Consider the following 115343-nt stretch of genomic DNA (forward strand, 5'->3'; position numbering starts at 1 on the left):
ACCAGCCGGTGTACACCGAGGTGACTGTCACCGAGGGTGAGGTTGCTGAGGTTGCCGCACCGAAGTTCACCGATGAAGAGACCGGTGAAGAGCGTGACATGCCTGAAGGCACCACCTTCGCGCTGAACGACGACGACATCGAGGGTGTTTGGATCGACGAGGAGACCGGTGAGATCAAGTCGTCGGCTACCAACGCTGCTCCTGCCACCAACGTGTACGAAGTGGTCGTGACCTACCCCGATGGTTCGTCGGAGACGGTTGTGGCTACTGTGAACGTTGTTGCAACTGAGCAGGCCAAGCTCTACCAGCCGGTGTACACCGAGGTGACTGTCACCGAGGGTGAGGTTGCTGAGGTTGCCGCACCGAAGTTCACCGATGAAGAGACCGGTGAAGAGCGTGACATGCCTGAAGGCACCACCTTCGCGCTGAACGACGGTGAGATCGACGGCGTCGAGATCAACCCGGAGACCGGTGAGATCAAGTCGTCGGCTACCTACGCTGCTCCTGCGACCAACGTGTACGAAGTGCTCGTGACCTACCCCGATGGCTCGAGCGAGGTCGTGGTCGCAACGGTTCACGTGATCGAAACCTCCGGCGAGACCGAGGAGCCCGGTGAGACCGAGGAGCCCGGTGAGACCGAGGAGCCCGGTGAGACCGAGCAGCCTGGTGAGACCGAGCAGCCTGGTGAGACCGAGCAGCCCGGTGAGGTCATCAAGCCGACCGAAGACAAGAAGGACGAAAAGCCCGCCCTTCCCAGCACCGGTGCGGAAACCGGTGGCCTCCTGGCCGCTGTTGCTGCACTCCTCGCCGGTGGTGCGGCTCTCGTGACCCGTCGCCGCAAGAGCGAACAGTAAGAGAGCCTCTTACTCGACGTTCACTAGCTGAACACGGTATGGCCCCGCTCCCTTGGGAACGGGGCCATACCCGTCTCATCAGTAAGAACAACACGCAGCACCGTCGCAAACAGCCAACTAGCAACGGCACCAGCTCTTCAACTCACAAGCCAGCTCTTCATCTCACAAGCCAGCTACTCATCCCACAGGCCAGGGCGAAAACTCCCAGCGGCAGGTCAAACAGCTCGTGCCACAGTAAAACCATGAACAACGACACTGCACCCACCGAACACACGCCAGAACAGCAGGCGGCCCTCGAGCGCCTCAACATCGCGCAAAAAAATCTCGTGAGGGCCCGCGCCGCATACGAAAAAGCCGCCGAAGGGCTTAAAGCCATCGAAGCCTTCGACGAGGCCATGAAACCCCTCATGGCGTACTACGACAACGGCTGGCTGGCCGACGTCAACGCAACCGACTCGATCTACGAGCGACCCGAAGCGGCAGGCGAAGACGAAATCTGGAACATGCACGGCGGTCAGTACGAGCTCATGCGCGAACTGCTCGCCATCTCGTCACGCTTCTTCGTGCACGTCCCAGGACAAGAAGAAGACAACTAGCGCGGTACTTTCAATATACGAGTGGGCCCACCGCATCCAATGTGATACTTGGCGTATGGACAGTTCGCCCGAACTCAAGCGCAAGTTCGGTATCGCGGTGCTCTGGGTTGCGGGCCTCAACCTTGCCTACTTCGGCGTCGAGTTCACCATGGCGCTCAAACTCGGGTCGGTGTCGCTGCTCGCCGACTCCATCGACCTGCTCGAAGATGTCGCCATCAACATCCTGATCTTCCTCGCCCTCGGATGGTCGCTGCACGCCCGCGCCGTAACCGGCAAAGTGCTCGCATTCATCATCTGCATCCCAGCACTATTCGCCGCCGGCGAAGCGATCCGCAAAGTCATCAACCCCGACGCGCCAGATCCGCTCCTTCTCGCACTCACCGCGGGCGGCGCCGGCATCGTCAACCTGGCCTGTGCGCTCATCCTGGTGCCCTTCCGAAAAACTCAAAGCTCAATGGCGCGCGTCGCCTATTTGTCGGCCCGCAACGACGTCATCGTAAACATCCTCATCATCCTGATCGGATTCATCACCGCACTCACCCGATCAGGTTGGCCAGACATCATCCTCGGCATCACCATCATCGCTATCAATGTATTTGCCGCCAAAGAGGTGTGGCAGATTGCCCACCTCGAGCATCTCGAAGCGCGAGCATTGACAGGAAAACTCGACGAAGAAGATCTACTCGGTTAGTTCGCGGCACCGTAGAGGCGCGCGCTCGTTTGTGAGATCCGTGCGGTAAGTTGCGCTGCATCCACGCCCCGCAGCCGGGCGAGTTCGTTGACGGTCGCGTGCAGGGATGCGATCACTTCTTGCGCCGGGTCGGTTGCAGTACCGGATGCGGCGGGCAGGTCGGTCTCAAGCAGCAGCCGGCCCTCTGGCACCTGCGTGGCATAGGCGCGCCCACGCTTAGTGCCGAGCATTTGCGTGCCCACCGAAATAAATCCGCCCGCACGCATCAGCCGCGTTAGCTCGTCGCTCGTGCCGCCGAAGCGATGAAAAACCGGCACGAGTGCGGCAGTGTCCACCCGGCACCTGGCCAATAAATCAAGCACCTCAGTGGCGGCGCGCACCGCGTGAATCGACAGGATAAACGGCAGGTCCGACACCGCCTGCTGTATCGCCCGCAGTATCCGGCGCAACACTTCGAGCTGTGTTACAGCCGGCGCCGCAGCGAGCCGCCGCGGCGCAAAATCGAGCCCGATCTCGCCAATAAACCGGGTGCGGGCGAGCGCATCCTGAAAAACCGCGAGCTCATGCTCGGCATCGTCGCCGATATACCAGGGATGAAAACCGAGCGAGAGAAGCGGTGCCTTCGGTTGCCGGGTGCTGGGATGCATCCCCAGGCGCTGCCGCTCATCAGTCACAAGCTGCACGAAACCCGACGGCGTGACCGTTTGCGCGACCACCGTGATGCCCGCATCCGTTAGTTGCTGCACGAGCGGCCCGCGTGCCGGCGGCGGCACGAAATCGTAGTGGTAGTGGGTGTCGAGCAGTGCTGTCACGACTCTGTTGGGGGCTGATTTTCGTCGGCCGGGTTGCCGATGCGCGGGGCGAGCGGAGTTTCTTCAAGCCCAACCAGGCGGCGGATCACCTTGCCCGCGAGCATCTGCCCCATAATCGGCGGCATATAGCTCATGGTGCCGAGCGTTTCGGCTTTGGTGCCGCTGCCCTTGTCGGCAATATTGACCGGCACTTCGGATGAATACAGCACCTCGAGTCCGCGGATGCGGCGGCGGATGCACACCTGTCGGATCGCTTTGGCGAGCGGGCAGAGTTTGGTTTTGTGGATTTTCGCGAAGCTGAGGTAGCTCGGGTCGAGCTTGTTGCCGCCGCCCATGGACGAGAGGAGGTGCACGCGGTTTTCGGCGCACCACTGCGCAATTTCGATTTTGCTGGTGACGACGTCGATGCAGTCGATCACGTAGTCGGGGCGCGGGAACTGGGCGAATTCGGATGCGAGATTGTCGCGGTTGAGATAAACCTGCTTGGCGTGGATGGTGCAGTCGGGGTTGATATCGGCGACCATGCCGGCCATGACTTCGGCTTTGACCCGGCCGACTGTCGACACGAAGGCGATCGCCTGCCGGTTGATGTTGCTGGGTTCGATGGTGTCGCGGTCGAGCAGGATGAGCGTGCCGACGCCACCGCGCGCGAGGGCTTCGGCGCAGGAGGAGCCGACACCGCCGAGGCCGACGACCATGACCGTGGCGTTCTGGAGTTTTTCGAGGCCTTCGTCACCGAGTAGCAGCTTGAGCCGCGCGAACCGCTCGTTCGTCATGGTTGTCTCGATTCTGTGGGTGGGTGTTGGCGCGGATGATTGAGCCTGGTCAGGGGGGCGTTAGGGATGCGTGGGACGCGGCGTGCGTTGGCTCGTCAGCGTTGGTGCGGATGCGGTGCGTCACGACTGCATCGATGTGCCACCCGTCAGAATAGTGCGTCGCGCAGGTGTCGCGTGGACGCTCGCCGCCGCATCCCTCCGCATCCCGCCCACTGCCGTGCTGTTGCGTTTGAGAGTCACCGAAAATGCTCGGGTACACCGCTATGACGGTGTACCTGAGTGGTTGCGGTGTACCTGAGTGCAGTGTTCGTCTGTACCGCGCTCGTGGCGGCCGCGGGGCGGGGCTCGCTGCGCCGCATCCCGCGCTCGCCGCATCCGGCCTCGCCTCGCCGCATCTCGCCTCGCCGCATCTCGCCATTCGCCGTTCGCCGTTCGCCGTTCGCCGTTCGCCGTTCGCGGTTCGCGGTTCGCCGCGCTGCACTCGCCGCTCGCCGCCGCTCGCCGCTGGCCCGCCGCATCCCGTTTCGCGCACTCCACCCCAGTGCAACCCACCTAGCCGTGTTCTGTGTGGGTTCGCGTTAATTGTGTGTGTTGTGCCACATGCAGATGACGCGAAGGCACACAGAACCGGGTTGAGTTGGCGCAGTGCTGCGCTCGCCGCCGCATCCCACCGCATCCCGCCCACTGCCGTGCTGTTGCGTTTGAGAGTCACCGAAAATGCTCGGGTACACCGCTATGACGGTGTACCCGAGTGGTTGCGGTGTACCTGAGTGGTTGCGGTGTACCCGGGTGGCAGTGTTCGTCTGTACCGCGATGCGCCGCACTGCGCTCACCGCCGTTCGCCGCGATGCGGGCGGCGATTGGGGGAGCGGCGGCGGCGATGCGACGCATCCAGCGCCTCAAAGTTGAGCCGCTCACACTCAACTCTCAGGTTTACAGACTTGACACGGGTTGGCTCAGGTGTATTCTTGAGTCAGATCGACTCAGGGTTTGACCTGGGGTTTTCAAGAGAAGTACTTCAAAGAAAGCACTTCAAGAAAGCGCCCGCCGCGAACCCCGATCGAGAACTTTTCACCCCAAACCTCAAAACAAAAGGAGCCCAACTATGTCTCGTGCCGTTGGAATTGACCTCGGTACCACTAACTCAGTCGTGTCCGTCCTCGAGGGTGGCGAGCCGAAGGTCATCGCCAACGCCGAGGGCGCTCGTACCACCCCCTCGGTGGTTGGTTTCACCAAGGATGGCGAGGTGCTGGTCGGTGAGCCGGCCAAGCGCCAGGCGGTCACCAACGTCGACCGCACCATCGCATCGGTGAAGCGCCACATGGGCACCGACTGGACCCAGGAAATCGACTCGAAGAAGTACACTCCGCAGGAGATTTCGGCCCGCATCCTCGGCAAGCTCAAGCGCGATGCTGAAACCTACCTCGGTGACACCGTCACCGACGCCGTGATCACCGTTCCCGCCTACTTCAACGACGCCGAACGTCAGGCCACCAAGGAAGCCGGTGAGATCGCCGGGCTCAACGTGCTGCGCATCGTGAACGAGCCCACCGCCGCCGCGCTCGCCTACGGTCTCGACAAGGGTCAGGAAGACGAGCTCATCCTGGTGTTCGACCTCGGCGGCGGTACCTTCGACGTTTCGCTGCTCGAAGTTGGTAAGGACGACGACTTCTCGACCATCCAGGTGCGCGCCACTGCAGGTGACAACCGCCTCGGTGGTGACGACTGGGACCAGCGTGTCGTTGACTACCTCGTCGGCGAGTTCAAGAGCCAGACCGGTGTTGACGTTTCAAACGACAAGATCGCTCTGCAGCGTCTGAAAGAAGCCGCTGAGCAGGCCAAGAAGGAGCTGTCGAGCTCGACCAGCAGCAGCATCCAGCTGCCCTACCTCTCGCTCACCAACGAGGGCCCCGCAAACCTCGACACGACCCTGAGCCGTGCGAAGTTCCAGGAACTTACCGCCGATCTGCTCGAGCGCACCAAGAAGCCGTTCAACGACGTCATTCGTGAAGCCGGCGTCAGCGTCAGCGACATTAACCACGTCGTGCTCGTTGGTGGTTCGACCCGTATGCCCGCCGTCACCGACCTCGTGAAGGAGCTCACCGGTGGTCGCGAGCCCAACAAGGGTGTAAACCCCGATGAGGTTGTGGCAGTCGGTGCCGCTCTGCAGGCCGCAGTGCTGAAGGGCGAGCGCAAGGATGTGCTGCTCATTGACGTCACCCCGCTGAGCCTCGGTATTGAGACCAAGGGCGGCATCATGACCAAGCTCATCGACCGCAACACCGCGATCCCCACCAAGCGCTCGGAGACCTTCACCACCGCTGAAGACAACCAGCCTTCGGTGCAGATCCAGGTGTTCCAGGGTGAGCGTGAGTTCACTCGCGACAACAAGGCCCTCGGCACCTTCGAGCTGACCGGTATAGCCCCGGCCCCGCGCGGTATCCCGCAGATCGAGGTCACCTTCGACATCGACGCCAACGGTATCGTCCACGTGTCGGCCACCGACAAGGGCACGGGCAAGGAGCAGTCGATGACCATTTCGGGTGGCTCGAAGCTGCCGCAGGAAGACATCGATCGCATGGTCCGCGAGGCTGCCGAGCACGAGGCCGAAGACAAGAAGCGTCGCGAGGCTGCCGAGCAGCGTAACGTCGCCGAGTCGACCGCTTACCAGGTTGAAAAGGTCATTAACGAGAACGAAGACAAGCTGCCCGCCGACGTGAAGAACTCGGTGCAGGAGGATGTCGACGCGCTCAAGACCGCCCTCGCTGGCGACGACGACGACGCGGTGAAGGCCGCGCTCGACAAGCTCAACGAGTCGCAGCAGCAGCTCGGTCAGGCCATCTATGCTGCCAGCCAGGAAGAGGCCGCGCCGCAGACTCCCACCGACGGTGCCGCCCCGGCCGACGACGAGGACATCGTCGACGCCGAGGTTGTTGACGACGAAGACGAGCAGAGCAAGTAAACGGAGAAGAAAACGCCATGACCGACGAGAACCGCAACCAACCCGAGGGTGACGAGGTTCGCGACGACATGGCGGCGGCCGGTGCAGCGGATGCATCGGCCGCCGGCCGTGACGGCGTGACCGAAGAACCCAGCGCCGCCAGCGCGGACGCATCGGACGCTGAGGCACCCGCAGCGGATAACGCCGACGATCTGCCCACCATCAGCGATGACGATCTGCGCGATCTGCTCAACGAGGCGATGGCACCGCCGGCAACCGACGGTGACGAACCGGCCGAGGCTGCCGAAACCGAGTCGGAACACCTCGAAGATCTGCGCCGCGTGACCGCCGAATATGCCAACTACCGCCGCCGCACCGAGCGTGAAAAAGCCGAATTGCGCAGTCACGCCACCGCTTCACTCGTGAAGCAGCTGCTGCCCGTGGTCGACGACCTTGGCCGCGCCAAGCAGGCCGGCGACCTTGAAGATGGCTCGGCAATGCGCGTCATCGCCGACAAGCTGCTCGGCATTATCGAACGGATGGGCGTGGAGGCATACGGCGCCACCGGCGAAACCTTCGACCCGACAATCCACGAAGCGATCGCGCAGCTGCCCAACCCCGAGGTTGAGGTAGAGACGATCGCCGATGTGGTGGAACTCGGCTACCGCATTGGTGAGATCGAGCTGCGGCCGGCCAAGGTGGCCGTGTTCGTGCCGGCATCCTAATCAACACACCTCAGCGCACAGCGTGCGAAACTCACGCACGCTGTGCGCCCACAAACTCAACCAACAAACACAGCGAAAGTGGGTGACGAACTATGGCGAGCCAAGACTGGTTTGAAAAAGACTTCTACAAAACGCTCGGCGTGAGCAGCGATGTTTCGGCTGCAGAGCTGAAGAAGGTCTACCGCAAGCTGGCGCGCAAGTACCACCCCGACTCGAACCCTGGCGATAAGGCCGCCGAAGAGAAATTCAAGGAAATCTCTGAGGCCTACGATGTGCTTTCTGACCAGCAGAAACGCAAAGAGTACGACCAGATTCGCGCGATGGGATCCGGTGCCCGCTTCTCGGCGGGTGGTCCGGGCGCAGCGGGTGGTTTTGAAGATCTTTTCGGGGGCCTGTTCAATCAGGGCGCCGGAAGCCCCGGCGGCAGCTGGTCGTACTCGACCCGAGCCGGTGGCGCCGGCCCCGGCTACGAAGACCTGCTTGGCGGCCTATTCGGGGGCGCGGGCGGATACGGTCCCGCCGGTTTCGGGGGCCGTGCGGCCCCGCAGCGTGGCCAGGACCAGCGCGCGCAAACCACGCTCGACTTCACCACCGCGGTGCTCGGCGGGAAGATCGACCTCACAACCGGTGACGGCCGCAGCTTCACCGTAAATATTCCCGCTGGAGTGAAGGACGGGCAGAAGATTCGGCTGCGCGGTAAGGGCGCACCGAGCCCCACCGGCGGCGAAGCGGGCGACATCATCCTCGAAATTTCCGTGCGCTCGCATCCGGTGTTTGAACGCGACGGTGACAATCTGCGCATCAAACTGCCGGTAACCTTCGCCGAGGCCGTTAACGGCGCCACCGTTGAAGTGCCGACGCTTTCGGGCAGCCCGGTGAAGGTGCGCGTGCCGGCCAACTCGAGTGGTGGCCGCGTACTGCGGGTCAAGGGCCGCGGTGTCGCAACCAAGAAACACACCGGTGACCTGCTCGTTGAGCTACAGATTGCGGTGCCGAACCGCCTGAGTGAAGAACAGCAAAAGGCACTGGATACGTTCATCGCCGCCTCGCCCGCTGAGAACCCGCGCGAGGATCTGCTTCGCTCGGCATCGGCGAGGTGATGGGCATGGTGAAAATAACCGACAAACAATTCGGCGAAGACGACCCGGTGTTCCCGATCGCCGTCGCCGCCGAACTGGCGGGGATGCATCCACAAACTCTCCGGCAGTACGATCGCCTCGGTCTCGTGGTGCCCGCGCGCACCGCGGGCCGGGTGCGGCGCTACTCAACCGCCGATGTGAACCGGTTGCGTGAAATTGGCGAGCTGTCTGCAGCTGGCATTGGCCTGGAAGGGATTTCGCGGGTGGTGCAGCTGCGACGCGAGGTGTCGGAGCTGCGCAAGCGCGTGCGCGAGCTCGAATCAGCGCTCGCGGATGATCGTCTGGCTCGGCAATCGGGCCGCGTGTTTGCTGCCGGTCACGGTGAGATCGTGGCTCTGCGCCACGGCACCCGAGTGCGGGCACGCACTGAGCTCGTGCGATGGTATCCGCCGGCCGTTTCGGGTGATACTTGAGGTCGATTTACTGAGGGACTTACGCCGTGGTGCTTACATCGACGCGACGCCGGTGGCAGACTGGCTAGTATCCGCGCGGTGTGCGGCAACCGGGCGATGATTTTCGGTGAGGGGATGCTTGGTGGCAGATTTCGAAAAACTCGAGACGGCTGACGAAGCGACTCACTCGCACAGTGCACATGAGATTGCCGTGGCCGTGAGTGAGCGTAAGCGTGCTCGGCGTAAGCAGGGCATCGGGTTGGTGATCGCGGTCGTCGTGGCCTGCGCGGCAGTCGGCGGCACCGGTGTCGCGCTGGCTGGCGTTTCGGGGCAGCACGACGCGATTGTGGTTGCGGTGCCAAGCGGCACGACCACACCCACTGCAACACCAACGCCAATCAGCGCACCAACATCAACGCGCGCCCAGCCGAACGGGTCTGCCCAGGGGCTGCAGATCGACATCGACGATCCAAATAGCATCACCACGCTCGTCAACAAGCAGCGACCGCTGCCAAAAGACTTCGTTCCCAAGAATCTTGTCAAGCTTTCGAGCGTGGGCGTCCCCTCAGTGAACGACCACTCGATGCGCCGCGAAGCCGCCGATGCTTCGCGCGAGCTCTACGATGCGGCCGGTAAGGCCGGCTATCACCTCAACTTCGCGAGCGGCTACCGCAGCTACGAACTGCAGACCGAGCTCTACACCGAATATGTTGAGCAGCTCGGGCAGGAAGCCGCGGATGCAACCAGCGCCAAGCCTGGATTCAGCGAGCATCAGACCGGCCTGGCAGTGGATATTTTTGAGACCAGCACCGATTGCATCCTCGAGGGTTGCTTTGGCAAGACCAAAGCCGGCAAGTGGCTCAAAGAAAACTCGTGGAAGTACGGGTTCATTTTGCGTTACGAAAACGGCACCCAGGATGTGGTGGGTTACGAGTACGAGCCGTGGCACTTCCGCTACGTCGGTAAAGATGTGGCCGCGGCCTACCACGAGTCGGGTGCGCGTACCTACGAAGAGTTTGTCGGCGCCCAGGCCGCGCCCGACTACAAGAAGCCTTAAGCCTGCCCGCTGCTACAGGCAGCCGGCCAACACCTCTCGCATCGCCGCATCCTCGGCCTCGGTGACCCACAGCTGATAGGTGGCTTTCACCGCGATCTGCCGCGATATATACGTGCAGTGATACGACTCGTCCGGCGGCAGCCACTGGGATGCATCCGATGACATTTTTTCGTCATTCACCCAGTCTTGGGTTGCCTGCAGATTGAGCGGATCGTTGGCGAACGCCACCCGCTGCTCGTAGCTCAGATCCTGTGCACCGGTGCGCCAGGCGTTATACACCGCGACGACGTGGTCGATCTGCACCCGCTCGCTCGTACCCTGGCCGCGCTGGAAGCTGACCGTTTCACCGGTGTAGGGATCTTCGAGCACGCCCGTATCGACGCGGCAGTTATCGCGCAGTAGGTGCACCTGCTCGAGCTGCGACTCGAGGGTTTCGTTGCGGGTGTTGCAGCCGTCGCCATCGAGGTCTGCCCAGCCATCACCGAAGTGTGCCGCGCGGTCGAATGGGCCATCCCACTCGGTGCGGTCGGCAACCGGGATGCTGTCGAGCACTTCGAGCGCGGTGGCGGCCATCTCGGCCTGCTCGTTTCCGGCATCACCGGGTTGTTTCTCGGCATTCTCTACCTGATCGGCGAGTTTGGGGTAGGCATCGGCGGTTGATTGTGGGCGATCTGCGGGCGTGCCGAGGTCGCCGGCTGCCGAGCATCCGCTCAGCAGTGTGACCGATAGCAGCCCTGCGGCGCATCCCAGTAGCCGCGGCCCTCGGTTGCGCCCCGTCATAGCTGCACACCGAGAATTTCGGCGAGCTGCGCGGCGGTGTTCACCACCGCGACCGCGCCCTCATCTTCGCCGGTGCGGCCGTATCCCCATGTGACGTACACGCAGGGCACTCCGTGTTGGGCCGATCCCTGCACGTCGTAGTAGCGGTCGCCGATCATGAGCACATTCGACAGGTCGATGCCCAGCGCATCCAGTCGTCGTAGCGCCTCAGCCACGACATCTTCTTTTTTGGAGCGCGACTCGTCTTCGCTGGCGCCGGTGATCGTCTCGAATTCATTGAGCAGGTTGTAGTGGTGCAGCACTCGCCGGGCCGCCGATTCAGGTTTGCTGGTGGCGGTTGATTGCGGCATTCCGGATGCGTGCAGCGCGCGAATGATCTCGGGAATGCCGGCAAACGGTGGGGTGCCGTCGAGGCCGATCTCATCGTGAATTTCGCGGTAGGTTTGCAGCGCGTGCTGCACCTCGATGGCGTCGTCGAGGTGTTCGCGTTTGAACGAGTCGATGATCGGCGGGCCCACGTAGCTCAGCAGCGTTGCATCGCTGGGGATCGGCATCCGGAACGTGTCGAAGGTTTTGCGCATCGCGTCGACGATGCCGGCGGCCGAGTCGGAGATGGTGCCGTCGAGGTCCCAGAGCACGGCGGTGTAGGGGCCGGCGCCGGTGCCGCGGGCAAAATCCACCGGGGTGACCGGGCGGAATAGGGGCTGGGAAGAGTCGGCTTCGGTTTCGGTCGCTTCGGGCTGTATGACGGTGATTGAGGCGGGTGAAAAGTTGCCGGCCGCATCCCCGTCGCCTGATCGTCCTCGGGATGCGCCACCGGTTGCTTCGCGAGCCGCGGCCGCCGTTTCGGCGGCGTCGGTTGCGGGATGCGCGTAGTTGCCCTCGGCTTCGCGAGCGGCCTCGCGTAATTGCGCCTGCCGGTCGACTTCCTCGAGTAGAGGAGCGTCGGGTGCGACCTCGTTCGCGTCGAGGTCGGCTGAATCGTCGTAGTCGTTACGGAAGTCGGTCACTCTGCCAGGGTAGCGGGGCTTGACGCGGGATTCGCTAACGGCTGCGGCTGGCGTGAAGCTCGCGGGCCTCACGCAGCAGCCGCCGGGCAGAGTGTTCCCAGGTGTACTGGCGCATATGTTCGCGTCCGGCGGTGGATGTGGCCGCGTAGTTATCGGGATGCGAGAGCTCGCGCACCCGGGCGGCGAACGCATCGGGGTCGGTGGGTGAGAAGTACTTGGCGCCGGGGCCGGCAACTTCGTGGAAGATTTCGAGTTCGCTCACTACTGCGGGAGTGCCGAGCTCGAGCGCCTCGGCGATCGGTAGCCCGTAGCCTTCATCCAGCGAACCGGTGACGAGGATGGCATCGTCGGCAAGCAGCCGCGCATATTCGGCGTCGGAGACACCGTTGTGGAAGGTCACCTGGGCGCCCTGGGGGATGAGCGCCTCGAGTTCGCGGCGGCGATCGTCGCGGATACGACTGAGCAGGTGTAGGCGATGCTGCGGCAGCTGCGCCATACCGTGAATGAGCGTTTCGACGTTTTTGTAGGGCATGAATGAGCCCATGTAGACGAGGTTGCGGCCGCGCAGTGTCGCGCTTGGTGAGGCGCTTGCGGCTTTCTCTGGTAGCAGCGCGGCGAGGTCTTGCGGGGCATTGGGAATGACCACGACCTCATTGCGGGTGAGGCGGTGTTCGAGAATTTCGCGACGCGAGGTGTGCGACACGGTGGCCACCAGGTCGGCGCCGTTGAGCGCCCAGCGCTGCGGCCAGTAGGTGAGGTGATAAAGCCGCCAGCCCAGCCGAAGTAGCGGATTGAGGTTGGTTGGGGGTTTGCGGTGCCGGTAGTAGATGAGGTCGTGCAGCGTGAGGATCGCGGCGTAGTTGCGTCCGGCGGTGCCGATTGTTTGCAGCGGTGAAAACAGCACATCGGGTCGGTATTTGTTGAGCCGGAGCGCGGCGATTGGTTCAAGCGGCGATTCATTTGACTGAAAAAGCAGCCAGTGGGCACCTTCGGGCAGGTGCGCAAGCTGACGTTCATCGTGGACCAGGAAGGTCACCTCATCGGGCGCCAATCGCTGTACGGCGCTGCCGAGACCGGCCGTATATCGGCTGATCCCGTCGTGAAAATCGGTGCGGATATACCGCGCATCAAAGAAAAACCGCATCCCTGGCAGCCTACGCGGTGCATCCCACACACGAAATCAATTCGACTAGCCTGTCGGGATGCGCCTTGTTATTGCCCGCTGCACGGTCGACTACACAGGTCGGCTCACCGCCCATCTGCCAGAAGCCACCCGCCTGTTGATACATAAGGCCGACGGCTCGCTGCTGGTGCACTCAGATGGCGGTTCGTATAAGCCGCTCAACTGGATGTCGCCGCCGGCGGTGTTTGAGCCGCTCGAGCCCGATGAACAGCAAAGCGAGGCGGGAGTTATCGAGTGTTGGCAGGTGACGCACCGCAAATCGGGTGATGCGCTGCGGGTGAATATTTTTGAGTTCCTCGACGACAATACCTACGAGCTCGGCGAAGATCCCGGCCTCATGAAAGACGGCGTGGAAGCGCATCTGCAGGAGCTGCTTGCCGCACAGATTGAGCGGGTAGAAGAGGGTGCCTCCCTGGTGCGGCGCGAATATATGACCGCCATCGGGCCGGTGGATATTCTCGCTCGGGATGCGGAGGGCAGGTCGATCGCCATCGAAATTAAACGTCGCGGTGAGATCGACGGTGTGGAGCAGCTCACCCGCTATCTCGAGCTGATGAACCGCGACCCGCTGCTGGCGCCGGTGACGGGGGTGTTTGCGGCGCAGGAAATTAAGCCGCAGGCGCGCACGCTCGCCGAAGACCGGGGGATTCGCTGCCTGGTGCTCGACTATGACGCCATGAAAGGCGAGCAGGTAGGCGCACCGACGCTGTTCTAGTTGGCCTGATTGGCCGCGCCGCCAAGCCAGCGCTGCGTTCGCACTCGCAGGCTGAGCGTCACCGCGCGCGAGATCATAAAACCGCCGCCGTATGCGGCCCACAGCGCGATCACACCGGTTGTGCCGCTTGGTTGCAGCAACCACACCACCGCCGCGCATCCGGCAAACACCGCGAGATTCACCACCCCGACGAGCGCCAGGTAGGCAATATCGCTGGCGCCGATCAGCACGCCATCGAGCACGAACACGAGCGCGCTCACCGGTAGCGCAAGCGCGAGCGCCCAGAAACCGGCCGGCAGCAGCTGCAGCACCGACTCATCCGAGGTGAACACCCGGCCGAGCACCGGCGCGAGTGCGGCAACGATGACGGCCAGCGCACATCCGAGCCACAGCCCCCAGTGCACGAGCACCCCCACAAGGCCGCGCACCGAACCGGTATCGCCAGCGCCGAGATCGTGGCCGATCATCGCCTGCGCGGCAATTGCCAGGGCATCGAGAGTGAACGCGAGCAGATTAAACACCGTTACGAGCACCTGCAGGGCGGCCAGTTCTGACACCCCGACAGTGCCGCCGAGCAGCACCAGCAGCAACATGGCAACGCGCATAGTTGCGGTGCGGGCAATCATGAGTGACGAGTCGGTGAGGGCCTGGCGCGCGTCGCCAATACCGGGGCGCAGCGATACTCCGTGCTTGCGGGATGCGCGCACCGCGATCACCACATAGGCCACCGCCATCAGCGTTTCGGCCAGCACGGTGCCGAGCGCCGATCCGGCGATGCCGAGGCTCGCGGGATAAATCAGCAAATAGTTGAGCACCACATTGATCGCGGCGCCGACACTGGCGATGATGAGCGGGCTGCGCGCATCCTGGAGCCCGCGCAGCAGCCCGGTGGCGGCAATCACGGTGAGCATCCCCGGTAGCCCCCACGCTGAGATCGTCAAATACTGGGTGGCCGCCTGCTGGGCAAGCGCATCGTCGGTGAACACCGGCACAATTAGCGGCCCGATTGCGAGTGTTGCCAGCAGTAGCACCACACCGCATCCGAGTCCGAGCCAAATACCGTCGATGCCCGCGCGGATCGCGCCGGGGCGGTCGCCGGCACCCAGCAGTCGAGCCACCCGCGGAGTGGTGGTGTAGGCGAGAAACACCATCAGCCCGGTGACGGTGGTGATGATGCTTGACCCCACCGCGAGCCCGGCCAGCAGCTGTTCGCCCAGGTGCCCAACCATGGCGGTGTCGGCCAGAACCATGAGCGGCTGGGCGATGAGCGCGCCGAGCGACGGGATAGCGAGGGCGAGGATGCGCCGATTGACGGATGTGGTCACCTGGTTATTGTCTCGGATTCTGGCGCCGACCGTGGTAGGGCTGCCTCGCAGCTGTGGCTGCGTAGGATGCCAAGCATGACTGACAACAGCACGCAAGCCAGCGGTATTGAACTTGAACAGCTCGACGATCGGGTGCGTCCACAGGACGACCTCTTCCGCCACGTCAACGGCAAGTGGATTGCCGAAACTGAGATTCCGGCTGATAAGTCGTCGTACGGCTCGTTCTACATCCTGCGCGATGAGGCAGAGGCGGCCGTGCGCGAAATTTTGGATGATTCTGCCAGCGCTGAAGCCGGTAGTGAACAGCGCAAATTGGCGGATGCGTACGCGGCCTTCATGGATGAAGATCGGCTCGCGCAGCTGGGTGCCGACCCGATCATGCCTGATCTGCGGCAGGTGATGGCGGTCGACAATTTGCCCGAGTTGATGGAACTCATCGGCCGTCACGAGCGTGACGGTGTGGGCGGGTTTTTTGGACTGTATGTGATCGGCGATGTGGCCGACCCCGACACCAACCTGCTGTACATCGAACAGGCCGGCCTGGGGCTTCCCGACGAGGCCTACTATCGCGAAGAGCAGTATGCCGAGATTCGCGAGGCCTACCGCGCTCATATCGAGCGGATGTTTGAGCTGGTGTCGGTGCCGGGCGCTGCCGAACGTGCCGAGCGCGTGTTTGAGCTTGAAACAGCCATTGCCCGCCACCACTGGGATGTGGTGCGCTCGCGCGAGGCCGACCTCACCTACAACCCGACCACATTCGACGAGCTGCGCGGCAAGTTCGCTGGGGAAGGGTTCGCGCGTTGGTTTGCGGCGCTCGAGGTGCCGGCTGAGGCGTTCGCGCGCTTCTCGCTTAACGAGCCGAGCTTTGCTGATGGCCTTGCCGAGCTGCTGGTCGACGAGCAGCTTGAGCACTGGCGCGACTGGCTGCTCTGGCGCATCGTGCTGGCGTATGCGGCGGTGCTGTCGCCCGAGATTTCGGCCGCCAACTTTGCATTTTTTGGCACCACGCTCACTGGCGCGCCTCAGCAGCGCGAGCGCTGGCGGCGCGGTGTGGGGCATGCTGAGTCGATGCTCGGCGAGGCGATTGCCCGCGAATATGTGGCGCGGCATTTCAAGCCCGAAGCCAAGGCACAAATGGATGCGCTGGTTGCCGATCTACTCGGCGCCTACCGAGACTCGATTTCGCAGCTGAGCTGGATGAGCGCCGAAACTCGTGAGCGGGCGCTCGAAAAGCTGTCGAAATTCACGCCCAAGATCGGCTACCCGGTGAAGTGGCGCGACTATTCGGCGCTGCAGATCAGTGCCACCGATCTGATCGCGAACGTTCGTGCATCCGCGCGCTTTGAAGCCGATTGGGAGTGGGCGAAGGTTGGTAAACCCGTCGACCGCGACCTGTGGCTAATGACCCCGCAGACGGTGAACGCCTACTATCTGCCGCATCAGAACGAGATTGTTTTCCCGGCCGCTATTTTGCAGCTGCCATTTTTCAGCCCGGATCGGGATGCGGCCGCCAACTTCGGTGCGATCGGTGCGGTTATCGGTCACGAGATCGGGCACGGTTTTGATGACCAGGGCTCGAAATATGACGGCGATGGTCGCCTGATCGACTGGTGGACCGACGCCGACCGGGAAGCGTTTGAAAAGCACACCGCCTCGCTGATCGACCAGTACAACGGGCTCTCACCCGAGGGGGCGGACGGTGAATGCGTGAACGGTGAGTTGACTATCGGTGAGAACATTGGCGACCTGGGTGGTCTCGGTATCGCTTGGAAGGCATATTTGCGTCACCTTGACGGTGCCGAACCCGAGATTATTGACGGACTCACCGCCGCGCAGCGGTTCTTCTACTCGTGGGCGCAGGCATGGCGCGATAAGAAGCGTCCCGAAATGACGAAGATGATGCTGGCGGTCGACCCGCACTCGCCGGCGGAGTTCCGTTGCAACCAGATTGTTTCGAACCTCGCGCCGTTCTATGAGGCGTTTGATGTGCAGCCCGGCGACAAGATGTGGCTGGCGCCTGAGCAGCGCGTCGAAATTTGGTAGTCAGCATTCCGTTGTATTCAGCCGGTAACCTGGTGTGGTCAAGCCGGTCGGCACGTTTTAATTGACGCTGCCGACCGGTGGCCATGACCCCGCCTGAAGGAGACCCAATGAAAACCGCATCCAAAATCGCGCTGTTCGCCGGTCTCGCCACCGGCTATGTGCTGGGCGCACGTGCCGGACGTGAGCGCTATGACCAGATTGCTCGTCAGGCCGGCAAACTGTGGAACTCCAAGCCCGTGCAGCGGCAGGCCGAACGAGTGCAGCAGTTGGTCGACCGCTACGTGCCCTCGGTGGTAGAGCAAGCATTTGGGTTGCTTGGAAAGGGTGCTTCGGCGCTCACCCGAGCGGCTACTGGTGCCTCGCGCCGCGAAGCGCAGCGCAAGGCCGACGCCGAGGCTGCCGAGCGCGATACTGTCCCTGAGGGCACGGTTTCAAACCCCGCCTAGCAGCTTTATTGTGCCGATCGCCGAGCAGGGCGTAGAAAGGACACTCGGATGAGCGATTACGACAAGACCCCGGCTGCCGAAGCCAGCGGCCCCTTCCCCAATGTTGAAGAACCGATGCGCATCGGCAAGTTCAACCCCAAATCAAAGCAAAAAACCAGCCGGCTCGTCGGCTCGGTGCCGGGTCTGGTGACCAACCTGGTGAAGTCGGAGCTCGAGCAGGTCAAGCTCGAGATGAAGTCAAAAGCCATCAAGGGTGGCACCGGCGCTGGTCTGTTTGCGGTGGTGGCGTTTTTTGCCGTCACGCTGTGGGCTGTGCTCATCACCGCGGCAATTCTCGGCCTGAACACTGTGTTTGCGCCGTGGCTGTCGGCCCTCATCGTGGCCGGCGCACTGCTGGTGATTATGGTGATCGCGACCATCGTGGCCATCACAATGTTCAAAAAGATGAACGGTGTCGTCCCCACCGAGACACTCGACTCGGTGCGTCAAGACCTCAATGCGCTGAAAGGACTCGGCAAATATGAGTAACGAAAACACCACCCCCGAACAGCCTGTCAAGCGCAGTGCTGCCCAGGTGCGTAGCGATATCGCTCAGACCCGTCGCGAACTGGCCGAAACTCTCGACGCGCTCGAATACAAGTTCGACGTACCGAGCCGGCTCGGTGACTGGGCCGCCGACCGCAAGACCCAGGCACAGCGTCTCTGGAACGACAACCCTGCCCTAACGGTGGGAGTGCTCGCGGGTACGGTTGCCATCATCGGCGGCATCATCGCTGGTGCTTTCATGCTGCCGCGACGCGGGCGCTAAGCGAGGCGACTGTGGCAGACCAGATTGCAACCTCAGACACCGCTTCGGCGGTGCCTGAGGTTTCGTATTCACTCATCTGCACCCTGGCGAGCAACGGAGAGTTGCAGCGCACCGGGAGTGCCGGTGAGCAGGCAGTGCGCGCCATTGAACAGCTCGATGGTGTGCTTGCCGAGCTGCGAGACGAGGGCGTTGAGATGCGCGGCTGCTACGACCTCACCGGGTTTAACGGTCACGAGGTATTGCTCGTGTGGTTGCGCGGCAGCTCAATGACCGATCTGCAGTGGGCACAGCGGCAGCTGCTGCGCACCGAGATGTTTGCGGAGCTCGACATTTTTGACCCGTACGCCATGGTTGAGCTCACCGAGCTCGAGCCCGAGCCACGCCGCTGGCTGAACCTGCTCGAAGTCACCGAGCCCGACCCTGACGAGCTCGCGTTTGCCGACGATGATCTTGATGAACTCGTTGACGGTGAATTAGTTACCGCCGATGCGGCCGATTTCGATCAGGCCGAACTCGATGCTGCCGACCCCGAACTCGGCCTCGAAGACGATGCCACGCTGCTGCGCGGTGACGCGGTCGTGTCGCTGCACAGTGAGCTCGGTATTGGTGAAATGGGATTTTTCGTGGTGGCTGAAGCGGATGAGCCGGTGGCACTTTTGGGCGACCTTGGCCAACCGTTCGGAGACGATGTGGAAATTGGTTCGGTGACTTCGCTGACGTTGGGCCGGCTGGTGAGCCCCGCAGAGATCTATGAGGTGCTCCACTAGGCATGGTGGGGTCAACGTCTCGACGCTTCATTACTCGCGACCCAGAGCAGCCACTGCGGGGCATGAAAATTCTCGTGCCCCGCGGCGGAACTTTCGGAAGTAACGCTGCTGAAGCGGTGCGCGCTCGCGGGGCATTCCCCATCGTCGCGCCGCTCATCAATTTTGCGAGCCCCTCGCCGCAGGATGCCCCACAGCTGCACGAGGCGCTCGCCAAACTCGAACGCGGCGACTATGAGTGGCTCGTGGTGACCAGCCAGACCGCCATCGATGTGATGCACTCGATGAATGTGCGCGTCCCGGCCACCACCAAGATCGCTGCTGCTGGTGAAACCACCGCGCAGGCGCTGGCGAGCGCCGGTTACAACGCCGACTTTATCCCCGTCTATGACGACTCGGCCAAGGGTCTGTTGGTGGAGTGGCCGCAGGCCCAGCGGCAGGCACCCGAGCGGGTGCGGGCGCTGTGGTTGCGCTCAGAGCATTCAAAACCGACACTCACCAACGGGATGCGTCGCCGTGGACACCACGTCGACTCAGTGGTCGCCTACCGCTCAGTGGGAGTTCCGGCGGCCGACTCGATCCAATACGACATCCGGCACTCGCGGATCCGCGCGGTGCTGGTCACCAGCGGCTCGGTTGCCGAACAGCTGGTGAAACAGTTTGACCACATCCCCGAAGACATCATGCTGGGGGCCGTGGGCCCTCGCACCGCAAAAGATGCCCGGGCGCTCGGCCTGCGCATCGATGTCGTCGCCAAACAGCGCTCAGTGGGTTCGCTGCTCGACGGGCTCGAGTGGCTGCTCGTAGGGGAGCCACTCCCCGAGACGATGGCCATTGATCTCAGTACCCTGCGCGAACTGCAGGCAAGCGGGCGATATGCCGCCTCGCAGCAGGTGCGCGACGAAGACGTGCCGGCGGTTGACGAGGCGCGAAACGACAGTGATATCGACTCTGACCAGTAAAGTTTTCACGAACTGACAGCTTTGGTTCGTCGTAACCTAGCGTCACGAGATTTCGACAAAAGAATCAAGGTGATCAGAATCAGGTGACCTGAACCTGGAGGAAACCTGTGATCACCATCGAAAGCGTGAGCCGTTCATACGGCAGCGGCGAGCGCGCCGTCCACGCGCTGCAGGATGTGTCGCTGCACGTTGCCCGCGGCAGCATCTTCGGTGTCGTTGGCCAATCGGGCGCCGGTAAATCGACGCTGCTGCGCCGCGGCCGCGTGCTCGAGGTGCTCGACCTCGTGGAGCTCGCGCCCTCGCCAGCAACCCCAGCGTGCTGCTGAGCGACGAGGCAACCAGCGCGCTCGACCCAGAAACCACGCGCAGCATCCTCGACCTCATTCAACGGCTCAGCACCGAACTCAACCTCACCGTGATGCTCATCACGCTGCTAGTCGGCTTACCGCTGGGCATCATCCTGGTGGCAACCGAGCGCGGCGGCTTTTTGGCCAAACCCTTCGGTCAGCGCTGACTCGGGGCCACGGTCAACACGGTGCTGAGTTTCATCGTCAACGTTGGCCGCTCGGTGCCTCGAGGTGGCTCACCGTCCGCCGAGTCATCCTGCCCGAAGCAACTCCGGCGATCATTCTCGGCGTCGCGACCACGCTCACCTCAACCATCAACTTTTCGGCGATGGTCGGCACCGTGGGCGGTGGTGGACTCGGCCAAGTCACAATCTCCTACGGCCACGAGCGCTATTCGCCCATACACATGGTGGCCGTGATCATCATCCTGTTCGTATTTGTGCAACTCATCCAGACCGCACTCACCTTTATTGCGAAGCGCTACGGGCGCGAACGGCCCAAACACCGCACGCTATTCAGCCGCGAAGTGTAGCGAAACCCCGCAAGCTCTCCATCCCGTCCCGTTGCTCACGCAACCGGACAACCCCACCGAAAAGGAACTATCAATGCAAAAAACGATTCGTCGAATCCTGGCCGCCGGTGTCGCTGCGGCCACCGCGCTCGCTCTTTCGGCCTGTGCAGGAGCCGCCCAAGCACCCGAAGATGTTTCGCTCGACACCCCGCTGCGCGTGGGTGCGCTCGCGGTGCCCGCCGGCGAAATGCTCCAGTTCGTGAAAAAATCTCGCCGAAGAGGCTGGCATTCAGATCGAGTTCGTTGAATTCTCTGATGCTTTCCGCTCGAAGAAGCACAAGAGCTTCGATGAGCTGCACGAGCTGCTGCTGTCACCCGAAATGGCCGACTACATCAACGAAACCTGGAACGGCCTGATCCTGCCCGGAAACAAGCAGTAGCGCTCACACAATAAATCGTGGTCCACAACGGGCGCGGCACCCGGCCAGCGCGTGTTTGCATCGCTAGGCTGCAAACATGCACAACCCGCAGGGTGACCGCGCCCCCGAGGAGTCGGGGCGCGACGAAAACCGTAACGAGTCGGCGCTGCGTCAAGAACGCGCCGACCTCGTTCGCGGTGTGCTCGCGCGCCGCAGTCAAGACCCAGAAGCAGACACGAATCTCGCCGAACCAATCGATGTCGGCGAGATTCGTGCGTCACAACCCGAATCGGCCGCGCTGCCACAGCTACCAAAGCCACCGCAGTCACCGGCGGTTGCGGCAGCCGCTGAAGCAGCCGAAGATCAGGCGAGCCGCTTTTCGGTAACGGTGAATGACGTCATCCCCGAAACACTGGCGCTATTGCGGCAATGGGATGCGGATGACCGCCAGCGATACGGCGACACCGAAGCGGGTGCACAGCCAAGCGATAGTCAGCTCGACGACCGTTCCGAACTCGACCGGCTGCTGCGCGACCCCGCCGGAGCTACCTTCCTGCGAAAGCTTGTTGATGATGTCATCCGCCCCGACGACCGAGTGACCGCCGGCAACGGTCTCGGAGACCTGAACGGCCGCATCCCCGAATCGGTGACCGGCACATCCCGACGGCTGCTCAAACTCGGCACGTTTACCGGCGCCGGCGCGCCCTTTATCGCCGTGCCGCTGGCAAAACGGGCGACGCATCGGCTGTTCGACGCCGACCTCGTGCGCGCCGGCAACCTCACCGAGCGCATCGACGCGGTGCACCGAGACGGCTACGCGGCGCGCGTGCGGCCACTTTGCGAGCCCGTACTCGGTGAAAACGGCTTCAATGCCCTGCAAGAACGGCTGCTCGAACTCGCCGGCCATGACGACCTGGTCGAACTCGAAATGGCGGTCGACAACCTCGACTATCTCGACAACGATTGGGATTTCGACGGGAACGCCGACCGCGCCGCCATCCGCCTCGCCGCCATTCTGCTCGCCGCAGCCGAAGGCAACACCCCAACCTATGTGCAATTGCGGGTGACCAGTGCCAGCCGGCTCGAGCTCGCGGTTGAAACGTTCATGCGCGCTCTCGACGTGAACGGGCTCGAACATGCGCGGGCCGGAATTGAAATCCCGGCCGACTATCCCGAATCGGCGCCGCTATTACGACGACTCGCGGGATGGGCACATCTGCGGCGCGAAGACGGTGGCTCGGCCATTCGCGTAGCCGTTACCCGCCGCCCCGGTGTGCGCACCGAGCTGGCCGAAGCGAAACTGCGCTCAATGCCGCCGCTGTGCTACACCAAACCCGAAGAGGTCGACGCCAACGCGGTGCGCCTGATTGACGAAGTGCTCTCGCCCGAACACCACGGCACCCTCGAACTCGAAGTGGGGATCAACAGCCGGTTTGATGCCGCGCTGGCGCTGCAGCTCGCCCGCAAACGTGGGGCGCTCGCGGCCGTTTCGGTGCTCGTCCCGGAGGGAACACCCCGGCATCTAATTGAGCAGCTGCGTGACGCGGGCGCGGCCATCCGAGTGCGGCTGGGGCTGCTACCCGAAAGCGGTCTGCGCGCCGGCACCCGCTATCTGCGCTCGCTACTCGCCGAACGCGAACTGCAGCGAGCCGACACCGAGGCGAGTGTCGACGATGATCTGTCACCGGCCGCGCAGCGACTGCTCGCCGCGATTGACCTTGCCGATGAACTGCCGGTGGGGCGCACGCACGTGCAGCAGCGGGTGAACCCCGAGGATGCCCCCAACGTCACCGCCTCAATACCCTTCGATATGTTCCCGCCCGGGCTGTTCAGCGACGAACCCGAAGCCCCGCGCCCCGACTGGTCGGAATCGTTCGTGGCAGCCCGACCCATCACCATCGACGGCGATGCGAACGCAACCACGGTGCTCGGCCGCATCCACAATCGACCGGCAGCAAGCAACCGCACCCAGACGCACACCGACGCCACTGACGAGCCCGGCACCGAGCTGACCGGCGCCACAACTGGCGACCGCGCAACCGACAGCAACGAAACCACCATCGTCAACCCGGCAGATACCGGCGCCCAACCCGACCTCACCGAAGTGGTGCTCGGGCTGCGCCGTGGTCGACCGCTGCGCAACACCTTCCGCAACGAGCCCGTCTCAGACCACACCCAGGCATCGGTGCGCGAATGGGCCGGACGCATCATCCGCCGCGTCGCTCACAGCGAACTCGGTGTCACCGAAGCGGCCGCGGATATGGTCGAGTCGACCGAAGCGATCGGCACGATCCTCGACGAAGCACACCGGGCATCCGAACACTGGTCGACAACCAGTGGTTGGGAACGCGCCGCTCGCCTTGACACCATCGCCCGCGCCCTCGAAGCCAACCGTGCCCGCCTCATCGAAGTGGTCATCAGCGAAACCGGTTTCACCTTCGCCGAAGCCGATCGCGATGTCAGCGATGCGATCGACCTCACCAACCACGCCGCCCACCAGGCCCGCCAGCTCGACCGGATGCAGGGAGCCCGATTCGAGCCGGTGCGAGTATCACTCGTGGTGCCCGGCTGGATTCCGCCAGTGGCGTCAACCTGCAACGGAATTGTTGAGGCGCTCGCGGCCGGCAGTGCGGTAGTGCTTAAGCCATCACCGCGCACCCCGCGCACCGCGGCAATTATTGTGCGAGTGCTGTGGGCCGCGGGCGTGGACGAACAGCTGCTGCACGTCGCATCATGCGATGAACGGCTGCTCACCGACGAACAGCTGGGTGAACAGCTCATCACCGACCGACGTGTCGAACGAGTGCTCATGCAGGGCACCTATGAAACCGCGCGCAGATTCCTCGAATGGCGGGCCGATCTGCCGCTGGTGGGGATGTCTGGCGGCAAATCGTCGGTGATCGTGACGCCCACGGCCGACTATGATCTGGCTGCGATTGATATTGCGCGCTCGGTGGTGGCATCACTCGGGCAGCGCGCGGCCCGGCCCTCGAACGCGATTCTCGTGGGTGCGGTGGCGCGTTCGGCACGATTCACCGCCCAGCTTGCCGACGCGATCGCGGCAGTGCGCATCGGCTATCCGTCAGACCCCGCCGTGCATGTCGGCCCACTCGTGAGCCGCGCCTCGTTGAAACAGGTGGAGGCGCTGACCGAACTGGCCGAGGGGGAGCGCTGGCTGCTCGAGCCGCGCGCCCTCGACGATGCCGGCAGACTGTGGACCCCCGGTATCCGGGCCGGTGTGCAGCCTGATTCGCCATCGGCTCTGCAGGATGCACCGGTGCCGGTGATCAACCTCATTACCGCCGATTCGCTGGCCACGGCCACTGAAATTCAGAACCGCATCGACTATGGGCTGAGTGCCGGGCTATTTGCGCTCGACCGCGCCGAGATTGCCGAGTGGGTGCAGCTGGTGCGGGCCGGAAACCTCTACATTAACCGCGAAATGATCGACGGCCGTGTGCAGCGGCATCCCACCGGTGGCTGGGGACGCTCAATGATCGGCACCAAGATGAAATCGGGAGGCCCCAACTCGCTCGTGCACCTGGGACGCTGGCGCGCCGAGCCTGGTGAGCAGTCACACACGCTCCATCTGCGCGGTCTCGAAGACGCCAGCCAGCGGCTGATCGAGGCGATGCAGGCCTCGCTTGACTTTGATGCTTTCGAGCGGGTGCGCACCACCGCGGTGAGCTGCCAGATCGCCTGGAACGAAGAGTTTGGTGAGGTGGTCGACCGCGCCAACCTCGGGGTTGAACGCAATCTGTTCCGCTACCGACCGACAGAGTGCCTGATTCGTGCAGCCGACGACTCCTCATTTACCGAACTCGCGCAGGTGCTGGTGGCGGTGACCGTATCGCGGGCCCCCGTGCTGCTGTCACTCAGCCGCGAGCTACCGCAGCAGGTGGCCGATGAACTGGCGCGTCGCGGCGCCCGGGTGCGGATTGAGAACGACGAAGCTTTCTTACAGCGGATGCGGCAGGAGGGGCTTCGGGATGCGCTGCGGATGCGACTCGTGGGCGGATCGCGATCGGCGGTGTGCCGGGCCACAAAGAACATTGTCGATATTGCGCTGTTCTCAGACGATGTCACGCTTGCGGGACGGATTGAGATGTTGCCATTCCTGCGAGAGCAGGCGATTTCGATCACCGCAAACCGGTTTGGGTATACCGATGACCGGGTGATGGGGCTCTTCCCGCACGAGCGGGAGGCTGAACAGCTCTAGTGCACACCCAGGCAGTCTGCCGCGCATCCGGACGACCGTCCGCGTAACCTGTCAGCCGTAGCAGTAGCATTGTGGCCATGTTGCAGGTGCTTGATCGTGGAGCCCACGCGGTGTCGTGGGAAGTGGCCGGTAAACCGGTGCTGTTTTCGAGTTCGCTCGCGACCTCGAGCGCCGACACCGCCTGGCGCGGTGGGGTGCCGATCTGCGCGCCGTGGTTTGCCGCCGGCCCCGACGGGAACCAGCGCCCGAGTCACGGACCGGCTCGCACGAGCCTGTGGCAGCCGCTTGAGGTGAGCGAAACCGCCACCCGGCACCGGCTCGAAGTTGACCGGGATGCCGCCGGCAACGATGCATCCCTTGAACTTGTGGCCGCGACAACGGCCGCCGACAATACGCTGGTGAATGAGCTGGCGATCACCAACCGCGGCGAGTGCGAGGCGCTGGTTGAAGCGGCCCTGCACACCTATTTGCAGGTGTCGGATGTGACCGCAATTACGCTGCGCGGGCTCGAGCACTGCCGGTATTTTGACAAGGTTGCACAGCGCGAGTGCGAAGCAGGACCGACTATCGAGTTCGGCTCGTTGGTCGATCGCATCTATGAGCTGCCGGGTGGTGATGCCGCCGAAATTGTCGTCGCCGATGCGGCGATGGCCCGACAGCTCAAGTTGCGTTTTGACGGCGCCCAGCAGGCGGTGGTCTGGAACTGTGGCCCGGATGCATCCCCGAACGATCTCGGTGCGGGGGAGTGGCGCAACTTTGTGTGTGTCGAAGCCGCCGCGCTCGGCGGCACTCGCCTGGCTGTGGGGGAGCAGCTCGTGTTGCGCAGCCGGCTCGCCGTTGTGCTCGACACCGCCGAAGCATCGAACGGGCCGGCTTAGGGCGCTGCTCACCACCGACCCCGAGGCTGCCGCCTCGCTCGTCGATGTGCGCCGGCAGGGTTTTCCGGCGCTGGAAGCAATGGGTGCGGTGCTCGTTGAAGATGTTGCCGTGCCGCGCTCAAAAATGGTGGCGATGTTTGCCGAAATTGATCGCATCGCTGCGAAACATAATGTGTTTATCGCCTGCCCCTCTCACGCCGGAGATGGGAACTTGCATCCCACCTTTGTATTTGAGGGAAGGGTGGATGAAGTTCCCGAATATGTGTGGGAAGCGGCGAGTGAAATGTTTCAAGCGGCACTTGCGCTTGGCGGCACGCTCTCTGGCGAGCATGGCATCGGCCTGCTCAAACGCCGCTGGCTTGGCGACGAGCTCGGCGATCGGCAGTATGAACTGCAGCGACAGATCAAACGAGTCTTTGATCCGAAAAACATTCTCAATAGGGGCAAGGTGTTTGCCGAATAGTGATTATTGGGTGTCATTTGTGAATTGTTGCTGGTGTCGGCCCGTTAATCTCTCATCGAGCCTGAAGATATCGAGGTAGCTGCAGGAGTAGGCTGAGCTTGGGCGTTATCGTCGCCGATCGGCGCATGATCCGTGCCGATTCATCTTCCAATCAGGAGGTTGTAATGAAGGCAGCACGCTACTACGGAAATCACGATATTCGCATCGAAGACATTCCCGAGCCGAAGGTTACCCCGGGCACAGTGGGCATTGACGTTGCCTGGTGTGGTATCTGCGGCACCGACCTGCACGAATACCTAGACGGCCCCATTTTTTGCCCGCCCGCGGGACAACCGCATCCCATCTCGGGTGAAGATTCGCCCATCACGCTCGGACACGAAATGTCGGGTGTCGTCTACGAAGTGGGCGAGGGCGTTGAAGGGCTCGAAGTTGGCGACCACGTTGTAGTCGAGCCCTACATCATCGCCGACGGCGTCGACACCGGCCCCGACAGCAACGACTACCACCTGTCGAAAGACATGAACTTCATTGGCCTCGCCGGACGCGGCGGTGGCCTGTCAGAAAAGATTGCCGTCGAGCGCCGCTGGGTGCACAAGATTTCGAAGGATATTCCCCTCGACCAGGCCGCGCTCATCGAGCCGTTCTCGGTAGCCGTGCACGCCGTTGAGCGCTCGGGTGCCAAGGCCGGCGATGTCGCCATCGTCGGTGGTGCTGGGCCGATCGGCGTGCTCTGCGGTGCCGCGCTGAAAGCCATCGGCGCCACCGTCGTGGTGTCTGAACTGAGCGAACTGCGCCGCCAAAAGGCACTCGACTCGGGTGCTGCCGACTACGCCTTCGACCCGCGCGAAGTCGACGTGGTCGAGAAGGTGCGCGAACTCACCGACGGCAAGGGCGCGGACGTCGCCATCGAGGCCACCAGCGTGCAGATCGTGCTCGACACCCTGATGGATGCACTGCGTCCCACCGGTGTGCTGCTGATCGTCTCGATCTGGGGTCACAAGGCCGACTTCGACATGCACAAGCTGGTCATGAAGGAGATCGACATGCGCGGTTCGATCGCGTACGTCAACACGCATCCCAAGACCATCAAGATGGTTGAGGAAGGCAAGGTCGACCTGAAGCCATTCATCACCGGCAAGATCGGTCTCGACGACCTCATCGACAAGGGCTTCGACACCCTCATCAACCGCAACGAAACCGCGGTGAAAATTCTGGTGTCGCCCTCGGGTGAAGGTCTCGAATAGTCCCATCGTGCCGTGTGCATCCTGATGCGCACGCTGAACGCCCCGCAGTTTTGCTGCTGCGGGGCGTTCGCTTCGTTTCGGGCAGGCTGCTTGGGAGCTGTTTCGTGACACTAGGCTTGGAACATGTCTGAACTGTCTTCACGCGCATCCGCAGAAATTGAACTCGTAAACGAACACGGCACCAACAACTACGGCCCACTGCCGGTAGTGCTCGCCGAAGGCAAGGGAGCCTGGGTCACCGATGTTGACGGCAAACGCTACCTCGATGCCGTCATGGCATACTCGGCCGCGAACTTCGGCCACTCGAACGACAAGTTCATCGACATCGCCTGTGCCCAGATGCGCAAGCTCGACGTCACCTCGCGGGCGTTCTACGCCACCGGGTTCGGAGAGTTTGCCGAGGCCATCACGAAACTGTCGGGCCTCGATCGCGTGCTGATGATGAACACCGGTGCCGAAGCCAATGAAACCGCCATCAAAGCCGCCCGCAAGTGGGGTTACAAGGTGAAAGGCGTGCCCGCCGACGAGGCCAAAATCATTGTGATGCACGGCAACTTCCACGGCCGCACCACGACCATCATGTCGTTCAGCGATGACGAAAACGCGCGGGATGGGTTCGGTCCGTTTACGCCGGGATTCGTGAAGGTGCCATTCGGTGACACCGACGCGATCGAAGCGGCCATCGATGACAACACCGTCGCAGTGCTGCTCGAACCGATCCAGGGTGAGGGTGGCGTCGTGGTGCCGCCGGAGGGCTACCTCAAACGGGTGCGGGAGATCACGCAGCGCGCCAACGTGCTGATGATCTGCGATGAGGTACAGACCGGGATGGGGCGCACCGGAACGCCGTTCCGCTTCCAGGCCGAGGGCATCCTGCCCGATATCGTCACCTGCGCAAAATCGCTGAGCGCCGGTCTCTACCCGGTGTCGGCGGTGCTCGGCAGTAATGAGGTGATGAACGTATTCACGCCGGGAACGCACGGTTCGACATTCGGGGGAAACCCGGTAGCAACCGCGCTTGGTAAAGCGGTGTGTGACGAACTTGCCACCGGTAAGTGGCAAGCGCACGCCGAAGAGCTGCATCCGGTGCTCTTCGACGGGCTGCGTGCGCTGCTCGGACGCGGCGTCATCGAAGTGCGCGGAGTGGCACTGTGGGCTGGAGTTGATATTGACCCGGCAATTGGCACCGCCGCCGAGGTGGTCGCCGAGCTGATCGAACGAGGGATTCTGATTAAAAACACCCGGCCGCAGTCGATCCGCGTTGCGCTGCCGATTGTGGTGAGCCGCGAAGAAATTGAGCTGTTCGTGCGTGAGTTCACCGCGGTGATTGAGCGCCGCTGGAACGAACGACAGGCCTAGTTGCCGAGGGGCTGGGGACGCGCATCCCCAGCCCTTTTTGCATCTGGTGCGCTGTCTGCATCTGGTGCCCTGTCTGCATCTGGTGCCCTGCCTGCATCTGGTGCCCTGCCTGCATCCGGGGCCCTGTCTGCATCTGGTGCCCTGCGATTTTTGTTTCCTGGCTGCAGTAGTGGATGCGGACTCGGAATTTTGGGTGCAGAATAGGCGGGATAGGTGCCAAATCCGGTGAATTTGGGCCTTTTTCTGTCGAACTGCAGCCAAAAATCAGGAAACAGGAAACAAAAATCCGCAGAGACCAGCAGAGACCCGGGCATAGGCTGGAACCTATGACTCCTCGACCGGTAGCTGAACGTTTTTACATCCCCAAACAAGACACCAGCAATGATGGCTTTAGGGTTGACTACCTCGAACACCAGGTCCGCATCCGGGGGATCAACGTCCACATCTACGAGTGGCCGGCAAACCGCCGCCGCCCGCACGCGATCGTCCACATTTCACACGGTGCAGGAGAGCACGCCCGCCGCTATCAGCGCCTAGCCAGCACCCTGGCCTCCGCCGGGTACACCGTGATCGCAGACGACCACTATGGGCATGGCCGCACTGGCGTCGGCGCCTATGGACTCGGGCAGCTCGGCCCCGGTGGGGTGCATGGGGCCCGCCACGCAGTGCACGAAGTGCTGCACCGCATCCGCGCCGAACACAGCGGGTTGCCGATCATTGAGCTCGGGCACTCGTGGGGGTCGCTCATGGCACAACAGCTATTCCGCACCGACGCCCAACTCTTTGACGGGCTCGTGCTTTCGGGAACCACGCTCGCGCAGCCAGGCCTGATCAACGTCGGCAACTACAACGCCGCGTGGGAGCACCTGAAAAAACCGCACGGGCTCAGCTGGCTTTCGCGTGACGAAGACGAGGTGTATCGGATGCTTGACGATCCCTACGGTTTTGACATCGCCCACTCGTCGGTGTGGTCGCCGCTGGGTGCGCTTGGCCTGCTGACGCTGCCGCCGCTGCCGCGTAGCGGGCGGGATGCGCGCCTGCCGGTGCTCATCCTCGGCGGCGATCACGATCCGCTCAGCTATGGCGGTCGGGGCGCTCGGGCGCTTGCCTGGGCGTATCGTCACGTTTCGCGGCTGCAGGATGTGGAGCTGCGCATCTACCCGGGCGCGCGGCACGAGGTGTTTAACGAACTCGACCACGAAACCACCACAAACGACTTGCTGCGCTGGCTGGCATTCCGATTTGAAACACCAGCCAGCGCAGCAGCAGAACAGCTTGGTTAGTCGTCGATTCCCTCGCCGACCACATCAATGTTGTGGGTCAGCGCCTCGGCGTCGATACGACCGCGCACCAGGAACCAGCCGATGAACATCACCACGAGCGCGATGCCGAACAGGCCGAGCGTGAGCGGGCCGATTTCACCGTCGAGACCAATCATCACGACCACCGACACCAGGAACACCAGCGTGAGCAGGTTGACCCACGGGGCAAAACGCAGCTGGAACTCGGGGCGCTGCAGCTTACCCTGGCGAGCGCGTCGCACCATCGCCCAGTGACAGAGCATGATCGATGCCCATGCCGAGACGGTACCGATACCCGAGAGGTTGAGCACCACCTCGAATGCCTTTTCGGGCATGATCATGTTGAGGAACACGCCGAGGATACCGACGGCGCAGGTGATCAGGATGCCGCCGTAGGGCACGCCCGCCTTGTTCATCCGCTTGGCAAATTTTGGTGCGGTGCCGGCCATTGCCAGCGAACGCAGGGTGCGGCCGGTGGCGTAAAGCCCCGCGTTGAGGCTCGACATGGCGGCGGTGAGCACCACGAGGTTCATCACATCGTCGGCGGCGGGGATACCGATTGCACTGAGCACGGTAACGAAGGGGCTCTCGCTTGACGAGTAGGCATCCCACGGCATGAGCAGGGTGAGCAGCAGCACCGAACCGACGTAGAACAGCAGGATGCGCCACACAACCGAGTTGACCGCGCGCGGGATCGACTTGTGCGGGTCGGCTGATTCACCGGCGGTGATACCAACCATTTCGATACCGGCGAAGGCGAACACCACACCGAGGGTGATGGCAAAGAGCGAGCCAATACCGTTCGGGATCAGGCCGCCGTGTTCGGTAATGAGGCTCAGGCCCGGCTGGTAGTCGCCGACGGCCTGTCCGCTAATCAGCACCCAGATGCCGATGATGCCGAACAAAACGATCGCACCAACCTTGATGAATGCGAACCAGAATTCGAGTTCACCGAATAGGCGCACCGAGATCAGGTTCATGGTCATCACGACCGCGAGCGCGATGAGCGCGAGCACCCACTGGGGGATCGGCATGAAGATCGACCAGAAGTGTGCGTAGAGCGCTACCGCGGTGATGTCGGCAACGACAGTGGCGGCCCAGTCGAGGAAGTACAGCCAGCCGACGGTGTAGGCGCCCTTTTCGCCAAAAAACTCACGTGCGTAGCTCACGAAGGCACCCGATGATGGGCGGTACATGGCGAGCTCGCCGAGCGCACGCACCACCATGTAGGCGAAAACACCACAGATGGCGTAGACGATCGCGAGTGCCGGGCCGGCGATTTCGAAACGGCCACCGGTGCCGAGGAAGAGCCCCGTGCCGATCGCGCCGCCGATGGCGATCATCTGGATGTGACGGTTCTGCAGGCCCTTTTGATAGCCGTGGTCGCCGATATCGACGGTGCCCGTGTTGCTTGCGGGAGTTGCGGAGCTGTCGCTATTTGTCTTCTTTGACATCTTCTCGCTTCGGTTAGGGCTGCGGAATCGGCACCGGGATTAGGGCGACTCGCGCAACCGACATTCAGTATTCGGCAGTCCGGATGCGTGCAGTCGTCCCCTTGGTGGCGGAACGTGGGCGCATCTGAGTTAGTTGCACTCAGTCATCATGAACCGCTCGGTTACGAGTCGGAATGTCAAGTTTGGTGACGGGCGACATACTGGCTATGGAGCTCAGCTTGCTGCTGCCCGCCTAACGCACAGCTACCGGGATGCGCGGGCTAGGGCACTCGGAACGTCCACTCGTCGCTGGCAAACTTCGTGTCGGCAAGTTCGCGTGCCCGCTGCAGTTCGGCCGGGGTCACCTCGCCAAATTCGGTGCGGTTCTCGGCCATGAATGACCGAGTGAGTGAGTTGATGATTTCGTCGCGGGGCATGCCCGTTTGTGACCGCAGTGGCGACACTCGTTTTTTCGCCGAGCGGATGCCCTTATCACTGACCTTTTCGCGGCCGATGCGCAGCACCCGGGTCATCTTGTCGGCGTCGATGTCATACGACAGCGTGGCGTGGTGCAGCACGCCCGCGCCCATGCGTTTTTGTGCGGCGCCGCCGATTTTTCCGGCCGGTGAGGCAATGTCATTGAGCGACTGATAGGTGGCGTTCACGCCAATTTCGCGCAGCGCTGTCAGCACCCACGAGTCGAGGTAGGCGTACGACTCGGCAAAGCTCATCCCCGCCACCAGTTCGGTGGGCACGTACAGCGAATAGGTGACCACGTTGCCGGCCTCCATGAACATTGCTCCGCCGCCCGAAACGCGACGGATCACCTGGATTCCCTCAGCTTGTGCCGCATCCAAATCGACCTCATTGCTCACCGACTGGTACGAGCCGAGAATCGCCGCTGATTCGGTCCACTCCCAAAAGCGCAGCGTGGGGGCGCGGCGACCGGCAGCAACTTCTTCGGTGAGCACCTGGTCGAGTGCGACGTGTACGCGCGCCGGTAGCGGGCCCGGATGCACGACCTGCCAGTCGTAGTCGTTCCACTCGCGCGCACCGGTTACTGCACGGCGCACGACGGTGGCGATTGCGGCCGGGCTGACGCCAACCAGGTGTGCATCATCGGGGAGTGCTTCCTGTATGGCACGAGTGATTTCGGCCGCTGTCGAGTCGACAGGAAGTCCCGTCAGTGCGTTATTAATTGTGTCGAGTGCTTCATCCGGTTCGAGAAAAAAGTCGCCCGCAACCCGTGGATTGGTGATGCGATCGTCTCGCACCTCAAAATCGATCACCACGAGTTTGCCGCCGGGTACCTTGTATTCGCCGTGCACTACTGGCCCTTCTGGTCGACGCCGAACTGCTCACTACTGCTCGGCTGGGTTGCCGCAGTGGAATCGTCGCCGAGCGACGGCGTCACCTTGGCGGCGTCGAGCAACTTGGCGGCATCTTCCGTTGTGGATGCGGCTTGCTCGGATGCACCGGTGCCGCGGGTGGTGAGATATGCAAACTCGGGGTGGCGGCGCAGCCACATCGCCACATAGGAACACTCGGGGATGATTGTCGCCGTCGTGGTTTCGGCAAGCTCGCGCATCCCGTGGGCAACCAGCCGTGAGGCCACGCCGCCACCCTGGTGGGCCTCATCGACGACCGTGTGATCAATGATGATGCGGTCGCCCCGGTCGACAAACGACATGAAGCCCACGAGCTGATCGCCGTGGTGTGCCACGAATCGTGAGCGGCTCGCGTCGCGGGTGAAGGTGTAGCTGTCGGAATCACTCATGCCAATAGTGTGCCGAAACGGGCTGGATGTTTCCGCAAGCCGGCGGTCGGTTATGCGCGTTCCGGTGGTTCTTTCCGATTCGGAGATGCAGTGCTGTTGTTCGCGTTGTCGCTGGTTTTCGGCAGCACGATCGGGATGGAGCCGGTGGGTGCATCCCCGGCCGTGCTCGGGGGTGTGATCTGGTTGCGGTCGTGCATTTCTTGCAGTGCGGAACGATCACCGAGGCGCGTGTCGGGCAAGAAAAAGGACAGCGCGAGTGCGGCCGCCACCATGGCGAGTCCGAACCAGAATGCCTGCACGGTCGAGTTATTAAACGCCCACAAGAAGGGGGCGGCCAGCTGGTCGTTGGCGTGCATCAAGAACGACGTGTCGCCATGCAGCGAGTTCGCCGGATCGCCAGATTGCGATTGCAGGATCTGAATGAGCGCGGCGTTGTCGGGGTCGGCTCGCACTTCTTTTTGCGCCAGCGCCTGCTGCACACCGGCGCGCAGCTCAGGGCGGTCGAACGCCTCGGGAATCGTGATCGAGAGCGAACCAAACAGCACCGAAAAGCCGATTCCGGTGCCGAAGGTGCCGCCGATTGAGCGGAAGAATGCGGATGCCGACGACGCCACACCCATCTGATCGGGTGCGACCGACGATTGCAGGGTGAGCGTGAGCGCTTGAAGCAGCGCACCCAGCGAGACGCCGAATAGCACCATCGGTAGGTACAGTCGCCACAGCGGCTGATCGTATTCGCTGGTGGTGAGCAGCCAGTAGGCAACCAGCATCAGTGCGGTGCCACCAACAACCAGCGGTTTGGTGCGGCCAAGTTTCGCCACCACAAAGCCCACCACCATTGATGAAATGAGCTGCGCAAACACCTGCGGCAGTAGCGCCAACCCGGCGGATGTGGGGTCGAGGCGCAGCACGATCTGAATGTAGAGCGGCAGGATGATCATGGCCAGGAACATCCCGAACCCCACCAATACGCTCACACCAACCGCCACCGAGAAGGTTGGGATGCGGAAAAGGCTCAGCGGGATGATTGCATCGTCCCCCATGTGCTGTTCGACGAAAACAAAAACAATCAGCGATACGACGGTGGTCACGTAACAGGTGATGGCGGTGGGGGAGGTCCAGCCCCAGCGCGTTCCCTGCTCGGCAATGAGGATGAGTGGCACCACGATGAGCACCACGAGTGCCGAGCCGAACCAGTCGATGCGCGCACTGCCGTGCACTTTGGGCAGGCGGAGGTGGCGCCAGGTCAGGATGAATGCGACCAGTCCCAGCGGCACGCTGATGAGAAACACCCAGCGCCAACCGGTGACGCCGAGGATCTCGTCAATGCCGGCGAGTAGACCCCCGACGAGCGGGCCGGCCACTGACGAAACCCCGAACACTGCCATGAATAGGCCCTGCACCTTGGCGCGCTGGGTGGGTGAGAGCACATCGGCGATGACAGCTAGCGGTAGCGTCATCAAACCGCCCGCGCCCAGACCCTGCACGCCACGGTAGGCGGCGAGCTGGATCATATCGACAGAGGTGGTGGCCAGCAGTGAACCGCCCACAAAAAGCAGCATGGCAGTGAGCAGCAGCGGCCGGCGCCCGAAAATATCCGAGAGTTTGCCATAAATGGGTGTGCTCACCGTGGATGCGATGAGGAAGGCGGTGGTGACCCAGGCCTGCAGAGCAACACCGCCGAGATCGTCAGCGATCGTGCGCATGGCGGTGCCGACCACGGTTTGGTTCAGCGATGAGAGGAATAGCGCCGCGAGCAGGCTGATCATGATCAACCTGATTTCGCGCGGAGAAAGCAACGGCGCTGTTCGTTTGTTCAAGTAACCCACCTTCGCTGTCGGCGACGCGTCGGCTGGAACGTCAGTCGACTAACGACAGCCCGCCCAGCCTACGCCCTACTCACACCTGAAACCGGTAGATTTCCGACAAAGCCTCTACTTCGGGTCTGTACGTAACCCACCCAGTGCGGAGTGAATCATGAACAAGTGTTCTCAATGCGGAGCTGTAGCAGCCGCCAGTCAGCGATTTTGCGGTGAGTGCGGTGCCAGGCTCGTGGCGCCTCCGAGTGGTGAACGAAATGCTGTGATGCACCGTCCGGGCGGCGGCGTTCCCGACCCGTTCACGGTGGGTGGCAGCGACGACGCGGTGAGCGAAGACTTTTTTTCGCAGTTTGTGCCGAAGTCGTCAATCGACTCGGGTGATGCGCCACAGTCCCCGCAGCCGCCCACTCGGAGAGCTCGGCGCCGCTTCAACCCAAGCCTTTACGACACCGGTGAGGTGCCAACCACACTGCCGAAGCTTGACGGCGAACCTGCACCGCAGCAGCCGTCAGCGGCTGAGCAGGCGGCGCCACCTGCTGCGCCTGAACCTCCGGTATCGGCTCAGCCGGAACCTCAGTCGCAGGCTCAGGCAGAGCCAGAGCGAGTGAATCGTCCCCAGCCGCAAGCCTCCGAGCCTGCCGTGCCAGCAACTCCGCCGCAAGCCTTCGAGCCTACGGCGCCGGCACCCGAGCAGCAGCCCGCAGCTGGCGAACCCGAACCGCCGACCGCACCGGTGCAGGTGCCACCCTCGTTCCTCGACGACGAGCCGGAGAATCAGCCGGATGCCGAACCGAGCGCATCCGACACCAACACCGTGGAACGTCCCGCCGGGGCGGCGGACGAATCGACATTCACCTCACTCATTGTCGGGCTTGACAACGACCCGGCCGATCGCCCGATTAGCTCCCCCGCCTTTAACGAGACGGGTATTGTGCCGCTGCCGCAGCAGGCCCCGGCGCCGGTTGACCCCGAGGTCACGGCCGCTCGTGAGCGTGCAGCGGCGTTTTGGAGCGGAAATGGCGGCGGACAGCCTGCCGACCCAGCTCAGTATGACGACCCAGCTCGGCACAGCCACCCAGGCCAGCAGGGTACTCCGGCTCAGCACGAGGCCACGGTCGACGAGCCGGATCACGAGGACGATCAGTTCACCAACATTGACGCGCTCTTTGCTGAGCCCGAGCCCGTTGAGCGATTCGCCGATGACGGCGATGAGCAGCCAGTGGCCGATGATCCGGATGCTACCCGTCGCCACGAACCGGTGGTCGTTGCCCAGTCATCACCGTTTGCACCGCCGGCTGCCGCAGCTGGTGGCAGCGAGATGCCGCCGCTACCGGGGCTGCCGGGGAGGTCGGAGCTGGCCGATGATCACCGGCAGCAGGATGCGCAGCGCGATTCGGCAGCTGTGCCGCCGATGCCGGCAGCTGCTGGTGCTGGTGCTAGCGCCGGTGCCTTCGGTGGTGGCGGCGGCTTTGCTGGCGGCGGAAACGGTGGCGCTGCTGACGGTGTCGAGCAGGAGCAGCAGCGTCGCGGCGTGCGATTGATCCTCGTGGCAGCCGCGGCCGCACTGTTGGTGATTGGTGGCGTATTCGGTGTGACTCGCCTCTTTGGTGGTGGCGACGACGTCGGCGAGGCCGCGGCAACGACCAGCGCCTCGGAGGCCCCGGCAACAGTGACTGCACCGAACCTTCCCGAGCGCGAGACCGAGAGCCCCGCGCCACCCACCGAAGAACAGCCGCAGTTTGAACCGGTGGCATTCCAAAGCGAATCGGGCAATATCCGCTGCCAGATCACTCCCGAAAACGGAGTGGCCTGCCAGATGCTCAGCCCCGCCTTTGCGCCCGATGAAAATCAGTGCGATGGAGCTTTTAGTGGCGCCGCTGTCGGGATCACAAAAGACGGCGTGAACTATCCGTGCCTCGAGGGGGATCTTGCCGGAGGGCAGGTACTGGGCTATAACGAGCCGATTTCGGCCGGTGAGTTTGGCTGCGTCATCGACTACGAGCTCGGCCTCAGTTGCAATAACAAGGCAGTGGATGCGTTCACGATGGAGTACTACGCCGGTATCAGCAGCTCGGGTAACGCCGCCGCCGATAAAAACCCGACAGTTCCGGTCTACGTGCCGTAGCGACGCATCCTTTTTGCCAGCTGGCAATCAAAAAGTTGTGGGGTCGAGCAGCACTCGCTGCCCGACCCCACAACTCTATAGCCTTCGTGGCCCGCGCTAGCTACCGAGCGCCTGATCCACAATCGCCTTCGCCTCGGCCTGCACCTGTTGCAGGTGCTCGGGGCCCTTGAACGACTCGGCGTAAATTTTGTACACGTCTTCGGTGCCCGAAGGGCGTGCCGCAAACCAGGCGTTTTCGCTGACGATCTTGACGCCGCCGATCGCGGCACCATTACCGGGCGCCTCCGACAGACGCGCGATGATCGGCTCACCAGCCAGCTCGGTGGCGGCAATCGAATCGCCCGAGAGCGCCTTCAACACGGCTTTCTGATCGGCAGTGGCCGGCGCATCCACACGCTGGTAGGCGGGGTCGCCGAACTGTTCGGTGAGGTCGCGATAGTGGTGCGAGGGCGACTTACCGGTAACCGCAATGATCTCGGCCGCCAGCAGCGCCAGCAGGATGCCGTCCTTATCGGTGGTCCAAGTGGTGCCATCAAACTTCAAAAACGCGGCACCGGCCGACTCTTCGCCACCAAACACAACCGTGCCATCCGAAAGGCCCGGTACAAACCACTTGAAGCCCACCGGCACCTCGATGAGCTTGCGCCCGTGCGATGCAACCACCCGGTCGATCATCGAGCTCGACACGAGCGTCTTCCCGATACCGGCCTCGGGCGACCAATCGGGGCGGTGCTGCAGCAGATAGTTGATCGCCACCGCAAGATAGTGGTTCGGGTTCATCAGCCCCGCCGAGGGGGTCACGATACCGTGGCGGTCGGCATCAGCATCATTACCGGTGAGCACGTCGTACTCATCCTTGTGCGCGAGCACCGAAGCCATTGCCGACGGCGACGATGGGTCCATCCGGATCTTGCCATCCCAGTCGAGCGTCATGAACGGCCAGCGCGGATCAACCACCGGGTTGACCACGGCCAGATCAATACCGTAGGTTTCGGCGATACGCTGCCAGTACTTCACGCTCGAACCGCCGAGCGGGTCGGCACCGATGCGTACGCCGGCGCGCTGGATCGCCTCAAAATCAATGATGTCGGCAAGGTCGCTCACATAGTTGCCGAGGAAGTCATACTTGCCGATTTTGCCGTCAGAGTTCACCCGCTGTACGCCCTCGAGCCCCGCGGCAATGAGCTCATTGGCACGGTTCTCGATCCACTTGGTGGCGTCGGTGTCAGCTGGGCCGCCGTGTGGCGGGTTGTATTTGAAGCCGCCATCCTGCGGTGGGTTGTGGCTCGGCGTGATGATGATGCCGTCTGCAACATCATCGTGATCGCCGCTGTTATAGGCGATGATGGCGCGCGACAGCGACGGCGTGGGAACCCACGAATCGTCGGCATCGGCGAGCACGGTCACACCGTTGGCGGCCAGCACATCCAGGGCGGTTTTTTCTGCCGGCGCTGATAGGGCGTGGGTGTCGCGGCCAATGAAAAGCGGCCCGGTGATGCTCTGCCCGGCGCGATACTCGCAAATCGCCTGTGTGATCGCCAGGATGTGCGTCTCATTAAACGACGACTTGAGGCTCGAACCGCGGTGCCCCGAAGTGCCAAAAGCAACTCGCTGCGTCGGCTCACTCACATCGGGAACATTGCGGTAGTAGGCGCCGACCAGAACGTCAACGTCGATGAGATCTTCTGGAAGGGCAACTGTGCCAGCTCGCTCATGCATACTTCTATCCAACCAGCTAGTGGTGAACGTCGCCTTACCGCGGCAAACCTGCCACCCGCCCTGAGCGCGCACGGTTAGCTCTAGGCTGGATGCATGGAGACGATCTCGTTCCTCGGCCCCGCCGGCACCTTCACTGAAGCCGCCCTCAAACTCGCACCCGACGCGGTGGGTAAACACTGGAAACCGGTAACCAATGTGCTCGAAGCGCTCGAAGACGTGCGCACCGGGCGGTCGGTGGCGGCGATGATCGCGCTCGAAAACTCGATCGAGGGTGGCGTGACCGCATCCCAGGATGCCCTGGCCACGCTTCCAAAGCTGCGCATCTCGGGCGAATATGTGGTGCCCATCCGCTTTGGCCTGGCCGTTCGACACGGAACCGCACCTGGCCAGATTCACCGCATCGCCGCGCATCCGGTTGCCTACGGCCAGTGCCGCCGCTGGCTGCAGCGCAACGCACCCGGCCACGAACACATCGTCGCCGTATCAAATGTGGCAAGCGCCCACGATCTCATTGACGAAACCAACCGCATCGATGCCGCCATCACCCCGATGACGATCACGGAACACGTCGATGTCGAACTGCTCCACGGCGATATTCAAGACAATCAAAACGCCTTCACCCGCTTTGTGATGGTCACCACCCGCACCGATGTGCCGGCTCGCACCGGGAATGACAAGACCAGCCTGATCGTCGAGCTTCCCGAAGAGCGGCCCGGCGGGTTGATGTCGATGCTCGAACAGTTCGCCACCCGCGGCGTCAACCTGTCAATGATCACCTCGCGACCACTGCCCGATCAGCCCGGTCGCTACCGCTTCGTGATCGACCTCGACGGGCACCTGCACGATGCGCGCGTACACGAGGCACTTTTGGGGCTGCGACGATTCAGCCCGCGCGTCACCTTCCTCGGCTCATACCCGCGAGCAGTGGCCTCGCGCGTGGAAATCAACCGGGCCCACTCAGACGAAAATTTTGCCGAGGCCGAAAAATGGGTGGCAGGGCTCGACAGCTAGCGCGCCACACGGCCGCGCAACCCAAAAACCAGGCGCGCGGTTTCATCGGCGGCGGGCGCCCGCACGTTGAGTGCATCGTGATGCACCACCACCAAACCGTCGCGCACCCGACCAAGCAGGTCCCCATCCAGCTGGAACGGTTCGGCATCTGAATCAACGGCGAACGAAACGCCCGCGCCCTGCGCACCGGTGATGGCACGGTTGCCGCTATCGCGTCGCGCCACCTGCTTTTCAGCATCCGACTCCAACAAAATTTCGCGCAGCGGCGGCACGACCGTCGAAATACTCCGCAGCATCCCCTGGCCGAGCAGCTCGAGCCAGCCCAGCGGGCCACGCGGTCGCACGATCACCACATCGAGCATCCCGTCATCAAAGGTGGCATCGGGTGCGAGCGTGATTCCGCCCTGCAACTGGCCACAATTGAGCAGCAGCATCGATGAGGCCCGCACCCCATAAGTGGGCTCCGAATCCACGCGGTAGCGGGCGGTGAACATCGGCTGTTTGCGAAGCGTGCGGGCAACCCCACCGAGATACGCGAGCCAGCCGAAACGCTGCTTTTTGTCTTCGTCGGTGAACTGAATCATGCCGGCATCGATGCCCATCCCCGCCATCACCATGAACCACTCACGAACCCGGTTGCCGTCATCGAGCGTCGCGGTGAGCTCGCAGGCGTCGAGCGAGCGTGTGGTGCCGCCGAAAGCGATTTCGAAATGAGTTTGTAGCGGCTGGCGTGGGTCGATATCGAGATTGCGTGCGAGCAGATTGCCAGTGCCCAGCGGCACAATGCCCAGTGCCACCGGCGACTTCGTTTCGGCAAGCGCCGCGGCTGTCTCGCGTACCGTGCCATCGCCGCCGCAGGCGATGATGAGGTCGGCACCATCCGCAATCGCGTCTGCCGCGGCTTCGGTTGCCGAATAGTCGGGTTGGGTGGGAATGATTTTTGAGGATGCGTAGTCGTTGGCGCGCTCGGCCGGCAGTAGCGCAGCAGAAAGCTCCGACTCATCGATTTTGGTGGGGTTAAAAATAATTGCGGCGCGCACGGTGACTCCTCAGCTCAGGTTCAGCGGTCCCGTTCACTTGGCGAGTTTACGCGCCAAGTACGATGGCGAGGTGATCGATGTTCAAATTCTGCGTGACCAGCCCGAAATTGTGCGTGCATCCCAGCGCGCACGAGGTAATGACGAAGCGACGGTAGACGCCGCCCTGGCTGCCGACACCCGTCGACGCGAAGCGATTCGAAACTTTGAAACGCTGCGCGCCGAACAGAATGCACGCTCGAAAGCCATCGGTAAAGCCGCCAAAGAAGAACGCCCGGCCCTGCTCGCCGAGGTAAAAGAGCTCTCTGAACAGGTGAAACAGGCGCAGGCCGAGGTGACCGCCGCCGAGAACGAGTTCACCGCCGCAGCCGCCCGCATCGAAAACCTCGTCGCCGACGGCGTGCCAGCAGGTGGCGAAGACAATTTCACCGTGCTAAAAACTGTCGGCGAACGCCCGACCTTTGATTTCACACCGCGCGACCACCTCGAAATTGGTGAGCTCATCGGCGGTATCGATATGGCGCGCGGCGCCAAAGTATCGGGCTCACGATTCCACTTTTTGCGCGGCATCGGCGCCCGACTCGAACTCGCCATCATGCAGCTGGGGCTGAACAAAGCACTCGAAGAAGGCTTCGTGATGCTCACCCCGCCCACTCTCGTAAAACCCGAAATCATGCAGGGCACCGGATTCCTCGGCGAACACGCCGACGAGGTGTACCTGCTCGAACGCCAAGACCTCTACCTCACCGGCACCAGCGAGGTGGCGCTCGCGGGCTACCACGCCGCCGAAATCATCGATGTGACCGAACCGCTGCGCTATGTGGGCTGGTCGACCTGCTACCGCTCCGAAGCGGGATCGGCCGGTAAAGACACCCGCGGCATCATTCGCGTACACCAGTTCAACAAGCTCGAAATGTTTGTCTACGCTGACCCCGAGATCGCGCAGGTCGAACACGAGCGGCTGCTGGGCTGGCAGGAATGGATGATGAACGCGCTCGGGCTGCACTACCGCGTAATCGACACCGCCGCCGGCGACCTGGGTTCGTCAGCAGCTCGCAAATATGACGTCGAAGCGTGGGTGCCCACGCAGGAAACCTTCCGCGAACTCACCTCGACCTCAAACTGCACCACGTTCCAGGCACGCCGCCTCAACACGCGTTTCCGCAGCGAGAGCGGCCGCACGCAGCCGGTGGCAACGCTGAACGGCACGCTCGCCACCACGCGCTGGCTGGTGGCGCTGCTCGAAACGCATCAGCGCGCCGACGGCTCGGTGACAGTGCCCGAAGCGCTGCGTCCCTACCTGGGCGGCCTGGAAATTATCGAACCGGAGGCGTAGCGCGATGACGACCGGACGGATGCTGATTGCCCTCGATATCGACGGCACGATTCTTGATTCGTCGGGTCGAATACCCGACGAAACGCACCGTGAAGTTGCGCGCCTGCGCGATTCGGGTCACGAGGTGATGCTCGCCACCGGACGCTCCCCATCCGACACGCTGCCGGTGGCAGAACGTCTTGGGATCAGCTCCGACTACATCGTGTCGGCAAACGGCGCGATGACACTGAAACGGGATGCATCCGGCAACTATCGCGCCGAATGGGTCGAAACCTTCGACCCCACCGAGACACTGCTCTCACTGCGTTCCGTGCTGTCGGGTGCGAACTATGCGGTGGAGGGGCCAGACGGGGTGTTTCGCTACGCGGGCACCTTCCCCGAGGGGTCGTTCGAGGCGCAGGGAAAACAGGTTGAGTTTGAAGAGCTGCTGCACCAGCAGGTCACCCGTATGGTCGTGGTTTCGTTCGACCAGACCACCGAGGAATTTCTCGCCCAGGTCGAAAAGGTCGGTCTGCACTCGGTGAGCTACTCGGTGGGATGGACAGCCTGGCTCGATATTGCGCCGTTCGGCGTCAATAAGGGTGTGGCGCTTGAACGCGTGCGGCAGCAGCTCGACATCCCACGCGAGTCGGTGTTTGTGGCCGGTGATGGTCGCAACGACATTGAGATGCTTGAGTGGGCGAAAACCGGTGGCGGCCGGGCGATTGTGATGGGCGGGGCGCCACAGGAAGTGATCGATGCGGGTAATGAAATTACCGCCGATTTCAACCATGAGGGGCTCGCAAAGAAGCTCGAAAGCATCCCGAGTTTGGGGTGCTGAGCTGGCATTTTTCAGAATGTCTCGTTTTTATCACGAAACGTCGAGTAGGATGTACAAATCGACTTGCGCCAACCGGTGCAAATCGACTGGAGGGCTGTCCGAGCGGCCGATGGAGCTGGTCTTGAAAACCAGTGGGCAGTAATGTCCCGTGGGTTCGAATCCCACGCCCTCCGCACAGACCAATAGCAATCGCACCGAGGGAAGCGCCGCCGAGTGGAATCAGATTTCGATCGCGCCATAGCGCCTCGTCGGGGGCGCCGAGCTGCGACAATGGCGCGGCACGGGCGGCTGCGGCAGACCGGAGCCGCCGCATCCCTCGCAAAAGGGTTGGCGATGCTGCTGGGCACCGCATTGGTGTCGGTGCTCGTGTTTGGTGCGATTGTCTACACCAATCTGCGCTCCGGAGTTGAGACCTTCGAGATCGCCGAAGAAGCGCCCGCCAAAGACCTCGCTGCGATCGAGGGCGGTGTGAACTTCCTGCTGGTTGGAAGTGACGACCGCACCGGGCAGGGTGCTGAATTTGGCGAGGGAACTGAGGACGCCGAGGGTGTGCTCAACGACGTCACGATGATCCTGCACTTGTCGGCGGACCATAAGCACGCAACCGTGGTGTCCATCCCTCGCGACACGCTCGTCGATACCCCCACGTGCATCAGTGACGAGGGCGAAGAGATTCCCGAACAGTACGGTGTGCAGTTCAACTCGCTGCTCGGTAGCGGTGGCATGAACTGCGTTATTTCGACAGTTGAAAACATGAGCGGACTGGACATTCAGTTTGCGGCCATGGTGAAATTCCGCGGCGTTATCGAGATGTCGAACGCGGTGGGTGGCGTCGAGGTGTGTGTTGAGCAGCCCATCGACGACCCCTATATCGGGCTGCAGCTTGATGCCGGCTATCACACGCTCAAGGGCGCGGATGCACTGGCTTTCCTGCGCACCCGCCACGGCGTGGGCGACGGGAGTGACCTGTCGCGCATCTCGAACCAGCAGGTGTTCCTCTCGGCGCTGATGCGCACGCTCAAGAGCAGCGACACTCTCACCGACCCGACGAAGCTCTATGGAATTGCGCGCGCGGCAACACAAAATATGGTGCTTTCGAGCAACCTGAACAATGTGGATGTGATGGTGCAGATTGCTTTCGCGCTGTCGGAGGTGCCGCTCGACCAGATCAGCTTCGTGCAGCTTCCCGTGGTGACTTCGGACTATGACGCGAACCGTGTGGTGCCCGATGAGTACGCCAGTGAGGCGCTTTGGGAGCTGCTGCGCAATGACCGTTCGCCGAATGTGGTGCCGAAGGGGTCGGAGGCCGCCGGCGAAACGGACGCGGCGTCCGAGGGCGAGGCCGGTGCTGAGGGCGAGGCCGGTGTTGAGGGTGAAACTGATGCTGAAGGTGAGGCTGCGGGACCGGAAGACCCCGCAGCCGGCGAGGGCGAGCCTGAGAGCAGCGGTGAGGCCACGCCTGATACCGGGCCTACGCTGACCGGGCAGACCGCCGACGATGTGCGCTGCTCAAACTCCGACTCGATCTTCTAGTGTCTTCTAGTGTCTTCTAACGTCGCGCTTTTGTGCTCGCGGCTAGGCAGCGGGCATTGGGGCTCGGAGTGTGACTGTGCTGCGGTCTTGTGCCAATGACTGTGGTGAGCGTGTACACTAGGCAAGTCTGGACACGTGCGAGAGCGGCCGAATCGGCCACCCTGCTAAGGTGGAGTCCCGCGTTAGTGGGACCGTGGGTTCGAATCCCACCGTGTCCGCCAGACTCAAGCCCCCCCCCGACCCCGTTGCAATCATGCGGAGGTCGGGGGTACTTGTTTTCTCTCGTTCGCCCTGGTGAGCGCAAAATGGGCGCAATCTACGAAGGTGTAGTCGCATCCCCGCCCTCAAGTGCCCCCTATCGCCAAGTGACCCTGTTAACGCAGCGACTCCGCCAGCACAGGCCCCAACTATGACCAAATGACCCTGTAACTGCTAAGTGACCCTGTTATAGGAGGGTCATTTGGCACTAACAGGGTCACTTGGTGCACGGGACAAGAGTCGGAAACGTTCGTGGCCGTCTCGCCACTCGGTCGTGCGAATCGACTATCGTTTCGATGCGCGGGGCGGCAGTTTTTTGCGTGGCAGCACGATCACGGCAACTGTCGTGGCGATTACAAAAATTGTCACGATCATCCCAATTAACGCCGGCCATCCGAGCGATTGGTAGAACAGGCCGCCCACGAAGCCGAACACACTCGAGCCGATGTAGTAGCTGAAGTTATACAGCGCGGTCGACTGCGCCCGGCCAATTTTGGGATGCGCACCCGCCCACCCGGATGCGGTGGAATGCGCGCCAAAGAACGCGGCGGTAAACACGATCAGCGCGCCGATCGAAACAGCAAGCGACGGCACCAGCAGCAGGAGGAGTGCGGCCATGGCGATGGCGTCACTGATGAGCATCACGATTTTGCGGCCGTATTTGCCCGCCAACCGGCCGGCGATGGGCGACGAGAACGTCCCCGCCAAATAGGCGAGAAACACGAACGATGACACCCACACTGGCAACAAATAGGGCGGAGCGGTGAGGTGCGAGCCGAGATAGTTGTAGAGCGCAACAAAACCACCCATCATCATGAATGGCTGCAGATAGAGCGCCAGCAGCACCGGATCGGTGAGGTGGCGTGCCGAGTTGCGCAGTGTGCCAACGATCGACTGTTTGATCGTCACACCCTGCGCACCGATGGGCTGGAACCCGTGCGGTGACGGCGCCAAAACGACAAAGAGTGTGGCAGTGAGCACCGACATCACCGAGATCGCGAGAAAACCCGCCTGCCACGATCCGGTGAAATCACCCACCGGCCCAGAAATAATGCGACCCGAAAGGCCACCGACTGTATTACCGGCGATGAAAGTGCCCACCGCAGCGGCCGCATCCAGCTGGTGAATTTCTTCGTTGATGTAGGCCATCGCCACCGCGGGAACGCCGCCGAGTGCAAAGCCCTCGAGCAGTCGCGCCGCGAGCGCCAGCTCGAAAGTGGGCATGAGGGTCACGATGATGCCGAGCACTGTGGCTGCGGTCACGGCGATGGTGATGGTGCGTTTGCGGCCGATGCGGTCGGCGACCAGCGACCAGGGGACCGTTGCGAGGGCGAGCCCGCCGGTGCCCATTGACACCATCAGTGATGATTCGGCCAGCGAAACCTCGAACGCCTGCGCGATCTGGGGCAGCACCGCCTGGGGAGCATAGAGCTGCGCGAAGGTGGCGATGCCGGCGAGCAGCATGGCCAGTTGGATGCGCAGGTAGTGCCGCGAGCCGCGGCGATGTCCCAACCAGGTCGTGCCTGTCTCAGAAAAGCCGGGAATCGAGTCACTCACACGGTCTAATCTACTCCGCCGGGCGCGGCTTGATTCCGCGCCGAAGTCTGTGCTAACTTAGCTAAGTCGCCCGCACGGCGGGAAATGGCAGCTGCGCCCGTAGCTCAATGGATAGAGCATCTGACTACGGATCAGAAGGTTAGGGGTTCGAGTCCCTTCGGGCGCGCATCGGATGCCCCGGCACCATCATCAGGTGCCGGGGCATTTTTGTATCCCGCATCCTGCATCCCCTGCATCTCCGCCCGCATCCGCGGCAAGTGACCCTGTTAGCAAACAAGTGACCCTCCTGTTGCAGGGTCATTTGGTAATAAGAGGGTCACTTGCCGGGGAAGAGGGGGGAGAGGGCGAGGGGATGCCCGCGGGCAGCGCGAGCGCGCGGCTACATCGCTTCCAGCGCGTCCGGCCCCTCGGGGAGGATCTGGCCGCCATCCACCACAATCGACTGGCCGGTCACATAGCGAGCACCATCAGAGGCGAGGAACGCCACGGCCTCACCGATGTCGTTCGGTTCGCCAAGCATTCCCAGCGGCACTGCCTTCGCCATTTCGGCGAGGTAGTCGTCACCGAGCGCCTTCAAACCGGGCGTCACAATATTGCCGGGCAGCACCGCGTTGATCGTGATCTTGTCGCCGGCGAGCTCCATCGCCGCCGAGCGGATGAATCCCATCTGCGCCGCCTTCGTGGCACCGTAGTGCGCCCACCCCGGGTAGCCGGTGAAATTACCGGTGATCGACGAGGTCACCACCACGCGGCCACGGCCCGATTCGCGCAGTGCCGGAGTCGCGGCCTGCACCATGTGCATCGTGCCCTTGACGTTGACATCGAAGATGAAGTCAATTTCATCGTCATCCAGTTCGGCAAGCCGAGTCTGCGGGTACACCCCGGCGTTCGCGGCGAGCACCGAAAGGCCACCGAACTTGGCGACCACCTCGTCAACCACGCGCACGCAGGCCTCGCGGTCGCGCACATCCAGCACGTAAGCCTCGAAGCCCGCGGCACGGGCATCCGCGCACTCTTCTTCGGTAAGTCCGGTCACCGCAACTTTGGCGCCGTGGGATGCGAGCACTTCAGAAATTCCTCGGCCGATTCCGGTGGTTCCTCCGGTCACCAGAGCGGTGCGGCCAGCAAGCAGTTCGGTCATCGTCACTCCTCGATATTGATTGACTCGGGGTCGGTGGCACCGTACCAATTTGAAATGTCGGCGGGGTGCCTGAAATCCGTCGCGAGGTGTGCGACTGAAACCGGTTTGTTGCCAACCCATTCGGATGCGAAAGCACCGCAACAAGCGGATGCATGAGCAAATCGGCAGGGTCGATGAAAACTAAAACTCAGTTACCGGGCCGGCGTCGAGCATCACCAACAGCATCCCGAACCGACCGCTACCAGCGGACCACTACCAGCCGAGTGCAGCGAACACCAGTAACGCGGCACCGACGGCAAAAAACACGCCAGCCCCGATCAAAAAAACTTTGATGCTGACGATTGAGAGCCTTGAATAATCATCGGGGTGGGCGAGCAGCGGCATCTGCTCACCAATTTCGTAGGGATGCGATCGAGAAAAATTCGCGGTTGCCGTATGCGTTCGACCCGACTCATCGGTGAGCTCGAACACCGGTTGCCACATGAGAGAGCCGTCCCCGGTGGTGTCCTCGAGGTTTGAAATAACCTCGCCCATAACCGGTTCCCAGCTGCGCAACCGTAAAAACCCGACAAAAAATATGATGCCGATACCGATCGAGAGCGCGCCGAGCGCAATCCAAAACCAGGTCATTTATTCTCCCAATTCCATGGTGCACGGCTAGACATTCGTGCCCATTCGCCAAGCAGAGTAATCCACTTTGACTACTACCGATCACAGGTAGGCATTGCTGCCTTAGCATCCTTGAAACTTGGCATATTTGCCCGCCACCACACGATCACGCGTCAGGAGCAACTATGGGCCTTTGCAGGCGAAAAAGCGTACCGAAAAACCACAACGCCCAGCGGAATATTTCGCACCCGAGGCTGAGATGAACCGCATCAACGATGCCGGCCCGTTTGCCCGTAACAAGCGCCGGTGGCGGGCGATTCAGGTGAGCTACAGCCCGCCAGCATCCGTTACCAGGGGATGCAGTTAATGACGACTTCGATTGGGAGCCGCGCGGCAAGCCGGTGTTCCAGAAATCGCCCCCCAGAGAGCGGCCACCGCTCCGGTAGGGCCTACCAGGTCGGTACCGGCTCACGTTCGTCAATTGGCAGCCCATAGGTCGTGTTCGCATCGGCGAAGGCGGATGCAAGCACGACCTCACCCGGTGCGAACAGCAGCGGCGGGGCCGTCGTGACGAGCAGTTCCGTCGAATGAGCGGCCGTTTCGCTACTGAACACGGCGCCGCTGGCGCGCAGCTCAATCAGCTCAGCGACGATGCGTTTGTTCCCGGTGCCGAATGCGAGTTGCGCGGCAACCTCGAACGCATCGCTGGCATATTGCGCGGCGTAGCTGCGGCGTTCGGCGGCCAGTGAACCGTCAAACATGCGGATGTGGAGGTACACGGCCGCGCGGCTGGCACGATGCATCGCTGCGTCAAGCAGGGGCAGCGCGTAATAGTTGTCGGTTCCGTACCACTGACTGATATAGCGCGCGTATTCGGTGTCGTTACCGGCCATGATGAGCGGCTGACGGATGCGCGCCGCGAGTTCATGAGCCTGTTCGAGATAGTTGAGGGAGGTGTTGTGATGTTGTTGTTCGCCAGTCGACAGCGCCAGGTCTTGCCGGATCGTGGCCAGCTGCATCAGCGCGAACATTTCGCCGCTGGCATCGTGGTTGCTGCGGGCGTGCGCCAGCGCCATTTCGGCTTCGCGCACCGCGGTGTGATAGTCGGCTTCGGAGTGGTGGGCAATGGCGCGCACGCTGGCGGCCGCGGTGAGGTGCGCGTAGTCGAGATGTTCGCCGTGTCGAAGGATGTGTTCGGAGTATTGCCGGTGGGCTTCAATGCCGGCCCGCGTTTTGGTGCTGAACCCGTCGGGTGTGCGCTCGCGCTTATTGCGCGCGAGCTCGATGTAGCTGCGCAATTGCAGCATTTGTGCGCGCAGATCAATATTTTCTGGCGCGCCCACCAACAGGGCTTCGAGTCGGGCGAGGGATGCGGTGGATTCGTCGACGAGCCCCAGCTGCGCCTGTGCTTGAGCGAGTCCCAGCACAGTGTCGGGCAGCAGGTTTGGCATGTCGCGGCTGGCATCCACGGCCTGCTGATAGTGCTGTACCGCTGCGGCATAGTTGCCGCGCATGATTTCGACCGCCCCCAGCGACATGTAGCTGGCAGCGACATGGTCTTTTGGCGAGAGCGTGTTGGGGGCGAGGTCCATCGCTTGCTGGGCGTCGGCTGCGGCCCGGTCGAGATCGCTGCGCCGCTGGTAGACAGTGCAGCGGGCGATGTATACACCCCAGCGGTGGTCGTTATTGCGGGCCGGGTTATCGCCGAGTTCGAGCTGCTGATCGAGCAGCGGCAGCACCTGGTTCAGGTGTTCGAGTGCGGCATCGGTGTTGCCCGCGTTGAGGGCGAGCCCCTGGCTGAACTGGTGAATGCGGATCGCTGCGTCATTGCGCGAAACCGTGTCGGTGCACTGCTGCGCGGCGCTGGTCGCCTCGTCGAAGTGCACTCGCCAACCGGGATCGCCCGCGAACAGCTTTTGGGATGCGATCAGCAGCGTGTCGCGCACCCGGATGGCGGCCGCATCAAATTCGAGCATGCCTGCCAGTGTGGCAGAGCCAGGCGAAATCTCGCTGGCTTAAGATATTGGGCCACTGGCGAAGCCGCACAAATATGGAGGCGAACACGAATGGATCGGTGCGCCCGCAGCGTGGCGATCAACCTGGCCTGGCGCGAGCTTGATATCAACGCCCCGGCGTTCACGAATCGTGAGGGGCGGGTGCTCGCGCGAGCGCTGAAGTGCCTGCTCGACCCGCTGGTGCTGCAGCCGCGCATCAACACCGAAATTGGCGCCGCGGTGCTGGATGCCGAACAGATGGTGCGGTTAAAAGAATTGCTTGCGGCCGCACAACCGCGACTCGAGGTGGCGTCGAAGTGGTACGACCTGCTGCGCGCACAGCGGCGCGCGCTCGGTATCACTGCCGGCAACGCGCAGGAGCTCTACTTCCCACGCGCTTATGAACTGGCCACCACCCTCGGCGCTCCCGGGGATGACGCTATCGAGCACTGTCGCGAGATGCTCTCGGAGGTGCACGCGATCGGTGGCGATGCCGAACAGCTGCGCGCGGCATTCAACGATCCCGAAACTCTGGCCGATCTGACCGCCGATCTGCAGCAGCACTGGGATACGGCAGTGGGTCGGTCGGCGCCGCTGAGCGGTGACGAGATCGCCGAACTTGCCGACGCTGCGCGGGATGCTCTCAGTGACCGCAAGCGCAGCCGTGACACCCGCCGCGGCTGGGCGCAGCTGCGTGAAGGTGGCGCCACCGCGCTGGGGGAGGCGCTGCGGGTGCAGCGTGATGCGGCGGAAAACTTCGCCCGGGCAGCCGAGAGCGAAATCACACCGGATGCGCTGGCGCAGACCCTGCCACTGACCGCACCTGCGCTCGCGGACGCTCGCACAGAGACCATTGCACCAGACCAGACCATTGCACCAGACCGGCACGGCGCCCTCGACCGGCCGATTGAGGTGCGCACGCGCGCCGCCATCCGCCGTCTACAAGGCGCAGGATTTGCTGCCGATATCGAATTGCTCGATGACGAAATTGCGCGCAGCTGCCAGGCCTTCGGGATGCGCGATGTCGACCTCGGGGCCGCATTTGTTGCCGGGATGCTGGTGGCCGGCTGGGTGCATCCCCTCGCCGCCTCGACGCATCCCGGAGCGCCGCAGGCCCTGCATCCGGTCATTTCCCGCGCTCGCAATGAAGCGTATGTGCTCTATTTGCGCCGCGCCCTACATGCCGGTCATGCCGTGCATCCCGAGCAAGAGCCGGTGGTTGCCGACCTGCGCGATTTTTCGCGGCACTATTTGCGGCGATTGTGGACGCGGCTGCACGGCCGTGATGTGCTCCGACTCGGCCTCGATGTCGAAGGTGAGGCGTTTGAGCTTTTGGCGGGTGTTGTGAGGTCGACCCTGCACGATCAGCGGCAGCGGATGCGCCGAGCGCTTGAACAATTTGGTGGCTGGGATGACGACGAGGAGCGGAACGATGCAACTATTGCGGCGTGAATTTGATGGCCTCGATCAGCTCATTAACCCGGCCGCCGCGCCGCTCGGCAGCCGTGCGGAACGGCTCGGTGTGGAGCTACCCGGAGCGCTGCTGGAGTGGTCGCTGATGGCGCCGCCGGGCGCGCTGCCGGTGATTACGCTGCGAGATGCCGATGAAGTCGATTGGTTTTGGCAGGTTTTTGGGCAGGATGCGCATCTGGCACTCCTCGAGGGCGCGGCACAGATCGAGGTCACACCAGATCATGACCGGCTGGTGCAATTGCAATGCCTTGGCCGGGCGCTGTGGGCGCGCGCGTGGTGGCCGGCAAGCGAACGCGAGGGTATCCCTGCGCTGGATGACACCGTGCTGGCGGCCGAAATCGTCACCCTGATTGCGAGCCTCGATGAGTTGGCCGGTGACAGTCTCGATGACGAGCTCGAAATTGTGCGCGCGGCCCACTCGCGGGATGATTACGCTGCGCTGCTCGCCGCCGAAGACCCGGCTGTACGCGGCCTTGGCGAGCGACTTTTTGCAGTTTTCGAGTGGGAACTGCCGGCTGAAACGCCCGAGCTCGCGCGGCGGGCCGACTACGCGCTCGCGGCTTCGGGCACGCAAACAACCGCGGCGGATGCGCTCGCAAGCGGCACCGCGCCGCTGGAGTGGCAGCGCGTACCGGCACGTATTTTTGACGCGGGCGAGACGGCCATTCAGTGGTCGGTGGATGCGCGCCCCGATCCCGTACTGCACGTGCTGGTGGAGCTGCTGCCGGGCGCAGACGCGAGCGGTATTCCGGTGGTTGCGAAACTGCTCGACAAACCCGAATCGGAGGTCAGCGAGTTACTGGATGCGGGCGGCGCGGCCGATCTGCCGCTACCGCTGAGTGCCGCGGAAGTCTGGTCGCAAAATTGGGATGCGCTGCGCATCCGGGTGGGTGCCGCGGGTGACGGTGATGAGGATGCGACGGTGCGCGACCGCGTGCGCGATTATGCACAGTCTCGGCTCGGAGACGATGACGCGCTCACGCTCGCGGCCGAGCGCCAGGCGGCGGCCGAAGATTTTTGAAACTTTTTGCCGCGAAACTTGTGATCGGTAGGGAATCGGCCGAAATACCTTGAGTGCAACAGAACTCAACGGGGGTTCTGCACAAGGAAAGGGAAACCAAAATGATCCGTAAGACCACCTTCTCGTTCGCAGCAGTTGCACTCCTCGGCATCACCGCCCTCACCGGTTGTGCAGCGACGGATGAAGCAGAGACCGAAGATGGCGCCGTTGCGGCAGAGGCTGGCAGCGAGGTCGACACGAACGACAGCGCCGGCAGCGAAGCTGGCGGTGACGCTGGCAGCGAGGTGAGCGGCGGCGGTGCAATGGGCGGCTCGTTCACGCTCAAGGTATCGGGCACCGATATCACTCTCGATGACCCCGTCGTGGCCTGCCAGGAGCAGGGCGGCCAGTACGCGCTGGGCGTGGTTTCGCAGATCGATTCAGCGGCGGATGCAGCCGGCTTCGGTGCGGTGCTGAGCGGCAAGGACAACCCGACCGTGGTTTCGGTGGGGGTTGTTGATGCTGACGGCCACGCTGTCGCTTACGCCGAGGGTGCCGGCATGGGCTCGGCTGATGTCAAGGTTGATGGCAACACTTACACCATCACCGGCACCGGCATCATCAGCGACCTCAACAACCCGACCTCGATGGAGGAGGCCGACTTCGAGTTCAGCGTCACCTGCCCCTAGAGCAGCACGCGCGAAACTTCAGAGAACGGGGATGGTGCCGGGTCGAAAACAATTCGACCCGCACCACAGTTTTTGCGAGAGCATCGCCCAACTGGGCAGCGTGACGAGAAAGGACTGGCAATGTCACGGACACTCTTGGTGAAATTCACCGAGACTGACACACTGTATTGGTCGTGGCGTTGGCAAGACACCCCCGATGAAGTCGAAGCCGGAAGGCTCAAGCCCGAGTTCGTTGCAGGTTTGCGGCAGGCGCTCGCGCAATTTTTGCCAGAACCGCACGAGGCTGAAGACGGGGATGCAGCGCTGCAACGAGCACTCACCGAGAGCTTGCTGGCAACCCCAGACGGTTCGTTACAGCTCGGCCAGGCGCTCGGGCAGGCGCTGTTTGCCGTTGAAATGGTTGCGCAGCTGCGTGCTGAACGCGACCGTGGCTCGCGACCGCGGCTGCGCATCCAGCCCTCGCCCACCACGGCGCGAGTGCCGTGGGCGCTCGTGCGCATCGGGCCCGAACTTGAGCCGCTGATTTCACTCGTTAATCTCGAATTTGCACCGCCGGCCGCGCTCACGGTCTCGGCACGCACCACCAATCATCGGGGCAAGACGGTGGTCGCGGTGATCGATCCGCGAGTGCCCGGTGCGGCACCAACTTCGGCGCTCGGATCGGTGCTCGGGCGTCCGGCAGAAAACGATCCGCTGGCGCAGCTGCTGCGTCACGGTGCGCTGCTGCGCCCCGAAGCCGAAAACTATCTTGGCCTCGCGCGGCGACGCGATCTTGATCGCGCCTGGCTGCGCGAACAATTGGCGGATGCGGCCCGGTTTTTGTATGTCGGGCACGCCACCAGCGGTGAAACCGCGGATGCGGGTGCCAGCGCGGCACTGCACCTCGCCGGTGCCGCCCCACATGTGCCGGTAACCGCAGCGGAGCTGGTGCGCGATAGGTGGCAGCTGCCGCCCCGCTGCGCGCTTATCGCCTGCGGCTCGGCCAGTGAACTGCGCGATCTCGAGCCGATGGGGCTCACGCTCGCGGCACTGAGCTGCGGTGCTGAGCTGGTCACTGCTACTTCGTGGCGGCTGCCAACCGACGCCGCGATCGCATTTTTTGGTGAGGCGGCCACCGACCGGCAGCCGCTTCGCGAATTGGTGTTGGCAGTTGATACCGCACACGAATTTGATGATCCGGTGCTGGCGCTTGCCGACTGGCAGCGTGAGCGGCTCCGCGCCTGGGAAGCATCCGGGTCGATCATCGACACTCCGCTCGTGTGGGCAGCGGCAGTGAGCTATACCCGTGGTGGTCGAACTAAACAATCGGAAGAATGACCAGGTTGTAGGTAACCGAGGGTTCATTCGCAATTGGTAGAGGTGAAGATATGTTTGCCGTAATACTCGCGCTGGTGGGATCTGCTTTTGTCGGGGCCGTGCTCACGTATTCGCTGATTGCAGTCTCGGAAGGCCAGTGGTATCTCTTGGCCTTGAGTGCTATGGTCGGCCTCCCCGTACTAATAGGGATCGCCGTGATAGCCGGAATATCCGAGGGGGCTGAAAGTCGGAAGCGATATCTCTTCATTAGACAACAGCGGCGCATGGCACCGGCCGTTGTCACCGGTTTGAAAAGCATCGGCAGCGAGGGCAGATACCGGATTTCCGCGACGGTCTACCCGCCCGATATGCCTCCGTATCGCGCCCAGTTTGAAGAGGACCTCGACCCGATCGCTGACGCCGGCGTGTGGCAGCGCGGCATGGTGATTCAAGTACAGCTGGTGAATATTGACAACGGCGGTGTCATCAGAGTTCGCGTTCTGGATGCATCGGTGATTCCCGAAGACAGCCCGAAGCCGAAGCCCTGGGAGCAGGTGCGTCGTGACTATATCGAGGGCGATGCGCCCGGCTATCGGGGGCCCAGAGTTGAGGGCGTGAGGTCGGCCGGTTGGCGGTCGGTTGAAATACCGCAGCGGTCAAAACTGCGCTCGCCGGGGCGACCCGCACTGTGGACTAGTTTTATCGCGGGGATCGCGATCATGGTGCTGCTGTGCTTGGACTCGATTACCAACACGATTGAGCGCGTGCAGCGAGGTGAGCTGAGCACGACCGTTTATGAATCTTCGGTGATTGCGCGGGCTGGCGCGCAAGACATTCTCGACCGGTCGGGTAGCGACAAGTTCTATGTGGTTTCTTTGACCGACAACGGAATCAGCGCCGATGTGAAGAGTGAGCGTCTCGAAAAAGTTGAGGATTGGAAATTGCGCCGCGAAGAACCCTTCCCGCCCGGCAGATTTGGGCCGTGGACCAATATGACCGTCTCGGACTACAGCGAGATGATCCACGGCACCGAATTCGGCATTGATGATGTGCGCTGGGAGAACCTGCCCAAGATCGTGAGCGACGCGCGCGAGGTTTGTAAGCGTGACTACCCGACGGCCGACCTCGATTTTCAACAGGTGCTGATTTCGGTCAAGAACGATCAACTGCAGTTCGAATACCGCGGAAGCTTCACGACCCGGGAGAGCTGCAATCTCAGCTACACGATGGCTGGGAAACCGATCGGCCGCTAACCGCTGGCTAAGGTTCTTGCGTGGTTGCCGCCGCGCCGCAGGCTGATGGGCGGTGTGCTGTCACCGCACCGCGCGCGGGCGAATCGCAAGATCGGTGATCTGCACCTCTGGTGGCGCATCCACCGCGAAACGCACCGCGCTCGCAACCGTGGCCGGCTGAATATAGTGAGCGGGTGTGTACTCGCCGCCGATGCCGTCCTGCAATTCCACCTGCATCGGGGTGGCCACCTGGCCGGGCAAGATTGTCGCCACCCGAATCGCATCCGGTTCAACCTCGAGCCGCAGCGAATCGGCCATGCCCTTGAGCGCGTGCTTGGTGGAGACATACACCGACATTTGTCGCGCGGGACGAATTGAAACTCCCGACCCGATGAACACCACGGTGCCCTTGGATGCGCGCAGCAGCGGCAGCGCCAGGCGCGTGAGTGCCGCCGGCGCGATCAAATTGGTGGCCAGCTGGCGCTGCCACTCGGCGGTGTCGGTGTCGGCGAACCAACCGGGCGTGCCCACCGCGGCCGAGTGCACCAGCGCATCCAATCGTGGCAGCTGCGAGACGATCTTGTGGACGGCCCCGCCTTCGGCAAACACCGCGGCATCACTGAGGTCGGCAGAAAGTGTCGTGTCGGCACCGCAATTTGCGAGCCGTTCGGTATCGCGCCCCAGGCCGATGATCTCGTGCGTGGCGGCGAGCTCGGCAACAATCGCGCGGCCGATGCCGCTGCTGGCGCCAGTGACAAGTGCGACGGGTTTCGACATGACGCTCAGCTTAGGCGGCTGAGATTTGCGGCCGCTGGATGGGAATATCCGTGCGTAGGATGGTGCATATGACTGAATCGGTAGCAGGCGCGACACGCGGCATTGTGATCCACATCAACTCGGATGATCCGGCGCGGTTGTTTGGCGCGTACCAGTCGGGTGCCAACGCCATCAAGGTGCTCGGCGACGACGTGCAGGTGAACATCGTGGCGCAGGGCGGATGCGTGACCGGCGCGACCCACTCGTACGCCGGGTCGAGCGAGCTTGAAAACGCCCTTGCCGATAACTCGAATGTGCACATCTATCTGTGTGCGCTCGCGGTGCGTGCCCGTGAGATCGCTAAGGAAGACCTGATCAGCGACATCAAACTCGCACCCACTGCGACCGCACTGTGCGCGCAGCGGCAGTTCGAGGGCTGGGCGTACGTGCGGCCGTAGCTGCACGCCTTGCTCATCTTGTTCATTGCGCTGGCGACCGCGTTCGGGTAAAGCTCTCTGCCGCTCCGGCTGCCCTCGCCCCGCTCCGGCTGCCCTCGCCTTGCTTAAGGAAATTTGTTTCCTGACCTCAATTCAGGAAGGAGATTTGTTTCCTGGCTGCAGAATCGCAGTTTTGGCCCTGATTTCCGGGGGATAGCTCGTTTTTGCAGCCAAAATTCTGATCGCAGGAAACAAAATTCCGCAGACAGACGGGCAAGCAGGCGGGCCGGATGCTGTTGCTGGGCCGGCTGGCGCTGGGCTGGCGCAGGGCTGGGCGCCACAGTGGCTCAGCTTAGAAGTAACCAGCCTTAGTTCTCCATATACTCGGGTGAGCCGATGCCAATTGACTCAAAGTGAGCTGCGCGGGCGACTTCGTCTTGCAAATATTGCAGCTCTTCTGGGTCGATCTGGCCAGCCTGAGTAGCGTGGTTGAGGTCTTCTTGTGCATCCTCAAACGCGTACGGTTGCCAGACGGTAAGGCCGATGCCTTTAAAAACCCACGCAGCGGGAGCTTCACTGTCGTCAACGGGTGCGAGCTTGTTGCAAGCCCGCAGGTATTCGGTGCAGTCAGCCACGCCCAGTTGGGACAGGTTCTTGCCGTTGAGCTCTACTTCGACGCCGTTGCTATGCGGATTCGTGTGAAACTCAATGAACTCAACCCCCGTGCGTCCGAGATGCACCTGTACTGATGCATCAGCGAACGTCAGGCGGTGTTCCTCAACCTGTGGCTCAGGGTCGCCAAGTACCGCACAGACCGCTGACCGGTCATCACCAAATCGGATTGTTCCGTTGCCGAGCGGTGCACGGAACTCTGCTCCGATGTTGGGCAGCAACGTTACGGAAGTGTTCATGTGTGATTGCCTTTCGACGTGGTCGGCAGCGGGTGCCTGGCCGAGACCCTGTGTTCTGCCGCTAACCTAAGACTCCGCCAAGCAGGTAAACGGGAGCGCCGCGTTGGCAGGTTAGTGCCCGGCGTGAACGGTTCGCGCAGACGCTCGCACAGCTGCTGCAGCTCCGTCAGTTCGTCACTCGAAAGCGCACCGATGCATCACTGAATTGGATGCAATAGTACGCAAACAACTATTTGCTAGATGCATTTGTGCTGCGGTTGGCTGATCTTGCACATAGACGGCTGCCGCCATGCACAACATGCTGCGCAATGAAGCCAGCGCAAGCTGCGGCAGCGAGAGAACGGAGATCATCTATGCCGCACGAAAGCACTGAAGTTGTTGTGGTGGGGGCGGGACAGTCTGGCCTCGCGATGAGTGAACATCTCACCAACGCCGGTATCCCGCATCTGGTTCTTGAAAAAAACACGATCGCACACTGCTGGCGCAATGTGCGGTGGGATTCGCTCGTGACCAATGGGCCCGTATGGCACGACCGCTTTCCAACCCGTGAGTTCACGAGCGTCGGCCCCGATGAGTTTGCCACTAAAGACCAAGTGGCAGACTATCTCGAAGCGTTTGCGCAGCAGATTCACGCGCCAGTGCGTGAGCGGGTTGAGGTGACGCGCGTCGCCAAGCGTGAACATGAGCGTGGATTTCGCGTCGAAACCACCGACGGCACTATTGACGCCAATTTTGTGGTTGCCGCGACGGGTCCATTTCAGCAGCCGGTGATCCCGCCGATCGTGCCGCAAAGCGATCACATCCTGCAGCTGCACTCAAATCAATACCGCAATTCCGAACAGCTCCCGCCCGGGCCCGTGCTCGTTGTCGGAGCCGGCAGCTCGGGCGTGCAGATTGCCGCCGAACTCAATGCGGCCGGCCGCGACACCTATCTGGCCGTGGGTCCGCACGATCGTCCGCCGCGTCGCTACCGAGACCACGACTTTGTGTACTGGCTCGGTGTGCTGGGGAAGTGGGAGATGGCTACCCCCGCAGTGGGTGCCGAACACGTCACTATCGCTGTGAGCGGTGCAGCTGGCGGGCACACCGTTGATTTTCGCCAGCTCGCTTATGACGGCATCACGCTGCTGGGCCGCGCCGAATCGTGTGCGGGGAGTGTCATGCGCTTCGCTAATGATCTTGCGCGCAACATCCGTAACGGTGATGCCAACTACCTGAGTCTGCTCGACGAGGCTGATGCCTATATCGCCGAAAACGGTCTTGATTTCCCCGAAGAGCCATCGGCTCGCGAGATACTGCCCGACCCCGATTGCGTTACGCATCCAATTCTTGAGCTCGATCTCGACAAAGTCGGGATTTCTACCATCATCTGGGCTACTGGATTCCGGGTCGACTATTCGTGGCTACCAGCTCGCGCGGTGGATGCACAGGGGCGGCCACTCCAGCAGCGTGGCGTGTCGGTCGAGCCGGGAATCTATTTCGTCGGCCTGCCCTGGCAGTCGCGTCGCGGTTCAAGTTTCATCTGGGGATGCTGGCACGATGCCAAATATATTGCCGATCAGATCACCATCCAGCGCGGATACGCGAACTATCGTCCCGCGCTCCACAAACTAGCTAGCGTTTGATTCTTTGAGCACCTGTTGAACAATTTCGACGAAGGCACGACTGCGTGCAGTCGGGCGGGTCTGGCGCAGCTGGGCAATTGCGAGTCGAAGCGAGGGAACCTCGTCGGCGATTTCGAGTGCGATAGCCCGCGGGCCAGCATAGGTGGTGTCGAAGGCCGGCTGCTGGTTGAGGATGGAATATCCCATGCCAGAGGCGACCATGGAGCGTAACGCCTCAAAATTGGGTGTTTTGTAGCGGATCTGTGGAGTGCCGCCAGCGGTGCGGATGAGTGTAAGAAAGTACTCACGGCTGTCGGGCAGGTCGAGCAACACAAGCGGCTCATCCACCAGTTCAGAGAGGTGGACGCGTTTTCGCTTCGCGAAGCGGCTTGTGTCGGCAACGATGATGTAGGGACGAATTGCGCCAAGCGGTGCTGTCACGATGTCGTCTGCCGCACTGAACTCGTAGGTGATGGCAACTTCCGCGCGTCCGGTGCGTAGGTCGGCCAGATTCTGTTCGTGATCCCCACCAAATACTTCCAGACTCAGTTCGGGATGCTCGCGTGCGATATGGCTCATTACCTGCGGCAGGATGGTGGGGGTAAGCGTGTCAAATACTGCCACGCGCAGAGTGCCGCGAAGCGCGGCAGCATCGGCCTGGATGGCATCGATCATCGAGTCGAGCTGATCAAACAGCAGGGCTGTTTCTTGTTGTAGCCGCTCACCCGCGGGAGTGAGCACCAGTCCCTTGGCATGGCGCCGAATAAACAGTGACGTGCCGAGTGCTCGTTCAAGCTGCGTGATGGAACTCGAAACTGCTGACTGGGCGACGTGCAGCTCCTGGCTGGCTGCGGTCATGTTCAAAGTGCGGGCGCAGGCGGCAAAATAGCCAAGCTGTGCGAGGGTGATTGAAAAACGGGCCACGCTGCCTCCATCTTCTAATCAGATAGTGCTTATAGCCGTTTTCTATTTTACAGATGCACTGCGGGTTCGTTGAATGGACACACACTCCCGCGCTCTCAACGCTGACAGTCGCGGCCGCCAGGCACACATGGATACCCAGGAGGGCGATGATGCCAACACACACTCGAATCCGCACCTTCAACACCAAAGACACCTATCCAGAACAAAACCTCGATAACGATCTCTGCCAGGCCGTAGTGGCGAACGGGGTCATATACCTGCGAGGTCAGATCGGGCAGGATCTCGAAACCCGCGAGTCCGTTGGCATTGGAGACCCGGTCGCGCAAACCGAGCAGGCAATGGCAAACATCCAGCTGTTGCTCGAAGAAGCTGGCAGCCGACTCGAAGACATCGTCAAAGTAACCGTCTACATCACCGACCCCCGGTACCGAGAGGGCGTGTACCGAACCATGGGTAAATGGCTCCGCGGCGTGTATCCAGTCTCGACCGGCCTCGTCGTGCAGGCGCTCGCCCGCCCCGAATGGTTGGTTGAAATCGATGCGACCGCGGTGATCAGTCAGGGGGTCGAGTCATGACCTTCTCGTTGCTACTGCGTGATCCAAAAACTGGCGAGTTTGGTTCGGCAATCTCGTCATCCTCGCCCGCAGTTGCGGCGCGCTGCGTCAACCTTGCCGACGGCGTGGGCGGCGCACACTCGCAAAACGTCACCGATCCACGGCTCGGTGTGATGTTGCTCGATGCACTCAAAGCAGGCCATTCTGCTTCGGCAGCGATGGCCGCGGTCACCGAATCGGCCGACCCAGAAACCATCCAATTCCGGCAGCTTCTGGCAATCGACGCCGCCGGTGAAACCGCCGTGTACTCGGGCCCGCGAGCGCTCGGCACCTTCGGCGCATCGCAACAGAAAAATGCGGTTGCGGCTGGCAATATGCTCGCGTCGCTCGAGGTGCTTGAAGCACTGGTTGATGCCGCGCTCGCGGCTACAGGGCCAATCGAGCGGCGTCTGATCGCCGGAATGCGAGCAGCGGTCGCTGCCGGTGGAGAAGAGGGGCCGCTTCACTCGGCAGGGCTCGCAGTGGTGGGCGATGCCGGCTGGCGGGTCACCGACCTGCGTGTCGATTGGGCGGATGACGATGCGGTCGAGGCGCTTGCCGAGCTGACTGAACTCTGGCTTCCGCAGCGCAATGACTACGTCACCCGCGGGCGCGACCCTCGCTCGGCACCGTCGTATGGGGTGCCCGGCGATGACTGACCTCGATATCGATAAGCGCCGCATCGCGAACCGTTTTGAAAGCGTTCGCGACGAAGTTGTGGCGCTCTCACGCGACCTTCATGCGCATCCCGAAACCGCTTGGGAAGAGACCCGGTCGTCAGCCGCAGTCGCCGAACTGTTGCGGCGGCACGGGTTTACCGTTGAGCAGCCCTATTGCGCACTGCCCACCGCATTTCGTGCCCGCTACGGCACAGGAAAACGCTTCACCGTGGGATTTCTCGCCGAGTACGATGCACTCCCCGGCCTCGGGCACGCCTGCGGACATAACCTCATCGCAGCCATGTCGGTCGGTGCCGGGCTGGCGCTCGCTGAGGTGGCCGACGCATCCGGCATTGCCATTGAAGTGATTGGCACGCCTGCTGAAGAGGGCGGTGGTGGCAAAATTGAGCTGCTCGAGCGCGGCGCGTTCACCAACCTCGATTTCGCTTGTATGGCGCATCCCGCACCGGTAGATGTTGCCGAAGCTCGACCATATGCGGTGACCCACTGGCACATTGCCTACGAAGGCACCGCGGCACATGCGGCTGCCTATCCCGATCGCGGGGTGAACGCCAACGACGCGTTTCTCGTGGCGCAGGTGGCGCTGGCCGCGTTGCGGCAACAGCTGCCCGCCGGAGTGCGGGTGCACGGCATTCAAACCCGCGGTGGAGAGGCCCCGAATGCCATCCCCGAACGCACCGAAGGGCGCTGGTACGTTCGTGCCGAATCCATGGAGCAACTGCTCAAACTCGAAGAGCGGGTCGAAAACTGCTTCAAAGCGGGGGCACTCGCAACCGGCGCAAAACTCACGATCACTCATGAGAGTAAGCGCTACTCAGAAATGCGCACCGACCAAGAAGCGCTTGAATGCTACCGGCAAAATGCCATTGCGCTGGGTCGTAACTTCGATGTCGATCCACTCGCCGCGACGATGGCCCGGGCCTCAACCGATATGGGCAATGTGTCTCAGGTCGTCAATGCCATCCATCCCTACATCGGTGTGGGTGGTACCGCGAGCAATCACCAGCCCGAATTTGCCGATGCGTGCATTGGCCCCATAGCTGAGCAAACGCTTCACGACGGTGCGCTTGGGCTTGCCTACACCGCTCTCGACATCGCGCAGCGTCGCAGTGCATGTCGGTCTTCCAATGAGGAGCGATAAAGTGGGTGGTGATGTGAACGCTTGCTATCGCAATCACTGTGACTGCGAAAACGTTTGATGTTGCCTCGCGTGATGGCTGCAGCCGTAAGGCGCCGCCGCTACTTTTTCTCTGGCTTACTATCAGGCGCGAACGGTGCGCGCAGCCGCTCGCACAGCTCCTGCAGCGTCGCGAGTTCATCCTCGGTGAGCGCGCCGCCCACGTGACGTTCGATGCTGTCGGCGTGAATCCGCCCAACCCGACGGAACTCACTCACGCCGGCCGCGGTGAGGGCGACGATAGTGCTGCGCGCATCAAATTCATCCTCGAATTTTTCGACGAATCCGCGCGCAACCAGCCGATCGATCAGCCGCGATACCGACGATTGCGTGATCAGTACCGATTCGTTCAGATCGCGCAGCCGGATGCGCCGCTCGGGGCAGCGGGCAATGTTGTAGAGCACGTCGTACTCGTTAATCGACATTCCGGCGCCGGCAAAATCTTGCCGCAGCACGCGCATGACCGCTACCTGCGTGCGGAACAGCGACTCCCAAGCATCACTGGCTGATGTCGAGGCTGAACTCATACTCACTCCGCTTCATCCCCCGCGGCCGCGCGGCCACGGTGCACAAGAACTGCGATTGCTAGTCAATTGTCGATGTTATCGACCGGCAGAGTCTGCAGCCACAAACCCGGCCGGGTTTGATAGCGGGTCGTTAATTTAGAAGCGGTCGGGCGACGGCGCCAGCGGATGCACCACGCGCACATCGGCGTGGCGATCGAAGCGGTACCCGCTGCCGCGCACGGTGCGCACGATATCGGCATATTCGCCAAGTTTTTTGCGCAGGCGGCGCACATGCACGTCGATGGTGCGCTCGTGCGGCTGCTCTTCGCTGCGGTCGGTCCACAGCACATCGATGAGCTCATCGCGGGTGACCGTGCGACCCTCTCGCAGTACAAGCGCCTGCAGCAGCTCGAACTCTTTGTAGGTGAGGTCGGCATTGTCGTCGTGCACCAGCACGCGCTTGCGGCTGGTGTCGATCACGACCCTGGCAGAAACCCGCGGTGAGTTGTCTGCCCCGCGGTTGCGGGCCGCGCGGGCTTCGGCTACGGCCTTCGGTTCTTGTAGGGCCAGCCGCACCAGGTCGATCGGGCGCCCCGATGCTTCTGCTGGCGCCAGCGCCACGGATGCATAGCTTTCGGCACCGGGGGAGCGTTCGGCGAGCACCTCACGCAGCGCGTTGACGAGTTCAGCGAGTTCGTGGTCGTCGTGGGGGTCGAGCCCCACATAGAGCGCGAAGCCGCGCGCGGTGGGCGCGGGCTGGCGGGCAGCTGCGGTGTAGCCGGTTGCGGTTGCGGCAGTTGCAGTCGGGCGCAGGCGGTGCTGGTCGGGGCGGTGGTGAGGGATCACTGTGGTGCTTTGTGTGAGCGACATGAAAATTCAGCTTTCGATGATGATGCGAGGCTGCAGCGGGCGATTGCCGGGCTGGAACAGCCGAAAATGTGTGGCCGGGATAGTGGCCGAGAAAGCTCGTCTGCGGATGCAACGAGATCGGAATCAACGAGATCGTGTCGGCTGGCGTGAATGGAATCGTGCATTTTGTTATGCCAGCGTCGGCCCGATCGAGACGAGACGCGTGTTAGCGACACATTCGACACGCGCACACGCCAGCCATCATCATGCCGGCGCGTCCTGCCACCTCGTGGGCGGTCAAGGGGCGTGCGTTCGTTGCGATCATGAAGTTCATTGTTCAGGATGCGGCGCAGATCGTCAACTCGGTGCGCCGCCAGCCGTGGCAGGTATTAGTCGACCACACCATAGAGCCGGTCGCCCGCATCCCCGAGGCCGGGCACGATAAAAGCGTCTTCGTTGAGCCCCTCGTCGAGCGCTGCGATCAGCACTCGCACGTTCGCGTCGGGGAAGCGCTGCCGCATCAGCTCAACACCCTGCGGTGCGGCAACGAGGCAGATCGCATTGACCTCGGTGGCTCCCGCGTCAAGCAAAAACTGCACGGTGGCTGCTAGCGAGCCGCCGGTGGCGAGCATCGGGTCGAGCACGAAGCACTGTCGGTCGGCAAGATTGTCAGGCAGTCGCTTTGCGTAGGTCTCGGGCTGCAGCGTTTTTTCGTTGCGGCGGATCCCCACAAACCCCACCTCGCAATAGGGCATGAGCTTGAGAAAGCCGTCGAGCATACCCAGCCCCGCGCGAATAATTGGCACCGCGAGCGGCAGCGGCGTAGCCACCGTCACACCGGTCATTGCGCTCACCGGGGTGTTGATTTCCTGTGGCATCACGCGCAGCGAGCGGGTTGCCTCGTAGGTGAGCAGATTGACAAGTTCAGCGACCAGCTCGCGGAACATCGGTGATGAGGTGCGTTCGTCGCGCAGCAGGGTCATTTTGTGGTCAATCAGCGGGTGGTCGGCGACGTGCAACTCCATGGCAGCAGTTTAACTTTTTCTGCCCGGTGTAACCCGCGAGGTCGGCGTGAGCTTTTCGGAAGATTTTGGGTGCAGGATGCGCTCGGCGGCATCCTGCGGCGCAAATCTTTCGCTGAACTCACTCCTACCAATTACCCTCAAGGAAGTGTGAAGCGAGGTGAAATGTGCGCGTGCCCCAAAAATATGAGTGGCTGATGCGCCAGGCGCTGTGCGAGGCCCACAAGGCGACGGCCACGGGCGATCTGCCGATCGGTGCGGTGGTCACCGATGCAGAAGGGCAGATCATCGGTCGCGGGCACAATGTGCGAGAAGCACGCCACGACCCCGCCGGGCACGCTGAAGTTGTGGCGCTGCGCGCGGCAGCCGAAACGCTCGGCACCTCACGACTCGACGGCTGCACACTGATCGTCACCCTCGAACCGTGCGTCATGTGCGCGGGTGCCGCGCTCACCGCGCGGGTGTCACGCATCGTGTTTGGAGCGTGGGATGAAAAAGCCGGCGCGGTCGGTTCGCAGTATGACGTCGTGCGCGACCGCCGACTGCCGCAGCATGCCGAGGTGGTCGCGGGGGTGCTCGCCGCTGAATGTGCCGCGCCGCTGCGCGAATTTTTTGGCCGCGACTGAGCGGCCTGACCTGCCGGGGCTGCCTATTCCACTGAGGCGGCCTATTCCACCGGGGTGGCCGGGGCTACTGACGCTGTCGCAACCAGAAGCGGCGGCGCGGGCCTAATCCCAGCCGCGGAAAACGATCGCCTCGGTTGAAACCGACGAGCGGTCGGGGCCGATGACGTCGGGCTCAACAAACACCGCGCGAACATCCGGCGCGGCGCAGCGCACCCGGTGGCGCACATCGGCAATAACCGGCGGCAGTGCATCCACGTCGGCAATATTGGTGAGCGCCACCCGCACACCCACCACGTCAACCTGGCCATCGATTTCGGTGGTGCGCACTTCGAGAATCTCCGAAACGTGCACGCTCTCGAGCAGCGCCGTGCGCACTGCCTCCGCCAGAATGGAATTGGTCATGATGATCTCCTCGCCGCGGGGGATGGCTCCCCTCAAGCATACGACGCACACCCTAGACTCAGAGCCGTGAAAAAACTTGCGAAACTCGCCATGATCGGTGTGGGAAACATGAGTGGTGCCGTGCTCAGTCGGCTGCTCGAATCCCCCGCAGCGCCAGACGAGCCCGTGCGGGTGACCACCCGCTCGGAGGTATCGGCCGCACGATACGAACACAACTCGCGCGTGCGGGTGCAGGCGCTCGACACAAATCCGGCTGCGAACCGCGAGGCTTGCCGCGATGCGTCGGTGGTGCTGCTCGGGGTAAAACCGCAGCAGCTGCTCGACCTACTCGCAGAACTGAGCGACACGATCGCGCCCGGCACCGTGGTGATTTCGGTGGCAGCGGGTGTAGAGACTCGCGCAATCGAATCGCGGCTGGCTGCCGGGGTGCGCGTGGTGCGCGCCATGCCAAACACGCCCGCCACGGTTGGGCTGGGAGTCACGGGGATTGCCGGGGGCTCCAGTGCGGATGCGGAGGCGCTTGAAATCACCCGCACGTTGTTCGCCGCGGTGGGTGAAGTTGTCGAGGTGCCCGAATCGCAGATCCCCGCAATCGGCGCGATCAGCGGTAGCGGCCCCGGTCACGTTTTTTTGCTCGTCGAACAGATGATTGACGCGGCGATGCACTACGGCTTCGACCGTGAAACGGCCACCCGGATGGTGGTACAAACCTTTGAAGGCTCAATTGCACTGCTGCGTAACGAACCTGAAACCGAGGTAGCAACCCACCGTCGCCGGGTGATGAGCCCGAAGGGCACCACCGAGCAGTCGATTGCGGTGCTGCAAGACGCCAATCTCACCGAGCTATTTGCCGCAGCGTTTGCGGCGAATGTGCGCCGCAGCAACGAACTTGCCGAACAGCTGCGCTAACGCATCCCCGCCCGATCCCGACCCAACCCCAGCAGGTACCGCATGAACTTCCGCTCGACCGATTACCCCGAGAACCTCTACCGGGTGCTCGGGGTTGATCCGAGCGCATCCGAAGACGAGATTCGCCGGGCCAGTCGCATCAAACAGCGCGAAACGCACCCCGACCTTGGGGGCACCCCGGAAGCCTTCATGCGGGTGCGCTTGGCCGTGGAGGTGCTCACCGATCCGCAGCGTCGCGCCGCACACGATGCCTGGCTGGCAACCACCTCGGGGCAGGTGATGCCGGCCCGCAGGGCTCCTGGACCCCGACTGCGCCAGCAGCAGCGCAGCCCGCGCCGGGCCGCAACCCCAACGAGTCCGGCCCAGCCGGCGGCGCGGCACACGGCCGCGGGCACCGATGTGCCGGTTTTTGATCGCATCCCCAAACCCGAGCCACAGCTGCGCAAAATGTCGTGGTACCGCCAGTCGTGGGATCACCCGGTTGAAGTGTGGCCGGCGGCGCGGGCGGCCGCGCCCTCGGTGACGCTGCGCGAATTTGTCACCGTCGGCCCTTTCGTGCTCGCGTCGGTGCTGGTCGTGCTGGCACTGGCAATTCCCGCATCCCCGCTGTTTACCGTGTGGTGGCCGATCGCGCTGCTGCTGGTGCTGCTGGGAGCGGCATGGCTGTGGCTGCGCGGCGATGCGCGTCCCCAGCCGCTCGTATCGACCGTGCTTTGGATTTTTGTGGCCGGGGTTTCGCTTTCGGCTGCGGCATCGTTTTTTGATGCGATGCTCGGTATTTTTACCGGCCCCGACAGTCCGACCGGCGCGCGGATTGTGCGCGGCGTGAGCGCGCTGGCCGTGCTGGCGCTCGCGGTGCTCGCGTGGTGGGGGCTGCAGCCGCGCGTGAAACGGATGCAGTTTGAGCGGCTGCTGATGCGCATCGCCGACGAATCGGCACCGGCAGCCGATGACACCACGCGCGTGTACGGACAGCCCGGTGCCACCGCAATGACCCGCTCGCAGCCGGGTGTGCATCCGCTGCGTCGACAGTGTGCCGAGCGGGTTGTGGGTGAGGCACTGGATGCGCTGCAGCGGCTTCCGGGTGTACGGATCGTGCACGGCCTGCGGATTCCCGGTGGTGACGACCAAATCGCGACGATTTCGCACGCTGTGGTCGCCGGCCGTCGCGTCGCATTTATTGATAGCGAGCTGCGGGCGCCGGCTCACTATGCGCTGGATGCGCGCGGTTCGATCACCCGTGACGGAGTACCGTCGTCGACGGGTACGGAATTTCCGCACCGAGTGGAGAGGCTGCACGAATATTTCGGCGATGTGGCCGAGGTGCGCGGCTGGCTGGTGCTGGTGCCCGAGCGGGCGGGCGAGTTTGCGGTTGATAATTCGCGCACCTGGCCGCGCGTGCGTCTGGCGAGTGTCGAGTCGATGCTGCGCGAGGTGGGCGATTGGCTCGTGACCGATGGCAACTCGCTTGACCGGCTGCTGCTGCGCGACCTGGTCGATTTGCGTGTTGAACCTTAGCCGTTGCGGCAGGTGCCGTGCAGTTTGGCAACGTAGGCTGGCGGCATGCCCAGCCGTATGAATGTCGAATCGTTCAACCTTGATCACCGCATGGTGGCGGCCCCGTATGTGCGGGTTGCCGACCGCAAAACGCTCCCCGGTGGCGACACACTCGTGAAATACGACGTGCGCTTCACGCAGCCGAATCTCGCGCATCTGCCCACCGAGGTGATCCACTCGATTGAGCACCTCGTTGCCGAGCACATGCGCAACCACACCGATCGGCTGATCGATTTTTCGCCGATGGGTTGCCGCACCGGTTTTTATGCGCTGATGCTCGAGGTCGAGCCAGACGAGTTTGAGCAGCTGCTCGAAACCACCCTGCGCGATGTGCTGCGGGCCACCGAGGTGCCGGCAGCGAACGAGGTGCAGTGCGGCTGGGGTGTGCACCACACGCTCGAGGGTGCGCAGGATGCGGTGCGTGAGTTTTTGGATGCGCGCGGCGAGTGGTCGCAGGTGTTTGGAGAGCACGCGTGACGGTTGTCATCCAGGTGGCGATGCCCGCCGAGGCTGCGCCGTTCATTGCGGCAGCCGATAGTAGCGAACCCGTTGTGTGCCCGCTGGCGGGGGTTGATGCTCGGCGGATGCGAGTTGCGGGGCAGGATGTGGTGCTGGTCACCAGCGGCATCGGATTGGTGGCCGCGGCTTCAGCTGCCAGCTGGGCGGTGCTCACTTTTGCGCCCCGCGCGGTGGTTTCTGCGGGCACGGCCGGTGGCCTCGCGCCCGCGAGTCGTGTGGGGGATGTGGCAGTGGGGCTCGACTACAGCTACGGCACCGCGGATGCCACCGAGTTTGACTATGAGCGCGGGCAGGTTCCGGGCCAGCCGGTGCGGTTTCCCGCATCCGATGTGCTTTTGGATGCGCTGGGTGCGCTGGGACGCGAGCCCGGTAGCCGTGAAGAAAGTGACGGTAACGGCACACTGTACGGCCGCATCCTTTCGGGCGACACGTTCGTGACCGCCCGAAATGTGGCCGATACTCGCGAGGCGTTCGCCGACGCGGTGGCCACCGATATGGAGTCGTGCGCGATCGCGCAGGTGTGCCAGGCGTCTGCGGTGCCGTTCGTGTCGGTGCGCGGGGTGAGTGATCTGTGCGGACCCGAGGCGGGGGTTGATCATCACCTCAGCGTTGATGCGACATCACAACGTTCGGCGGATGCGGTGCTCGCGTTCATCGGGAAAATTGAAGTTAATTAACGAAACGAACCCGATTAGAGGAGTCTCGTGACCAAGTTTGAGTTGCCGCGCGTGCAGTGGCACCACATCTCGCCGCGACACATCACTGTCGAGCTGGTGAGTGGGCTCATCTGGCTGTTGATTTGGATTGCCGCTACGGGCGTGATCGCGGTGCTGGCTGACGGGCTGTGGTGGTTGACTACGGCCTGGATGATCGTGGTTGGCATCGTGCAGGTGTCGCTGGTGGTGCCCCGGAACCGGGCAATTGGGTATGCGGTTCGCGAGGATGATCTGCTGGTGCGACGCGGGGTGATGTTCAACAGCATGACCGCGGTTCCCTACGGCCGGATGCAGACAGTTTCGATGCATCGCGGCCCGGTTGATCGGATGGTTGGGCTTGCGACCCTGCGGATGTCGACCGCTTCGGCTGCGGCTACGGTGGCGATTCCCGGGCTGCCGCTGGCAGAGGCGGAACGGCTGCGCGACCACCTGATTCGGGTGGCAGAAACGCGGCGGGCGGGCCTATGAGCTGGACGCCGCCACCGCAGCATCCGGGCCATTTTCAGCCCGGGCAGCATCCGGGTCAGCCGCAACACAATCCCTATCTGCAGCCGCGCGTGACCGAACTCGCTAACGGTGATTGGCACCGGCTGCATCCGCTGACCCCGTGGCTGCGTGTGCTCAACCTGCTGGGCGGCGTGCTGTTCATGGCGCTCGTAGTTGGTGTGCCGCTGGCCGGTGCAGTGTTCGGCGACGACCCCGACTCGCCACGCCTGGATATCAGCCCTGGCACGTATTTTGTGCTGGTTGGGATTATCGCGCTGGTGATTTTTGTGCTCGGCACGGTTGGCGTTGTGCTCGGCTACCGCGCCACTGAGTTCCGGGTGACTGACGAAGTGCTCGAAATGCGCAGCGGCGTGTTCGCGCGCAATTTTTTGCAGGCGCGTCTCGACCGGCTGCAATCGGTCAACATCAACCGGCCGCTCGGTGCGCGGATGCTCGGGCTCTCGCATGTTGCAACCTCTGGCGCATCCGATTCGAGCGAAGTTGAACTGAAATACCTCGGCCAAGCAGACGCCGAGGCGCTGCGCGATGAGGTGCTGCGGCGAGCATCCGGTGCTAAACGCCGCAAACGCGCCGAACAATCGGCGGCCCACCAGGCGGCGCGGCATGGCGAGCAGGGCACACCCTCGCAGCCAGGTGCCGGCCCGCTAGCCGGTGCCGGGCAAGGACTCGGTAGCGGGCAAGCGCCCGGCGTCGCGCCGCAGCACGCCACCGGTGCGCCCAAACCGGCCCCGCAGCGCCGCACGCTCTCCGACTTCGTCGACGCCGTGGTAGAAGATTTCAGCGGCTCGTTCGCATCCCTGGGCGAGGCCGACAGCCCGACCATCGTCACCGTGCCTGCCAAACGGTTGGCCGGTGTCGAGATGCTTAAGTTCGTTGGTGCCGCGCTGATCATGCTCGTCATCGCGGGCATCCTCTGGATCGTTTTTGGAGTTCTTGCGTCGTCCCAGGCGACATTTTTGGATGAACTCGAACTCGACGCGCTAACAGTGAATATCATCGGTGCGATCGCAACTATTGGTTTGCCGCTCGTGACTCTCATCATGGGTGCGTTTGCGGCGCTGGTCTCGCTACCGGGCAATATGCAGTACAACATTGCCGGCACACCGGACGGTTTGCGCGTTGGAAGGGGGCTCCTCACCACCAATAGCGACACCATCGCGCCGGGACGCATCCATGCCGTTGAGATTCAGCAGCCGTTTTGGTGGCGGATGCTGGGCTGGTATCGAGTCAGGATTAACCGTGCCGATGTGGCGATCGTGTCGAGCGATGACAGCGACTCCGACCAGATTTCGCGCACGGTGCTGTTGCCGGTGGGCAAGTTTGACGATGTGATTCGGGTGCTGTCAGTGGCGATGCCCATGCAGTTTGGGTCGCACACCCCGCACCTCATGCGCGATCTACTCGCGGCCAAACCGCCCAAGCAGCTGCGCGTGACTCCGGCTCGCGCCTGGTTTTTGGCACCGTTCGGGTGGAAACGTAACGCCGTGCTGGTTGACCGCGGTGTGGTGTACCTGCGCCGCGGTCGCCTGGAGCGGCGCGTGTCGATAATCCCCGCCGAGCGGATGCAGGGGCTCACCATTTCGGACGGACCATGGCGCAGGCTTGCGGGCGCCGCAAGCCTGCGCATCGGCACGGTGCTCGGGCCGGTGCTGATGGGGCAGCGGCTTGTGGCCAGGTCGCAGGCGCTGCAGCTTTTTGAGCAGCTTGCGCAGCTCGCTATTCGGGCGGCGCAGGTTGACCGCTCGCACCGCTGGGCCGAGGCCGGTGCCCGGATGCTCGTGCAGGTGGCGCAGTTGCAATTGCAGGATGCGCGCGCCGCCGGTGCGGCACCCGACCCGCGGGCGGTGGCGATCGCCCACGCCGCAGACGAATATCAGCGGCAAGAGGGGCAACGATGAACGCAAATCGAGATGGTCGACTCGGCGTTGGTGTGGTCGGAAACGACCTGTTCGGCCCGGTGCTGGCAGCGGGCTTGGCGGCCGCCGGCCACTCGCTGATCGGTGTGGCGTTAACGGATGCTGCTGCCATCGATCGAGTCGAGGCGCTGTTGCCGGGTGCCCCGCAGCTGAGCGCCGAGCAGGTGATTGAACGCAGCGAGCTCGTGGTGCTTGCCGAGCCGGTCGAAACGCTCGAGTCGCGAGTGGCTGAGCTCACCGGGGCCGGCGTGTGGGTGCCTGGTCAGCTCGTGGTGCACACCGCCGCGCAATTTGGCACGGCGCTGCTGGGTGAGGCGCTCAACCGCGGCGTGATTCCGCTGGCCATCCATCCCGCAATTGATGTCACCGGCACCTCAATCGACCTGGTTCGACTCAAAGAGGGTTGGTGCGGGGTGACCGCACCGCGGCCGGTGCTGCCGATCGCGCAGGCCCTGGTGGTAGAGCTAGGCGCCGAGCCGGTGGTGATCGATGAGGGCGACCGCGCGACCTATGCCGAGGCGATTGCCACCGCCACCTCGTTCACTCGCTCGATCGTGCAGCAGGCCACCGGACTGCTCGCGTCGATCGGGGTGGAATCGCCAGGCTTTGTGCTTTCGAGCCTCGTGCGGTCGGCCGCCGACAACGCGCTGATCGCAGCGCAAGAACCGATCGAACCGCCGAGCGAGTAGCGGGGGAGGGCTGTTTTCCCGCGCGAATAGCGCGGGAAGATTGCGTTGCGCAGCTGCTGATCCGCCCGCTCAAAACCGCACTTCGCGGTTGTCGATCAGCCGCGTGGTGCCAACGCGCGCGGCCGTCAGCACCAGCGCATCCCCGTGAAAGTCCGGGCCAGCGGGGGTGAAGGTGGCCGCATCCACCGCCACCAGATAGTCAACCGTCACGGTCGGTTCGGATGTATACACCGCGCGGCCGGCCTCGAGCGCTGCCGCAACGCCCTCGACCGCCGCATCCGCCACCGCCGCCAGCGCTCGCGAAAGCACCGTCGCCCGCTCGCGGTCGGCGCCCGCCAGGTAGACATTGCGGCTCGAGCGCGCAAGACCGTCAGGCTCGCGGGCGATCGGTGCGGCAACAATCCGCAGTGGCAGGTTGAGATCGGCAACCATTCGGCGCACCAACGCGAGCTGCTGCGCATCCTTCTGCCCAAAAATCGCAATATCGGGCTGGACGATCGCAAACAGTTTTGCCACCACCGTGAGCACGCCATCAAAGTGGGTGGGGCGGAATTCGCCCTCGAGGATGCGGCCGGCATCGCCCGCCGTCACCATCGTGGTCGTCGGCCAATTCGGGTACATCTGTTCGACGCTCGGCGCGAACACCCAGTCGACGCCGGCCTGCTCGAGCAGCCGCACATCGTCGTCGAGCTGCCGTGGATAGGCGTCGTAGTCTTCGCCGGGCCCGAACTGCAGCGGATTCACAAAAATCGAGACGACCACGCGATCGGCATGCTGCTGCGCGAGCCGCACGAGCGAAAGATGCCCGTCATGTAGCGCCCCCATAGTCGGTACGAGCGCAACAGTTTGCCCGGCACGGGCGTCGCGAGCGAGCGCCGATCGGGCGTCAGTAATGGTCTGCAGCACAGTGGTCACGCAAAGCATCGTACGCCGCACGCTCGCCGGCGCACGCCCAGCCAAGCGGCAACCGGCAGCCTCGCCTACGATAGATCGAGTGACGCGGCGCGGCGGGCTTGCTGCCCGCAATCCCATTTTGCCGCGACGAGAGCTTTAACCCGCCATCACCACACGAGCAAGGAGACCGGCAATGGCCGAAACCCCCGAGAACGCAACCCTGAGCGCCGCCGAAGTTTCGGAGCAGAAGCAGGTGCGACTCGATAAGCGTGAGCGGATGCTCGCCGAGGGGTTCGCTCCCTACCCGCTGACCCTGCCCATCACCGCCGATATTGCCGACCTGGTTGCTAAATATGGTGATCAAGACCTCGGCATCGATTTTGCATCCGGTGAGATCGTGGGCGTGGCTGGCCGCATCGTGCACCTGCGCAACACCGGCAAACTCTGTTTCGCCGCGCTGCAGGCCGGTAACGGGTCGCGCATCCAGGCGATGATTTCGCTCGCGAAGGTGGGTGAAGAAGCGCTCGCCAAGTGGAAAGAATTTGTTGACCTCGGCGACCAAGTGTTCGTCAAGGGTGAGGTGATCACCTCGCGTCGCGGCGAGCTGTCGATCATGGTCGAAGAATGGCGAATGGCGTCGAAGGCGCTACGGCCGCTGCCGAACCTGCACAGCGACCTCAACGAAGAAACCCGCGTGCGACAGCGCTACCTCGACCTCATCACCCGGGATGCGGCACGCCAGATGGTGCGCACCCGCGCCAAGATGAACGCCTCGCTGCGCGCCACCTTCGCGGCCCACGACTTCATTGAGGTCGAAACGCCGATGCTGCAGGTGATGCACGGTGGTGCCGCAGCGCGCCCGTTCGTAACCCACTCGAACGCGTTCGACACCGAGCTCTACCTGCGCATCGCGCCCGAGCTGTACCTCAAGCGGGCCCTCGTGGGTGGCCTCGACCGCGTATTTGAAATCAACCGCAACTTCCGCAACGAGGGTGCCGACTCGACCCACTCGCCCGAGTTCGCGATGCTCGAGGCATACCAGGCATACGGCGACTACAACACCATCGCCGACCTCACCCAAGAGCTCGTGCAAAATGCGGCCGCCGCGGTATCGCCCGACGGTTCGCACCGCGTGGTGTGGGCTGATGGCACCGAATATGACTTCGGTGGTGAGTGGCAGCGCATCTCGATGTACGAGTCGCTCTCTGCAGCAGCCGGCCGCGAAATCACCCCCGACACCTCGGTTGACGAGCTCGTGGCGCTCGCGGATGCGGAGGGCGTTGAGGTGCACCTGCCGAACCACGGCAAGCTCGTCGAGGAGCTGTGGGAGCACTTCGTGAAGGAGGGGCTGGATCGCCCCACCTTCGTGATCGACTTCCCGGTTGAGACCTCGCCGCTGACCGCTGCGCACCGGTCGAAGCCGGGGGTGGTGGAAAAGTGGGACCTGTACGTGCGCGGGTTCGAGCTGGCCACCGGCTATTCGGAGCTGATCGACCCGGTCGACCAGCGCGAACGCTTTGTTGAGCAGGCCAAGGAAGCCGCGCGCGGAGATGCCGAGGCGATGCGTCTCGATGAAGACTTCCTCGCCGCGCTCGAGCACGGGATGCCCCCGGCAGGCGGTATGGGCATGGGTATCGACCGCCTGCTCATGGGCCTCACCGGCCTCGGGATCCGCGAGACGGTGCTTTTCCCGCTGGTGAAGTAGTCACCAGAGGGACAGAATGACGCAGTCCGTTGGTTAAATAACCAACGGGACAGACTGGCACAGCCCTCTCGTTAAGTAACCCGCCTGCATCCTGACGCGAAGCGGCTTGCCGCGTACACTGAGACTCACAATGATCGAAAACTGGTGGCTAAACGCACTGTGGTCGGTGACCCCGACCATCGTTATTGGTGCCCTCTTCGGGCTCATTATTTACGCCGCGCTGAACGCCGACCGCAAAGCACGCCTCGAGCGTGGCAGAGTCGAAGCAGAAGAACGCGCCAGGTTCGCAGCCGAGCGCGCAGCAAAAGCGCAACATCCCGACTCGAACGCGGACGACACCGCAGCCGAGCCAAACCGCAACTAACCAGCGCGTCGAACACGAGGGAACATCATGAAGATCGCCGTCATCGGCCTTGGATACGTGGGCGCCGCCAACGCGGTGCTGCTCGCACAATCGCACGAAGTGATCGCGGTTGATGTGCAACAGTCGCGAGTGGATGCGGTAAACGAGCGTCGCGCACCGGTCGTTGATGAGCTGGTCACCAAATACCTCACCGAAGCCGAACTCAACCTGCGCGGCACGGTCGATTTCACCGAGGCAATCACCGGTGCCGACTATGTCGTGATCGCCACCCCCACCGACTACGACGATGTCACCGACTCGTTCAACACCTCGACCGTCGAAACCGTGCTGCAACAGGTGGCCGACTCGAACGAAAACCCCGTCGTGGTGATTAAGTCGACCATTCCGATCGGCTTCACCGCCAAAATGGCCGCCCGCCACCCCGAGCTCAACATCCTGTTCAGCCCCGAGTTTTTGCGCGAGAGTAAAGCACTCTACGACAATCTGCACCCCAGCCGCATCGTCGTAGCCGGCGACCGCGAAAAAGCAGCCGAATTTGCCCACCTGCTGCACGCCGAATCGCTCGAACCTAGCACCCGCGTGCTCATCACCGGCACCACCGAAGCCGAAGCCATCAAGCTTTTCTCGAACACCTACCTCGCCATGCGCGTCGCCTACTTCAACGAGCTCGACACCTTTGCGCGACGCAACAACCTCGACACCCGCGAAATCATCGACGGCGTCGGCCTCGACCCGCGCATCGGCGATCACTACAACAACCCGAGCTTCGGTTACGGCGGCTACTGTCTGCCGAAAGACACCAAACAGCTGCTCGCCAACTACCGCGGCATCCCGCAGCGCATGATGACCGCCATCGTCGAATCGAATGCCGAACGCATCCAGTTCATTGCCGACGATATTCTGCGCCTGCAGCCGAAACAGGTGGGCGTGTGCCGCCTGGCAATGAAAGCCGGCAGTGACAACTTCCGCAGCTCGGCCGTGCTGGCAGTGGTGGGTGCGCTGGTCGCCGCAGGCGCGACCGTCAAGATTTACGAGCCCACCGCATCCGGTAACGAGCCGTTTGCGCACCTGCTCGAACCCGATTTTGATCGTTTCGTTGCCGAATCGGATGTGATCGTCTCCAACCGCATCGACGACGAACTCAAACCTCACCTCGACAAGGTTTATTCGCGCGATATTTTCGGGCGCGACTAGCTCTCTCCGGGGCCGCGCGTGACGTTCTTGCCGGGCCGCGCGTGACGCTCGGGATGCGTTGACCAAAAACTCAGCGGATACTCCAACAACTTTCCTAGCCTGATCGAGTCTCAGTTCAGAGCACGGCCGGGGAGGGAAAGCGGATGCGACGAGTCGTCACACTCGCTGCCTCGCTGCTGCTTGCCGCCACCGTCGGAGGGTGCGCCCAAGCCGAACCCGTTTCGCCCGCGGCAGTGGGGGCTTTCGACACCTACACCGACAGCATCCGCGCGATATCGGGTGTCGAAAAAGTGACGGTCGACGCGTCGCGACAACAGGGGCGCGCCCACTTGAGTGTGACCGTATCCGCGCAGATTGGCGCCGCCGAGTTGAGCGAGCTCGGTAGTCGGGCGCTCGAGTTTAACGACGAGGCGCAGCACCAAAACCTCGCGGCATCGCCGCCACAAATCCATCTCGGCAACTCGACCTACTCATATTTTGAAGGTCTCGGGCCTGAAGAACTGCGCGAACAGCTCGAATACTGGCGCGAACTGTGCAATAGCGGCGCAGTGCGGGTCAACTTCAGCGCCTACCGGGCGCGCGGCGGCGAACCGACCGAAACCACCGCGGGCACCCGGCAGCATGCCGAAGCTGCACCGGATACCGCACCCCGGCGGCATGCGCGCGTAGCCCAGCCGCAGCCGCCCCGCTATATCGGCGTTAAATTGCCGGACCAGGCAAACGGTCAGCAACAGGACGCGATCCGCGCGATTGAGCGCACGCGCGACCCCGGCGTACAAAAAGGGCAGTGGGGCGTTGTCGGGCTCGCACCACAAATGCGTGTCGACTATGTCACGCCCGAATTTCCGGGCGCCGATGCGCTCGCGGCCGACGCACGGATCGGCAAGCTTTTTGCCGACGCGCCGGGACTGGCCAGCATCCAGCTGCGACACACCGGCGAACCGGTAGCAAAAACCGAGCTGCAGGTGTTCGCATTCGATCCCGATATGGATGCGCTGCAACCCGAAGCCGCACAGCAGGCATTTGCCGAATCAACCGCATCCGGGATGATCGACGACACCATCCGGCTGCTCGAAAAACTCGGCGTCGGCAACTACACGCTGCAAATCGTGTCGAGCCCGATGTCAAGCGGCGAAAACTTTAGCCTCGTCGTCGACGTCGACGACTGCCACTTCAACAGCAGCGATGAATGGGATGCGCTGCGCGACCACTACGGTGACACCTGGCTGCAGCACGCGCATCCGTCGCGATTTCAGGATGCATCCAAAACCTGCCTGGTGAACGGCGAGCCTGTGCCCGGCCACTAGCGCCACCGAAGCCGTCACGCCGACGGCGAACAGGGGAGAGAAACAGGGCACCCGCCAACTACCCTCGAATCGAGCCCCTGCTACCGCTGTGTCGCAGCGGTGCTGGAATTGGAGGAAATGGCATGTTCGAACGTTTTACCGACCGTGCTCGGCGCGTGATCGTCCTCGCCCAAGAAGAGGCGAAGATGCTCAACCACAACTACATCGGCACCGAGCACCTGCTGCTCGGGCTCATCCACGAGGGCGATGGTGTGGCAGCGAAGGCGCTTGAGGCCCTGGGCATTTCGCTCGAGGCCGTCCGCGAGCAGGTTGAAGACATGATCGGTAAGGGGCAGCAAAAGCCCACCGGCCACATCCCGTTCACTCCGCGCGCCAAGAAGGTGCTTGAGCTGTCACTGCGCGAGGCACTGCAGCTGGGCCACAACTACATCGGCACCGAACACATCCTGCTCGGCCTGATCCGTGAGGGCGAGGGTATCGCCGCCCAGGTGCTCGTGAAACTCGGCGCCGACCTCAACTCGGTGCGTCAGCAGGTGATTCAGCTGCTGGCCGGCTACCAGGGCAAAGAACCGGTGGCAGCCGGAGCCGGGCAGAGCGCGCCCGCAGCCGGTAAAGGCTCGGCCGTACTCGACCAGTTCGGCGAAAACCTCACGCAGCTTGCCCGCGACAGTAAACTCGACCCGGTGATCGGTCGCGAAAAAGAGATCGAGCGCGTGATGCAGATCCTGTCGCGCCGCACCAAAAACAACCCCGTGCTCATCGGTGAACCCGGCGTCGGTAAAACCGCCGTGATTGAGGGTCTGGCGCAGGCCATCGTGAACGGCGAGGTACCCGAAACCCTCAAAGACAAGCAGGTGTACGCGCTCGACCTCGGCTCGCTGATCGCCGGATCGCGCTACCGCGGTGACTTTGAAGAGCGCCTCAAGAAGGTCACCAAAGAGATCAAAAACCGTGGTGACATCATTGTTTTCATCGACGAGATCCACACGCTTGTGGGAGCCGGCGCCGCCGAGGGCGCGATCGACGCGGCCAACATCCTGAAACCGATGCTGGCGCGTGGCGAGATGCAGACCATCGGCGCCACCACGCTCGACGAATACAAAAAACATTTTGAAAAGGATGCGGCCCTCGAGCGTCGCTTCCAGTCGATCATCGTTGATGAACCGTCGGTTCCGCACACCATCAACATCCTCAAGGGCCTGCGCGAAAAGTACGAGTCGTTCCACAAAGTCACCATCACCGACGACGCAATTGTTGCCGCGGTGAACCTTTCCGACCGCTATGTCAGCGACCGCCAGCTGCCCGACAAGGCAATCGACCTGATCGACGAGGCCGGTGCCCGGCTGCGGCTCTCGGTGCTGTCGTCACCGCCCGAGCTTCGCGAACTCGACGAAAAAATCGCGAAGGTGCGCGGCGAAAAAGACGACGCCATCGCGGTGCAAGACTTCGAGGGCGCGGCCAAGCTGCGCGACACCGAAAAGGAGCTGCTCGGCGAGCGGCTGCGTCTCGAAAAGCAGTGGAAGGCTGGCGAGGTGAAGGCAGTCGGCACGGTGGACGCCGGGCTGATTGCCGAGGTGCTCGCGGCCGCCACCGGCATCCCGGTGTACAAGCTCACCGAAGAAGAGACCGCCCGCCTGGTGTTTATGGAGGATGCGCTGCACGAGCGGGTTATCGGGCAGCACGAGGCCATTGCGGCGCTCTCGCGCACTATTCGCCGCACCCGCGCCGGTCTGAAAGACCCGAACCGGCCATCCGGTTCGTTCATCTTCGCCGGTCCCACCGGTGTTGGTAAGACCGAGCTGGCGAAGGCGCTCGCCGAGTTCCTCTTCGACGATGAGTCGGCGCTGATCACGCTCGACATGTCGGAGTTTGGTGAGAAACACACCGTTTCGCGACTGTTTGGTGCCCCTCCCGGATTCGTTGGTTTTGAAGAGGGCGGGCAGCTCACCGAAAAGGTGCGCCGCAAGCCGTTCTCGGTGGTGCTGTTCGATGAGATCGAAAAAGCGCACGCCGATATTTTCAACTCGCTGCTGCAGATTCTTGAAGAGGGCCACCTCACCGACGGACAGGGCCGCGTCATCGACTTCAAGAACACCGTGATCATCATGACCACGAACCTCGGCGCGAAGGACATCGCCGGTGGCCCCGTTGGGTTCCAGATCGAGGGCGACACCGAGACCACCTACGACCGGATGAAGGCGAAGGTCAACGAAGAGCTCAAGAAGCACTTCAAGCCCGAGTTCTTGAACCGAGTTGACGACACGATCGTGTTCCCGCAGCTGACGCCGAAGGAACTGCTCGAAATTGTTGACCTGTTTATCAAGCGATTGAGCGAGCGGATGCTCGACCGCGACATGATGATCGAGCTGAGCGAGGTGGCGAAGGAGCAGCTCATCAAGGTTGGCTACGACCCGGCTCTCGGCGCTCGGCCGCTGCGCCGTGCCGTGCAGCACGAGATCGAAGACCCGCTGAGCGAGAAGATCCTGCGCGGCGAGCTCATCGGCGGCGACCACGTTTCGGTGGATCACCGCGATGGCGAGTTCACCTTCGATGTGCAGCGCAGCGAGCGCGTTGGCGCCGGCGCTGCTGGTGTTACTGGTGCTGCCGGGGTTGACGGCATCGCGGATGCGGGTGCGTCAACCGCCGACCGTGATGAGTAGCGGAGCTTAGGCAAAGGGGGCGGGGCCTGTGGCCTCGCCCCCTTTGGTGTGCGCCACCGCGCCCGCTTCTTCGCCAAGTGACCCTGTTGTTGCCAAGTGACCCTGTTCTAGGAGGGTCATTTGGCAGTTACAGGGTCACTTGCCGGAAAGGGAGATGCCGGAAAGGTGGACGCCAGCTGCGGAGAGACGGGAGGGGGAGGGAGCAGAGGTAAGAAGAGCGGGGGAGAGCTGGGAAGAGGAGCGCGGGGAGGGGCGGGGCGAGCAGGGGGAAAAGGGGGATGCAGCAGCTCGCCGTGACCTGGTCAGCGCTAACCTGGCTCCCATGACTCAACCCCGCGCCAACGAACCAGCCCTGTGGCGCGTGCTGACCGTGGCGTTCTTGCCCACCCTCATCTACTCGGTAGGGCAGGGCGCGATCGTTCCGGTCATCCCATCAATCGCTGCATCCCTCGGCGCCGATGTTGCCTTCGCCGGATTCATAGCCGGATCGCTGTTAATTGGCCAGGCCATCGGTAACCTGCCCGCTGCATCCCTTGTGGCACGGCTGGGAGAGCGGCTTTCGATGACGCTGGCGGCGCTCGGTACTATCGCGGGCGCGCTCATTTCAGTGAATGCCACGACACCCTGGATGCTGCTGGTCGGGGTGCTGTTGCAGGGGCTGATGACGGCGGTATTTGCGCTGGCCCGGCAGTCATTCCTGACGTCGTATGTGCCGTTACGGGTGCGAGCACGGGCGATGTCGTCACTCGGCGGAGTGTTCCGATCAGGTGCGTTCGTAGGGCCGTTTGTTTCGGCCTGGTTGATCAGTCAAACCCAGTCGCCACAGGCAAACTTCTGGGCGTTCATTGTTTGTTCTGCGCTGGTGGTGGTGACGTTGCTCGTGCTGCCGGATGTCGAAAAAACCGCTGGTCGACAGGTCGCGCGCAAGCAGGTGAGCGTGGCTCCGCACGACCGGCTGTGGCCGACAATCGTGCGGCGACGGGATGTGTTGCTGACGCTTGGCATCGGTGCGGGCGCGCTCACCATGCTGCGGTCGGCGCGCCAGGTGGTGCTGCCGCTGTGGGGGCACGCGGTTGGGCTCGAGCCGGGGGCGATTTCGGTGGTCATGGGGATCGGCGGCGCCATCGATTTCGCGCTGTTTTTCACCAGCGGCTGGATTATGGATAAGTTTGGTCGTGCCGCGAGCGGGGTTCCGGCGCTCGTCGGGCTCGGCATCGGATTTGTGGTGCTTGGGGCTTCGACGTGGTTCGCGAACCCGCAGTGGTGGTTCATGGCGGTAACCTGCTGGCTCGCGCTGTCGAACGGAATCGGTTCGGGCATCGTGATGACGCTCGGTGCCGACCTTGCGGACCCCGATAACCCAGCGCCGTTTTTGGGGGCATGGCGCACTATTACGGATGCATCCGGTGCGATGGTGCCGTTCTTAGTGTCAGGTTTATCGGCGTTTGCGGGGCTCGTCGCGACGGCGATGTTGTTTGGTGGGATCGGTCTTTTCGGAGCGTTCCTGTTTGCCCGCTACATCCCGCGTTTCGTGCCAAAACCGCCTGACGAGCGGGTCGACACTGGCGCCATCGAAATCCCCGGCGACTAGTTCTGGGCTCGCTGTTTGCCGGGCTCCGGCCGCCCCGCATCCCCGCATCCCTGTCCTGCCGCTTACCCCTGCAGATTTTTGTTTCCTGGCTGCATCCCAGATACGAGATTTGTTTCCTGGCTGCAGGCGTCTTGTGGAGTTTTGCTTCCTGGCTGCAGAAACGGGGTTTTCGCCGGCTGAAACGTTTCAAACCCCGGTCTTGCAGCCAAAAATCAAGAAACAGGAAACAAAAATCTGAGGTCAGGAAACAAAAATCTGCAGCAGCTTGAGGCAGCAGCTTGAGGCAGTGGCTGGGAGGCTGGCTCGGGCAGGCAGGCTGGGGCCGGCAGGCTGGGATGCAAGCAGCAGATAGCAGGGCAGGCAGGCTGGGCACAGCTGGCGGGGATGCAAGCAGCAGACAGCAGGGCACAGCTGGCGGGGATGCAAGCAACAGACAGCAGGGCACAGCAGGCTGGGATGCAGGCAGGCTGGGGCAAGGCAACCAGGCGGGGAAGCAGGCAGGGTACAGCAGGGCACAGCAGCAGAAGCAGGCAGGTAGGCAGGCGGCGCTAGCTGCTGCCGACGAGGCGGTGGGCGGCGAGCATTACGTGGATGTCGAGCCCGCGGCGACCCCCGGCCCAGCCCGGGCCGAGCAGTTTAGTGATGCGATCCAGCCGCTGCCGCACCGTGTTTTCGTGCACGTGCAGCTGCTTCGCGGTATCCGCCACCGAATGCGCCGCATCCAGATAGGCCGCCGCAGTGTTCACCAGCGCCGTGCCGTGCTGCCGGTCGTAATCGAGCAGCGGCCCGAGAATCTGCTCAATCGCCAGCTTGGTCGGTTCGATGGTGACTCGCGTGAGAAACGCCCCCAGCGCGCCATAGCTTTCGAGCGAAACGAGGATGCGGTCGTGACCGCTCCGCCTCGCAGCCTCAACCACGCGCAACACCAGGTCGTACTCTTCCGGCGCGATACTCAGCATGTGCAGGGTGGGCGAGTGCCCCACCAGCAGCGCCCCGCGCCGCCGCGCACCCGGCGCCCCCAGTTCGCTCTCGATCGCGGCGAACGCCCGCTCAGGCGCGATCGCCACCAACCGCTCATCGATGCGGGCGCGCAGCAGCGTGCTCCCAAAATCAACCTCAAAGCGATGCTCGAGGTCATCGAGCGAGGTCGTCGAGCCGTCCGCAACCACGATGCGAAACGGTTCCCCCTCGCGCACCCCGAACTCATCCAGGCGCAGCAGTGCGGTGGGGGTCGGCCCACCCGGTGGCGGGCTGAGTAGCTCGAGGATGAGGTCGTGCCGGCGCCGGGTGAGGTCGCCGAGCTCGCGGTGGTGGGCGCGCAAAAACGTGTCGAGCATCCGCGCGCTACGGCGCAGCAGTTCGGCCTCTTGCGGCTCCACCTCGCCCTCGATCAGCACGGATGCGATCGGTGCGCCAGACTTCACCCCGGCGGTCATCACCGTGAATCGCGAGCCGTCGTCGCGTCGACCGGTGACGGGCACCCCCTGCTGCGCCGAAAGGGTCACCAGTGCCCGTTCACTGTCGATCATTTCGGTGAGTGAATCATCGAGCGCGAACCGCACGGTCAGGTCAGCCAGTCGCACATCCCGCCCCAGTTCACGCGACATACCCTCGCGCAGTGCCGCGAGGCCACCACCGGCGGCAAGCGCTTCGATCAGCGCTTCGTCCACCTGCACGATCCGCCGCTGCTGTGCGAGCAGCGCTTCAGTTTCGCCAAGCTGTTCACGCAGCTGCTCGGCCGCCGCGCGCTCGCGGACGGTGCGCTCCTGCGTCACGGTCGCGACGGTCGCGAGATCGGCGAGTGTTTGTGCCACCTGCACCTCGTCGGGTTCGTAGCGGTGCCAGTGTCGATGGCCGACAATCAGCACGCCAAGGATGCGCTGCTCGGCGCGCAGCGGCATGGCGAGCATCGCCTGCACCTCCTCATCGGTAACCGCGGCGTCGGTAGCGGGATCGTGCGCAAAACTCGTGTCGCCGAGGTAGTCGCTGGTGTGGGCCGGGTCGCCCGTGGTGATCGTCCGACCGGTGATACCGGTTGCCAGCGGTATTGAAACCCGGTGCAGGGCGTCGGTAAACATGCCATCGGATGCGATTGGTCGTGCGATGCCAGCATCCTCGTCTACCAGCCCCATTGCGGCAATATCGGCGTCGAGTAGCGAACGCAGCCGGGCGGTGAGCTGCTGTAAAACATCTGCCGAATCGCCGAGCGACGCGAGGCCGCGCGCGAAGTCGCTGACGGCGCGCATGAGTGCCCGCTGTCGGCGCTCTCGTTGGATGTTCGACGGTGATTTTTCAACCAACCTGCGGTCTGGCATGTGTAATCCTCCATATACAAAGATAAAATATGGATGGACCAACACTTACTTTAGGTCATTTAGCGAACATGATCATTCAAAAGCAATCGCAACTTGCTGGCTGTATCCCGCCACCGCGATTGCATCCCCTCGAGTATCAATGGAGATGACGTGACGAACACCCGGACTATCCGTGGAGCCGTACTCAACAAGATCGGCGCCGACGCACCCTTCGCAGAATCTCGCCCGATCACGATCGACGAGCTCGAACTCACCGGCCCCGCCGAGAACGAACTGCTCGTTCGCATCGAGGCTGCCAGCATCTGTCACAGTGACCTTTCGGTTGTGAACGGTTCACGTCCCCGCCCCACCCCGATGCTGCTCGGCCACGAAGCCGCCGGTGTGGTTGAAGAACTTGGCTCGGGTGTAACCGACCTCGAAATCGGTCAGCGCGTGGTGCTCACCTTCCTGCCCCGCTGCGGCGAGTGCCGCGAATGCCGCACCGACGGCAAGCTGCCCTGCTCGGCAGGTTCGAAGACTAACGAAGAGGGTGTGCTGCTCGACGGCACCAAGCACCTCACCCGCGACGGTGAAGAGGTCAAGCACCACCTCGGCTGCTCGGGCTTTGCCACCTACTCGGTTGTCGACCGTCGCTCGGTTGTGCCCGTGGGTGCAGACGTTCCCCCGTCGATTGCCGCCGTGCTCGGCTGCGCCGTGCTCACCGGTGGTGGCGCCGTGCTCAACGCCGCCAACCTCGGCCCCGAAGACACCATCGCCATCGTCGGCCTCGGCGGTGTGGGTATGGCCGCACTGCTCACCGCGCTCGCGGTGGACAACAAGAAGGTCATCGCCGTTGACGCCAACCCCGACAAGCTCACCCTCGCTCGCGAGTGGGGTGCTGACGAAGCCTACACCTCGGCTGAGGCTGCCGAAAAGGGCATCACCGCGGATGTGGTGATCGAGGCTGTCGGCCACCCGCGCGCTTTTGAAACCGCGTTCGGCATGATCGGCTTCGGAGGCACCCTCGTCACCGTGGGGCTGCCGGCACCGGGCGCCATGAGCGAAATCGAGCCGCTCAAGCTCACCGCTCGCGCCGAAACGGTTATTGGTTCGTACCTCGGCTCGGCCGTGCCCTCGCGTGACATTCCCAAGTTTGAGCAGCTCTGGCGTGAGGGCAAGCTACCCCTCGAGCGCCTGATCTCGAACGAAATTGCCCTCGACGAGATGAACGAGGGTATGGATGCACTGTCGGCAGGCACCGTGCTCCGCCAGATCATCAAGTTTGAAAACGCCTAAATCACAACTTCAAAAACCTCATCCCATTTACTCCGCCGCCCGGTAGCCGGGCGCATCCAAGCAAAGGAATAAGAATGACCCAGCACTACCGCGTTGCAATCCTGGGTGCCGGTTTCGGTGGCCTCGGCATGGGCGCAGAACTCGTTCGCGCCGGCATCCAAGACTTCGTCATCTTCGAAAAGGCCGAAGAAATCGGTGGCGTGTGGCGTGACAACACCTACCCGGGTGCTGCTTGCGACACCCAGGCACACGTCTACTGCTACAGCTACTTCCCGCACCTGCGCGTTTCACAGATGTACGCCGCCGGTGAAGAGATGCTCGGCTACCAGAAGGCAATGGCCAAGGAGTTCGGCCTCTACGACCACACCAAGTTCAACTCGGAAATCACCGAGGCTCGCTGGAACGACGACGAGGCCTACTGGGAGCTGAAGCTCCGCAACGGTGAAACCTACACCGCTGACGTGTTCGTACCGGCCTGGGGTCAGCTGAACGCTCCCAAGACCCCGAAGTGGAAGGGCATGGAGGACTACAAGGGCATCATGTTCCACTCGGCCGAGTGGAACCACGATGTTGACCTCAAGGGTAAGAAGGTCATCTCGATCGGTTCGGCCGCTTCGGCAGTGCAGTACGTGCCCGAGATCGCCAAGGAAGTTGGTCACCTCGAGGTGTTCCAGCGCTCGGCAAACTACATCTTCCCGCGCGAGCAGATCACCTTCACCGAAGAGCAGCTCGACGCCTTCGAAGCAAACCCCGAGCTGTTCGAAGAGTCGCGTCGCGCCATCCACGAGGTGCGCGAGGCCGGTTTCGAGCGCACCCGCACCGACTCATCGGCTCAGGCTGAGGGTGCCCAGGAAGCTATCGACTACCTCAACTCGGTTATCGAAGACCCCGAGCTGCGCGAAAAGCTCACCCCGAAGTTCGAGTTCGGCTGCAAGCGCATCCTGCGCACTTCGGCCTACTACCCGACCTTCCTGCGTGACAACGTGACCCTCGTCACCGAGGCTATCGACCACTTCACCGAGAAGGGCATCGTCACCGAAGACGGCGTTGAGCACGAGGCCGACGTCATCATCTTCGGCACCGGCTTCTACTCGCAGAACTTCCAGGGCGACCTGTCGATCATCGGCCGTAACGGCGTGACCCTCGCCGACCGCTGGGGTGAAGACGACGCTGAGGCTTACGTGGGTATCACCGTGGACGGCTTCCCGAACATGTTCCTCATGTACGGCCCGAACACCAACCTGAACCACAACTCGAACATCGCCATGTTTGAGATCCAGCAGCGCTACGTTGCCGACTTCCTCGAGAAGACCAAGGACATCGAGAAGGTCTCGGCCGATGTGCGTAAGGACGTCATCGACCAGTTCAACGCCACCATGCAGGAAGAGATGAAGGGTTCGGCCTACTCGAGCGAGTGCTCGAGCTGGTACAAGAACTCGAAGGGCAAGGTCATCAACAACTGGTCGGGCACCGTTGAGGAGTACCGCGACCTCGCTGAGACCTTCAACCCTGCAGACTACGAGATGCGTTCGGGCAACGAGGTGCTCGCCAACGCCTAATGCTTCGATAGCCGACGTGATCGGATATTGAAAACGGCCGCCGGTTCATGCGCAGCGCGCGAGAACCGGCGGCCGTTACGTTCATATGAAAGATTGATGACGGCGCCCCGACGACGTCGCGCCGTCATCGCATCCGGTTGGCGGTGTTTACCCCAGCCTGATGCCGAACAGAATGAGGAGAGATCCCAATGAGTGAACTCATCGATATTGAACAGGTTGCGCCCGACCAGCGCGACGCTATCGCGGCTTTCCGTGCCGCTGGCGGCAAGTCGTTCCAGGATGCGGAGTCGGTTGCGGTTGCGCGTGAAAACTACGAAAAATCGTGCGTGGCCAATGGTTTGCCTCGCGACGAGGTGAAGATCGTTGAGGATGTGGAACTTGGCGAGGGTGACGAGCGATTCACCATCCGCGTCTACGACAACCGTGCCGAACGCAACGCCGACGACCCGGTGATTGTGTTTTTCCACGGCGGTGGCTGGGTGATCGGTTCGCGTGAAACTCACGACCCGGTGTGCCGTCGCCTGGCAACACTCACCAACCTGCCTGTGGTGGCGGTTGACTACCGCCTCGGCCCCGAGCACCGTTTCCCGGCCGCCCACCTCGACTGCAAGCGCACCGTTGAGTGGATCCGCGATAACGCGACCGAGCGCGTGTGGAACCCGCAGCGCGTGGCCACCATTGGTGACTCAGCCGGCGGCGGGCTGGCGAACGTGCTCGCGTTCGAACCGAGCCTGCTGGTGGACGGCACCACGGTCACCGCGCAGGTGCTGCTCTACCCGATGCTCGACATGAAGAACGAGACGCCCGCCTATGAGCGCATTGCCGAGGGCTTCCCACTGACCGCGAACTCGCTGCGCTGGTTTGGCGAGAACTTCCTCGCCAGCGATGCCGACCGCACCGACCCGCGGGTATCGCCGATGCTGGCCGTGAAGGCGGGGGATGCACCGCAGCCGCCGGCGTTCATCCTCTCGCTGGGTCTTGACCCCCTGGGTGAAGAAGACCTCAACTACGCGCACAAGCTGGCCATGAACGGCACCTATGTCGAGCTCGTGCACCTGCCTCGCCACGCCCACGGCTTGTTCACCTCGGCCGGCAAGATCGCCTCGGGTGAAGTGATGCTGGAGCGTGCCGCGCAGTTTATTCTGCAGCAGGCGTAGTCATTCGGGTAGCTAACGGTGGCGGGTGGCGGATGCTGGCCGCCACCGTTGTTTCCCGTCGCCGGAGGCGTTGGCGGTTTTGCTCAGCTATTGGGCAGCCGGTCGAGATAGTCGAGCAACACACCCTCACGCATCGCCCACGGCGACACATCGAGCTGTTCGATACCGAATGCCGACATCACCTCAGACAGCACAATGCCGCCGCCGACGATCTGGAACGCGCGATCGGAGGTCACGCCGGGAAGCGCCGGGCGTGATTCGGCTCGAAGCTGAGCGAGCCGCGGAATCCAGTCGTCGAGCTGCCACTTGCGCAGCGTCATCCGGTCATTCGGGCCCACCCCGTCGATTACCGAACCGGCCAGGCGGGTGAGCGAGCGCACGGTTTTTGACGAGCCGACGAAGTGGTCGGCCGGCGCCAGATCGCCAAACTTTCGTACCGCATCCGGTAGCAGTTTGCGCACGTGTTGGCGCAGCTCGGTCAGCTCACCGGCAAGTGGGGGATCGTGGTGAAAAAACTGTTTGGTGGTGCGTCCGGCGCCCAGCGGCAGCGACATTGCCAATTCGGGCAGCTCATCATCGCCCACGGCGAGTTCGAGTGAGCCGCCGCCAATATCGACCAGCATGATCCGTCCGGCTGCCCAACCGAACCAGCGCCGCACGGCCAAAAATGTGGTGCGTGCCTCATCCTCGCCCGACATCACCTGCAGATCGATGCCAAACTCTTTGCGGATGCGTTTGAGCACCTTATTGCCGTTTTTTGCTTCGCGGATGGCGCTGGTTGCCATGGGCAGCAGCTCATCAAGATTGGCGTCATCGATGAGTTTTTTTGCGTGCGCCATGGCTTCCATGATCCGTTTGACGCCGTGGTCGCTGATCGCGCCCGAGTCGTCGATGTATTGCATGAGCCGCAGCACGCGCTTTTGTGACGCCATCGGCACGGGTTTTGCCCCCGGATGCGCATCCACAATTACGAGGTGAACGGTGTTAGATCCGACGTCGAGTACTCCGAGGCGCATGGGTTCAATCGTACTCTTTGGCGCGGCGGCAACAGCGCGCGGTGCGCCAGCAAGTGCCGGTATCGACATCGCAGCGTAGAGTTGTCGTCAATGAGCGAGATTCTGGTGCGCAAGGCGGAGCTGCGCGATGTGCCGACGGTGTACGAGCTGATTCAGCCGTATGTCGACGAAAACATCGTGCTGCAAAAAGACCTCGTTGTGCTCTACGAGTCGATGCGCGACTTCGCGGTGGTCGAGGTTGATGGCCGCGTGGTCGGCTGCGGCGCGCTGCACGTGCTGTGGCGCGACCTGGGTGAGCTGCGCACTATTGCGGTTGAGCCGGGGATGCGCGGCTACGGTATCGGGTATCGGTTGGTTGAATTTTTGGTTGCGGAAGCGCGCGAAATCGGCCTGTCGCGTCTGTTCTGTCTGACTTTTGAAACGGATTTTTTTGCTCGGCACGGTTTCGAACCGGTTGCTGAACGGGTCATCGACACTGGCACCTATCGCGAGATGCTGCGCTCGCCGGATGAGGGCACGGCTGAGTTTCTGGATCTGCCGTGGGTGAAACCCAACACGCTCGGTAATACCCGCATGATTTTGAGTCTTTAACTGGACTGGGTTGCGAGCTGGCAGGCCACATTCTTTGTGCCGAACTCCTGTGGGCCACCTGTAGGTTCACTGCCGTTCACCTGGACGCTAACGCCGATCAGTAGTGTCTTCGCGTCATGACGGCCCATAGAAGGGAATATTTCGGTGCGATTTGGAAAGAAGCTGGCTGCTACGGCTGCCATTGCTGCGCTCAGTGCAGCAGGGTTCGTGGCGCTGCCGGCAAACGCGGACGGTGCTGCGGCAGCGCCCTCGACTTCGCTGGTGATCAGCGAAGTCTACGGCGGCGGCGGCAATAGCGGCGCAACCTACAAGCGCGACTTCATTGAGCTCTACAACGTGTCGGATCAGCCCATCGATCTGTCGGGCTGGCAGGTTGAGTACTTCTCAGCCAAGTCGGGCAACTCGGGCGGCGTCACCCAGCTGAGCGGCACCGTTGCGCCCGGCGACTACTACCTAATCGCACAGGCCCAGGGCAACGGCGGCACCGTCGATTTTGAATTCGACGCCGAGGGCAAGATTGCTATGGGCGGCAAAGAAGGCATTGTTGAGCTGAGCCACAACGGCACCGCAGTTGACCTCGTTGGTTGGGGTGCGGTTGCAAAGCGTTTCGAGGGCGCGCCGGCTGCGGGCACCAAGAACGCGACCTCGGCTGCGCGTACTCCGGTCACCCAAGACACCGACAACAACAAGGCCGACTTCGCAATCGGTGAGCCGACCCCGCAGAAGTCGGGCAACGCCGCAACCGAGCCCACTGAAACGCCCGAGCCGACCGGGACGCCCGAGCCTACCGGGACCCCGCAGCCCACTGACACTCCGAAGCCGACCGACCCGGCTCAGACGGTCACGCCGATCGTCGAGGTGCAGGGTGAGGGTGATAAATCGCCGCTGGGTGACCAGACCGTCACCGTTGAGGGCATCGTGACCGCCGTCTACCCGACCGGCGGCAAGAACGGTTTCTTCATCCAGGCCCCTGGCGAAGCTGACGCCACCCGCTCGAGCGGTGTGTTCATCTACGGCAGCAAGCACGCCGCCAGCGTGCAGATCGGCGACTCGGTCTCGGTCACCGGTAAGGTGAGCGAGTACTTCGGGTCGACCCAGATCAGCGCCAACAGCGTCAGCAAGCTCGAGCAGTCGCTCGGTGAAGCAACCCCCGTGAAGCTCGATGCCTGGCCGGCCACCGACGCCGAGCGTGAGCGCTACGAGGGGATGCTCCTTGAACTGTCGGGTGACTACACCGTCACCGACAACTACGGCCTGAACCGCTACGGTGAAATCGGGCTCGCCTTCGGCACCAAGCCGCTCGTGCAGCCCACCGAGGTTGGTGCGCCCGACTCGGCTGAAGCTCACGCGCAGGCCGACTACAACGCCGCACACGGCGTGCTGCTCGATGACGGTGCGACCTGGGATTACACCAAGAATGCGACCGCCCAGAACTCGCCGCTGCCGTACCTCTCGCTCGACAAGCCGGTCACCATTGGTGCCACCGCAGCCTTCGCCAAGCCTGTCGTGCTCGACTACGGACACGACGCCTGGCGTCTGCAGCCGCAGCAGCAGATTGTCGGTGCCGACTCAGAGTGGATCCCCGCAACTTTCAGCGATGTTCGTGAAGCAGCTCCGACAGAGGTTGGTGGCGACATCACCGTCGGTACGTTTAACGTGCTGAACTACTTCACCGCGCTCGGCGAACAAGAAAGCGGTTGCAAGTTCTACGCCGACCGTCAGGGCAACCCCACCACCAACAACTACTGCCGCGCTCGCGGCGCCTACAACGTCGAAAGCTTCGAGCGTCAGCAGGCCAAGATCATCGCCGCAATCAACAAGTTGGATGCATCGGTCATCGCTCTCGAAGAGATCGAAGACTCGGCCGACTTTGGTCAAGACCGCGACGCCGCTCTTGCTCATCTGGTGGAAGAGCTGAACAAGGATGCTGGTGCCGAAAAGTGGGCATATGTCGCCTCGCCCAAGAGCATCCCGGCAACCGGTGACGATGTCATCCGCACCGCTTTCATCTACCAGCCCGCCGAGGTGAGCTACGTTGATGGCTCGACCGAGATTCTTGACAACCCCAACTTCACGAACGCCCGCGCGCCGCTGGCCGCAACCTTCTCGCCGGTGGCCAAGGCCGACCAGAAGTTCGTGATGATCGTGAACCACCTGAAGTCAAAGGGTGGCCAAGGCTCGGGCGACAACGCCAGCTTCGACAAGGACGACAACCCGGCAAACAATGTTGGTGGTTGGAACGGTGACCGCACCCGTCAGGCTCAGGCGGTTGTCGACTTCGCTGCGGCACAGCAGCAGAAGCAGGGCACCGACCTGGTGTTCCTCGCCGGTGACTTCAACGCCTACACCATGGAAGACCCGGTGCAGACCATTATCAAGGCCGGCTACGTGCAGCAGGTGAGCGAGGGCGAGTACTCATACCTGTTCGGTGGCCTGGTTGGTTCGCTCGACCACGTGTTCGCCTCACCTGCCGCTGCCAAGCTGGTGACCGGCACCGACATTTGGACGATCAACGCCTACGAGCCGATCGCGCTCGAGTACAGCCGCAACAACTACAACGTGACGCAGCTGTACGCACCCGACCAGTTCCGCGCATCCGACCACAACCCGAAGCTCGTTGGGCTGCAGTTTGAGCAGGCTGAGACTGGTTCGCTGGATGTGCAGTTCTTCCGTGATCACAAGCTGAACAACAAGCTTGACGACGGTGAGCTGGAGACTGGCAGGAGCTATGTCTATGTGAAGGATGCAGACGGCAAGTGGTGGATGACCACCGATACGGACGGCACCTATCACTTCACCGGTATTGCTCCCGGTAAAGCCGAGGTGTACTTCCCGATTGCGAACCCGCGTTCGCAGTACTTCAACGAGGCTGACACCTCGCGTTTGCCGCAGACTGAAATTAAGGCGGCGGAAGCGACCTACATTGATGCAGAGACCGGCAAGACCCAGCCCGCGAAGGTTTTGTCGGGTAAGTATCCGATGGCGACCGTTGAGGTTACTGCGGATGCTCCGGCGAAGTTCGTTGCCGGCTTCTCGCAGGCGCGTGCCGTTGCGAAGGTGCTGCCGGAAGGCTCCCAGCAGGGATCGCAAGACCTCGCTGAGGTCGCGTTCTTCGACGGTACTGAGTCGGTGGATGCGAAGTTTGGTTCGGGTAACAGCGACCGTTATTACGCCGCAGACACCGATGGTTCGGAACATAAGTTCCTCGGTGACCAGATTGTGCTGCAGGTAACGGCGAAGGATGGTTACCAGGTGAAAGGCGTTATGGCGCTCGATAGCGTCAAGCCGATGGAACTCATTGAGCTGGGTGACGGCAAGTATGCGGTGAACCGTGCCGACCTGTCGGAGTCGTTTGGCCAGGTGGCGTTCACCGTGGTGGTCGCCAAGATCCCGACTGAGACGCCGACGCCGACTCCGACTCCGGAGCCGACTGTTGAGCCGACCGTGGAGCCGACTGTAGAGCCGACCGTTGAACCGACCGTCGAGCCGACTGTCGAACCGACCGTTGAACCGACCGTCGAGCCGACTGTCGAGCCGACTGTCGAACCGACCGTTGAACCGACTGTCGAGCCGACTGTCGAACCGACCGTCGAGCCGACTATCGAGCCGACTGTCGAACCGACCGTTGAACCGACCGTCGAGCCGACTGGAACGGCGGAGCCGACCGAGACTGCGGAACCGACTGAGACCGTTGACCCGGCCGAGGTGAAGCTGACCACTGACACCAGCGCATACCTGCTGCGTGGCACCGTCATCTTCCACGGTGAGGGCTTCACGCCTGGGGCAGACGTCGCGATCGAACTGCACTCGACCCCGGTCAAAGTGGCGGACGTCGTCGCTGACGAGAACGGTGAGATCAAGGGTGAGTTCAAGGTGCCGGCCGCAACTGCACCGGGCAAGCACCAGGTGGTTGCTGTCGAGTCGGAAGACAAGACCGCCACTGCCGACATCACGGTGCTCGAGCCTAAGCTCGAGGTCAACCCTGTTGAGGCTTCAGCCGTCGACTCGACAGCTGGGTTCTACGTTGAGGGCACGAACTGGCCCGCCAACACCGAGCTCTCGTTCGTGATTGCCGGCCCGAACGGCTACCGCGCCGAACTCACCGACGTGGTGACCAACAAGGACGGTGCGTTCGCGCAGCAGCTCACCTGGGCAAAGTACGACGCTGAGGGGAACCTCATCGCCAACAACCAGGAATTCCCGGCCGGCACCTACACGGTGACCGTCACTGATGGCGAATTCACTCAGGAAATCACCTTCACGGTAACGGCCAGCGACACTGAGCCGGGCCAAACTGAGCCTGGCCAGACCGACGGCGGCAAGCCCGACACCGGCAAGACCCCGTCGGGCAAGGGTGGCGTGAACTCGGTGGACGTCACCGACAAGCTCGCCAACACCGGTGCCAGCGACGTGACGCCGCTGCTGGTGGCGACCTTCGTGGTGCTCGCTGCCGGCGCTAGCCTGGTGGCACTGCGCCGCCGCAACGCCTAGCCCGCGCCAGGTGCGCAGCGCTCGATAGCGCAGCACCCATAAATCGGCAGCCGCCACTGACCAAATGGTTGGTGGCGGCTGCTGGTTTTCCAGGCACTGCCGACCGGCACCATCCGTTGGAAGTGGCGCCCGCATCCCCTGCCCGCATCCCTGCTCACATGTTCTCGGCACTGCACGCCGGAATCTCCAAAGCATCCGGGTACATTACTGCTGTGAGCACCAAACCCAGCCCCGCGGTCTACCGACGTCGTCGGATCGTGGCGCTGCTGTTGCTCGTCGCTGTGATCGCTCTCATCTGGTGGGGCGCAAGTGCAATCATTGGCTTGTTTGCGGCCGATAAACCGGATGCGGCCCCCGCTACCAACCCGCCAACAGCACCTGCAACAACACCTGAGGCCGGTAAGACCACCACGCCGGGCGACACTTCACAGCCGCAAACACCCGCCGAGCCGCAACCCTGCAAACCCGAAGACATAACCGTGACAGCGGCCACCGACGCGCGCTCATACGGGCCGGATGCTCGCCCGAAGCTCTCATTCAGCATCGAAAACACCGGTGCCAACAAGTGCACATTCAATGTCGGCACGGCCGTGCAACAGTTCCGCATCACCTCGGGTAGCGACCAGATTTGGGCCTCGACCGACTGCCAAAAAAATCCCGAAAATCAGCAGGTGTTATTGGAGCCGGGGCGCAAATTCGAATCTCCGCAGCTTGAGTGGGTGCGGGAGCGGTCAACGCCAGATACCTGCGAAGCAGAACGTCCGGCAGCGGTCGGTGGTGACTCCTATTACCACCTCAAGGTGACCGTAAACGGTGCCGAATCAGAACCGGTGATGTTCGTCCTCGAATAAGCAATATTTTCGGCACTCGAGATGAAATTGGTGGCTTGGGATGCATCCCCACAGTCGGCTGGTTGGCGCCATCGGCATGGGTAAGCCAAAGTTCCGAGTTCTTGTAACCTTCCGTTCACCTAGTTGTTGCGGGAATGTAACAGGTGACTGGGACTCTGGCTGAGTCCTGGCTGACGAATCACTGAGGAGGGGCCGAGTGGCTCACAAAAAAAATTTCGTGCGCGGCGCAGTCGCTAGCGTTACCGGTGGGCTGCTTGCCTTCGCTGGTCTCGCAGCACCCGCCTTCGCTGACGAATCCCTGCAGAACACCGAGATCATTTCTCCCGCTGCCGACCTGGCCGAGGGACAGAAGCAGATCAACATCGTTTCGTACAACGACTTCCACGGTCGACTCTCAAACCTGGAGGCTTTCGCCGCAGGCTCGTTGACCATCGCCGACAAATTCGGTGCCGAGAACACGCTGTTCGTCGCCAACGGTGACCAGGTGGGTGCCTCAGAATTTGAATCGTCGCTGCAGAACGACGACCCCACAATGGATGCCCTGACGGCACTCAGTGAGGGCAGCCAGCACTCGTTCACCGTGGGTAACCACGAATTCGACAAGGGCCAGGAAGACGCTGAGCGCATCCGTCAGAAGCTCGGCGGCACACTCCTCGCAGCGAACGTCACCAAGAGTGACGGTTCGCTGCTGATGGACGCCTACAAAATCTACGAAGTGAACGGCGTGAAGATTGCCGTCATCGGCGCGGTCACCGAATCGACCCCGTCAGGTGTCTCGCCCCAGGGCATCCAGGGACTCACCTTTGGCGACCCGGTTGCGGCCGTGAACAAGTACGCCGAAGAAATCGAGCAGGCAGGCGCCGCTGACATCATCATCGCCTCGTACCACGAGGGCGGTCCGGCGGCTGACCTCGACACCAACCTCGGCAACGAGGTGTTTTCGAAGATGGCGAAAGATACCTCCGACAAGGTCGACCTCGTACTGCACGGCCACACCCACTACGGCTACAACTACGACATCAGCGAACGTCGGGTGCTGCAGGCCGGTGAATACGGCAAGCAGGTTGGCCAGATCGTCTTCACGGTCGACGCTGACAACAAGATCGTCAAGACTGACAGCGCAGTGATCGACACCATCGCGGACAAGGCTCCGGTTTACACCCGCGACGGTCTCTCACCGCAGTCGCAGCAGGTTTACGACAAGGTCGTGGCTATCAAGGAAGCCGCCTACAGTGAGGCCGAAGTGCTCGGCGCTGAACAGATCGGTGTTGTGAACGACGAAATCACCCGCGCCTACACCTGGGCCGACGGGGCTGCAGTCAAAGACGACCGGGCGGAGGCATCGTCACTCGGTGTGCTCGTTGCCGACTCGATGTACCAGTGGGCCAACAAGAACGTTGCCGGTGGTGCTGACCTCTCGATCATGAACCCCGGTGGCCTGCGTGCCGACATCGCCGGTGACGGCGTGCTCACCTACAAGGATGCACAGACCGTGCTGCCCTTCACCAACAACCTCGCCGTTGTCACCCTGAGCGGCGCACAGCTCAAGCAGGTGTTTGAAGAGCAGTGGCAGCGCGACGCGAACGGTGAAGTTCCGAGCCGTCCCTACCTGCAGCTCGGCATCTCGCCGAACGTGTCGTACACCAGCGACTCGAGCCGCGCCGAGGGTGACCGTATCACCGGCATCACCATCGACGGCAACCCGCTCAGCATGGATGCGGAATACAAGGTTGTTATGCCCACCTTCCTCGCTGGCGGTGGCGACAACTTCCACACCCTCGCCGAGGGCTCGCTGTTTGACACCGGTTCGGTCGACCTCGACGCCTTCACCGAGTATGTGAAGGACCTGCCCGGCCAGGAACTCAAGGTTCCGACCGCACGCCCCGGTGTCGACACGGAAGGCTTCTTCACCGCCTACGGTGAGGGCCCGACCTTGAAGGCTGGCGAAGACTTCACCTTCAAGGTGAAGAACTTCAACCTGCGCTCGAAGGACTTCCTTGCGAACGAGAGCGTCGACGTGAAGATCGGCGAGCAGGTTGTTGGTACCGGCACCATCACTGGCGACACCGCTAACGGTGACGTGGTTGAGGCTGAGATCACCCTGAACATCCCGGCCGACCTCGCGGGCAAGCAGAACCTGACGCTCATCTTCAACCAGTCGGGCACCGCAGCCGTGCTGCCGCTGACCGTTGCCGAGACTGAGGATGAGGCACCCTCCATCACTGTCGACCCCGAAAAGGTGACCGTCGAGAAGTCGGCTGAGGGCATCCTCATCTCGGGTACCGGCTGGAACGCTGGCGAAGAAGTCACCCTGACCGTTACCGGTCCGGAAGGCATCAACGCACAGTTCACCGTCATGCCGAACGAGGCTGGCGAGTTCTCAGAGAACATCACCTGGGCGACCTTCGACAAGGCCACCGGTGAGGTCATCGCAGACAACCAGCCATTCCCGGCCGGTACGTACACCGTCGTTGCAACTCAGGGCGACGCCGAAGCAACCGCCACCTTCGAGGTAGTTGCTGACGAAGCCACGCCGCTGCCGAACGAGCCCGGTAAGGACGACCAGGCTGCTGGCGGTAAGACTCCCGCCGAGGGCGCCCTCGCCGCGACTGGTGCCGACAGCAACCTGCTCGTGGGCGGTATCGCCGTGGCACTGCTCATCGCAGCTACCGGCGCCACCCTCATGGCACAGCGCCGCAACGCCTAGTCTGAGCGCTCCCTAACGAGCTGCGCCCGCATCCCTGCAATCGGGGACGCGGGCGCAACTCGTTTCCGGCGGCGCGGCGCCGCGCCGTTCCGTTGTCGCGTCGCTGTCGCGCCGTCGCCGCGCCGTCGCCGCGCCGTCGCGTCGCTCGTCGCTCGTCGCCCGCCTCCACCCGCTGCCGCCGCCGTTTCTTCGCCTTCTGTGTGTGTTCGCGTCAATTGTGTGTGGCAGAACACATACAAATGACGCGAACCCACACACGAGGCGGGGTGGTGGCGTGAGTAGACAGCGCTACGAGCTAGGTGCGCTGAGCAAAGCCCGGAATCGCGGCCGCGAGAGCCTGCGCCAGGCGCCCCGCATCCGGCCCCACCGGCCCCGCAAAACCAAGCCGTCGCCCCTCGGTGATGCGCTGCTTCTCGTTCGTGACATGCCGCAGATCACCAACGAGCGACACCTCACCAAACACCGCGAGCCGATCCTCAAGCGCCGACTCAAGCTTGGCCGACGCCAACGCCGCTGCGATCGCCAAGTCTGCCGCCGGTTCGGTGAGCCGCACCCCGCCAACGGTCGACACATACACATCATGCTGCGCAAATGACAGTCCGCAGCGGCGCTCAAGCACCGCCAGCAGCATCGCCACGCGCCCCGCATCCACACCGTTGACCACCCGGCGTGGATTCGGCGCCTGCGTGGGCACCACAAGCGCCTGGATCTCCACTGGCAGCACCCGCTTGCCCTCGAGCGCCATGGTGACGCAGGTGCCCGGCACCGACCCATCCCGGTCGCTGATAAAAAGCGCCGAAGGATCCGGCACCTCACGCATCCCCTCACCGGTCATCTCAAAACACCCCACCTCGTCGGTGGGTCCGAACCGGTTTTTCAGCGTGCGCACAAAACGCAGCGCCGTCTGTCGGTCACCGTCAACATGCGCCACCACATCCACCAGATGCTCGAGCAGTCGCGGTCCGGCGACCTGCCCGTCTTTGGTGACATGACCCACAATAATCACTGGCAGCCCGCGTGATTTTGCGAGCCGAATCAGCGCCGACGCCACCTCGCGCACCTGCGAAGGCTGGCCGGCAAGCGCATCCAGCTCTGCCGAAGCGACCGTCTGCACCGAGTCGACGATGAGCAGCCGCGGCTGCACCTCATCCACATGCCCGAGCACGGTCGCCAGATCAGTTTCGCTCGCGAGATAGAGCGTGGGATGCAACGCATCGGTGCGCTCGGCACGCAGTCGCACCTGGTTCACCGACTCTTCGGCGCTCACATACAGCACCTTGGCACCCAAGCTTGCGATCTTCGAGGCCGTGTCGATCAACAGCGTCGATTTACCCACCCCGGGTTCGCCGCTGAGCAAAATCGCGGCGCCCGGAACGATCCCGCCGCCGAGCACCCGGTCGAACTCGCTGATGCCGGTTGGCCAGTGCACAGCCTGCCCCGCGTCGACTTCGGTGATGGGCTGCGCGGCGGTTGCGGGCGCGAGCGGTTCGGCGCGAAACTGCGGGCCGCCACGTGCGGCCGCGCGTTCTTCTATGGTGCCCCAGGCCTGGCACTCGGGGCAGCGGCCAACCCACTTGACGGCCTCATAGCCGCACTCGCTGCATTCGTAAGCCGGTCGCTTTCGTTTGGTTGCCATATGGCAAAGCCTATGGGGTGCCTCCGACACTGCCGCGCGATCGGTAGTGCGGGTTGGGGGATGCGCGCCAGTTTGGCAGTTCGATTTGCGCGAACGACGCGGGGCGTGTAATGTCGTCCGACGGTGACGTGTCCGAGCGGCCGAAGGTGCGACACTCGAAATGTCGTGTAGGGCAACCCCCTACCGTGGGTTCAAATCCCACCGTCACCGCCGAAAGGTAAACCCCCGCCTCCCTTGGAAACAAGCGGAAGGCGGGGGTTCTTCGTTTCCACAAGCTCGGCTTGTGAGCACTTGCTCGGCTCGTGGGCACATGTTGGCCACATTTGTCTTTGCGTGTGCCTCGAGGTAGCGCTCGTGCGCCTCGTGAAGTGCTTCACCATCACTGCGGTACACCGATATCGTTGCGGTACACCGGTATAGCGGTGTACCTCGAGGTTTGCGGTGTACCCGAGGGGGCGGGCGCGGGCTTAGAGTGTGGCGGGGGCGGGCGCGGGCTTAGAGTGTGGCGGGCGCCGGGGGGCGACGCCCGCGGCGCATTACGAACGAAGAAGCGGCGCATTGTTGCGTCGACAAGTTTTGGGTTAGTCTGTGGCAACCCTCGAGGCGAAACAGGCAAGCAACTGGGCTCTCTAGCAGCCGAGTTCGGGTCTGATGCGCTTCGCAGCCCACCAGTAGATGCAGAGGTTTCTCGGCCGTGCCCCCATCACAATTCCGACGACGCCTGCGCCGCGGCGTGGCGCTGGTGCTCGCCGCCGCATTCGCCCTGGTTGGCTGTGCACCGCCGACCGCAACCGAGGTGGGGCCAGACACTGGCGAAGAAATCTCCAGCGTAACCGCAGCTCTCCCTGGGTCAGTGTCGAGCCTGTATGTCGGGCATGAAGCCGGCATCCTCAACTACCACCTCGCCGCAATCGGGCAGGAGGGGCTCACCATGCTCGACGCCAACGGCGACGTGCAGCCGGCACTGGCCGAGTCGTGGGAGCAGCCCGACGACACCACCTACGTGTTCACGCTTCGTGACGGTGCCAAATTTCAGGATGGCAGCGATGTCACCGTCGAGGATGTGTTGTTCAGTCTCGAAACCGCCCGCGACCCCGAGCTTTCGCCAGGACTGAGCTACTACCTCACCGCTGTTGACCGCATCAGTGCCATCGGCGATGACCGCATCGAAATCACACTTAACGCACCCGACGCTGCTTTTCTCAAGAACATGTCGAGCGGCGGTGCGGGGTTTATCACCTCAAAACGGTTCTGGCAGGAGCACGACGGCAAGATTGGCAATAGCCGCTCGCTGGTTTTGGGTACCGGGCCTTATCGGGTGACTGAATTTGTTCCCGACTCGCATGTGAGTTACGAGCGTGTTGACACCTGGTGGGGTGGCGTCCCGAAGGTGAAACACCTCACCGTGAAGTTCATCCCGGATGAATCGACACGGCTGCTTGCGGCCCGTTCTGGGGAGATTGATATTGCCTTCAGCGTGCCGGTGCAGCAGAGCCGGTCGTGGCAGCAGGTGCCGAATATGCGCATCGAAAATGCGCCTGACCTCAGCTATGTGGGGCTCTATTTCAACACCACCGTGAAGCCGTTTGACGACCCGAAAGTGCGTGAGGCGTTCGCCCACTCGTTTGACCGGCGCGCGGTGGCCGAGAACCTGCTGCGGAATCAGGGCGAGGCGGCCGGCACCATCATGACTCCCGAATCACTCGCCACCGTGTACGACGCCGACGAGGCCCGCGAAAAGCTCGCCGAGGTGCCGCAGCGTGAGTTTGATCTCGACAAGGCTAAGGCGGCGTTGAGTGCCTCATCACAGCCGAACGGTTTTGAGACCGAAATGCTTGTTCCGGCCACTGGGCCGCATTTGAAACAGGCTGCTCTCGCCTATGCCGAAAACCTCGCCACGATCGGGGTCAAGCTCAAGGTGCGCGAGGTGCCGATTGAAGAATGGCTCGCGGCGGCCGATGTATCGGCCGGCTATGGCGTGAGCTATATGTGGTACTTCTCGACGCTCGGGCAGCCGGAGGAGATTTCGAGTTTCATGCTCGGCACCGGCAATGTGAGTGGGTATGAAAACTCCGAGATACAGGATTTGCTGGCGCAGGCGCTGGCAGAAACCGACACCGAAAAACGTATCGAGCTGTTGCTCAAAGTAGAAAAACTGCAGGCCGCCGACATTATTGACGTGCCGCTGTGGTGGGGGCAGTCGATCACCGCAGTCAAGATGGATCTCGGGATCCGTGATCTGTCACCGTATCGGTTCGTGAGTTGCTGGCCCGCCGCACTGTATCGGGCGGCAACATGAGCGCCGCAGCCGGCGCCACCAGGCGCAAATTTAGCGACACTTTGATGGGGATGCTCACGACCCGGCTCGTGGGGATCGCGGTGGTCTTGTTCGTGCTCACCTTCGTGGTGTTTGCACTCATGTATCTCGCCCCGGGCGATTTGGCAAAAACTCTGCTCGGTAATCGACCCGTCAATCCCGAGTCGGTGGCGGCGATCCGCGCGAAATATCACCTGGATGAACCCTTCCTCACCCAGTACGGAATCTGGCTCGGGAATGTGTTCACCGGCAATCTTGGCGATTCCATCCGCTTGCAGGTGCCGGTAACTGAGGCAATCGGTGCCCGTATCCCGACAACTTTCTGGATGTGCGCGCTCGCGTTTGTGCTGTCGGTGCTCATTGCCGTGCCGCTCGGTATTCGTGGCGCGGTGCGACCGCGAGGTGTTGTCGACCGGGTGGGTTCTTGGCTGGCGGTGTTGGGCATTTCAGCGCCGACCTTCGCCGTGGGTGTGCTGCTGCTGTACGTGTTTTCGTACTATCTGCCGATCTTCCCGGTGTACGGCACCGGTGACGGGTTTGTTGACATGCTGTATCACCTCATCCTGCCCGCGTTTTCGTTGACCGTGGGGCTGGCAGCGATTCTGCTCAAGCTGACCCGCACTGCCATGGTTAGTGCGCTGGCATCCGACTATGTGACGGGGATGCGTGCCCGCGGAATTCCTGAACGGCAGGTTGAGCGGGTGGCGCTTCGCAATGCCGCCATGCCGATCATCACCGCGGCGAGTCTCGTGCTCACTTTCCTAGTGGGTGGCACGCTGCTGGCCGAGACCACGTTCGCGTTGCCGGGGCTCGGGAAGCTGCTGGCCGATTCGGTGATGTTTAAAGACATCCCGGTGGTGCAGGCAGCCACGCTGTTGATTGCCGCGCTAATCGCCGTGATCGCGCTGCTGGCCGATATCGCTTTTTGGCTGCTCGACCCGCGTCAGCGCAGCCCTCGTGAGCGGAAGGGTCGGGCATGAGCGCACCCAAGACGAAAATATTGACGGTTCCAGCGGTGCAGGGGCGCCGCCTGCCAATTGTGGCGTTGGCTGTGCTGGCGGTGGCGGCTTTTTTGGCGATCTTTGGCAACCTCATCGTGCCGGATGCAACGAAACAGGATTTGCTTGCCGGTGCGGTACCGCCGTTGAGCTATCAGCATCCACTTGGCACCGATGATCTTGGCCGGGATGTGTTGAAACTTGCGGTTGGCGGTGCGGCTTCGGCGCTGGTGGGGCCGGTGCTGGTGGCGCTCGGGTCGATGGTGCTCGGGATGCTGCTTGGCAGCCTCGCGGGGTATGAGCGCGGCTGGGTCGACACGGTGATCGGACGCTGGACCGATCTGCTGCTGGCGCTGCCCGTGCTGCTTTTGGCGCTGGTGGTGGGCGGTATTCTCGGCACGAACTACTGGATTACCGTGCTGCTACTCATCGTGCTGTTCTCGCCCAGCGATATTCGGATTGTACGTGCGGGGGTGCTCGACCAGTCGACGCGCGCCTATGTTGAAGCGACGAAGATGCTCAATCTGTCGCGCTGGCGAATTATGTTCCGGCACGTGTTGCCAAATGTGTTGCCGCTGATCATCACCAACACGATGCTGAATGTGACGTTTGCGCTGGTGTCGTTCTCGTCGCTGTCGTTTTTGGGGGTCGGCGTGCCGAGCGACGCCGCCGATTGGGGGCGGCAGCTTGCCGACGGCCGCCACCTGATTTTTGAAAACCCCGCCGCCGCGCTCGTGCCGGCGCTGCTGATTATTGCGGTGGCGATGGCCGCGAATGTGGTGGGTGACTGGTTGGGCGAGAAGCTGGAACGAGGTCGGGCATGAACTCGGTGACACCATCCGCTGCCACGATCGCTATCGAACGGCTCGCGGTGAACGGGCCGCAGGGCGGAGTGATTGTGCATCCCTGGAGCGCCGAGGTGGGCAGCGGCGAAACGCTCGCGCTCATTGGCGAGTCGGGGTCGGGTAAAACACTCTCGGCAAAAGCGCTGATCGGGTTGCTTGCTCCGGGGCTTTCGGCCAGCGGTGCACTGCTGGTGAACGGCACTCGCTATCCGCTGGCACAGGCTGAAGGTGACTGGCAGCCGCTGCGAGGTCGACTGGTGACGATGGTGCTGCAGGATCCGTTTACGGCGCTGAGCCCGGTGCACCGCATCGGCGAGCAGATCGGTTGGACGATCGACGCCCACGTCGGGAAGCTTTCGCGCCGGCAGCGAACCGACCGCATCCGCGCCGCCCTCGAAGAGGTGCGGCTGCCGGCCGAAACCGCCGAGCAATATCCGCACCAGCTTTCGGGCGGGATGCGGCAGCGCGCCGCCATTGCGGCCGCGCTTGCCTCGCAGCCGCAGCTGGTGATTGCTGATGAACCGACCACCGCATTGGATGCATCCAATCAGGCCGGCATTCTTGAGCTGCTTGACCGGTTGGGGCGTGAGCGTGGCATTGCGGTGCTGCTCATCACTCACGACCTCGGCGTTGTGCGTGACTATGCCGACCGGGTGCTGGTGATGCGGCAGGGTGAAATTGTCGAGCGGGGGAACGCCAGCGAGCTGTTTACTGCGCCGAAGCACGAGTACACTCGCTCGCTGCTTGCCGCCGACCCGGTGACCGCGATGCGTAACGGTGACCTCGTGGGTGCTGCCGGCGCCGCGGATGCGGCCGAGATACCGGTGTTGCGTGCCAGCGGGGTGACGAAGTCGTTTGCCGGCCGGCCCGTGTTGCGTGGTGTCGATTTTGAGGTGCGCGGCGGTGAAATCGTGGGCCTGGTGGGTGAGTCGGGCTCGGGTAAGTCGACCCTGATGCGCTGTATCGCCGGTCTCGAGCTCGAGGATGCGGGCCGCATCGAATTCGACGGGGTGCCGGTGCGGCCGGGGCGGCGCGACCGCACCCCCGAGATGGCGCAGATCGTTTTTCAGGATCCCTATTCGTCACTCAACCCGATGTTCACCGTTGGTGACACGCTGCGTGAGGCGCTTCGGGTGGCGAACCGTCCGCTGAGTGATGCCAGCGAGCTACTTGAGCAGGTGGGACTGTCTGCTGATTATTTGCGGCGCCGACCGGCTTCGCTTTCGGGCGGTCAACGGCAGCGGGTGGCAATCGCCCGCGCGCTGGCACCGCGGCCAAAACTGCTGATCTGCGATGAATCGGTATCGGCGCTGGATGTGTCGGTGCAGGCAAAAATCCTCGAGTTGCTGCGGCGATTGCGGGATGAAACCGGGCAGGCGATTGCGCTGATTTCGCACGATCTCGGCGTGGTGCTGGCGGTAACCGATCGGGTTGCGGTGCTGCGCGACGGGGTGGTGGTTGAGTCGGGGCGCTCGGCGGAGGTGTTCGGCAACCCGCAGCATGACTACACCAAGCAGTTGGTATCGGCGGCGCTTGGCCGCCAGTCGCGAGATGATGGTGACCTCGAAGTGAAGGAGCCCTAGGTGGAACTACAGACACTGCCACTGAATGACACCCCCACTACAGAACAGCTGGCACCGGTAGCGGAATTGACCGGCGGTGTGCTCACCGACGTCTGGCAGCGCTCGCGGCACCCGTATTCGCCACAGCTGCACCTGGGCGAGGGCGTGGCGTTTTTAACGATGCGACGCGCGCACACCGCGGTGACCAAGGTTGTGGCCTCAGCATGGCGAGAATCTGCCGACATTGATGGCGCGGTTGCTGCGCTCGTTGAGTACGGTCGCGAGCGCGGGGATGCGCGGCTGCTGTGGGAGATCCCGGCGACGCCAGCGCATCCTGAAAATATTCGCGAGGTGCTCACCCGTGCCGGTGGTTGGCAGCTGCGGGCACCCTATGCATCCGCTGATGGCACCGAAAATGTTGCGGGATGGGCGCTCGCTGCGGGTGGTGGCCGTCACCCCGAACCGCCGTACTATGCCCAAACCACCGACTTCACCTGCGGGGCGGTAGCGGCGCTGCTGACGGTGAACCACCTCGCCGGCGGCGGACTTGACGGCGTGAACCGGCAGGACGACCGGCGCACCGAGCTCGCGTTTTGGCGGCGCGCCACGAACATGCCGGCGATCGACCCTTGCGCGCTGCTCGTGGAGCTAGCTGCCGAGCTGCCCGAGCACAAGGTGTCGCTGACGATTTCACAGGACGGGCCGGTGCTGCTTGAGGGCAGTGACGGGTTCATGCGCGAATCGAAGGAGCTGCTGCAGCGCGAGGCCAGGATACAGGCAGAGCAGGCCGGGTTGCCGATCGTGACGGAGTGGCAGTCGGTGTCGTCGCTGGTTGCGGCACTGCAGGACGGTGCGGTTGCCATCGTGCTGATTGACGAGGTGCCGATGCACAATGATCCGACCCCGCACTGGGTGATCGCGCATGCGGCAGACGATCGCTATATCTACATCCAAGACCCGTGGATTAACGCGCCCGAGGGCGAGACCTGGCTTGACGGGCACGATCTGCCGATTGCGCTTGACGAGTTTGACGCCATGGCGCGCTGGGGAGACCCCGCCTACCGGGCCATCATCGAGGTTCGTTGAGGCTGCGGCTCAGGGCTACTCGGGCTATGCCCGCGCGGAGGCGCACTGCTGCACCTTCGCTGGGGTACACCGATATCGCTGGAGTACACCGGTATAGCGGTGTACCCCGAGGTTTGCGGTGTACCCGAGGGGGTGCTGGTGCTTAGGGATGACGCCCCGAGGGTGCGGGCGCGGTGCTTAGGGCGCGGAGGCGCCGTCCGAGGGCTTTTTAAACGCGAGGATGCAGCTGGCTACGGCGAGTACGGCGAACACCACCAGGAGTGCGATGGCGATCGCCATCGTGACGTTGACATCTATTCCGAATACCCGATGCGCGAGTGACGCTGCTGCCGGTTCTTCAACGTCGACCATATCTTCAACGAATGCCGCGCACACAAAAATAGTTACCCACATCGCGGCCTGGCATCGCGCTGACCACTTTGGCAGTGCCCGAGCGCGCCGCGCATCGTCGCTGGCGAGCGTGATCGCGCTCAGCACCCAGCACACGATGATCATGATCGGGGCCACAGTGAGGAGTGCCAGTACGCCCATCCAACCCACGACCTGCGCAAAAAACAGCGCGCGGCCGTACGTGAGCATGAACGCGCCAAATAGCGGTGTGAACCACTGCAGCCAAAACATGGCTCGGCCCAGGCCCGTCGGTTCCGGGCCCTGCGGCGCTGGCTCGGGCTGGTACGGCGGGACGGGGGAGCTCGCGGTCATGATTGTTTCTCCTCCGGGCCGTGATCTGCTTGCGCGCGACGCTCAAGGAAGGCTTCGAGTTCAGCGTCTTCACGCCGTACTCGGGCCGCCCACAAAAACCAGCGGTGGGTGGCAAATGCCCAGACGACAACCACGAACAGAGTCGTGGTGAGGCGGTTGGTGCGGGCCTGCTCGCAACCGATCGCATAGGCCATACGCCCGTCGAGCTGGTCGACTTCGTCAGGGCCGAAATACTTGTATTCGGGCGGATTGATGTGTGTGTCGACCACATCTTCTGCCGCATCCGGAACTATGTAGCTGCGGTACACCTCCACCGGCGCCACGTTGATGACCGGGCGGCACGCAGCTGCGGTGGTTTTGCCCGGGGCGACGAGATTGACCGACGGGGGAGCGCTCAGCAGCAGCACCACCACCAGCACGCCGAGGCCCGCAAATAGCCGCGGAGACCACCTAAGTAGCCAGTTTTTTCGCTTTCTGGGGAGCACTGTTGCTCCGATCGTCAACGGGTCGAGATATCGGTGCCTTCACGATAGACGCCGCACCGATGCGCAGCACCGGTAGCGGCTCAATATCGAACTGGTAGCCGACCAATATCATCCCCTGCGCCGAGGCGCCGCTAGCTGGCGGCCGCCGAAGCCTCGCAATACACATCCTGTTTGCCGCACTGTTCGCACACCACCAATCGCTGCTGGCAGGTGTCTTCGGCGCAGTTTTGCAGGCGCGAGGTGGCGGCACCGCACAGCGTGCACTCGCCAATTATTTTTGCCTCTGGCCCGAGGTCAAGATGCTCACGGCCATCGAACACGGTGAGCGACCCCTCCCAGAGCCCCTCGTTGCCGTAGCGCTCGCCGTAGCGCACGATGCCGCCGTCGATCTGATACACCTCGTTGAAACCGCGATTGATCATCAGCGCCGAAAGAATTTCACAGCGCACCCCACCGGTGCAGTAGGTGATCACGGGCCGGTCTTTCATCCAGTCGTAGGCGCCCGATTCAATTTCGCGGATGAAGTCGTGGGTGGTCACCGTGTTCGGCACCACCGCGCCTCGAAACCGGCCGACTGCGGCTTCGGCGGCATTGCGCCCGTCGAAGAACACGGTGTCGGGTTTTTCGGCCACCAGCTCATGCACCTGTTCGGGGCTGAGGTGCTCGCCACCACCAACGACGCCATTTTCATCCACCACGAGCTCATCCGGCGTGCCGAACGCGACAATTTCGGGGCGCACCTTCACGCTCAGCCGCGGGAAATCGAGCGAGTGGCCGTCGGCATCCACACCAGTGCCCTCCGACCATTTCATATCGACGTTTTTAAACGCCGGATACTGCTTGAGCGCGCGCACATACCGTTTGCAGGGCACCACATCGCCTCCCACGGTGCCATTAATCCCGTGTTTTGACACCAGGATGCGTCCGCGCAGCCCCAGCCGACGGCACAGTTCCAGCTGCCACAGCTTGATCGCTTCGGGATCGGCGATGGGGGTGAACACGTAGTACAACAAAATTTTCGGGGTGGCCATGCCTCAATTTTCGCACTCTCGTAGCGGCACCCGTTTATGGTTGCTCGTATGAGCGACGCCACTATCGAACTGGCCAATGGAAACCTGCGCATCACCCGAACCGGCCCGCGGGGGCGGCTCGGCATGATCGAGCTCAATCGCCCCCGGCAACTCAATGCCCTCACCGGGGCCATGATTGACGGGCTGGCCGAGGTGGTCGCAGCCTGGCGCGCCGACACGAGTGTCGAGCAAATTGTCATTTTTGGTGCCGGTGAGCGCGGACTGTGCGCGGGTGGTGATGTGGCCGAGCTTCGTGCCGGCATCGTTGCCGACGGCCATACCGGTGGTGCCGAACGAGTGCTCGGTAGCGAATACCGTCTCGATGCCACCTGGGGCGAGCTGCCGCAACCGGTGGTGGCGGTGATGGAGGGCCACACGCTCGGCGGCGGTGTGGGGCTATCGGGGCACGCCAGCATCCGGGTGGTCACCGAACGCAGCCGGGTGGGGATGCCGGAGACAGCGATTGGGTTCAGCCCCGATGTTGGTGGCAGCTATTTGCTCGCCCGCATGCCGGGCCGGCTCGGCGAACACGCGGGCGTCACCGGCACACGATTGAACGCGGCGGATGCGATCGCCACCGGTTTTGCCGACTGGTTTATCCCATCCGATCGCATCCCGCAGCTGCTCGCCCGATTGGCAAACGAGCCCGCGGCCGAGGTGGTTGCTGATCTCGCCGAAGATCCGGGCGAGTCGCAGCTGCTGGCCGAGCGCGAGTGGATCGATGAGGTGTATTCGGCGGCGACTCTGCAAGAGGTTGTTGCGCGATTGCAGGAACACGCCCCCGAGCACCCGGTTGCGGCCGAGGCGCTCGCGGCAATTACGGCGGCGTCGCCACTGGCAGCAGCGGCGACGCTCGAACTCGTGCGCCGCAATCGTGACGCGGCGGATTTGCGGGCAGCAATCGACCTCGAATTTCGGGTTGGGGCACGGCTGATTGCCGGCCACGATTTCAGCGAGGGCGTGCGGGCGATGCTGGTCGATAAAGATCGACAGCCGAAATGGCAGCCAGCATCGCTGGATGCGGTCACCGAGCAGCAGGTGGCGACACTTTTTGCCGAGGCGGATGCACCGCGAATGGACTGGTCGCTCGGGCCGCTCGGCTTGCGCGACAGCGGTGAATAGCTGAACGGCGCTCGTTTTTGTTATTCGAGCACGATGAACCGACGGGAAATTGCGCATTAACTAACTGACCGGTCGGTGATAAATTGGTGCCGTTGCATCGACGAAGATGCATCCGTCATCCTGACACGTAACGAACAATGGAGTTCACATGGCCACGACTGCCACTAATCATGCGTCCGAACCGGTGACATCCGTCGCCGAACGCCGCCGCGTGCTCGCCGCCACGATTGTTGGTACCACCGTTGAGTGGTACGACTTTTTTATCTATGCGTTTATGGCGAGCCTCGTGTTCGGTGAGCTGTTCTTTAAACCGATGGGGGCGACCCTCGGCGAAGCCGGCCCGGTGCTTATTTCGGTTGCCTCGATCGGTCTGTCATTTCTCTTTCGGCCGCTGGGTGCCTTCCTCGCGGGACATTTCGGCGACCGCTTTGGTCGAAAGCCAGTGCTGATCACCACTCTCATCATGATGGGCGGGGCAACCGCGCTGATTGGTGTGCTGCCAACCGGCGATCTTGCGGCTTTCAGTGCCGTTTTGTTGCTGCTACTGCGGGTGCTGCAGGGTATTTCCACCGGTGGTGAGTGGGGCGGTGCCGCGCTCATGGCTGTTGAGACCGCGCCGATGGGGCAGCGCAACCGTGCCGGTGCCTGGCCACAGATGGGCGTGCCATTTGGGATGCTGATGGCAACCGGGATGCTCACGATCCTGCAGAGTGTGTTCACTCACGAGCAGTTCCTCGACTTTGGTTGGCGAATCGCCTTCCTGTTCTCGATCGTGCTGATCATTGTCGGTTATGTCGTGCGTCGCGCTGTTGAAGAATCACCCGTGTTCAAGCAGATCGCCGAGGCCAAAAAAGAACAAACCGCCCCGGTTGCCGTGCTCTTCCGCCGCTTTCCGCTGATCGTGCTGTTCGCCGCGCTCGTGTTCGCGGGTGACAACGCCGTCGGTTACATGCTCGTTGGCGGTACCGTCAGTAAATACGCCTCCGCGCCGCTGCCGCCGGATGGTAATGGCATGGTCGGGATGGAACCGAGCACGGTCAGCCTGCTGCTCAACCTCGCCGCAATATCGTGGGCCATCTTCACCTATGTGGGTGCCTATATCGCCGATAAAACCAGTGCCAAGACCGTATTTATCATCGGCTACATCCTGATGGTGCCAGCCTCGATCGCGCTATTCCCACTGGTGACCATGGGCGCCGACACCCCGATCTACTTTGTGCTCGGTACCTGCCTGCTCGGTGTGCCGCTGGGCTTCTGCTACGGTCCGCTTTCGGCCTGGTATGCCGAGGTGTTCCCGGCCTCGGTGCGGTTCTCGGGTGTTTCGATCACCTATGCCATCGGTGCCATTGTCGGTGGTGCTTTTGCGCCGCTGATCGTGACCGCGCTGTTCGAAGCCAACGAGGGCCGCTGGTACGGTCCCGCGATCTACCTCAGCGTGATGTCGCTCGTCGGTCTTGTTGGTTCGATCGCCCTGCGGAACCGGCACAACATTCCGCTCGGCGCCGATATGGAAGCCAGCGGCGTGTGGGATGAATGGAAGCCGGGCGATCCCATCCCGGCCGGTGTGAAACACGATCACTAGCCACGGTCGCAGCGGCGGGTGCGCACAGCGCCCGCCGCCTGCTGTCCCGCCAAGCCGGGCTCGTCGCAGCTCGGCCGTTCAACATGCAGCGGCCGAGCTGCGCTGCTAGTAGCTCGCGATCGCGTCAGCAACCTTCTGGCCGGTGCGCTGCGCGATGAACTCGCTGGTCAGCTGCTCGCTGGCACGGGCGAGCATGGCCACATCGGCCCCCACCAGCACGAAATCGATACCCGAATCGAGGTAGTCGTGGGCGAGTGCGGGGTTGAAGGCGTTGATGCCCACGGGCTTACCGGCAGCCTTTGCGGCCTCCATCACGCGGCGCACCTGGGCCACCACATCGGGGTGCCCTTGCTGGCCGATGAGCCCCATCGAAGCGGCCAGGTCGCTCGGGCCAATAAACACGGCGTGTACGCCCTCGACGGCAAGAATTTCGTCAACGTTTTTGACCGCTTCAGCGGTTTCGATCTGCACGGTCAGCGACACAAATTCGTCGTTGGCGCGCTCGAGATAGTTGGGGATGCGGTTCCAGCGGGCCCCGCGCGCCAGTGCCGAACCCACTCCGCGGCTTCCTGCCGGCGGATAGAGCACCGCCGAGGCTGCCGCGGCTGCCTGTTCGGCATTGTTCACCATCGGTACCAGCAGGTTGACGGCGCCGAGGTCGAGGAACTGGTTGAGGATCACCGGATCGTTTACTGGCACCCGAACCATTGGGGTAATCGGGTAGGCGGCTACGACCTGCAGCTGCGATTGCAGTGATTCGAGGGTGAGGGCCGTGTGTTCGCCGTCGATCAGCAGCCAGTCGAGGCCCGAACCAGCGGCAATTTCGGCGTTGACGAGTGATCCAGAGCACACCCACATTCCCACCAGACCGCGATCAGCAGCCGCCAGCTGCTGATGGAAGGGCTTCGCTAGTTGAATCGACATGTAATGGTCCCCATTCGTCCGTAATCGCACAGCACGGTGTCGCCTCGCTCCACCCACATCGGGCGGGTGAACGAGCCGGCAAGAATGATCTCGCCTGCCTCCAGGCGCGAGCCGTGCTGCGCGAATTTATTCGCGAGCCAGGCGACGCCGGTTGCCGGGTGGTTGAGCACCGCGGCGGCGACGCCAGACTCTTCGATCGTCTCATTTTTGTAGAGCAGCGCTGAAACCCAGCGCAGATCGATCTCATCCGGACGCATGGGGTGGCCGCCGAGCACCATCGCTCCGTAGGCGGCATTGTCCGAGATCGTGTCGACGATCGTGCGTCCCTCCAACTCGATGTGCGAGTTGAGCACTTCCAGGGCGGGGGTGACGAACTCGGTTGCCCGAATTACGTCGAAGATGCTGCAATTTGGGCCTTCGAGCGGTTCGCGCAGCACAAATGCGAGCTCTACCTCGATGCGCACATTGGTAAAACGGTCGTAGGGGATGACCGAGCCGTTTTCGTAGACGGTGTCGTCGAACATGACGCCATAGTCGGGTTCGCTGATACCGGTAGCCTGCTGCATCGCCTTGGATGTCAGTCCGATTTTGCGCCCCACCAAACGCCGACCGGCAGCCAGCTGCTGATCGCGCCAGCGGCCCTGAATCGCATATGAGTCTTCAACCGTGGCTTCCGGGTAGCGGGCGGTGATGCGCGGCATCAGCGTCCGGGTGCGTTCGGCTTCGGCTAGCTCACGCGCGATGTCATCGATCTGTTCGGGGGAGAGCATGCTCTCTATTCTGCCCCGGAAGGCGAAACCGCGTGTTGATATTCGCGCACCGCGTAGTGCGGCGTCATTTGTGCTCAAGTCGCGAAGAACACCATGAGTGGCACACGTAGGGTGGAGAGACCCGGTATTGAAATGAGGTTGGCGACGAATGTGGTTGCGTGAAGCGATAACCGAGCCGCCCAAAATGGCTCGCGCGGTCATCCTGCTCACCTGGCTGCGCGTGGGGATGTTCGCTGTCGCGGCGGTATTGCTGGCGCGCGCCATCGCCGCGCTTGTTGCTACCGAAGCAGGGGCGCTCACTACCGAAGCGGCGGTCTGGCAGCCGGATGTGACCGGTGCGCTGTGGCTGCTGGCTGCCGGCATCCCGGTGGCGGTAATTGGCGCCGCAGCCGGCGGAATCGCCGAAGCGCTACCCGGTTTTGAACAGGCCGATCTCGAACAAAACTGGCGCCGACAGCTGGTGGCTGCCGCCCAGCACGGCGCGAAGGTTCCGGCAGGCTCCGCTCACGGCAGCAAGCACCACCCGCGTGGCAGCGCGCCGTCGAGCAGTGAGGGCGCGCTCATTGATATCTCCACCGCCGGCGTTGAAAAAGCCGCTGTCTACCGCGCCACCTTCCTCGCGCCAACCCTCGCATCCTTCACCGCGC

At 62.8% G+C, this 115343-nt stretch carries 103 protein-coding genes, 4 tRNA genes and 1 pseudogene (1 of these 108 running past the window's edge); 76 read left to right on the top strand and 32 right to left on the bottom strand.

What is annotated here, in order from left to right; translation table 11 throughout:
* The 3 genes from PV375_RS09645 to PV375_RS09655 all read left to right on the top strand — a co-directional run.
* The coding region (locus PV375_RS09645; RefSeq protein WP_332107122.1) for a Rib/alpha-like domain-containing protein at positions 1–854 on the top strand (854 nt) is incomplete at its 5' end.
* A 242-nt stretch (positions 855–1096) separates the two neighbouring features.
* The gene (locus PV375_RS09650) at positions 1097–1450 is read left to right on the top strand and encodes a DUF4298 domain-containing protein (protein WP_332107123.1); all 354 of its coding nucleotides are present in this window, start codon (positions 1097–1099) and stop codon (positions 1448–1450) included.
* Positions 1451–1505: 55 nt separating this feature from the next.
* Complete coding sequence (locus PV375_RS09655; protein ID WP_332107124.1) at positions 1506–2141, top strand: cation transporter; 636 nt, start codon at positions 1506–1508, stop codon at positions 2139–2141.
* On the opposite strand, the gene PV375_RS09660 is transcribed toward PV375_RS09655, so the two are convergent.
* Positions 2138–2953, bottom strand: a complete 816-nt coding sequence (locus PV375_RS09660) for a TatD family hydrolase (protein ID WP_332107125.1) — start codon at positions 2951–2953, stop codon at positions 2138–2140. The genes PV375_RS09655 and PV375_RS09660 overlap by 4 nt on opposite strands.
* Positions 2950–3729, bottom strand: a complete 780-nt coding sequence (locus PV375_RS09665; protein ID WP_332107126.1) for a tRNA threonylcarbamoyladenosine dehydratase — start codon at positions 3727–3729, stop codon at positions 2950–2952. Before PV375_RS09665 ends, PV375_RS09660 begins: the two co-directional genes overlap by 4 nt.
* A gap of 82 nt (positions 3730–3811) precedes the next feature.
* On the opposite strand from PV375_RS09665, the gene PV375_RS09670 reads away from it, so the two are divergent.
* The 7 genes from PV375_RS09670 (at position 3812) to PV375_RS09700 (ending at position 9983) form a co-directional block, all read left to right on the top strand.
* Positions 3812–4027, top strand: coding sequence for a hypothetical protein (locus tag PV375_RS09670; RefSeq protein WP_332107127.1), 216 nt, complete (start codon positions 3812–3814; stop codon positions 4025–4027).
* Positions 4009–4311, top strand: coding sequence for a hypothetical protein (locus tag PV375_RS09675; RefSeq protein ID WP_332107128.1), 303 nt, complete (start codon positions 4009–4011; stop codon positions 4309–4311). The genes PV375_RS09670 and PV375_RS09675 overlap by 19 nt, the downstream gene beginning before the upstream one ends.
* Before the next feature lie 523 nt (positions 4312–4834).
* Positions 4835–6691: a molecular chaperone DnaK gene (gene dnaK, locus PV375_RS09680; protein ID WP_332107129.1), complete on the top strand. Its 1857-nt coding sequence runs from the start codon at positions 4835–4837 to the stop codon at positions 6689–6691.
* 17 nt (positions 6692–6708) lie between these two features.
* Positions 6709–7395, top strand: coding sequence for a nucleotide exchange factor GrpE (locus tag PV375_RS09685; protein WP_332107130.1), 687 nt, complete (start codon positions 6709–6711; stop codon positions 7393–7395).
* 92 nt (positions 7396–7487) lie between these two features.
* Complete coding sequence (locus PV375_RS09690) at positions 7488–8495, top strand: DnaJ C-terminal domain-containing protein (protein WP_332107131.1); 1008 nt, start codon at positions 7488–7490, stop codon at positions 8493–8495.
* A 5-nt stretch (positions 8496–8500) separates the two neighbouring features.
* Positions 8501–8947 carry a heat shock protein transcriptional repressor HspR gene (locus tag PV375_RS09695; RefSeq protein ID WP_201615088.1) on the top strand — a complete coding sequence of 149 codons (447 nt, stop codon included), beginning with the start codon at positions 8501–8503 and terminating at the stop codon, positions 8945–8947.
* A gap of 121 nt (positions 8948–9068) precedes the next feature.
* Positions 9069–9983, top strand: a complete 915-nt coding sequence (locus tag PV375_RS09700) for a M15 family metallopeptidase (RefSeq protein WP_332107132.1) — start codon at positions 9069–9071, stop codon at positions 9981–9983.
* Between the two features lie 12 nt (positions 9984–9995).
* Here PV375_RS09700 and PV375_RS09705 read toward each other — a convergent pair whose 3' ends face one another.
* From PV375_RS09705 to PV375_RS09715, 3 genes are read right to left on the bottom strand one after another with little or no spacing between them, the layout of a single operon-like run.
* Positions 9996–10763 carry an HNH endonuclease family protein gene (locus PV375_RS09705; protein WP_332107133.1) on the bottom strand — a complete coding sequence of 256 codons (768 nt, stop codon included), beginning with the start codon at positions 10761–10763 and terminating at the stop codon, positions 9996–9998.
* Entirely contained in the window at positions 10760–11773 is a 1014-nt protein-coding gene (locus tag PV375_RS09710; protein WP_332107134.1) for an HAD hydrolase-like protein, read from the bottom strand. The genes PV375_RS09705 and PV375_RS09710 overlap by 4 nt, the downstream gene beginning before the upstream one ends.
* Before the next feature lie 34 nt (positions 11774–11807).
* Positions 11808–12917 (bottom strand): glycosyltransferase family 4 protein, encoded by a 1110-nt coding sequence (locus PV375_RS09715; protein ID WP_332107135.1) that lies wholly within the window; start codon positions 12915–12917, stop codon positions 11808–11810.
* Between the two features lie 58 nt (positions 12918–12975).
* Here PV375_RS09715 and nucS point away from each other — a divergent pair, with 58 nt between their 5' ends.
* Positions 12976–13671, top strand: coding sequence for an endonuclease NucS (gene nucS, locus PV375_RS09720; protein WP_332107136.1), 696 nt, complete (start codon positions 12976–12978; stop codon positions 13669–13671).
* On the opposite strand, the gene PV375_RS09725 is transcribed toward nucS, so the two are convergent.
* Complete coding sequence (locus PV375_RS09725; protein WP_332107137.1) at positions 13668–14996, bottom strand: MATE family efflux transporter; 1329 nt, start codon at positions 14994–14996, stop codon at positions 13668–13670. The two genes, nucS and PV375_RS09725, sit on opposite strands and share 4 nt — an antisense overlap.
* 75 nt (positions 14997–15071) lie before the next feature.
* On the opposite strand from PV375_RS09725, the gene PV375_RS09730 reads away from it, so the two are divergent.
* The 16 genes from PV375_RS09730 to PV375_RS09805 all read left to right on the top strand — a co-directional run bounded on the left by PV375_RS09730 (position 15072) and on the right by PV375_RS09805 (position 30742).
* Complete coding sequence (locus PV375_RS09730; protein WP_332107138.1) at positions 15072–17039, top strand: M13 family metallopeptidase; 1968 nt, start codon at positions 15072–15074, stop codon at positions 17037–17039.
* A 107-nt stretch (positions 17040–17146) separates the two neighbouring features.
* On the top strand, positions 17147–17485 hold the full coding sequence (locus PV375_RS09735; protein WP_332107139.1) for a YtxH domain-containing protein: 339 nt from the start codon (positions 17147–17149) through the stop codon (positions 17483–17485).
* Between the two features lie 48 nt (positions 17486–17533).
* Complete coding sequence (locus PV375_RS09740) at positions 17534–18013, top strand: phage holin family protein (RefSeq protein WP_230972689.1); 480 nt, start codon at positions 17534–17536, stop codon at positions 18011–18013.
* Entirely contained in the window at positions 18006–18293 is a 288-nt protein-coding gene (locus PV375_RS09745) for a DUF3618 domain-containing protein (protein ID WP_201518316.1), read from the top strand. Before PV375_RS09740 ends, PV375_RS09745 begins: the two co-directional genes overlap by 8 nt.
* An 11-nt stretch (positions 18294–18304) precedes the next feature.
* Positions 18305–19060 carry a hypothetical protein gene (locus PV375_RS09750; RefSeq protein WP_201521871.1) on the top strand — a complete coding sequence of 252 codons (756 nt, stop codon included), beginning with the start codon at positions 18305–18307 and terminating at the stop codon, positions 19058–19060.
* A 62-nt stretch (positions 19061–19122) separates the two neighbouring features.
* Positions 19123–20019: a uroporphyrinogen-III synthase gene (locus tag PV375_RS09755; protein WP_332107140.1), complete on the top strand. Its 897-nt coding sequence runs from the start codon at positions 19123–19125 to the stop codon at positions 20017–20019.
* 107 nt (positions 20020–20126) lie between these two features.
* Positions 20127–20345, top strand: coding sequence for an ATP-binding cassette domain-containing protein (locus PV375_RS09760; protein ID WP_332107141.1), 219 nt, complete (start codon positions 20127–20129; stop codon positions 20343–20345).
* Positions 20336–20533 (top strand): hypothetical protein, encoded by a 198-nt coding sequence (locus PV375_RS09765; RefSeq protein ID WP_332107249.1) that lies wholly within the window; start codon positions 20336–20338, stop codon positions 20531–20533. Before PV375_RS09760 ends, PV375_RS09765 begins: the two co-directional genes overlap by 10 nt.
* A gap of 110 nt (positions 20534–20643) precedes the next feature.
* Entirely contained in the window at positions 20644–20898 is a 255-nt protein-coding gene (locus PV375_RS09770) for a hypothetical protein (RefSeq protein ID WP_332107247.1), read from the top strand.
* A gap of 73 nt (positions 20899–20971) precedes the next feature.
* On the top strand, positions 20972–21184 hold the full coding sequence (locus PV375_RS09775; RefSeq protein ID WP_332107142.1) for a hypothetical protein: 213 nt from the start codon (positions 20972–20974) through the stop codon (positions 21182–21184).
* Positions 21185–21393: 209 nt separating this feature from the next.
* The gene (locus PV375_RS09780; RefSeq protein ID WP_332107143.1) at positions 21394–25515 is read left to right on the top strand and encodes an aldehyde dehydrogenase family protein; all 4122 of its coding nucleotides are present in this window, start codon (positions 21394–21396) and stop codon (positions 25513–25515) included.
* Positions 25516–25592: 77 nt separating this feature from the next.
* Complete coding sequence (locus tag PV375_RS09785; RefSeq protein ID WP_332107144.1) at positions 25593–26393, top strand: aldose epimerase family protein; 801 nt, start codon at positions 25593–25595, stop codon at positions 26391–26393.
* A complete protein-coding gene (locus PV375_RS09790; protein ID WP_332107145.1) occupies positions 26353–26856 on the top strand; it encodes an FAD-binding oxidoreductase in 504 nt (167 codons plus the stop codon). The genes PV375_RS09785 and PV375_RS09790 overlap by 41 nt, the downstream gene beginning before the upstream one ends.
* Positions 26857–27020: 164 nt before the next feature.
* Entirely contained in the window at positions 27021–28100 is a 1080-nt protein-coding gene (locus tag PV375_RS09795) for a 2,3-butanediol dehydrogenase (protein WP_201614346.1), read from the top strand.
* A 123-nt stretch (positions 28101–28223) separates the two neighbouring features.
* The gene (rocD, locus tag PV375_RS09800; protein WP_332107146.1) at positions 28224–29459 is read left to right on the top strand and encodes an ornithine--oxo-acid transaminase; all 1236 of its coding nucleotides are present in this window, start codon (positions 28224–28226) and stop codon (positions 29457–29459) included.
* 326 nt (positions 29460–29785) lie between these two features.
* The gene (locus tag PV375_RS09805) at positions 29786–30742 is read left to right on the top strand and encodes an alpha/beta hydrolase (protein WP_332107147.1); all 957 of its coding nucleotides are present in this window, start codon (positions 29786–29788) and stop codon (positions 30740–30742) included.
* Here PV375_RS09805 and PV375_RS09810 read toward each other — a convergent pair.
* The 4 genes from PV375_RS09810 to PV375_RS09825 all read right to left on the bottom strand — a co-directional run bounded on the left by PV375_RS09810 (position 30739) and on the right by PV375_RS09825 (position 35739).
* The gene (locus PV375_RS09810; protein ID WP_332107148.1) at positions 30739–32214 is read right to left on the bottom strand and encodes an amino acid permease; all 1476 of its coding nucleotides are present in this window, start codon (positions 32212–32214) and stop codon (positions 30739–30741) included. The two genes, PV375_RS09805 and PV375_RS09810, sit on opposite strands and share 4 nt — an antisense overlap.
* 260 nt (positions 32215–32474) lie before the next feature.
* A complete protein-coding gene (locus tag PV375_RS09815) occupies positions 32475–33521 on the bottom strand; it encodes a lipoate--protein ligase family protein (RefSeq protein WP_332107149.1) in 1047 nt (348 codons plus the stop codon).
* Positions 33521–33970, bottom strand: a complete 450-nt coding sequence (locus PV375_RS09820) for a GNAT family N-acetyltransferase (RefSeq protein ID WP_332107150.1) — start codon at positions 33968–33970, stop codon at positions 33521–33523. The genes PV375_RS09815 and PV375_RS09820 overlap by 1 nt, the downstream gene beginning before the upstream one ends.
* 50 nt (positions 33971–34020) lie before the next feature.
* Entirely contained in the window at positions 34021–35739 is a 1719-nt protein-coding gene (locus PV375_RS09825) for an MDR family MFS transporter (protein ID WP_332107151.1), read from the bottom strand.
* Positions 35740–35947: 208 nt separating this feature from the next.
* Here PV375_RS09825 and PV375_RS10565 point away from each other — a divergent pair.
* Both PV375_RS10565 and PV375_RS09830 read left to right on the top strand, forming a co-directional pair.
* A pseudogene (locus PV375_RS10565) lies at positions 35948–36013 on the top strand (zinc ribbon domain-containing protein); the annotation flags it as partial.
* Between the two features lie 39 nt (positions 36014–36052).
* Positions 36053–37915: a hypothetical protein gene (locus tag PV375_RS09830; protein WP_332107152.1), complete on the top strand. Its 1863-nt coding sequence runs from the start codon at positions 36053–36055 to the stop codon at positions 37913–37915.
* A gap of 96 nt (positions 37916–38011) precedes the next feature.
* Here PV375_RS09830 and pgm read toward each other — a convergent pair whose 3' ends face one another.
* A complete protein-coding gene (pgm, locus tag PV375_RS09835) occupies positions 38012–39634 on the bottom strand; it encodes a phosphoglucomutase (alpha-D-glucose-1,6-bisphosphate-dependent) (protein WP_332107153.1) in 1623 nt (540 codons plus the stop codon).
* Between the two features lie 93 nt (positions 39635–39727).
* Here pgm and pheA point away from each other — a divergent pair, with 93 nt between their 5' ends.
* Positions 39728–40645 carry a prephenate dehydratase gene (gene pheA / locus PV375_RS09840; RefSeq protein WP_332107154.1) on the top strand — a complete coding sequence of 306 codons (918 nt, stop codon included), beginning with the start codon at positions 39728–39730 and terminating at the stop codon, positions 40643–40645.
* On the opposite strand, the gene PV375_RS09845 is transcribed toward pheA, so the two are convergent.
* The gene (locus tag PV375_RS09845; protein WP_332107155.1) at positions 40642–41685 is read right to left on the bottom strand and encodes a diacylglycerol/lipid kinase family protein; all 1044 of its coding nucleotides are present in this window, start codon (positions 41683–41685) and stop codon (positions 40642–40644) included. The two genes, pheA and PV375_RS09845, sit on opposite strands and share 4 nt — an antisense overlap.
* A gap of 70 nt (positions 41686–41755) precedes the next feature.
* Between PV375_RS09845 and serS the strand changes: the two genes are divergently transcribed.
* The 5 genes from serS (at position 41756) to PV375_RS09870 (ending at position 45592) form a co-directional block, all read left to right on the top strand.
* Complete coding sequence (gene serS / locus PV375_RS09850; protein ID WP_332107156.1) at positions 41756–43018, top strand: serine--tRNA ligase; 1263 nt, start codon at positions 41756–41758, stop codon at positions 43016–43018.
* 4 nt (positions 43019–43022) lie between these two features.
* A complete protein-coding gene (locus tag PV375_RS09855; protein WP_332107157.1) occupies positions 43023–43838 on the top strand; it encodes an HAD family hydrolase in 816 nt (271 codons plus the stop codon).
* 88 nt (positions 43839–43926) lie between these two features.
* Positions 43927–44011, top strand: a tRNA-Ser gene (locus tag PV375_RS09860).
* Positions 44012–44108: 97 nt separating this feature from the next.
* Positions 44109–45371 (top strand): LCP family protein, encoded by a 1263-nt coding sequence (locus tag PV375_RS09865; RefSeq protein WP_332107158.1) that lies wholly within the window; start codon positions 44109–44111, stop codon positions 45369–45371.
* 129 nt (positions 45372–45500) lie between these two features.
* A tRNA-Ser gene (locus tag PV375_RS09870) sits at positions 45501–45592 on the top strand.
* A 322-nt stretch (positions 45593–45914) separates the two neighbouring features.
* Here the strand turns inward: PV375_RS09870 and PV375_RS09875 are convergent.
* Positions 45915–47186, bottom strand: a complete 1272-nt coding sequence (locus PV375_RS09875; protein WP_332107159.1) for an MFS transporter — start codon at positions 47184–47186, stop codon at positions 45915–45917.
* 93 nt (positions 47187–47279) lie between these two features.
* Here PV375_RS09875 and PV375_RS09880 point away from each other — a divergent pair.
* Positions 47280–47352, top strand: a tRNA-Arg gene (locus tag PV375_RS09880).
* Positions 47353–47565: 213 nt separating this feature from the next.
* Here the strand turns inward: PV375_RS09880 and fabG are convergent.
* The 3 genes from fabG to PV375_RS09895 all read right to left on the bottom strand — a co-directional run bounded on the left by fabG (position 47566) and on the right by PV375_RS09895 (position 50912).
* The gene (fabG, locus tag PV375_RS09885) at positions 47566–48327 is read right to left on the bottom strand and encodes a 3-oxoacyl-ACP reductase FabG (protein WP_332107160.1); all 762 of its coding nucleotides are present in this window, start codon (positions 48325–48327) and stop codon (positions 47566–47568) included.
* A gap of 252 nt (positions 48328–48579) precedes the next feature.
* Positions 48580–48957, bottom strand: a complete 378-nt coding sequence (locus tag PV375_RS09890; protein WP_332107161.1) for a DUF3592 domain-containing protein — start codon at positions 48955–48957, stop codon at positions 48580–48582.
* 428 nt (positions 48958–49385) lie between these two features.
* Positions 49386–50912: a tetratricopeptide repeat protein gene (locus PV375_RS09895; protein WP_332107162.1), complete on the bottom strand. Its 1527-nt coding sequence runs from the start codon at positions 50910–50912 to the stop codon at positions 49386–49388.
* Positions 50913–51023: 111 nt separating this feature from the next.
* On the opposite strand from PV375_RS09895, the gene PV375_RS09900 reads away from it, so the two are divergent.
* From PV375_RS09900 to PV375_RS09920, 5 genes are all read left to right on the top strand, one after another.
* Positions 51024–52382 (top strand): hypothetical protein, encoded by a 1359-nt coding sequence (locus PV375_RS09900; RefSeq protein WP_332107163.1) that lies wholly within the window; start codon positions 51024–51026, stop codon positions 52380–52382.
* A complete protein-coding gene (locus PV375_RS09905; RefSeq protein WP_332107164.1) occupies positions 52363–53424 on the top strand; it encodes a hypothetical protein in 1062 nt (353 codons plus the stop codon). The genes PV375_RS09900 and PV375_RS09905 overlap by 20 nt, the downstream gene beginning before the upstream one ends.
* A 101-nt stretch (positions 53425–53525) precedes the next feature.
* Entirely contained in the window at positions 53526–54092 is a 567-nt protein-coding gene (locus PV375_RS09910) for a lipoprotein LpqH (RefSeq protein WP_332107165.1), read from the top strand.
* Positions 54093–54212: 120 nt separating this feature from the next.
* The gene (locus tag PV375_RS09915) at positions 54213–55409 is read left to right on the top strand and encodes a CHAT domain-containing protein (RefSeq protein ID WP_332107166.1); all 1197 of its coding nucleotides are present in this window, start codon (positions 54213–54215) and stop codon (positions 55407–55409) included.
* Positions 55410–55672: 263 nt separating this feature from the next.
* Positions 55673–56641: a hypothetical protein gene (locus tag PV375_RS09920; RefSeq protein WP_332107167.1), complete on the top strand. Its 969-nt coding sequence runs from the start codon at positions 55673–55675 to the stop codon at positions 56639–56641.
* Positions 56642–56701: 60 nt separating this feature from the next.
* On the opposite strand, the gene PV375_RS09925 is transcribed toward PV375_RS09920, so the two are convergent.
* Positions 56702–57397: an SDR family oxidoreductase gene (locus tag PV375_RS09925; RefSeq protein ID WP_332107168.1), complete on the bottom strand. Its 696-nt coding sequence runs from the start codon at positions 57395–57397 to the stop codon at positions 56702–56704.
* A gap of 68 nt (positions 57398–57465) precedes the next feature.
* Between PV375_RS09925 and PV375_RS09930 the strand changes: the two genes are divergently transcribed.
* On the top strand, positions 57466–57834 hold the full coding sequence (locus tag PV375_RS09930; RefSeq protein ID WP_332107169.1) for a DsrE family protein: 369 nt from the start codon (positions 57466–57468) through the stop codon (positions 57832–57834).
* A 347-nt stretch (positions 57835–58181) separates the two neighbouring features.
* Here PV375_RS09930 and PV375_RS09935 read toward each other — a convergent pair whose 3' ends face one another.
* Complete coding sequence (locus PV375_RS09935) at positions 58182–58724, bottom strand: hypothetical protein (protein WP_332107170.1); 543 nt, start codon at positions 58722–58724, stop codon at positions 58182–58184.
* Positions 58725–59077: 353 nt separating this feature from the next.
* Between PV375_RS09935 and PV375_RS09940 the strand changes: the two genes are divergently transcribed.
* The gene (locus PV375_RS09940; protein ID WP_332107171.1) at positions 59078–60349 is read left to right on the top strand and encodes a flavin-containing monooxygenase; all 1272 of its coding nucleotides are present in this window, start codon (positions 59078–59080) and stop codon (positions 60347–60349) included.
* Here the strand turns inward: PV375_RS09940 and PV375_RS09945 are convergent.
* The gene (locus PV375_RS09945) at positions 60335–61252 is read right to left on the bottom strand and encodes a LysR substrate-binding domain-containing protein (RefSeq protein ID WP_332107172.1); all 918 of its coding nucleotides are present in this window, start codon (positions 61250–61252) and stop codon (positions 60335–60337) included. The genes PV375_RS09940 and PV375_RS09945 overlap by 15 nt on opposite strands.
* Positions 61253–61401: 149 nt before the next feature.
* On the opposite strand from PV375_RS09945, the gene PV375_RS09950 reads away from it, so the two are divergent.
* From PV375_RS09950 to PV375_RS09960, 3 genes are read left to right on the top strand one after another with little or no spacing between them, the layout of a single operon-like run.
* Positions 61402–61827: a RidA family protein gene (locus PV375_RS09950; RefSeq protein WP_332107248.1), complete on the top strand. Its 426-nt coding sequence runs from the start codon at positions 61402–61404 to the stop codon at positions 61825–61827.
* Positions 61824–62504, top strand: a complete 681-nt coding sequence (locus PV375_RS09955) for a DUF1028 domain-containing protein (RefSeq protein WP_332107173.1) — start codon at positions 61824–61826, stop codon at positions 62502–62504. Before PV375_RS09950 ends, PV375_RS09955 begins: the two co-directional genes overlap by 4 nt.
* Complete coding sequence (locus tag PV375_RS09960) at positions 62497–63666, top strand: M20 family metallopeptidase (RefSeq protein ID WP_332107174.1); 1170 nt, start codon at positions 62497–62499, stop codon at positions 63664–63666. Before PV375_RS09955 ends, PV375_RS09960 begins: the two co-directional genes overlap by 8 nt.
* A 98-nt stretch (positions 63667–63764) precedes the next feature.
* Here the strand turns inward: PV375_RS09960 and PV375_RS09965 are convergent, their stop codons facing one another.
* The 3 genes from PV375_RS09965 to upp all read right to left on the bottom strand — a co-directional run bounded on the left by PV375_RS09965 (position 63765) and on the right by upp (position 66082).
* Positions 63765–64229, bottom strand: a complete 465-nt coding sequence (locus PV375_RS09965) for a MarR family winged helix-turn-helix transcriptional regulator (RefSeq protein ID WP_332107175.1) — start codon at positions 64227–64229, stop codon at positions 63765–63767.
* Between the two features lie 135 nt (positions 64230–64364).
* On the bottom strand, positions 64365–65078 hold the full coding sequence (locus tag PV375_RS09970) for a winged helix-turn-helix domain-containing protein (protein ID WP_332107176.1): 714 nt from the start codon (positions 65076–65078) through the stop codon (positions 64365–64367).
* Positions 65079–65446: 368 nt separating this feature from the next.
* Positions 65447–66082: a uracil phosphoribosyltransferase gene (upp, locus tag PV375_RS09975; protein WP_201518729.1), complete on the bottom strand. Its 636-nt coding sequence runs from the start codon at positions 66080–66082 to the stop codon at positions 65447–65449.
* A 164-nt stretch (positions 66083–66246) separates the two neighbouring features.
* Between upp and PV375_RS09980 the strand changes: the two genes are divergently transcribed.
* On the top strand, positions 66247–66705 hold the full coding sequence (locus tag PV375_RS09980; protein WP_332107177.1) for a nucleoside deaminase: 459 nt from the start codon (positions 66247–66249) through the stop codon (positions 66703–66705).
* A 102-nt stretch (positions 66706–66807) separates the two neighbouring features.
* Here PV375_RS09980 and PV375_RS09985 read toward each other — a convergent pair whose 3' ends face one another.
* Entirely contained in the window at positions 66808–67107 is a 300-nt protein-coding gene (locus PV375_RS09985; protein ID WP_332107178.1) for a hypothetical protein, read from the bottom strand.
* Positions 67108–67173: 66 nt separating this feature from the next.
* Between PV375_RS09985 and proC the strand changes: the two genes are divergently transcribed.
* The 7 genes from proC to PV375_RS10020 are packed head-to-tail and all read left to right on the top strand — an operon-like array spanning position 67174 to position 73920.
* Complete coding sequence (gene proC, locus PV375_RS09990; protein ID WP_332107179.1) at positions 67174–68016, top strand: pyrroline-5-carboxylate reductase; 843 nt, start codon at positions 67174–67176, stop codon at positions 68014–68016.
* Between the two features lie 42 nt (positions 68017–68058).
* Positions 68059–69534, top strand: a complete 1476-nt coding sequence (locus PV375_RS09995; protein ID WP_332107180.1) for a J domain-containing protein — start codon at positions 68059–68061, stop codon at positions 69532–69534.
* 45 nt (positions 69535–69579) lie between these two features.
* Entirely contained in the window at positions 69580–70050 is a 471-nt protein-coding gene (locus PV375_RS10000; RefSeq protein ID WP_332107181.1) for an S-ribosylhomocysteine lyase, read from the top strand.
* Positions 70047–70769 carry a 5'-methylthioadenosine/S-adenosylhomocysteine nucleosidase gene (gene mtnN, locus PV375_RS10005; RefSeq protein ID WP_332107182.1) on the top strand — a complete coding sequence of 241 codons (723 nt, stop codon included), beginning with the start codon at positions 70047–70049 and terminating at the stop codon, positions 70767–70769. The genes PV375_RS10000 and mtnN overlap by 4 nt, the downstream gene beginning before the upstream one ends.
* A 27-nt stretch (positions 70770–70796) precedes the next feature.
* Positions 70797–71276 (top strand): PH domain-containing protein, encoded by a 480-nt coding sequence (locus tag PV375_RS10010; protein WP_332107183.1) that lies wholly within the window; start codon positions 70797–70799, stop codon positions 71274–71276.
* Positions 71273–73213 (top strand): PH domain-containing protein, encoded by a 1941-nt coding sequence (locus PV375_RS10015; RefSeq protein WP_332107184.1) that lies wholly within the window; start codon positions 71273–71275, stop codon positions 73211–73213. Before PV375_RS10010 ends, PV375_RS10015 begins: the two co-directional genes overlap by 4 nt.
* Entirely contained in the window at positions 73210–73920 is a 711-nt protein-coding gene (locus PV375_RS10020; protein WP_332107185.1) for a Rossmann-like and DUF2520 domain-containing protein, read from the top strand. The genes PV375_RS10015 and PV375_RS10020 overlap by 4 nt, the downstream gene beginning before the upstream one ends.
* A 69-nt stretch (positions 73921–73989) precedes the next feature.
* Here the strand turns inward: PV375_RS10020 and panC are convergent, their stop codons facing one another.
* Positions 73990–74844 carry a pantoate--beta-alanine ligase gene (gene panC / locus PV375_RS10025; RefSeq protein ID WP_332107186.1) on the bottom strand — a complete coding sequence of 285 codons (855 nt, stop codon included), beginning with the start codon at positions 74842–74844 and terminating at the stop codon, positions 73990–73992.
* Between the two features lie 163 nt (positions 74845–75007).
* Here panC and lysS point away from each other — a divergent pair, with 163 nt between their 5' ends.
* The 6 genes from lysS (at position 75008) to PV375_RS10055 (ending at position 83635) form a co-directional block, all read left to right on the top strand.
* Entirely contained in the window at positions 75008–76519 is a 1512-nt protein-coding gene (lysS, locus tag PV375_RS10030) for a lysine--tRNA ligase (protein ID WP_332107187.1), read from the top strand.
* Between the two features lie 130 nt (positions 76520–76649).
* Positions 76650–76883 (top strand): hypothetical protein, encoded by a 234-nt coding sequence (locus tag PV375_RS10035; RefSeq protein ID WP_332107188.1) that lies wholly within the window; start codon positions 76650–76652, stop codon positions 76881–76883.
* Positions 76884–76910: 27 nt separating this feature from the next.
* On the top strand, positions 76911–78077 hold the full coding sequence (locus tag PV375_RS10040; protein ID WP_332107189.1) for a nucleotide sugar dehydrogenase: 1167 nt from the start codon (positions 76911–76913) through the stop codon (positions 78075–78077).
* Positions 78078–78220: 143 nt separating this feature from the next.
* On the top strand, positions 78221–79384 hold the full coding sequence (locus tag PV375_RS10045; protein ID WP_332107190.1) for a hypothetical protein: 1164 nt from the start codon (positions 78221–78223) through the stop codon (positions 79382–79384).
* A 122-nt stretch (positions 79385–79506) separates the two neighbouring features.
* Entirely contained in the window at positions 79507–82044 is a 2538-nt protein-coding gene (locus PV375_RS10050; RefSeq protein ID WP_332107191.1) for an ATP-dependent Clp protease ATP-binding subunit, read from the top strand.
* A gap of 322 nt (positions 82045–82366) precedes the next feature.
* Positions 82367–83635, top strand: coding sequence for an MFS transporter (locus tag PV375_RS10055; protein WP_332107192.1), 1269 nt, complete (start codon positions 82367–82369; stop codon positions 83633–83635).
* A gap of 548 nt (positions 83636–84183) precedes the next feature.
* Here PV375_RS10055 and PV375_RS10060 read toward each other — a convergent pair.
* The gene (locus PV375_RS10060) at positions 84184–85950 is read right to left on the bottom strand and encodes a helix-turn-helix domain-containing protein (RefSeq protein ID WP_332107193.1); all 1767 of its coding nucleotides are present in this window, start codon (positions 85948–85950) and stop codon (positions 84184–84186) included.
* 150 nt (positions 85951–86100) lie between these two features.
* Here PV375_RS10060 and PV375_RS10065 point away from each other — a divergent pair, with 150 nt between their 5' ends.
* The 3 genes from PV375_RS10065 to PV375_RS10075 all read left to right on the top strand — a co-directional run bounded on the left by PV375_RS10065 (position 86101) and on the right by PV375_RS10075 (position 89941).
* Positions 86101–87225: an alcohol dehydrogenase catalytic domain-containing protein gene (locus tag PV375_RS10065; RefSeq protein WP_332107194.1), complete on the top strand. Its 1125-nt coding sequence runs from the start codon at positions 86101–86103 to the stop codon at positions 87223–87225.
* Positions 87226–87299: 74 nt separating this feature from the next.
* A complete protein-coding gene (locus tag PV375_RS10070; protein ID WP_230972893.1) occupies positions 87300–88784 on the top strand; it encodes a flavin-containing monooxygenase in 1485 nt (494 codons plus the stop codon).
* A 188-nt stretch (positions 88785–88972) separates the two neighbouring features.
* The gene (locus PV375_RS10075; RefSeq protein ID WP_201518604.1) at positions 88973–89941 is read left to right on the top strand and encodes an alpha/beta hydrolase; all 969 of its coding nucleotides are present in this window, start codon (positions 88973–88975) and stop codon (positions 89939–89941) included.
* Between the two features lie 83 nt (positions 89942–90024).
* Here PV375_RS10075 and PV375_RS10080 read toward each other — a convergent pair whose 3' ends face one another.
* Positions 90025–90957: a Ppx/GppA phosphatase family protein gene (locus PV375_RS10080; RefSeq protein WP_201518603.1), complete on the bottom strand. Its 933-nt coding sequence runs from the start codon at positions 90955–90957 to the stop codon at positions 90025–90027.
* A 90-nt stretch (positions 90958–91047) separates the two neighbouring features.
* On the opposite strand from PV375_RS10080, the gene PV375_RS10085 reads away from it, so the two are divergent.
* The 4 genes from PV375_RS10085 to PV375_RS10100 all read left to right on the top strand — a co-directional run bounded on the left by PV375_RS10085 (position 91048) and on the right by PV375_RS10100 (position 99597).
* A complete protein-coding gene (locus tag PV375_RS10085) occupies positions 91048–91548 on the top strand; it encodes an amino-acid N-acetyltransferase (protein WP_201518602.1) in 501 nt (166 codons plus the stop codon).
* Positions 91549–91692: 144 nt separating this feature from the next.
* Positions 91693–96039 (top strand): ExeM/NucH family extracellular endonuclease, encoded by a 4347-nt coding sequence (locus PV375_RS10090; RefSeq protein ID WP_332107195.1) that lies wholly within the window; start codon positions 91693–91695, stop codon positions 96037–96039.
* A gap of 212 nt (positions 96040–96251) precedes the next feature.
* Entirely contained in the window at positions 96252–96890 is a 639-nt protein-coding gene (locus PV375_RS10095) for a hypothetical protein (RefSeq protein WP_332107196.1), read from the top strand.
* Between the two features lie 196 nt (positions 96891–97086).
* Positions 97087–99597 carry a bifunctional metallophosphatase/5'-nucleotidase gene (locus PV375_RS10100; protein WP_332107198.1) on the top strand — a complete coding sequence of 837 codons (2511 nt, stop codon included), beginning with the start codon at positions 97087–97089 and terminating at the stop codon, positions 99595–99597.
* A 295-nt stretch (positions 99598–99892) separates the two neighbouring features.
* On the opposite strand, the gene radA is transcribed toward PV375_RS10100, so the two are convergent.
* Entirely contained in the window at positions 99893–101233 is a 1341-nt protein-coding gene (gene radA, locus PV375_RS10105) for a DNA repair protein RadA (RefSeq protein ID WP_332107199.1), read from the bottom strand.
* 122 nt (positions 101234–101355) lie between these two features.
* Here radA and PV375_RS10110 point away from each other — a divergent pair.
* The 6 genes from PV375_RS10110 to PV375_RS10135 all read left to right on the top strand — a co-directional run bounded on the left by PV375_RS10110 (position 101356) and on the right by PV375_RS10135 (position 108041).
* A tRNA-Ser gene (locus tag PV375_RS10110) sits at positions 101356–101443 on the top strand.
* Positions 101444–101927: 484 nt separating this feature from the next.
* Positions 101928–103532, top strand: coding sequence for an ABC transporter substrate-binding protein (locus tag PV375_RS10115; RefSeq protein ID WP_332107200.1), 1605 nt, complete (start codon positions 101928–101930; stop codon positions 103530–103532).
* Positions 103529–104530: an ABC transporter permease gene (locus PV375_RS10120; protein WP_332107201.1), complete on the top strand. Its 1002-nt coding sequence runs from the start codon at positions 103529–103531 to the stop codon at positions 104528–104530. Before PV375_RS10115 ends, PV375_RS10120 begins: the two co-directional genes overlap by 4 nt.
* The gene (locus PV375_RS10125) at positions 104527–105372 is read left to right on the top strand and encodes an ABC transporter permease (protein ID WP_332107202.1); all 846 of its coding nucleotides are present in this window, start codon (positions 104527–104529) and stop codon (positions 105370–105372) included. Before PV375_RS10120 ends, PV375_RS10125 begins: the two co-directional genes overlap by 4 nt.
* On the top strand, positions 105369–106976 hold the full coding sequence (nikE, locus tag PV375_RS10130; protein WP_332107203.1) for an ABC transporter ATP-binding protein: 1608 nt from the start codon (positions 105369–105371) through the stop codon (positions 106974–106976). Before PV375_RS10125 ends, nikE begins: the two co-directional genes overlap by 4 nt.
* The gene (locus tag PV375_RS10135) at positions 106977–108041 is read left to right on the top strand and encodes a peptidase C39 family protein (protein ID WP_332107204.1); all 1065 of its coding nucleotides are present in this window, start codon (positions 106977–106979) and stop codon (positions 108039–108041) included. It begins immediately after the preceding gene.
* A gap of 177 nt (positions 108042–108218) precedes the next feature.
* Here the strand turns inward: PV375_RS10135 and PV375_RS10140 are convergent, their stop codons facing one another.
* The 3 genes from PV375_RS10140 to trhO form a co-directional block, all read right to left on the bottom strand.
* Entirely contained in the window at positions 108219–108743 is a 525-nt protein-coding gene (locus PV375_RS10140; protein WP_332107205.1) for a hypothetical protein, read from the bottom strand.
* Entirely contained in the window at positions 108740–109228 is a 489-nt protein-coding gene (locus PV375_RS10145) for a hypothetical protein (RefSeq protein WP_332107206.1), read from the bottom strand. Before PV375_RS10145 ends, PV375_RS10140 begins: the two co-directional genes overlap by 4 nt.
* Before the next feature lie 131 nt (positions 109229–109359).
* Positions 109360–110259 (bottom strand): oxygen-dependent tRNA uridine(34) hydroxylase TrhO, encoded by a 900-nt coding sequence (gene trhO / locus PV375_RS10150; protein WP_332107207.1) that lies wholly within the window; start codon positions 110257–110259, stop codon positions 109360–109362.
* A 48-nt stretch (positions 110260–110307) separates the two neighbouring features.
* On the opposite strand from trhO, the gene PV375_RS10155 reads away from it, so the two are divergent.
* Both PV375_RS10155 and PV375_RS10160 read left to right on the top strand, forming a co-directional pair.
* The gene (locus PV375_RS10155) at positions 110308–111420 is read left to right on the top strand and encodes an enoyl-CoA hydratase/isomerase family protein (protein ID WP_332107208.1); all 1113 of its coding nucleotides are present in this window, start codon (positions 110308–110310) and stop codon (positions 111418–111420) included.
* 148 nt (positions 111421–111568) lie between these two features.
* Positions 111569–113002 (top strand): MFS transporter, encoded by a 1434-nt coding sequence (locus PV375_RS10160; protein ID WP_332107209.1) that lies wholly within the window; start codon positions 111569–111571, stop codon positions 113000–113002.
* Between the two features lie 105 nt (positions 113003–113107).
* On the opposite strand, the gene PV375_RS10165 is transcribed toward PV375_RS10160, so the two are convergent.
* Together PV375_RS10165 and hpaH are read right to left on the bottom strand one after the other, a co-directional pair.
* Positions 113108–113926, bottom strand: a complete 819-nt coding sequence (locus PV375_RS10165) for an HpcH/HpaI aldolase family protein (protein ID WP_201614471.1) — start codon at positions 113924–113926, stop codon at positions 113108–113110.
* Positions 113911–114696 carry a 2-oxo-hept-4-ene-1,7-dioate hydratase gene (gene hpaH, locus PV375_RS10170; RefSeq protein ID WP_332107210.1) on the bottom strand — a complete coding sequence of 262 codons (786 nt, stop codon included), beginning with the start codon at positions 114694–114696 and terminating at the stop codon, positions 113911–113913. Before hpaH ends, PV375_RS10165 begins: the two co-directional genes overlap by 16 nt.
* A 148-nt stretch (positions 114697–114844) precedes the next feature.
* Between hpaH and PV375_RS10175 the strand changes: the two genes are divergently transcribed.
* Positions 114845–115343 carry the beginning of an ATP-binding cassette domain-containing protein gene (locus PV375_RS10175; protein ID WP_332107211.1) on the top strand. 1334 nt of this gene lie beyond the right edge of the window, so the window shows 499 of its 1833 coding nt (coding positions 1–499); it begins with the start codon at positions 114845–114847; the stop codon falls past the right edge of the window.

The sequence above is a fragment of the Gulosibacter sp. GYB002 genome (assembly GCF_036577665.1).
GTDB lineage: Bacteria > Actinomycetota > Actinomycetes > Actinomycetales > Microbacteriaceae > Gulosibacter > Gulosibacter hominis.

Coding starts and splice junctions, on each gene's coding strand:
- PV375_RS09650 (WP_332107123.1), top strand. CDS start 1,097: ATGAACAACGACACTGCACCCACCGAACACACGCCAGAACAGCAGGCG.
- PV375_RS09655 (WP_332107124.1), top strand. CDS start 1,506: ATGGACAGTTCGCCCGAACTCAAGCGCAAGTTCGGTATCGCGGTGCTC.
- PV375_RS09665 (WP_332107126.1), bottom strand. CDS start 3,729: ATGACGAACGAGCGGTTCGCGCGGCTCAAGCTGCTACTCGGTGACGAA.
- dnaK (WP_332107129.1), top strand. CDS start 4,835: ATGTCTCGTGCCGTTGGAATTGACCTCGGTACCACTAACTCAGTCGTG.
- PV375_RS09685 (WP_332107130.1), top strand. CDS start 6,709: ATGACCGACGAGAACCGCAACCAACCCGAGGGTGACGAGGTTCGCGAC.
- PV375_RS09690 (WP_332107131.1), top strand. CDS start 7,488: ATGGCGAGCCAAGACTGGTTTGAAAAAGACTTCTACAAAACGCTCGGC.
- PV375_RS09695 (WP_201615088.1), top strand. CDS start 8,501: ATGGTGAAAATAACCGACAAACAATTCGGCGAAGACGACCCGGTGTTC.
- PV375_RS09705 (WP_332107133.1), bottom strand. CDS start 10,763: ATGACGGGGCGCAACCGAGGGCCGCGGCTACTGGGATGCGCCGCAGGG.
- PV375_RS09715 (WP_332107135.1), bottom strand. CDS start 12,917: ATGCGGTTTTTCTTTGATGCGCGGTATATCCGCACCGATTTTCACGAC.
- nucS (WP_332107136.1), top strand. CDS start 12,976: ATGCGCCTTGTTATTGCCCGCTGCACGGTCGACTACACAGGTCGGCTC.
- PV375_RS09730 (WP_332107138.1), top strand. CDS start 15,072: ATGACTGACAACAGCACGCAAGCCAGCGGTATTGAACTTGAACAGCTC.
- PV375_RS09735 (WP_332107139.1), top strand. CDS start 17,147: ATGAAAACCGCATCCAAAATCGCGCTGTTCGCCGGTCTCGCCACCGGC.
- PV375_RS09740 (WP_230972689.1), top strand. CDS start 17,534: ATGAGCGATTACGACAAGACCCCGGCTGCCGAAGCCAGCGGCCCCTTC.
- PV375_RS09745 (WP_201518316.1), top strand. CDS start 18,006: ATGAGTAACGAAAACACCACCCCCGAACAGCCTGTCAAGCGCAGTGCT.
- PV375_RS09755 (WP_332107140.1), top strand. CDS start 19,123: ATGAAAATTCTCGTGCCCCGCGGCGGAACTTTCGGAAGTAACGCTGCT.
- PV375_RS09775 (WP_332107142.1), top strand. CDS start 20,972: ATGCAAAAAACGATTCGTCGAATCCTGGCCGCCGGTGTCGCTGCGGCC.
- PV375_RS09780 (WP_332107143.1), top strand. CDS start 21,394: ATGCACAACCCGCAGGGTGACCGCGCCCCCGAGGAGTCGGGGCGCGAC.
- PV375_RS09785 (WP_332107144.1), top strand. CDS start 25,593: ATGTTGCAGGTGCTTGATCGTGGAGCCCACGCGGTGTCGTGGGAAGTG.
- PV375_RS09795 (WP_201614346.1), top strand. CDS start 27,021: ATGAAGGCAGCACGCTACTACGGAAATCACGATATTCGCATCGAAGAC.
- rocD (WP_332107146.1), top strand. CDS start 28,224: ATGTCTGAACTGTCTTCACGCGCATCCGCAGAAATTGAACTCGTAAAC.
- PV375_RS09805 (WP_332107147.1), top strand. CDS start 29,786: ATGACTCCTCGACCGGTAGCTGAACGTTTTTACATCCCCAAACAAGAC.
- PV375_RS09810 (WP_332107148.1), bottom strand. CDS start 32,214: ATGTCAAAGAAGACAAATAGCGACAGCTCCGCAACTCCCGCAAGCAAC.
- PV375_RS09820 (WP_332107150.1), bottom strand. CDS start 33,970: ATGAGTGATTCCGACAGCTACACCTTCACCCGCGACGCGAGCCGCTCA.
- PV375_RS09825 (WP_332107151.1), bottom strand. CDS start 35,739: ATGATCAGCCTGCTCGCGGCGCTATTCCTCTCATCGCTGAACCAAACC.
- pgm (WP_332107153.1), bottom strand. CDS start 39,634: ATGCATGAGCGAGCTGGCACAGTTGCCCTTCCAGAAGATCTCATCGAC.
- pheA (WP_332107154.1), top strand. CDS start 39,728: ATGGAGACGATCTCGTTCCTCGGCCCCGCCGGCACCTTCACTGAAGCC.
- PV375_RS09855 (WP_332107157.1), top strand. CDS start 43,023: ATGACGACCGGACGGATGCTGATTGCCCTCGATATCGACGGCACGATT.
- PV375_RS09865 (WP_332107158.1), top strand. CDS start 44,109: ATGGCGCGGCACGGGCGGCTGCGGCAGACCGGAGCCGCCGCATCCCTC.
- fabG (WP_332107160.1), bottom strand. CDS start 48,327: ATGACCGAACTGCTTGCTGGCCGCACCGCTCTGGTGACCGGAGGAACC.
- PV375_RS09890 (WP_332107161.1), bottom strand. CDS start 48,957: ATGACCTGGTTTTGGATTGCGCTCGGCGCGCTCTCGATCGGTATCGGC.
- PV375_RS09895 (WP_332107162.1), bottom strand. CDS start 50,912: ATGCTCGAATTTGATGCGGCCGCCATCCGGGTGCGCGACACGCTGCTG.
- PV375_RS09905 (WP_332107164.1), top strand. CDS start 52,363: ATGCAACTATTGCGGCGTGAATTTGATGGCCTCGATCAGCTCATTAAC.
- PV375_RS09910 (WP_332107165.1), top strand. CDS start 53,526: ATGATCCGTAAGACCACCTTCTCGTTCGCAGCAGTTGCACTCCTCGGC.
- PV375_RS09915 (WP_332107166.1), top strand. CDS start 54,213: ATGTCACGGACACTCTTGGTGAAATTCACCGAGACTGACACACTGTAT.
- PV375_RS09920 (WP_332107167.1), top strand. CDS start 55,673: ATGGCACCGGCCGTTGTCACCGGTTTGAAAAGCATCGGCAGCGAGGGC.
- PV375_RS09925 (WP_332107168.1), bottom strand. CDS start 57,397: ATGTCGAAACCCGTCGCACTTGTCACTGGCGCCAGCAGCGGCATCGGC.
- PV375_RS09930 (WP_332107169.1), top strand. CDS start 57,466: ATGACTGAATCGGTAGCAGGCGCGACACGCGGCATTGTGATCCACATC.
- PV375_RS09935 (WP_332107170.1), bottom strand. CDS start 58,724: ATGAACACTTCCGTAACGTTGCTGCCCAACATCGGAGCAGAGTTCCGT.
- PV375_RS09940 (WP_332107171.1), top strand. CDS start 59,078: ATGCCGCACGAAAGCACTGAAGTTGTTGTGGTGGGGGCGGGACAGTCT.
- PV375_RS09950 (WP_332107248.1), top strand. CDS start 61,402: ATGCCAACACACACTCGAATCCGCACCTTCAACACCAAAGACACCTAT.
- PV375_RS09955 (WP_332107173.1), top strand. CDS start 61,824: ATGACCTTCTCGTTGCTACTGCGTGATCCAAAAACTGGCGAGTTTGGT.
- PV375_RS09960 (WP_332107174.1), top strand. CDS start 62,497: ATGACTGACCTCGATATCGATAAGCGCCGCATCGCGAACCGTTTTGAA.
- PV375_RS09965 (WP_332107175.1), bottom strand. CDS start 64,229: ATGAGTTCAGCCTCGACATCAGCCAGTGATGCTTGGGAGTCGCTGTTC.
- PV375_RS09970 (WP_332107176.1), bottom strand. CDS start 65,078: ATGTCGCTCACACAAAGCACCACAGTGATCCCTCACCACCGCCCCGAC.
- upp (WP_201518729.1), bottom strand. CDS start 66,082: ATGGAGTTGCACGTCGCCGACCACCCGCTGATTGACCACAAAATGACC.
- PV375_RS09985 (WP_332107178.1), bottom strand. CDS start 67,107: ATGACCAATTCCATTCTGGCGGAGGCAGTGCGCACGGCGCTGCTCGAG.
- PV375_RS09995 (WP_332107180.1), top strand. CDS start 68,059: ATGAACTTCCGCTCGACCGATTACCCCGAGAACCTCTACCGGGTGCTC.
- PV375_RS10000 (WP_332107181.1), top strand. CDS start 69,580: ATGCCCAGCCGTATGAATGTCGAATCGTTCAACCTTGATCACCGCATG.
- PV375_RS10015 (WP_332107184.1), top strand. CDS start 71,273: ATGAGCTGGACGCCGCCACCGCAGCATCCGGGCCATTTTCAGCCCGGG.
- PV375_RS10020 (WP_332107185.1), top strand. CDS start 73,210: ATGAACGCAAATCGAGATGGTCGACTCGGCGTTGGTGTGGTCGGAAAC.
- panC (WP_332107186.1), bottom strand. CDS start 74,844: ATGCTTTGCGTGACCACTGTGCTGCAGACCATTACTGACGCCCGATCG.
- lysS (WP_332107187.1), top strand. CDS start 75,008: ATGGCCGAAACCCCCGAGAACGCAACCCTGAGCGCCGCCGAAGTTTCG.
- PV375_RS10035 (WP_332107188.1), top strand. CDS start 76,650: ATGATCGAAAACTGGTGGCTAAACGCACTGTGGTCGGTGACCCCGACC.
- PV375_RS10040 (WP_332107189.1), top strand. CDS start 76,911: ATGAAGATCGCCGTCATCGGCCTTGGATACGTGGGCGCCGCCAACGCG.
- PV375_RS10045 (WP_332107190.1), top strand. CDS start 78,221: ATGCGACGAGTCGTCACACTCGCTGCCTCGCTGCTGCTTGCCGCCACC.
- PV375_RS10050 (WP_332107191.1), top strand. CDS start 79,507: ATGTTCGAACGTTTTACCGACCGTGCTCGGCGCGTGATCGTCCTCGCC.
- PV375_RS10055 (WP_332107192.1), top strand. CDS start 82,367: ATGACTCAACCCCGCGCCAACGAACCAGCCCTGTGGCGCGTGCTGACC.
- PV375_RS10060 (WP_332107193.1), bottom strand. CDS start 85,950: ATGCCAGACCGCAGGTTGGTTGAAAAATCACCGTCGAACATCCAACGA.
- PV375_RS10070 (WP_230972893.1), top strand. CDS start 87,300: ATGACCCAGCACTACCGCGTTGCAATCCTGGGTGCCGGTTTCGGTGGC.
- PV375_RS10075 (WP_201518604.1), top strand. CDS start 88,973: ATGAGTGAACTCATCGATATTGAACAGGTTGCGCCCGACCAGCGCGAC.
- PV375_RS10080 (WP_201518603.1), bottom strand. CDS start 90,957: ATGCGCCTCGGAGTACTCGACGTCGGATCTAACACCGTTCACCTCGTA.
- PV375_RS10085 (WP_201518602.1), top strand. CDS start 91,048: ATGAGCGAGATTCTGGTGCGCAAGGCGGAGCTGCGCGATGTGCCGACG.
- radA (WP_332107199.1), bottom strand. CDS start 101,233: ATGGCAACCAAACGAAAGCGACCGGCTTACGAATGCAGCGAGTGCGGC.
- PV375_RS10120 (WP_332107201.1), top strand. CDS start 103,529: ATGAGCGCCGCAGCCGGCGCCACCAGGCGCAAATTTAGCGACACTTTG.
- PV375_RS10125 (WP_332107202.1), top strand. CDS start 104,527: ATGAGCGCACCCAAGACGAAAATATTGACGGTTCCAGCGGTGCAGGGG.
- nikE (WP_332107203.1), top strand. CDS start 105,369: ATGAACTCGGTGACACCATCCGCTGCCACGATCGCTATCGAACGGCTC.
- PV375_RS10140 (WP_332107205.1), bottom strand. CDS start 108,743: ATGACCGCGAGCTCCCCCGTCCCGCCGTACCAGCCCGAGCCAGCGCCG.
- trhO (WP_332107207.1), bottom strand. CDS start 110,259: ATGGCCACCCCGAAAATTTTGTTGTACTACGTGTTCACCCCCATCGCC.
- PV375_RS10155 (WP_332107208.1), top strand. CDS start 110,308: ATGAGCGACGCCACTATCGAACTGGCCAATGGAAACCTGCGCATCACC.
- PV375_RS10160 (WP_332107209.1), top strand. CDS start 111,569: ATGGCCACGACTGCCACTAATCATGCGTCCGAACCGGTGACATCCGTC.
- PV375_RS10165 (WP_201614471.1), bottom strand. CDS start 113,926: ATGTCGATTCAACTAGCGAAGCCCTTCCATCAGCAGCTGGCGGCTGCT.
- hpaH (WP_332107210.1), bottom strand. CDS start 114,696: ATGCTCTCCCCCGAACAGATCGATGACATCGCGCGTGAGCTAGCCGAA.